At 42.9% G+C, this 115343-nt stretch carries 111 protein-coding genes, 1 tRNA gene, 1 pseudogene and 1 riboswitch (2 of these 114 cut by a window edge); of the genes and pseudogenes, 29 read left to right on the top strand and 84 right to left on the bottom strand.

Annotated features, from left to right (window positions below; genetic code table 11):
* The 7 genes from icmF to ACFX4I_RS06210 all read right to left on the bottom strand — a co-directional run.
* Positions 1-2373, bottom strand: the 5' portion of a protein-coding gene (gene icmF / locus ACFX4I_RS06240; protein WP_377419694.1) for a fused isobutyryl-CoA mutase/GTPase IcmF. The gene continues 894 nt to the left of window position 1, outside the view; only the first 2373 of its 3267 coding nucleotides appear in the window; its start codon is at positions 2371-2373; the stop codon falls past the left edge of the window.
* 30 nt (positions 2374-2403) lie between these two features.
* A complete protein-coding gene (locus ACFX4I_RS06235) occupies positions 2404-3036 on the bottom strand; it encodes a TetR/AcrR family transcriptional regulator (RefSeq protein WP_098370208.1) in 633 nt (210 codons plus the stop codon).
* Between the two features lie 111 nt (positions 3037-3147).
* Complete coding sequence (locus tag ACFX4I_RS06230) at positions 3148-4287, bottom strand: acyl-CoA dehydrogenase (protein ID WP_230300306.1); 1140 nt, start codon at positions 4285-4287, stop codon at positions 3148-3150.
* Between the two features lie 27 nt (positions 4288-4314).
* Complete coding sequence (locus tag ACFX4I_RS06225) at positions 4315-5451, bottom strand: acyl-CoA dehydrogenase (protein ID WP_309519624.1); 1137 nt, start codon at positions 5449-5451, stop codon at positions 4315-4317.
* A 35-nt stretch (positions 5452-5486) separates the two neighbouring features.
* Entirely contained in the window at positions 5487-6338 is an 852-nt protein-coding gene (locus ACFX4I_RS06220) for a 3-hydroxybutyryl-CoA dehydrogenase (protein WP_309519623.1), read from the bottom strand.
* A gap of 31 nt (positions 6339-6369) precedes the next feature.
* Positions 6370-7560, bottom strand: a complete 1191-nt coding sequence (locus ACFX4I_RS06215; protein WP_377419691.1) for an acetyl-CoA C-acetyltransferase — start codon at positions 7558-7560, stop codon at positions 6370-6372.
* A gap of 202 nt (positions 7561-7762) precedes the next feature.
* A complete protein-coding gene (locus ACFX4I_RS06210; protein WP_377419713.1) occupies positions 7763-9892 on the bottom strand; it encodes a (Fe-S)-binding protein in 2130 nt (709 codons plus the stop codon).
* A 292-nt stretch (positions 9893-10184) separates the two neighbouring features.
* On the opposite strand from ACFX4I_RS06210, the gene cls reads away from it, so the two are divergent.
* The gene (cls, locus tag ACFX4I_RS06205) at positions 10185-11387 is read left to right on the top strand and encodes a cardiolipin synthase (protein WP_377419689.1); all 1203 of its coding nucleotides are present in this window, start codon (positions 10185-10187) and stop codon (positions 11385-11387) included.
* 28 nt (positions 11388-11415) lie between these two features.
* A complete protein-coding gene (gene uvsE, locus ACFX4I_RS06200; RefSeq protein ID WP_377419687.1) occupies positions 11416-12369 on the top strand; it encodes a UV DNA damage repair endonuclease UvsE in 954 nt (317 codons plus the stop codon).
* A 44-nt stretch (positions 12370-12413) separates the two neighbouring features.
* On the opposite strand, the gene argS is transcribed toward uvsE, so the two are convergent.
* From argS to speE, 4 genes are all read right to left on the bottom strand, one after another.
* Complete coding sequence (gene argS, locus ACFX4I_RS06195; RefSeq protein WP_377419685.1) at positions 12414-14084, bottom strand: arginine--tRNA ligase; 1671 nt, start codon at positions 14082-14084, stop codon at positions 12414-12416.
* A 3-nt stretch (positions 14085-14087) separates the two neighbouring features.
* Complete coding sequence (locus ACFX4I_RS06190) at positions 14088-14528, bottom strand: YwiB family protein (RefSeq protein ID WP_377419683.1); 441 nt, start codon at positions 14526-14528, stop codon at positions 14088-14090.
* A 273-nt stretch (positions 14529-14801) separates the two neighbouring features.
* Complete coding sequence (speB, locus tag ACFX4I_RS06185) at positions 14802-15680, bottom strand: agmatinase (RefSeq protein ID WP_034315888.1); 879 nt, start codon at positions 15678-15680, stop codon at positions 14802-14804.
* Positions 15681-15693: 13 nt separating this feature from the next.
* The gene (gene speE, locus ACFX4I_RS06180) at positions 15694-16521 is read right to left on the bottom strand and encodes a spermidine synthase (RefSeq protein WP_377419681.1); all 828 of its coding nucleotides are present in this window, start codon (positions 16519-16521) and stop codon (positions 15694-15696) included.
* 207 nt (positions 16522-16728) lie between these two features.
* Here speE and ACFX4I_RS06175 point away from each other — a divergent pair, with 207 nt between their 5' ends.
* The gene (locus ACFX4I_RS06175; RefSeq protein ID WP_377419679.1) at positions 16729-18798 is read left to right on the top strand and encodes a transglycosylase domain-containing protein; all 2070 of its coding nucleotides are present in this window, start codon (positions 16729-16731) and stop codon (positions 18796-18798) included.
* A gap of 151 nt (positions 18799-18949) precedes the next feature.
* Here the strand turns inward: ACFX4I_RS06175 and ACFX4I_RS06170 are convergent, their stop codons facing one another.
* Together ACFX4I_RS06170 and ACFX4I_RS06165 are read right to left on the bottom strand one after the other, a co-directional pair.
* Positions 18950-19459: a YwhD family protein gene (locus ACFX4I_RS06170; RefSeq protein ID WP_230300299.1), complete on the bottom strand. Its 510-nt coding sequence runs from the start codon at positions 19457-19459 to the stop codon at positions 18950-18952.
* 34 nt (positions 19460-19493) lie between these two features.
* A complete protein-coding gene (locus tag ACFX4I_RS06165; protein WP_377419677.1) occupies positions 19494-20174 on the bottom strand; it encodes a site-2 protease family protein in 681 nt (226 codons plus the stop codon).
* A 140-nt stretch (positions 20175-20314) separates the two neighbouring features.
* Here ACFX4I_RS06165 and ACFX4I_RS06160 point away from each other — a divergent pair, with 140 nt between their 5' ends.
* Positions 20315-20500: a 2-hydroxymuconate tautomerase gene (locus tag ACFX4I_RS06160; RefSeq protein ID WP_034315897.1), complete on the top strand. Its 186-nt coding sequence runs from the start codon at positions 20315-20317 to the stop codon at positions 20498-20500.
* A gap of 29 nt (positions 20501-20529) precedes the next feature.
* On the opposite strand, the gene ACFX4I_RS06155 is transcribed toward ACFX4I_RS06160, so the two are convergent.
* The 3 genes from ACFX4I_RS06155 to ACFX4I_RS06145 form a co-directional block, all read right to left on the bottom strand.
* Positions 20530-21039 (bottom strand): YwgA family protein, encoded by a 510-nt coding sequence (locus tag ACFX4I_RS06155; protein ID WP_076368383.1) that lies wholly within the window; start codon positions 21037-21039, stop codon positions 20530-20532.
* 32 nt (positions 21040-21071) lie between these two features.
* Positions 21072-22379, bottom strand: coding sequence for an HD domain-containing protein (locus tag ACFX4I_RS06150; RefSeq protein WP_377419675.1), 1308 nt, complete (start codon positions 22377-22379; stop codon positions 21072-21074).
* A 236-nt stretch (positions 22380-22615) separates the two neighbouring features.
* On the bottom strand, positions 22616-22837 hold the full coding sequence (locus tag ACFX4I_RS06145) for a YuzB family protein (RefSeq protein ID WP_048683566.1): 222 nt from the start codon (positions 22835-22837) through the stop codon (positions 22616-22618).
* Between the two features lie 291 nt (positions 22838-23128).
* Between ACFX4I_RS06145 and ACFX4I_RS06140 the strand changes: the two genes are divergently transcribed.
* Positions 23129-23875 (top strand): RsfA family transcriptional regulator, encoded by a 747-nt coding sequence (locus tag ACFX4I_RS06140; RefSeq protein WP_377419673.1) that lies wholly within the window; start codon positions 23129-23131, stop codon positions 23873-23875.
* Between the two features lie 225 nt (positions 23876-24100).
* On the opposite strand, the gene lipL is transcribed toward ACFX4I_RS06140, so the two are convergent.
* Positions 24101-24949 carry an octanoyl-[GcvH]:protein N-octanoyltransferase gene (gene lipL / locus ACFX4I_RS06135; protein WP_230300297.1) on the bottom strand — a complete coding sequence of 283 codons (849 nt, stop codon included), beginning with the start codon at positions 24947-24949 and terminating at the stop codon, positions 24101-24103.
* 34 nt (positions 24950-24983) lie between these two features.
* Positions 24984-25970, bottom strand: a complete 987-nt coding sequence (gene pta, locus ACFX4I_RS06130; protein WP_230300296.1) for a phosphate acetyltransferase — start codon at positions 25968-25970, stop codon at positions 24984-24986.
* 259 nt (positions 25971-26229) lie between these two features.
* Here pta and hemQ point away from each other — a divergent pair, with 259 nt between their 5' ends.
* Together hemQ and gerQ are read left to right on the top strand one after the other, a co-directional pair.
* Positions 26230-26979 carry a hydrogen peroxide-dependent heme synthase gene (gene hemQ, locus ACFX4I_RS06125; RefSeq protein ID WP_063234194.1) on the top strand — a complete coding sequence of 250 codons (750 nt, stop codon included), beginning with the start codon at positions 26230-26232 and terminating at the stop codon, positions 26977-26979.
* A 415-nt stretch (positions 26980-27394) separates the two neighbouring features.
* Positions 27395-27916, top strand: a complete 522-nt coding sequence (gene gerQ / locus ACFX4I_RS06120; RefSeq protein ID WP_230300295.1) for a spore coat protein GerQ — start codon at positions 27395-27397, stop codon at positions 27914-27916.
* A gap of 74 nt (positions 27917-27990) precedes the next feature.
* Here gerQ and ACFX4I_RS06115 read toward each other — a convergent pair whose 3' ends face one another.
* From ACFX4I_RS06115 to ACFX4I_RS06105, 3 genes are all read right to left on the bottom strand, one after another.
* Positions 27991-28359 (bottom strand): DUF423 domain-containing protein, encoded by a 369-nt coding sequence (locus ACFX4I_RS06115; protein ID WP_076368389.1) that lies wholly within the window; start codon positions 28357-28359, stop codon positions 27991-27993.
* A 23-nt stretch (positions 28360-28382) separates the two neighbouring features.
* Positions 28383-28718 carry a YwdI family protein gene (locus tag ACFX4I_RS06110; RefSeq protein WP_230300294.1) on the bottom strand — a complete coding sequence of 112 codons (336 nt, stop codon included), beginning with the start codon at positions 28716-28718 and terminating at the stop codon, positions 28383-28385.
* 192 nt (positions 28719-28910) lie between these two features.
* Complete coding sequence (locus tag ACFX4I_RS06105; RefSeq protein ID WP_230300293.1) at positions 28911-29591, bottom strand: uracil-DNA glycosylase; 681 nt, start codon at positions 29589-29591, stop codon at positions 28911-28913.
* Positions 29592-29743: 152 nt separating this feature from the next.
* Between ACFX4I_RS06105 and ACFX4I_RS06100 the strand changes: the two genes are divergently transcribed.
* Both ACFX4I_RS06100 and ACFX4I_RS06095 read left to right on the top strand, forming a co-directional pair.
* The gene (locus ACFX4I_RS06100; RefSeq protein WP_377419670.1) at positions 29744-31177 is read left to right on the top strand and encodes a phospholipase D family protein; all 1434 of its coding nucleotides are present in this window, start codon (positions 29744-29746) and stop codon (positions 31175-31177) included.
* A gap of 135 nt (positions 31178-31312) precedes the next feature.
* Entirely contained in the window at positions 31313-31660 is a 348-nt protein-coding gene (locus tag ACFX4I_RS06095) for a YflT domain-containing protein (RefSeq protein WP_377419668.1), read from the top strand.
* Between the two features lie 77 nt (positions 31661-31737).
* Here ACFX4I_RS06095 and ACFX4I_RS06090 read toward each other — a convergent pair whose 3' ends face one another.
* The 4 genes from ACFX4I_RS06090 to mobA are packed head-to-tail and all read right to left on the bottom strand — an operon-like array spanning position 31738 to position 34097.
* Positions 31738-32757, bottom strand: coding sequence for a MoeB/ThiF family adenylyltransferase (locus ACFX4I_RS06090; RefSeq protein ID WP_230300291.1), 1020 nt, complete (start codon positions 32755-32757; stop codon positions 31738-31740).
* 24 nt (positions 32758-32781) lie between these two features.
* Entirely contained in the window at positions 32782-33015 is a 234-nt protein-coding gene (moaD, locus tag ACFX4I_RS06085; RefSeq protein WP_230300290.1) for a molybdopterin converting factor subunit 1, read from the bottom strand.
* A complete protein-coding gene (locus ACFX4I_RS06080) occupies positions 33008-33472 on the bottom strand; it encodes a molybdenum cofactor biosynthesis protein MoaE (protein WP_192207297.1) in 465 nt (154 codons plus the stop codon). Before ACFX4I_RS06080 ends, moaD begins: the two co-directional genes overlap by 8 nt.
* Complete coding sequence (mobA, locus tag ACFX4I_RS06075; protein WP_377419666.1) at positions 33462-34097, bottom strand: molybdenum cofactor guanylyltransferase; 636 nt, start codon at positions 34095-34097, stop codon at positions 33462-33464. Before mobA ends, ACFX4I_RS06080 begins: the two co-directional genes overlap by 11 nt.
* Before the next feature lie 371 nt (positions 34098-34468).
* Between mobA and pdxK the strand changes: the two genes are divergently transcribed.
* The 3 genes from pdxK (at position 34469) to bshB2 (ending at position 36530) form a co-directional block, all read left to right on the top strand.
* Positions 34469-35296, top strand: a complete 828-nt coding sequence (gene pdxK, locus ACFX4I_RS06070; protein ID WP_181762157.1) for a pyridoxine/pyridoxal/pyridoxamine kinase — start codon at positions 34469-34471, stop codon at positions 35294-35296.
* Positions 35297-35419: 123 nt separating this feature from the next.
* A complete protein-coding gene (locus tag ACFX4I_RS06065) occupies positions 35420-35767 on the top strand; it encodes a YojF family protein (RefSeq protein WP_076368396.1) in 348 nt (115 codons plus the stop codon).
* Positions 35768-35864: 97 nt separating this feature from the next.
* Complete coding sequence (bshB2, locus tag ACFX4I_RS06060; RefSeq protein ID WP_098370231.1) at positions 35865-36530, top strand: bacillithiol biosynthesis deacetylase BshB2; 666 nt, start codon at positions 35865-35867, stop codon at positions 36528-36530.
* Positions 36531-36677: 147 nt separating this feature from the next.
* On the opposite strand, the gene ACFX4I_RS06055 is transcribed toward bshB2, so the two are convergent.
* Positions 36678-37883, bottom strand: a complete 1206-nt coding sequence (locus ACFX4I_RS06055) for an MFS transporter (protein WP_377419664.1) — start codon at positions 37881-37883, stop codon at positions 36678-36680.
* Between the two features lie 18 nt (positions 37884-37901).
* Positions 37902-38321: a MarR family winged helix-turn-helix transcriptional regulator gene (locus ACFX4I_RS06050; RefSeq protein ID WP_230300286.1), complete on the bottom strand. Its 420-nt coding sequence runs from the start codon at positions 38319-38321 to the stop codon at positions 37902-37904.
* Between the two features lie 164 nt (positions 38322-38485).
* Here ACFX4I_RS06050 and ACFX4I_RS06045 point away from each other — a divergent pair, with 164 nt between their 5' ends.
* Positions 38486-38686, top strand: a complete 201-nt coding sequence (locus ACFX4I_RS06045) for a hypothetical protein (RefSeq protein ID WP_377419662.1) — start codon at positions 38486-38488, stop codon at positions 38684-38686.
* A gap of 126 nt (positions 38687-38812) precedes the next feature.
* Here ACFX4I_RS06045 and ACFX4I_RS06040 read toward each other — a convergent pair whose 3' ends face one another.
* The 21 genes and pseudogenes from ACFX4I_RS06040 to ACFX4I_RS05940 form a co-directional block, all read right to left on the bottom strand.
* Entirely contained in the window at positions 38813-39907 is a 1095-nt protein-coding gene (locus ACFX4I_RS06040; protein WP_377419660.1) for a PQQ-dependent sugar dehydrogenase, read from the bottom strand.
* Between the two features lie 26 nt (positions 39908-39933).
* Positions 39934-40800 (bottom strand): Cof-type HAD-IIB family hydrolase, encoded by an 867-nt coding sequence (locus tag ACFX4I_RS06035; protein WP_230300283.1) that lies wholly within the window; start codon positions 40798-40800, stop codon positions 39934-39936.
* Between the two features lie 166 nt (positions 40801-40966).
* Positions 40967-42085: a PRK06851 family protein gene (locus ACFX4I_RS06030; RefSeq protein WP_283932414.1), complete on the bottom strand. Its 1119-nt coding sequence runs from the start codon at positions 42083-42085 to the stop codon at positions 40967-40969.
* Positions 42086-42173: 88 nt separating this feature from the next.
* Positions 42174-42650 carry a Cys-tRNA(Pro) deacylase gene (gene ybaK / locus ACFX4I_RS06025; protein WP_230300281.1) on the bottom strand — a complete coding sequence of 159 codons (477 nt, stop codon included), beginning with the start codon at positions 42648-42650 and terminating at the stop codon, positions 42174-42176.
* A gap of 97 nt (positions 42651-42747) precedes the next feature.
* Entirely contained in the window at positions 42748-44292 is a 1545-nt protein-coding gene (gntK, locus tag ACFX4I_RS06020; RefSeq protein ID WP_377419658.1) for a gluconokinase, read from the bottom strand.
* 22 nt (positions 44293-44314) lie between these two features.
* Positions 44315-44377 carry a hypothetical protein gene (locus ACFX4I_RS06015; protein ID WP_241663316.1) on the bottom strand — a complete coding sequence of 21 codons (63 nt, stop codon included), beginning with the start codon at positions 44375-44377 and terminating at the stop codon, positions 44315-44317.
* 71 nt (positions 44378-44448) lie between these two features.
* A pseudogene (locus tag ACFX4I_RS06010) lies at positions 44449-44805 on the bottom strand (GntT/GntP/DsdX family permease).
* A 114-nt stretch (positions 44806-44919) separates the two neighbouring features.
* Positions 44920-45063, bottom strand: a complete 144-nt coding sequence (locus tag ACFX4I_RS06005) for a GntT/GntP/DsdX family permease (protein ID WP_309519614.1) — start codon at positions 45061-45063, stop codon at positions 44920-44922.
* 132 nt (positions 45064-45195) lie between these two features.
* Positions 45196-45894 carry an ATP-binding protein gene (locus tag ACFX4I_RS06000; RefSeq protein ID WP_377419656.1) on the bottom strand — a complete coding sequence of 233 codons (699 nt, stop codon included), beginning with the start codon at positions 45892-45894 and terminating at the stop codon, positions 45196-45198.
* Positions 45891-46385: an ECF transporter S component gene (locus ACFX4I_RS05995; protein ID WP_377419654.1), complete on the bottom strand. Its 495-nt coding sequence runs from the start codon at positions 46383-46385 to the stop codon at positions 45891-45893. The genes ACFX4I_RS06000 and ACFX4I_RS05995 overlap by 4 nt, the downstream gene beginning before the upstream one ends.
* A gap of 2 nt (positions 46386-46387) precedes the next feature.
* On the bottom strand, positions 46388-46972 hold the full coding sequence (locus tag ACFX4I_RS05990; RefSeq protein WP_377419652.1) for a cob(I)yrinic acid a,c-diamide adenosyltransferase: 585 nt from the start codon (positions 46970-46972) through the stop codon (positions 46388-46390).
* A 14-nt stretch (positions 46973-46986) separates the two neighbouring features.
* Entirely contained in the window at positions 46987-47361 is a 375-nt protein-coding gene (locus ACFX4I_RS05985; protein ID WP_377419650.1) for a bifunctional adenosylcobinamide kinase/adenosylcobinamide-phosphate guanylyltransferase, read from the bottom strand.
* A 5-nt stretch (positions 47362-47366) separates the two neighbouring features.
* Complete coding sequence (locus ACFX4I_RS05980) at positions 47367-47984, bottom strand: histidine phosphatase family protein (RefSeq protein ID WP_377419648.1); 618 nt, start codon at positions 47982-47984, stop codon at positions 47367-47369.
* On the bottom strand, positions 47942-48733 hold the full coding sequence (cobS, locus tag ACFX4I_RS05975) for an adenosylcobinamide-GDP ribazoletransferase (RefSeq protein ID WP_377419646.1): 792 nt from the start codon (positions 48731-48733) through the stop codon (positions 47942-47944). Before cobS ends, ACFX4I_RS05980 begins: the two co-directional genes overlap by 43 nt.
* On the bottom strand, positions 48730-49305 hold the full coding sequence (locus ACFX4I_RS05970) for a bifunctional adenosylcobinamide kinase/adenosylcobinamide-phosphate guanylyltransferase (protein WP_377419644.1): 576 nt from the start codon (positions 49303-49305) through the stop codon (positions 48730-48732). Before ACFX4I_RS05970 ends, cobS begins: the two co-directional genes overlap by 4 nt.
* Positions 49278-50351, bottom strand: a complete 1074-nt coding sequence (gene cobD / locus ACFX4I_RS05965) for a threonine-phosphate decarboxylase CobD (RefSeq protein WP_377419642.1) — start codon at positions 50349-50351, stop codon at positions 49278-49280. The genes ACFX4I_RS05970 and cobD overlap by 28 nt, the downstream gene beginning before the upstream one ends.
* Positions 50326-51291, bottom strand: coding sequence for an adenosylcobinamide-phosphate synthase CbiB (gene cbiB / locus ACFX4I_RS05960; protein WP_377419640.1), 966 nt, complete (start codon positions 51289-51291; stop codon positions 50326-50328). The genes cobD and cbiB overlap by 26 nt, the downstream gene beginning before the upstream one ends.
* A complete protein-coding gene (locus ACFX4I_RS05955; RefSeq protein ID WP_377419638.1) occupies positions 51288-52760 on the bottom strand; it encodes a heme ABC transporter ATP-binding protein in 1473 nt (490 codons plus the stop codon). The genes cbiB and ACFX4I_RS05955 overlap by 4 nt, the downstream gene beginning before the upstream one ends.
* A 6-nt stretch (positions 52761-52766) precedes the next feature.
* Complete coding sequence (locus tag ACFX4I_RS05950; RefSeq protein ID WP_377419636.1) at positions 52767-53822, bottom strand: FecCD family ABC transporter permease; 1056 nt, start codon at positions 53820-53822, stop codon at positions 52767-52769.
* Positions 53785-54750 (bottom strand): ABC transporter substrate-binding protein, encoded by a 966-nt coding sequence (locus ACFX4I_RS05945; protein WP_309519795.1) that lies wholly within the window; start codon positions 54748-54750, stop codon positions 53785-53787. The genes ACFX4I_RS05950 and ACFX4I_RS05945 overlap by 38 nt, the downstream gene beginning before the upstream one ends.
* 179 nt (positions 54751-54929) lie before the next feature.
* Positions 54930-55103: riboswitch (cobalamin riboswitch) on the bottom strand.
* 87 nt (positions 55104-55190) lie between these two features.
* Complete coding sequence (locus ACFX4I_RS05940) at positions 55191-56063, bottom strand: polysaccharide deacetylase family protein (RefSeq protein WP_377419634.1); 873 nt, start codon at positions 56061-56063, stop codon at positions 55191-55193.
* Positions 56064-56267: 204 nt separating this feature from the next.
* Here ACFX4I_RS05940 and ACFX4I_RS05935 point away from each other — a divergent pair.
* Positions 56268-56341: transfer RNA gene (locus tag ACFX4I_RS05935), tRNA-Arg, on the top strand.
* 248 nt (positions 56342-56589) lie between these two features.
* Here the strand turns inward: ACFX4I_RS05935 and ACFX4I_RS05930 are convergent.
* Positions 56590-58578, bottom strand: coding sequence for an acyltransferase family protein (locus ACFX4I_RS05930; RefSeq protein WP_377419632.1), 1989 nt, complete (start codon positions 58576-58578; stop codon positions 56590-56592).
* Between the two features lie 615 nt (positions 58579-59193).
* On the opposite strand from ACFX4I_RS05930, the gene ACFX4I_RS05925 reads away from it, so the two are divergent.
* Positions 59194-59358 (top strand): hypothetical protein, encoded by a 165-nt coding sequence (locus tag ACFX4I_RS05925; protein ID WP_179891000.1) that lies wholly within the window; start codon positions 59194-59196, stop codon positions 59356-59358.
* A 145-nt stretch (positions 59359-59503) separates the two neighbouring features.
* Here the strand turns inward: ACFX4I_RS05925 and ACFX4I_RS05920 are convergent, their stop codons facing one another.
* Entirely contained in the window at positions 59504-61696 is a 2193-nt protein-coding gene (locus ACFX4I_RS05920) for a DNA topoisomerase III (protein ID WP_377419630.1), read from the bottom strand.
* A 214-nt stretch (positions 61697-61910) separates the two neighbouring features.
* On the opposite strand from ACFX4I_RS05920, the gene ACFX4I_RS05915 reads away from it, so the two are divergent.
* Positions 61911-63461 (top strand): ABC-F family ATP-binding cassette domain-containing protein, encoded by a 1551-nt coding sequence (locus tag ACFX4I_RS05915; protein WP_377419628.1) that lies wholly within the window; start codon positions 61911-61913, stop codon positions 63459-63461.
* 105 nt (positions 63462-63566) lie between these two features.
* On the opposite strand, the gene ACFX4I_RS05910 is transcribed toward ACFX4I_RS05915, so the two are convergent.
* Genes ACFX4I_RS05910 through ACFX4I_RS05900 form a run of 3 tightly spaced genes read right to left on the bottom strand, consistent with a single transcriptional unit; the run spans position 63567 to position 67313 of the window.
* Positions 63567-64754 (bottom strand): class I SAM-dependent methyltransferase, encoded by a 1188-nt coding sequence (locus tag ACFX4I_RS05910; protein WP_309519594.1) that lies wholly within the window; start codon positions 64752-64754, stop codon positions 63567-63569.
* 33 nt (positions 64755-64787) lie between these two features.
* On the bottom strand, positions 64788-65696 hold the full coding sequence (locus tag ACFX4I_RS05905) for a phosphotransferase (RefSeq protein WP_230300264.1): 909 nt from the start codon (positions 65694-65696) through the stop codon (positions 64788-64790).
* A gap of 15 nt (positions 65697-65711) precedes the next feature.
* Positions 65712-67313 (bottom strand): DEAD/DEAH box helicase, encoded by a 1602-nt coding sequence (locus ACFX4I_RS05900; protein WP_377419626.1) that lies wholly within the window; start codon positions 67311-67313, stop codon positions 65712-65714.
* A 296-nt stretch (positions 67314-67609) separates the two neighbouring features.
* On the opposite strand from ACFX4I_RS05900, the gene ACFX4I_RS05895 reads away from it, so the two are divergent.
* Positions 67610-68902 (top strand): NCS2 family permease, encoded by a 1293-nt coding sequence (locus ACFX4I_RS05895; RefSeq protein ID WP_377419624.1) that lies wholly within the window; start codon positions 67610-67612, stop codon positions 68900-68902.
* 85 nt (positions 68903-68987) lie between these two features.
* On the opposite strand, the gene ACFX4I_RS05890 is transcribed toward ACFX4I_RS05895, so the two are convergent.
* The 3 genes from ACFX4I_RS05890 to ACFX4I_RS05880 all read right to left on the bottom strand — a co-directional run bounded on the left by ACFX4I_RS05890 (position 68988) and on the right by ACFX4I_RS05880 (position 71303).
* Positions 68988-69344, bottom strand: coding sequence for a serine O-acetyltransferase (locus ACFX4I_RS05890; protein WP_377419622.1), 357 nt, complete (start codon positions 69342-69344; stop codon positions 68988-68990).
* 217 nt (positions 69345-69561) lie between these two features.
* A complete protein-coding gene (locus ACFX4I_RS05885) occupies positions 69562-70101 on the bottom strand; it encodes a hypothetical protein (RefSeq protein ID WP_230300260.1) in 540 nt (179 codons plus the stop codon).
* Positions 70102-70109: 8 nt separating this feature from the next.
* Positions 70110-71303 carry a ParM/StbA family protein gene (locus tag ACFX4I_RS05880; protein ID WP_230300259.1) on the bottom strand — a complete coding sequence of 398 codons (1194 nt, stop codon included), beginning with the start codon at positions 71301-71303 and terminating at the stop codon, positions 70110-70112.
* 1194 nt (positions 71304-72497) lie between these two features.
* Between ACFX4I_RS05880 and ACFX4I_RS05875 the strand changes: the two genes are divergently transcribed.
* From ACFX4I_RS05875 to ACFX4I_RS05865, 3 genes are all read left to right on the top strand, one after another.
* A complete protein-coding gene (locus tag ACFX4I_RS05875) occupies positions 72498-74018 on the top strand; it encodes an FAD-dependent oxidoreductase (protein ID WP_377419620.1) in 1521 nt (506 codons plus the stop codon).
* Between the two features lie 109 nt (positions 74019-74127).
* Positions 74128-74322, top strand: a complete 195-nt coding sequence (locus tag ACFX4I_RS05870; protein ID WP_063234246.1) for a YwbE family protein — start codon at positions 74128-74130, stop codon at positions 74320-74322.
* 140 nt (positions 74323-74462) lie between these two features.
* Positions 74463-75122, top strand: a complete 660-nt coding sequence (locus ACFX4I_RS05865) for an SIMPL domain-containing protein (RefSeq protein WP_377419618.1) — start codon at positions 74463-74465, stop codon at positions 75120-75122.
* Positions 75123-75177: 55 nt separating this feature from the next.
* Here the strand turns inward: ACFX4I_RS05865 and purU are convergent, their stop codons facing one another.
* Positions 75178-76080, bottom strand: coding sequence for a formyltetrahydrofolate deformylase (purU, locus tag ACFX4I_RS05860; protein ID WP_230300256.1), 903 nt, complete (start codon positions 76078-76080; stop codon positions 75178-75180).
* 475 nt (positions 76081-76555) lie between these two features.
* Here purU and ACFX4I_RS05855 point away from each other — a divergent pair, with 475 nt between their 5' ends.
* The 4 genes from ACFX4I_RS05855 to ACFX4I_RS05840 all read left to right on the top strand — a co-directional run bounded on the left by ACFX4I_RS05855 (position 76556) and on the right by ACFX4I_RS05840 (position 80744).
* The gene (locus tag ACFX4I_RS05855; RefSeq protein WP_230300255.1) at positions 76556-77335 is read left to right on the top strand and encodes a transporter substrate-binding domain-containing protein; all 780 of its coding nucleotides are present in this window, start codon (positions 76556-76558) and stop codon (positions 77333-77335) included.
* 26 nt (positions 77336-77361) lie between these two features.
* The gene (locus ACFX4I_RS05850) at positions 77362-78027 is read left to right on the top strand and encodes an amino acid ABC transporter permease (protein ID WP_076368450.1); all 666 of its coding nucleotides are present in this window, start codon (positions 77362-77364) and stop codon (positions 78025-78027) included.
* Between the two features lie 11 nt (positions 78028-78038).
* Positions 78039-78779, top strand: coding sequence for an amino acid ABC transporter ATP-binding protein (locus ACFX4I_RS05845; RefSeq protein ID WP_283932429.1), 741 nt, complete (start codon positions 78039-78041; stop codon positions 78777-78779).
* Positions 78780-79091: 312 nt separating this feature from the next.
* Positions 79092-80744: a glutamine--tRNA ligase/YqeY domain fusion protein gene (locus tag ACFX4I_RS05840; protein WP_230300254.1), complete on the top strand. Its 1653-nt coding sequence runs from the start codon at positions 79092-79094 to the stop codon at positions 80742-80744.
* Positions 80745-80808: 64 nt separating this feature from the next.
* On the opposite strand, the gene ACFX4I_RS05835 is transcribed toward ACFX4I_RS05840, so the two are convergent.
* The 9 genes from ACFX4I_RS05835 to ACFX4I_RS05795 all read right to left on the bottom strand — a co-directional run bounded on the left by ACFX4I_RS05835 (position 80809) and on the right by ACFX4I_RS05795 (position 89583).
* The gene (locus ACFX4I_RS05835; protein WP_309519591.1) at positions 80809-81663 is read right to left on the bottom strand and encodes an STAS domain-containing protein; all 855 of its coding nucleotides are present in this window, start codon (positions 81661-81663) and stop codon (positions 80809-80811) included.
* A gap of 22 nt (positions 81664-81685) precedes the next feature.
* Entirely contained in the window at positions 81686-82645 is a 960-nt protein-coding gene (gene msrB, locus ACFX4I_RS05830) for a peptide-methionine (R)-S-oxide reductase MsrB (protein ID WP_230300252.1), read from the bottom strand.
* Between the two features lie 154 nt (positions 82646-82799).
* Positions 82800-83984, bottom strand: a complete 1185-nt coding sequence (locus tag ACFX4I_RS05825; RefSeq protein ID WP_283932430.1) for a NupC/NupG family nucleoside CNT transporter — start codon at positions 83982-83984, stop codon at positions 82800-82802.
* 327 nt (positions 83985-84311) lie between these two features.
* The gene (locus ACFX4I_RS05820; protein WP_377419615.1) at positions 84312-84572 is read right to left on the bottom strand and encodes a hypothetical protein; all 261 of its coding nucleotides are present in this window, start codon (positions 84570-84572) and stop codon (positions 84312-84314) included.
* A gap of 170 nt (positions 84573-84742) precedes the next feature.
* Positions 84743-85981 carry a sensor histidine kinase gene (locus ACFX4I_RS05815; protein ID WP_377419613.1) on the bottom strand — a complete coding sequence of 413 codons (1239 nt, stop codon included), beginning with the start codon at positions 85979-85981 and terminating at the stop codon, positions 84743-84745.
* A gap of 10 nt (positions 85982-85991) precedes the next feature.
* Positions 85992-86663: a response regulator transcription factor gene (locus ACFX4I_RS05810; RefSeq protein ID WP_377419611.1), complete on the bottom strand. Its 672-nt coding sequence runs from the start codon at positions 86661-86663 to the stop codon at positions 85992-85994.
* Positions 86664-86773: 110 nt separating this feature from the next.
* Positions 86774-87964, bottom strand: a complete 1191-nt coding sequence (locus tag ACFX4I_RS05805; RefSeq protein WP_377419609.1) for an ABC transporter permease — start codon at positions 87962-87964, stop codon at positions 86774-86776.
* Positions 87891-88631: an ABC transporter ATP-binding protein gene (locus tag ACFX4I_RS05800; protein ID WP_377419607.1), complete on the bottom strand. Its 741-nt coding sequence runs from the start codon at positions 88629-88631 to the stop codon at positions 87891-87893. The genes ACFX4I_RS05805 and ACFX4I_RS05800 overlap by 74 nt, the downstream gene beginning before the upstream one ends.
* Before the next feature lies 1 nt (position 88632).
* Positions 88633-89583, bottom strand: coding sequence for an efflux RND transporter periplasmic adaptor subunit (locus ACFX4I_RS05795; RefSeq protein ID WP_377419605.1), 951 nt, complete (start codon positions 89581-89583; stop codon positions 88633-88635).
* A gap of 268 nt (positions 89584-89851) precedes the next feature.
* Between ACFX4I_RS05795 and ACFX4I_RS05790 the strand changes: the two genes are divergently transcribed.
* Positions 89852-90190 carry a DUF485 domain-containing protein gene (locus ACFX4I_RS05790; protein WP_377419603.1) on the top strand — a complete coding sequence of 113 codons (339 nt, stop codon included), beginning with the start codon at positions 89852-89854 and terminating at the stop codon, positions 90188-90190.
* A 14-nt stretch (positions 90191-90204) separates the two neighbouring features.
* Complete coding sequence (locus tag ACFX4I_RS05785; protein ID WP_063234262.1) at positions 90205-91743, top strand: solute symporter family protein; 1539 nt, start codon at positions 90205-90207, stop codon at positions 91741-91743.
* Positions 91744-91857: 114 nt separating this feature from the next.
* Here ACFX4I_RS05785 and ACFX4I_RS05780 read toward each other — a convergent pair whose 3' ends face one another.
* The 3 genes from ACFX4I_RS05780 to ACFX4I_RS05770 form a co-directional block, all read right to left on the bottom strand.
* Positions 91858-92307 carry a threonine/serine exporter family protein gene (locus ACFX4I_RS05780; protein WP_230300245.1) on the bottom strand — a complete coding sequence of 150 codons (450 nt, stop codon included), beginning with the start codon at positions 92305-92307 and terminating at the stop codon, positions 91858-91860.
* Between the two features lie 16 nt (positions 92308-92323).
* Positions 92324-93079, bottom strand: coding sequence for a threonine/serine exporter family protein (locus ACFX4I_RS05775; RefSeq protein WP_230300244.1), 756 nt, complete (start codon positions 93077-93079; stop codon positions 92324-92326).
* 282 nt (positions 93080-93361) lie between these two features.
* Positions 93362-94168 carry an alpha/beta fold hydrolase gene (locus ACFX4I_RS05770; RefSeq protein WP_230300243.1) on the bottom strand — a complete coding sequence of 269 codons (807 nt, stop codon included), beginning with the start codon at positions 94166-94168 and terminating at the stop codon, positions 93362-93364.
* A gap of 166 nt (positions 94169-94334) precedes the next feature.
* On the opposite strand from ACFX4I_RS05770, the gene ACFX4I_RS05765 reads away from it, so the two are divergent.
* Both ACFX4I_RS05765 and ACFX4I_RS05760 read left to right on the top strand, forming a co-directional pair.
* Positions 94335-95597 carry a dicarboxylate/amino acid:cation symporter gene (locus ACFX4I_RS05765; protein ID WP_230300242.1) on the top strand — a complete coding sequence of 421 codons (1263 nt, stop codon included), beginning with the start codon at positions 94335-94337 and terminating at the stop codon, positions 95595-95597.
* Between the two features lie 135 nt (positions 95598-95732).
* Positions 95733-96404 (top strand): lysoplasmalogenase, encoded by a 672-nt coding sequence (locus tag ACFX4I_RS05760; RefSeq protein ID WP_377419601.1) that lies wholly within the window; start codon positions 95733-95735, stop codon positions 96402-96404.
* Between the two features lie 86 nt (positions 96405-96490).
* Here ACFX4I_RS05760 and ACFX4I_RS05755 read toward each other — a convergent pair whose 3' ends face one another.
* From ACFX4I_RS05755 to gltC, 3 genes are all read right to left on the bottom strand, one after another.
* Positions 96491-97690: a class I SAM-dependent rRNA methyltransferase gene (locus ACFX4I_RS05755; RefSeq protein ID WP_377419599.1), complete on the bottom strand. Its 1200-nt coding sequence runs from the start codon at positions 97688-97690 to the stop codon at positions 96491-96493.
* 110 nt (positions 97691-97800) lie between these two features.
* Positions 97801-98793 carry a PTS sugar transporter subunit IIC gene (locus tag ACFX4I_RS05750; protein WP_230300326.1) on the bottom strand — a complete coding sequence of 331 codons (993 nt, stop codon included), beginning with the start codon at positions 98791-98793 and terminating at the stop codon, positions 97801-97803.
* A 406-nt stretch (positions 98794-99199) separates the two neighbouring features.
* Positions 99200-100102, bottom strand: coding sequence for a glutamate biosynthesis transcriptional regulator GltC (gene gltC / locus ACFX4I_RS05745; RefSeq protein ID WP_230300240.1), 903 nt, complete (start codon positions 100100-100102; stop codon positions 99200-99202).
* A 148-nt stretch (positions 100103-100250) separates the two neighbouring features.
* Between gltC and gdhA the strand changes: the two genes are divergently transcribed.
* Positions 100251-101633 (top strand): NADP-specific glutamate dehydrogenase, encoded by a 1383-nt coding sequence (gdhA, locus tag ACFX4I_RS05740; protein WP_377419597.1) that lies wholly within the window; start codon positions 100251-100253, stop codon positions 101631-101633.
* 190 nt (positions 101634-101823) lie between these two features.
* Here the strand turns inward: gdhA and rbsB are convergent, their stop codons facing one another.
* The 12 genes from rbsB to ACFX4I_RS05680 form a co-directional block, all read right to left on the bottom strand.
* Positions 101824-102744, bottom strand: a complete 921-nt coding sequence (gene rbsB / locus ACFX4I_RS05735; protein ID WP_377419595.1) for a ribose ABC transporter substrate-binding protein RbsB — start codon at positions 102742-102744, stop codon at positions 101824-101826.
* Positions 102745-102759: 15 nt separating this feature from the next.
* Positions 102760-103704: an ABC transporter permease gene (locus tag ACFX4I_RS05730; RefSeq protein ID WP_230300237.1), complete on the bottom strand. Its 945-nt coding sequence runs from the start codon at positions 103702-103704 to the stop codon at positions 102760-102762.
* Between the two features lies 1 nt (position 103705).
* Positions 103706-105187 carry a sugar ABC transporter ATP-binding protein gene (locus ACFX4I_RS05725; protein ID WP_230300236.1) on the bottom strand — a complete coding sequence of 494 codons (1482 nt, stop codon included), beginning with the start codon at positions 105185-105187 and terminating at the stop codon, positions 103706-103708.
* Positions 105188-105205: 18 nt separating this feature from the next.
* Positions 105206-105598 (bottom strand): D-ribose pyranase, encoded by a 393-nt coding sequence (gene rbsD / locus ACFX4I_RS05720; RefSeq protein WP_230300235.1) that lies wholly within the window; start codon positions 105596-105598, stop codon positions 105206-105208.
* The gene (gene rbsK, locus ACFX4I_RS05715) at positions 105595-106479 is read right to left on the bottom strand and encodes a ribokinase (protein WP_230300234.1); all 885 of its coding nucleotides are present in this window, start codon (positions 106477-106479) and stop codon (positions 105595-105597) included. The genes rbsD and rbsK overlap by 4 nt, the downstream gene beginning before the upstream one ends.
* Entirely contained in the window at positions 106476-107462 is a 987-nt protein-coding gene (locus ACFX4I_RS05710; RefSeq protein WP_377419592.1) for a LacI family DNA-binding transcriptional regulator, read from the bottom strand. The genes rbsK and ACFX4I_RS05710 overlap by 4 nt, the downstream gene beginning before the upstream one ends.
* A gap of 789 nt (positions 107463-108251) precedes the next feature.
* Complete coding sequence (locus ACFX4I_RS05705) at positions 108252-110063, bottom strand: IucA/IucC family protein (RefSeq protein WP_377419590.1); 1812 nt, start codon at positions 110061-110063, stop codon at positions 108252-108254.
* A gap of 32 nt (positions 110064-110095) precedes the next feature.
* Positions 110096-111424 (bottom strand): lysine N(6)-hydroxylase/L-ornithine N(5)-oxygenase family protein, encoded by a 1329-nt coding sequence (locus tag ACFX4I_RS05700; protein WP_230300230.1) that lies wholly within the window; start codon positions 111422-111424, stop codon positions 110096-110098.
* A complete protein-coding gene (locus tag ACFX4I_RS05695) occupies positions 111399-111983 on the bottom strand; it encodes a GNAT family N-acetyltransferase (protein ID WP_230300229.1) in 585 nt (194 codons plus the stop codon). Before ACFX4I_RS05695 ends, ACFX4I_RS05700 begins: the two co-directional genes overlap by 26 nt.
* Complete coding sequence (locus ACFX4I_RS05690; protein ID WP_377419588.1) at positions 111973-113769, bottom strand: IucA/IucC family protein; 1797 nt, start codon at positions 113767-113769, stop codon at positions 111973-111975. Before ACFX4I_RS05690 ends, ACFX4I_RS05695 begins: the two co-directional genes overlap by 11 nt.
* Positions 113770-113771: 2 nt before the next feature.
* Positions 113772-115280: a pyridoxal phosphate-dependent decarboxylase family protein gene (locus ACFX4I_RS05685; RefSeq protein ID WP_377419586.1), complete on the bottom strand. Its 1509-nt coding sequence runs from the start codon at positions 115278-115280 to the stop codon at positions 113772-113774.
* Positions 115281-115287: 7 nt separating this feature from the next.
* Positions 115288-115343, bottom strand: the end of a protein-coding gene (locus ACFX4I_RS05680) for an aspartate aminotransferase family protein (protein ID WP_230300226.1). Its footprint extends 1297 nt past the window's final position; 56 of the gene's 1353 nt are visible here — the last part of the coding sequence; the start codon falls outside the window, past its right edge; its stop codon occupies positions 115288-115290.

Here is a 115343-nt window from a genome sequence, read left to right as displayed (position 1 = left end):
ATTCGCTAATGTAAAAGCCAGCTGTGAAATGGGATTGGCACCCGCTTCTGCAATGTGATAGCCGGAAATGGATACAGAGTAGTAGTTCCTGACTTTGCGATCGATGAAATATGCTTGAATGTCCCCCATTAACCTTAAAGCAAATTCCGTAGAGAAGATGCATGTATTCTGGCCTTGGTCCTCTTTCAGAATATCCGCTTGAACAGTTCCGCGTACCGTTTGAAGGGTATAGGCCTGCACTTCTTCAGCTTCGGCATCATTAAGGGGACGGCCTAACTCTTCTTCTTTCCGTTGAATCTGCTGATCTACTGCAGTATTCATATACATGGCCAAAATGATTGGTGCCGGTCCATTGATGGTCATGGAAACAGATGTTGAGGGGTGGCAAAGGTCAAAGCCTGCATACAGCTTTTTCATGTCATCCAACGTACAGATGCTGACTCCGCTTTCCCCTACCTTTCCATAGATATCAGGCCGGTGATCAGGGTCCTCGCCATATAAAGTTACAGAATCGAAAGCCGTACTAAGCCGTTTAGCAGTATCATCCTTTGACAAATAATGAAAACGCCTGTTGGTTCGGTCGGGCGATCCTTCACCGGCAAATTGCCGCTTCGGGTCTTCCCCTTCACGCTTGAATGGAAAGACTCCCGCTGTGTAAGGAAAGAAGCCCGGAACGTTTTCACGGAATACCCATCCTAAGATTTCTCCATAATCCACATATTTAGGCAGTGATACTCTCGGAATCATTAAACCTGATAAACTTTTGGTTTTCAGCTTTGTGACGATTTCTTTATCCCTTACTTTCGTTACAAACTGCTCCCCTGCATACTTTTCTTTTAAATCCATCCACCCAGAAAGGATTTTTTTAGATTCAGGTGATAAATTCAAAGCGGTTTCTTTTTTCAGTTTTTCTAAAGAAGCCACCATATCGTCGTTGTTATCATTTTCCTTAATTGCATCAATTGCTCCTTCAAGCTGGAAAAGCCTCCGGGCAATATGTACTTGTTCAGCCGCACGCTTATGATACGATCTGACCGTATCACTGATTTCACGTAAATAATACCGACGGTCTGTAGGAATGATGACATTTTGCTTGTAAACATCCGCTTCTTTCGTAAAGGCCGTACTCCAAACCGTCCCTGATTTTTCATTAAGCTTTTCAATCAGTGCAGCGAATAATGCATTGGTGCCTGGGTCATTGAATTGGGAAGCGATCGTACCGTATACTGGCATTTCCGATGGATCTTGATCAAAAAGTGTACGACTTCTTTGGTATTGCTTTTGAACTTGGTTTTTTGCATCCTCGGAGCCTTTGCGCTCGTATTTGTTAATGACTATCAAGTCTGCATAATCAATCATATCGATTTTTTCAAGTTGCGAAGGAGCACCGAATTCACTCGTCATTACATACATGGATACATCGCATATCTCGGCAATTTCTGCATCGCCCTGACCAATTCCGCTCGTTTCAACGATGATTAAATCGAAGCCAGCTGCCTTCACGACTGAAATGGCATCTTTTATCGCCAAAGACAACTCACTTTTTGAATGGCGCGTGGCTAGGCTCCGCATATATACACGCTCTGAAAAGATCGAGTTCATTCTGATCCTGTCACCAAGCAGGGCACCGCCCGTTTTCTGTTTGGTCGGGTCCACAGATAGAATGGCGACTCTCTCATCTGGAATTTCGTTAATGAACCTTCGTATCAATTCATCAGTCAATGAACTTTTTCCAGCGCCGCCAGTCCCTGTAATTCCTAGAACGGGAACCTTCTTTTCGGAAGTCTTGATCTGCTCAAAAAGACTCTCCACCGCTGCCGCTGATTCCTGTGAAACATCGAGTCTATTTTCGGCAAAGGTAATAAATTGGGCAATGGCATTTGTTCCCCCGGCAATCAATTCATCAAAACGTTCTTGTAAAGATGGTTTGACTGTCGAGAAATCACACTCCTCCATCAATACGTTTATCATTCCTTGAAGCCCATATTCCCGCCCTTCATCAGGCGAAAAGATACGGGCAATCCCATAATCATGCAGTTCTTTAATTTCCCTTGGGATGATGACCCCGCCGCCGCCGGCAAAAATCCGAATGTGCTCGGCTCCCTTTTCCTTCAGCAGGTCATACATATATTTAAAATATTCCACATGCCCGCCTTGGTAAGATGACATGGCTATGCCTTGAACATCTTCCTGGATGGCCGCATTCACGATCTCTTCTACCGAACGATTATGACCTAGGTGAATTACTTCTGCCCCGCTGGACTGAAGGATTCTCCTCATTATATTGATGGATGCGTCATGTCCATCAAATAAACTCGAAGCTGTGACGAATCTAATATGGTTCTTCGGTTTATACACCTCAACTGTACTCATATAGCTCCTCCTTATTGAAACTTATTTATATCAGTGCTTTTTGGAACCCGATACATTTTGAATCAATAATTGCGTCTGCAGTTCAACATACTCTTGAAGCGTATACTGTTTATGCAAAGCCCATCTTCTAAAACTCCACATCTGTCCCTGAACGAAAATGTTATGTGAAACAAGGCTTATTTGTTTTTCCGTTAACGAGAGCTCCCCATTCTCGACACATTTCGTTATCACTTTTTCGAACATGCCAACCATCCGAATTTCTTTGTTCAGAACATATGGTAAAGCATCTTTCGTCAGTGCCTTCACTTCCTGATACATGACCAGCACTTCGTCCTGCATATCATCCATCACTTTATAAAAATAGGCGATCGTCAGCTTCAAACTTTCAAGTGTCCCATCACTCTGTTCTATTTCTTTCTGAAGCTTTTCCTGGACTTCATCATAGATAAAGTCACAAACGAGATATAATATATCTTCCTTGGTTCGGATATACTCGTATAACGTGCCAATACTAAAGCCTGCAGCTTTGGCAATTTCCCTGGTAGTCGTACGGTGAAATCCCTTTTCCTTAAAAAGGGTAACCGCTCCTTTAATCATTTGTGTACGCCTTTTTTCAACCAGCCGCTCATCCTTTACAGATGCAAGAACCTCTCTTTTTTCCATTTCCAAACTCCTTTTGACAGCCCATTATTCAATTATCAAAGACATTCTGAAGAAATTGAAAAGGGAATTCCGGTAGAGACAGTGCCTCATCGGAAAACCTCAGTTTCAACCTTATTTAGTAACCATCCGTGAGATGACCAGCTTTTGAATTTCCTGTGTACCTTCGTAAATCTGGGTTATTTTCGCATCGCGCATATACCGCTCCACTGGATAATCTTTTGTATATCCATAACCCCCGAAAACCTGCACCGCCTCCGTCGTCACTTTCATTGCTGTATCCCCAGCAAAAAGTTTGGACATCGCCGACTCTTTTCCATAAGGAAGGCCCACTGATTCCAACCACGCAGCCTGATAGGTTAATAGCCTTGATGCCTCAACACCCGTTGCCATATCCGCCAATTTAAAACCGATTCCTTGCTGTGCAGAAATTGGCTTGCCGAATTGGACGCGCTCTTTTGCATAATCAACCGCGGCATCCAATGCACCTTGGGCTATGCCTACAGCCTGGGCTGCAATTCCATTACGGCCGCCATCAAGCGTCATCATCGCAATTTTAAAGCCTTCTCCTTCTTTTCCAAGGAGATTTTCTTTAGGCACTCGACACTCATCAAAGATGATTTCCGTGGTCGGTGATGAACGGATTCCAAGCTTCTTCTCTTTTTTACCAACACTGAAGCCTGGGAAATCCTTTTCAATGATAAAAGCACTCGTTCCTTTTTGTTTCGATTCAGGATCCGTCAATGCAAAGACGACATATGTATCCGCAATCCCGCCGTTCGTAATGAAGATTTTTGAACCGCTGATAACATATTCATCACCTACAAGCTTTGCAGTCGTTCTCATACCGCCTGCGTCTGAGCCTGAGCTAGGTTCAGTCAGTCCGTATGCACCGATTTTTTCACCCTGTGCCATCGGGCGAAGGTATTTTTGTTTTTGTTCTTCAGACCCAAATTTATATATTGGCCATCCTGCGAGCGAAGTATGGGCTGATAAAGTCACTCCAGTGGATGCGCAAACACGGGAAAGTTCCTCTATCGCTATGCAATATGCTAAGTAATCACTGCCAATTCCGCCGTATTCCTCAGGCCACGGAATCCCAGTCAATCCAAGCTCAGCCATTTTATCGAAGATCTCACGGTCAAATCGTTCTTCTTCATCCCTCTCGGCAGCAGTCGGAGCCACTTCATTCTTGGCAAAGTCGCGCACCATTTTCCTGATCATTTCATGTTCTTCCGTTAGTTTAAATTGCATGAATATGCCCCTCCAAATTTCTCGTAATTATAGATTCTTACTGATGACCATTCTTTGTATTTCGCTGGTACCCTCATAAATTTCAGTTACCTTTGCATCCCTGAAATAACGTTCGACCGGATATTCCGTTGTATATCCATAGCCACCGAAGACTTGGACTGCTTCTATCGCCACCTCGACAGCCGTCCTCGAAGCGAATAGCTTAGCCATTGCCGCCTCTTTACCGCAATTCAATCCCTGCGAGCGTAAATAAGCCGCCCGATAGACCAGTAGCCTTGAAGCTTCTATGCCCGTTGCCATTTCGGCCAGTTTGAAACCAATTCCTTGTTGTTGCGCAATAGGTTTGCCGAATTGCACCCTGCCTTTTGCATATTGGACAGCATGTTCCATGGCTCCCTCAGCAATTCCCAGCGCTTGAGCGGCAATCCCGATCCTTCCAGCATCCAAGTTGGCCATCGCGATCTTAAAGCCTTCACCTTCTTTGCCAAGAAGATTGGCTGTAGGGACTTTCATATCCTCGAACGTTACCTGCACGGTGCTCGAGCCATGAAGGCCCATTTTACGTTCATCTTTACCGATGATTAAGCCTGGCGTCCCTTTTTCTACGACAAAAGCAGAGATTCCCTTGCTTCCCTTCTGAGGGTCGGTTGAAGCAAAAACAATAAACACATCCGCTTCCCCGCCATTGGTGATAAAAACCTTGGACCCATTTATTCGATATTCTCCGCCTTCCTTTACTGCCACTGCTTTCGATTTCAAACTCGCAGCATCGGAGCCTGAGCTTTGCTCAGTCAAGCAAAAGGCGCCTAAATATTTACCAGCGGCTAACTTAGGCACATACTTTCGCTTCTGCTCTTCCGTTCCAAAATAAACGATTGGATTTGTTCCAACAGAAGTATGAACGGACAGTATGACACCGAGAGTGGGACTTACTTTGGAAATCTCATTGATGGCAATGATATAAGACATGAAGTCCATACCCGCGCCACCGTATTCTTCTGAAATCGGTATTCCCATCAAACCAAGCTCACCCATTTTTTTCAGAATCGCTTTTGGAAACACCCCTGTTTCCATTGCCCCGATATGAGGAGTGATCTCATTCTCCGCAAAAGAGCTTACCATTTTCCGCATCATTTCCTGTTCTTCTGTAAACTTGAAATCCATCCTTCATCCCTCCATAGCTGCACAACTTTCCATGATTAGTTATATTCATAAAAGCCCCGTCCTGATTTCTTGCCTAGCCACCCAGCTTTTACATATTTCCTTAACAGCGGACACGGTCGGTATTTATCGTCTCCCAGCCCTTGGTGAAGCGTTTCCATTATATACAAGCATGTGTCTAGCCCAATGAAGTCAGCTAGAGTAAGCGGGCCCATCGGATGGTTCATTCCCATTTTCATTACGTCGTCGATCGCCTCTTTAGTAGCTACGCCCTCATATAGTGTATAGATGGCCTCATTGATCATCGGCATTAAAATCCGATTAGCTACAAAACCTGGAAAATCATTGACTTCCACCGGTACCTTGTTCAAGGATTCAGCCATCTTTTCAACTTCTTTATAAACTTCATCCGATGTAGCAAGGCCACGAATGACCTCAACCAGCTTCATGACTGGAACGGGGTTCATAAAGTGCATGCCAATTACCTTTTCCGGCCTTTTCGTGGCAGCGGCTATCTCGGTAATCGGAAGCGAAGAAGTATTGGATGCAAGAATGACGTGTTGCGGTGTGATTTCATCCAACTCGGCGAATATTTTTGTTTTTATTTCCATGTTTTCCACCGCAGCTTCAATCACTAAATCTACCGTAGCCGCATTTTTCAAATTCGTCGATGAAGTCAACCGGGAAAGGATTGCATCTTTCTCCCCGGATTCCATTTTCCCTTTTTCAACCTGCCGGGAAAGGTTCTTGGTAATTGTCCCTAACCCCTTTTCTACATATTCATCTTTTAAATCGTGTAAAAGAACTTCATAACCGCTCATTGCACAGACCTGGGCAATGCCAGATCCCATCTGTCCCGCACCAATGACCATCACTTTTTGAATGCCCATGAAAATCCCCCCTCATTTATCTATGAAACTATTATCCTTGCTTAGGCACTTCAATTAAAATGGCATCTCCCTGACCGCCGCCACTGCAGATCGCTGCGATGCCCAATCCCCCTCCGCGGCGTTTCAGTTCATGCATCAGCGTAATGATGATTCGGGCACCACTTGCCCCGATTGGGTGACCTAATGCTACAGCCCCTCCGTTTACATTCACTTTTCCCGGCGCGATGTTGGCAATTTTCCCACTGGCCAGTGCAACCGCTGCAAATGCTTCGTTCACTTCAAACAAATCAATTTCCTCTATCGATTTACCTGTCTTCTTCAGGAGTTCATTTATGACCAAACCTGGCGTTTTAGGGAAGTCCTTTGCTTCCACTGCCACTTCTGCATGAGCTAAAATATAGGCAAAAGGCGTTTTCCCTTCTTTTTCCGCACGTTCCTCACTCATCAGTACGAGTGCACCTGCCCCATCATTGACACCTGGTGCATTACCTGCCGTAATGGTCCCCTCATTATTGAAAGCTGGACCTAATTTAGCTAACTTACCGGCAGATGTATCTTTTCTTGGGGCTTCATCATGTTCGATGGTAATTGGTTGGCCTTTTCGTACCGGCACCTGTACGGAAATGATTTCTTCTGCAAGAATACCGCCATCGATTGCCTTTATCGCCTTTTGATGACTCTCGTAAGCCCAGCTATCTTGTTCCTCACGGGTGATTTCAAGATCATCGGCAGTACTGTTTCCGTAAGTCCCCATATGGACACCCGTAAAACTGCAGCTAAGTCCATCCGAAATCATCGTATCCTTCAGTTCCCCATCACCCATCCTTAGGCCCCACCTTGCTTTCGGAAGGATATAAGGCGCATTGCTCATCGATTCCATTCCGCCGGCAACAATGATTTCCTCTTCACCTAAGCGAATGATCTGATCAGCCAATGTGACACTGCGAAGTCCTGATGCGCATACTTTATTAATGGTTTCCGTTTTCACTTCCCAAGGCAATCCAGCATGACGGGCTGCCTGACGGGAAGGTATTTGGCCTTGGCCTGCTTGAAGCACATTCCCCATGATGACCTCGTCTACTTGGCCGCCTTCGATCCCTGCCCGAACAAGTGCCTCTTTGATTGCTATTCCACCAAGTTGTGATGCCGTCAAACTGCTAAGACCACCGCCAAATTTACCAAAAGGTGTTCTCACACCGCTAATAATCACTGTTTTCGCCATCATTATTTCCCCCTATAAGTAACATTGATTGAACGCTCGCTCAATTTGGAGTTAAAAAAATAGTGTTGTAAGCGCTTAATATTATATTTAATATTACACATTTTTCTCAAAAATGAAAATATTTAGTTATTAAATATTGAAAATATTGCCTGCTTCCATTTGATCCATCCCATTTAGAAGAAGCAGGCAATTCCATTTTAAATTAAGAGGCAATCGATTTATTTTCACCAATGACCGCTTTTTCAAGTAGTTCAGCTACATCATACGTTTTAACATTATCCTCAACTTCTTTTGCTTTCGTCCCATCAGATAGCATGGTCAGGCAATAAGGACATCCTGAGCTGATCACTGTTGGACTGACGGCTAGCGCTTGTTCGGTACGGGCCACATTAATGCGGTTTCCTGTTTCCTCTTCCATCCACATCAAACCGCCTCCAGCTCCACAGCACATACCCTTCTCACGATTACGCTCCATCTCAATAAGTTTCACACCATCAATGGATTGCAGGATTTCACGCGGCGGGCTGTAAACTTCATTGTATCTTCCCAAGTAACAGGAATCGTGAAATGTAATCGTCTCATTCACCGGATACTGAGGCACCAACCTGTCTTCACTGACAAGTGTGGCTAACAGTTCAGTATGGTGATACACTTCCGCTTCCAAGCCAAAATCCGGATACTCATTCTTAAAGATATTGTATGCATGCGGATCGATCGTCACGATTTTCTTAATTTCATTCTTCTGGAATTCTTCTATATTTTTCATTGCAAGCTCCTGAAAGACAAACTCATTACCCAATCTACGGGGAGTATCCCCTGAGTTTTTCTCCTTATTTCCGAGAATTGCAAATTTGACGCCCGCTTCATTCAATAATTTAGCAAAGGAAAGGGCAATCTTCTGGCTACGGTTATCGTACGATCCCATTGAACCTACCCAGAATAAATACTCGAATTCTTCGTCTGCCTTTTTTAATTCCTTTACGGTAGGGATGCTGACATCTTCCCGAAGGCTTCGCCAATCTTCCCTCTCTTTACGGTTCAGTCCCCACGGGTTTCCTTGACGCTCAATATTCGTCATGGCACGTTGCGCATCAGGATCAAGTCTGCCCTCTGTCAACACTAGGTAACGGCGCATATCGATGATTTTGTCGACATGTTCATTCATTACCGGGCATTGATCTTCACAATTCCGGCATGTGGTACAAGCCCAAAGCTCTTCTTCCGTAATGACTTCGCCAATCAGGCTCGGACTGTAAGCCTCGGTTGCTGCAGCAGATTCCTGCGCCCCCTGCGCGGCACCAGCCAAAGCTATCTTATTTCCCTTCGTATTCCCAAAAACAAAAGATGGCACCCATGGCTGCTTCGTTGTAACGGCAGCGCCTGTATTCGTTAAATGGTCACGCATCTTGATTATGATATCCATCGGTGACAGCATTTTACCGGTACCTGTAGCCGGGCACATATTCGTACAACGCCCGCACTCCACACAGGCATAGAGGTCCACCATTTGGTACTGCGTCAAATCTTCGATATATTTGGCACCGTAATATTGATTGCCTTCTTTGTCGAAAACCTCTTCTTCCAAATCAACCGCTTTCAATTTCCCCGGATTGTCCAGTCGATTCAGGAATACATTTATCGGACCGGCAATCAAGTGAGCATGCTTAGATTGCGGGATATAAACAAGGAAAGATAATATGATCAGTAAATGCAGCCACCAAGCTACATAAAAAACGACTGTTGCCGCTGTTGTCCCCATCCAGCCGAATAGGAAAGCGATGCTTGATGCGACTGGCTCTGACCAAGTTGCATCGTGTCCATGCCAGATCATTCCCATTCCATTCCCCAGTAATACGGTGATCATGATACCGGTGATGAAGATGACAACCAAACCTGCTTTGAAATCCCTTTTCAAGCGAACGAGCTTTTCGACATAACGGCGGTATGCCGCCCATAGGATTGCAACAAGAACGGTAAGCGTCACAATTTCCTGGAAGAAAGTAAAGGCCGGATAAACAGGACCAAACGGTAAATGCCACCCCGGTCTTAAGCCTTTAACGAAAAAGTCAAGTGCACCAAATTGCACTAAGATGAAACCATAAAATAACATGGCATGAATGATCCCGCTCTTTTTATCTTTAAAGAGCTTCTTCTGTCCAAATACATAAACCCCTATTTTAACAAGACGATCTTTCACACGGTTATCGAATTCCACTTTTTTGCCAAGTTTTATATAAGCTATACGGGTCTTTATCAAGTAGACAAACAAACCGGCGGCGTAAGCGGTTACAAGCAGGAATGCAACCAAGTTGATCCACAGTAAACCATTCATTTCCATGCAGACTTTCCCCCTCTTTAGTAAATTGCAAAATGCCAGATACCATTTTGGGAAATTTGGCATTTTTCTGAAATTTGATTAATTCCATTATATAATGAATGAGCATTCAGTCAACTTTTTTCTTTCTAAAACTATTCAATTTTTCTGGACCTTAATTATATAATTCGACAATTTCGTCTATTACCCTTCTGCATTCTAAAAAAATGAGTACCCTCTCCCCGCTTTTTAATGGTTACTAACAGGGAATTAGAGCCAAACTAAATATAATCATTTAGGGGGGATTTTTTTGAAGATAATCACTGCGATTGCCTCTATATTTTTATTGATCTTCTCTTGGTGCTGGGTTGATCTTAAGGTAGGGCATAAGCGTTATTTGAAGCACGCAACCAACATAAAATATCCGCCTCGGAACAGCGACATAACTGTATTCACATCAGGGAAAATCCTGTTTGATGATTACATGAAGGAAGTAAAGCAAGCTCAGGATTCCATCCATATCCTTTTTTATATTGTAAAAAATGATAAATTCAGCAAGGACTTTTTGAAGTTACTGCAGTCAAAAGCGGAAGAGGGCGTGGAAGTGCGGCTTTTAGCCGATTGGGTAGGAAGTAAAAAGATGCCCCGCCAAATCATACAGGAGCTAACTAAAAGCGGCGTTCATTTTTCTTTCAGCTTTAAACCGAAACTCCCCTTCCTTTTCTATACAATACAAAAAAGAAATCACCGTAAGATCACGGTGATAGATGGAAAAATCGGCTATCTTGGCGGCTTTAATATCGGTAAGGAGTATATAAACCAAGGGGAGAAGCTGAACCCGTGGAGAGATTACCATTTAAAAATGACCGGGGAAGGTGTAAAGGACCTTCAGGAAGTCTTCCTCTCGGATTGGTTCTATGACACAAACGAGGATTACAGAGGAACGCCTGCCTATTTCCCGACATTGACTCCCGGGACGCAGGCACAGCAGTTTGTCGTCACGAATGGCAGTGATCTTGAACAGTCACTTACACACATAATTCGGCAAGCCACTAAAAAAATCATTATCGGGACTCCATATTTCATTCCCAGTGAAACTTTATTTCAAGAATTAAGGGAAGCACTTGCACGCAATGTTTCCGTTACGATCATCGTACCTGAAATTTCAGACCATGCCCTTGTCAAGGAAGCTTCTTTTCCCTATTTCCGGGTACTAATAAAAGAAGGGGCTGAAATCATGCAATTTCAAAGAGGGTTCTACCATTCTAAAGTGATTCTGATTGATGATATATTGTGTGATATCAGTACGGCTAATTTTGATAAACGCAGTTGTTTCTTAAATAGTGAAATCAATTGCATCGTATTTGACCGGACATTTATAGAAGATGTAGAAAAGGAGTTGGCAGTGGACCTAGCCGAATCCAAGCCGCTAAACGGGGACGCGATTTCCAACATGAATTTAGTCCGTTCAGCAAAAGAATCGCTGGCTGCCATCCTTTCTCCTTTTCTTTAACATCCCGTTGCTCAAGGAGAAAAATACAATGAAAATAAGATTTGGATTCGTATCCAATGCCACCTGTTTATGGGAAGCTTCTCCGGCTAAGACACTTACTTACAAGCGATATAGCTCACTTGGCGCGGAAAAAGGAAGGGAAAAACTCCTGGATGTGACAAGGCAGAACATTGAAAATACCTTAAGGGTCCTTCAATATAACACGGCACACCAAATAGAAATATACCGGATGTCCAGTTCCATCGTTCCTTTAGCCACACATCCCGAAATAGAATGGGATTTCGTTACACCTTTTAAAAAAGAGTGGAAACAGCTTGGCGATTGGGCCACTGCACACAAGATGAGGATCAGCTTTCATCCCAATCAGTTTACGCTGTTTACCAGCCCTAAGCCCGAGATTACAAAAAATGCCGTAAAAGATATGGAGTTCCATTATAAAATGCTTGATGCAATGGGCATTGCGGACACCTCTTTCATCAATATCCATGTTGGAGGGGCCTATGGTGATAAAGAGTCCGCCCTTGTAAGGGTTCATGACAACCTTAAATCGCTGCCTATGCACGTCAAGGAAAGAATGACTTTGGAGAATGATGATAAAACCTATACAGCATCTGAAACCCTGAGCGTATGTAAGAAGGAAGGCATCCCACTTGTATTCGATTACCACCATCATCTCGCAAACCTTTCAGCTGAGCCGCTTAACGAGCTGCTCACCGAGGTGTTCACCACTTGGAGGCAAGCAGGAGCGGTACCAAAGATTCATATTTCATCCCCAAAATCGGCAGGTGAATTTCGCTCGCATGCAGATTATATCGATTTGGACTTCATCATGCCCCTTTTTAAAGTGCTGAAGGATCTTGGACAGGACGTCGATTTCATGATCGAGGCCAAGATGAAGGATCGGGCAATGTTGCAGCTGATTGAAGATATTGCTAAGGTTCGTGGTGTAAAAAGGGTGAGCGGCGGTGCCGTCGAGTGCTAATTAAAAAAAGCGGCTTGTTTCGTTAGAAACGGCCGCTTTTTCCATTACATTTTTTCCGGTGCCGAAACCCCGATTATAGCTAATGCATTCTTTAAGGTAATTTGAACGGATTTGACCAGTCCTAAACGCGCCTTACTTCTTTCCATCTTTTCAACATCCAAAACCTTATCTGCATTGTAGAAACTGTGGAATGTAGAAGCCAGGTCGAATATATAATTCGTCATGCGGTGAGGCATCCGTTTTTCGGCTGCTTCCGCAATTGCCTGCGGGAATTCTCCTAATTTCTTCAAAAGCTCCACTTCTTTTTCAGTAGCTAGGGCAGAGAAATCAGTGACTCCTTCATAGCTGATCCCTTGTTCCACACCTTGGCGTAAAATGCTGGAAATCCGGGCATGGGCATACTGTGCGTAATAAACCGGGTTGTCATTGGACTGTGATACCGCAAGATCCAAATCGAAATCCATGTGAGTATCCGCACTTCTCATCGCAAAGAAATAACGGGTTGCATCCAGACCTACTTCATCAATAAGGTCACGCATCGTAACTGCTTTACCGGTACGCTTACTCATCTTCATTTTCTCGCCATCCTTGTACAGGTGAACAAGCTGGATGATTTCCACTTCAAGCTGCTCGCGTTTGTACCCTAATGCTTCGATCGCCGCTTTCATACGCGGTATATAGCCGTGGTGGTCTGCACCCCAGATATTGATCAGCGTTTCAAAACCGCGCTCCAATTTATTACGGTGATAGGCAATATCCGGTGTCAGATATGTGTAAGACCCATCCTGCTTAATAAGCACCCGGTCTTTATCATCGCCTAGTTCCGTAGAGCGGAACCATGTAGCCCCATCTTCCTCGTAAACATGGCCTCTGTCCCTCAACACTTTGAGTGCCTCATCAATTTTACCGTCATGATATAGAGATGTTTCGGAGTACCATACATCAAATCCGACACGGAAATTACCCAAGTCCGTTTTCAGTTTTTCCATTTCATATTTCAAGCCGTACTCACGGAAAAATTCAAAACGTTCCTTTTCATCGGCATTTACATATTTATCCCCAAATTCACTGGCAAGCGTCTTACCGATGCCAATGATATCTTCGCCATGATAACCGCCCTCCGGCATATCCTTTTCGAGGCCAAGTGCCTGGAAATAGCGGGCTTCTATGGAAATGGCCAAATTATTAATTTGGTTTCCTGCGTCATTGATATAGTATTCACGTGAAACATCATAACCTGCTTTAGAGAGGATATTACATAACGTATCACCTACTGCTGCACCACGGGCATGACCAAGGTGAAGATCACCGGTCGGGTTCGCGGAAACGAACTCCACTTGGATTTTTTCGCCTTTACCAAAGTCACTTTCCCCATATGCTTCATCCACTTTCAAAATGACAGGAACCAATTCTGTCAAATAGGAATTATTCATGTAGAAGTTGATGAAACCAGGTCCTGCAATCTCGATTTTTTCGATGGATGCTTTTGAGTTGTCAAAGTTTTCGATAATTGCTTCTGCTATCATCTTTGGCGCTTTCTTTGCAATCTTCGTTAATTGCATGGCCATATTCGTGGAATAATCTCCGTGTGTCTTATCTCTTGGCAGTTCCAATACCACATTTGGAATCTGCTCTTCCGTTGCTAAACCAGCTTTAATGACTGCCGCTTTAATCTCTTCTTTCAGTTTTTCCTGTACCTCTTTTACTATATTCATGCGCTATGCTTCCTCCTTGTAGGAAATCGTCATCTCATATTGGCCGGGTTCGCTTCCCTGCATATGTAACGTATATTTAAGGACAAGTTTCCCTTGTTTGGTCTGTTCATCCCATTGATGATGTATCTTCTTCGCGGTCGTCCGTAATCCTAACCTGCCATATATACTTTCGTAATGTCCATTTGTCACTTCCTGCAGGCGGAAAAGCTGCCTCATTTTAATGGCGCCATTTCTAAGCAGGATCGTTTCATCCGGTTTGTGCTTGATGGTCGTTTGTGTTTGACCGGCCTCATTTTCCTCTTTATATTGCAAATATAAATCTGCGCCTTTATACATTTTTGTACCAAATGTCACCAGCTCATACGTTTCCGTTTCTGAGCCATGCATGATTTTTGTCTGTAAAGTCACTTTAATAGCATGCTTATCTATATCATGAAGAGTCAAAGCTACACTTCCTTCATCATGTCTTTCTTAACTTTATAAGTATAAATATTCTTCAAGGAAGTTTCAACTTGGTGCGGAAAATAAAGTGTAAATCCAAAAGTGTGAGGATAAACTGTCGAAATCATGTTGTTGCAATTCATTTGATTTTAACGTAATAATGACTCATTGGGGCGGATTATTCAAAAAGGGTCCTTCAGATGTAAAATTCTTTTCCTGAATGGATAAAAAAAGACCATTCCCGCTAAAAAACGGGAACAGTCAAGTCTTCCATCATTAACCTTTTTGAACCCAACCTAGAATCATTTCGCGAATCAGCTTGCTAGCCGTGTTCGCAGTCTGCTCGGATGGATCATAAATCGGTGCCACTTCTACTAAATCGCAGCCGACTACATTAATCTCAGACCGTGCTATCTCGTGAATCGAAGCTAAAAGCTCTTTGGAAGTGATGCCTCCACAATCTACGGTGCCTGTCCCTGGCGCGTGCGCAGGATCAAGAACATCGATGTCGATCGTCACATATACAGGACGACCAGCTAACTGCGGCAGTACTTCTTTCAGAGGTTCAAGAACTTCAAATTTAGAGATGTGCATGCCATTTTCTTTTGCCCATTGGAATTCTTCCTTCAAACCGGAGCGAATGCCGAAAGAGTATACATTTTTCGGGCCGATAAGTTCTGCGGATTTACGGATGATGGACGCATGGGAAAGCGGCTCTCCCTCATAATCCTCACGTAAATCTGTATGGGCATCCATATGGATGATGGCCATATCGGGATACTTTTTGAACATGGCTTTAATGACTGGCCACGTGACAAGATGTTCCCCTCCCATACCCATTGGGAACTTGCCTGCATCCAACAAGCTGTCGACAAATTTTTCAATCATATCGATACTGCGCTGCGGATTGCCGAATGGTAATGGAATATCCCCGGCATCAAAGAATTTAACTTCCTCTAATTCACGATCTAAATATGGACTGTACTCTTCCAAACCAATCGAAACTTCACGAATCCGGGTAGGGCCGAATCGAGAACCCGGACGGAAACTTACCGTCCAGTCCATCGGCATACCGTATAGCACAGCTTCAGATTCCTCAAAAACGGGATGGCTTTTAATGAATACATTGCCTGAATAGGCTTCATCGAATTTCATTGTCATGCCCCCCTTATTTCACTAAGTCTTGAACGAATTTAGGCAGGACGAAAGCTGCTTTATGAAGTTCTTTTGTATAATATTTCGTTTCGATTTCATGGAAACGGTCTTCTGTCACTTCTAATGGATTATATTTTTTTGATCCGATGGTGAACACCCAAAGGCCGCTTGGATACGTCGGGATATTCGCTAAATAAAGGCTAGTGATTGGGAATATTTCTTTCACATCACGTTGTACATCACGAATTAAGTCTGCCTTAAACCAAGGATTATCTGATTGTGCCACAAAAATCCCATCTTCTTTCAAAGCTTTGGAAATCCCGGCATAAAAACCTTTTGTGAATAAATTGACAGCAGGTCCGACAGGTTCAGTCGAGTCAACCATGATCACGTCATATTCATTTTCACTTTTGGCGATGTGCATGAAGCCATCCCCAACTTGTACGTCTACACGCGGATCTTCAAGCATGCCTGCAATTTCAGGCAGGAATTTCTTTGAGTATTCGATAACTTTCCCATCGATATCCACCAATGTAGCTTTTTTTACGCTTGGGTGTTTTAGGATTTCACGGATAACTCCTCCGTCCCCTCCACCTACAACCAAAACGTTCTCTGGATTAGGATGGGTAAATAAAGGAACATGGGCTACCATTTCATGGTAAACGAACTCATCGCGCTGTGAAGTCATTACCATGTCATCCAGCAATAGCATATTGCCCCACTCTTCCGTTTCAATCATATCAAGCTTTTGAAACTCAGTTTGCTCCGTATGTAAAGTACGATTCACTTTCATCGTAATACCAAAATTCTCTGTTTGTTTTTCAGTAAACCAAATGCTCATTTATTAACGCTCCTTTTCCATTTCATATTGTCAGTCACCTTATAGGTTCCCCAAAATCGGTATAGTCATTAGCTAGAAAAATTATAGACGAATCTAGCAGAATTGCAAGATAAATTTCGTAAATGCAGTTCTTATGTTTAAAATTTTCTTTTTTTTCCATAATAGTAATAGATACTAGATTCTTACTTGATAAGAGAGGTGAAAGCAATGGAATTGATTCCAAGCGAACGATTTAAAAGGACAACTAAATATGTACGGGCCTTCATCATCCTTGCCACAATCGGGCTCACGATACTCTTTGTATTGCTTCTCTCTTTACTGATTTATGCAAAAATATTAGGTCCTCCCCCTTTGGTCGTACCGCAGTCCACTCTCTATTATAGTGATGATGGAAATGTGATCGGTGAAACAGATAATGGCCAGAAACGTTATTGGGCCGGAATGGAGTCGATTTCACCACAGCTCATCAAAGCGACTGTCGCCGTTGAGGACCGTCAGTTTTACACTCATAATGGATTTGATATAAAGCGGATTGGCGGTGCCATCCTTGCTGATATTAAGGCAATGTCCAAAGTCCAGGGTGCAAGCACCATTACCCAGCAGTATGCCAGGAACCTGTTTCTTGGGCATGACAAAACGTGGTCGCGTAAGTTTAATGAGGCCTTTTATACGATACGTTTAGAAATGAACTACTCAAAAAAGGAAATTCTAGAAGGCTATTTAAATACGATTTACTATGGCCACGGGGCATATGGAGCCCAGGCTGCAAGTCAATATTACTTTGGCAAGGATGCCAAGGATTTGACTCTTCCTGAAGCGAGCATGCTGGCCGGAATACCAAAAGGGCCGTCAAACTATTCACCATTGGATAACTTTGAAAAAGCGAAATCAAGGCAGAAAGTTGTCCTGCAAGCCATGAAAAACAAAAACTACATTTCAGGAAAAAATATCGCGGAGGCGTTGCGGACATCCCTTACATTAAAGGGCGAGCACGGAACGGTCACCAATAAGACCGCTCCCTATTTCCAAGATGCCGTCAAACAAGCTTTAAAGTCTCAGCTTCATTTAGATGACCGGACGATCGAGCTCGGCGGGCTTAGGGTCTATACCACACTGGACGAAACCCAGCAGGATGTAGCCGAAGAGGTTCTTTCCAATACCATACCCAAGTCTTCAGGCATTCAAGCCTCGATCGTGGCAATGGATCCGGATACCGGGGAGGTCCGTGCGCTGGTCGGCGGTAAAGATTATTCCGAGTCACCATTCAATCGAGCTACACAGGCCGTTCGCCAGCCTGGTTCAACCATGAAGCCATTGCTATATTATTCAGCGCTGGAGAACGGTTTCACACCGTCCACCACCTTAAAAAGCGAGACAACTACATTTTCTTTCGATGATGGTCACTCATCTTACACACCGCATAATTACAACCATCAATATGCGGAAGGCGAAATCACGATGGCCCAGGCCATTGCTCTTTCCGATAATATCTTCGCCGTAAAAACGCACTTGTTCCTTGGTGAACAGACATTGGTCGATACGGCGCATCGTTTCGGAATCACGGCAAAGATGGATGCGGTTCCTTCCCTGGCACTCGGTACGTCAGGTGTAAGGGCGATTGAAATGGTGAACGCATATAGCATTCTGGCTAACGGCGGCAAGAAAGTTAAACCCGTGTTCATCAAAAAGGTTGAAAATCAAAAAGGTGAAGTGATTTTTGATGGAAATGAGAAACCGGAACAGATTTTGGATGAGGACAAGGCATTTGTCATGACCCAGATGCTTACAGGTGTTTTCGATAAAACCTTAAATGGTTATACGAAAGTGACCGGCAGCACCATCAGTTCCCAGCTGACCCGCCCATATGCCGGCAAATCAGGCTCCACCCCGACGGATAGCTGGATGATTGGTTACACACCGGGGCTTGTTGCAGGAGTATGGACTGGATATGATCAAGGCAAAAAGATCGAGATCCCTGCTGAAAAAGGCTATGCAAAGAAAATCTGGGCTTCCTATATGGAAAAGGGTCTAGAAGGAAAACCGGCAAAATCGTTTAAGGAAACCAAAAACGTGATCGGGGTAAACGTGAATCCCGTAAGCGGAAAATTGGCCACAAAGGATTGTCCTGTCTCAAGATTGACGTATTATGTTAAAGGAACCGAACCTGTCGAATACTGTGCCGAGCACTTTAAGGGTGAGAATCCGAAACATGCCCCAAAAGAAGAAGAACATAAAAAGGCCCCGTGGTACAAAAAAGTCTTAAAACCTTGGGGATAACGAAAAACCCCCGAAGCCGGCAGCCGGCTTCGGGGGTTTTTCTGTCCTAGTTCCACAGTGACTAAACTGCTGTCTTTAAGTTTACTGATTTTATCGCTTTCCTACAAGTGCATTTTTCACTAAACTTAACATTTCATCCATTAAACGAGATTCAAACCGTCAATGACTCCTTCAGCTGATCTGAAGAGCGCTCCCACATTCCTGCATCATGATTTTTCAGGAAGTCAGCAAGCACACGCTTTGATTTATCGTCCATGTCCTCGACGATGATTTTTCGTTTCAGCGATTTATCCATCCTGTTGACATGCTCCGGAAGCGATTTGTAACCGCGTCTAATTGACCTGTCGACCATCATTTCACATGCTGTCACACCTGCATAGTGCGGACCGTTTTGAGTGGCTTCAATGGTCACCCAAACAAGCCAGTAAGGTTTGGCATTCGGGACTTCCTCTTTAGTCTTTAAAAATTTAATTCCTTTTTCCACTGCACTCCTTGCATGCATCGCGCCGATATCGACCTCTGCTTCACCTGCATCCACATCGATGATGACCGGAGAAATATTATCGAGCGTTAAAACCCCTGTTCCATATCCGCCATGACCTTCAGTAGGGTCGTTTTTTATAATATTGAAGCCTACCTTCTTCTTTGGTTGTTCTTCCATGTTTATATCCCCCTTTATCGTTTGTCATTCCTTATTATTGGTTAAAAAACAAAAGTGAAAAAAATTGACTCAGGATGCCTCCTACAAATCGAATACCGGTATCCATAATCGGTCTAATTGTATATTGACTCAGCGGTGTGATGATCAAAATCAAAAAAATCAGGGAGCCATATTGTTCATACTGAGTCATTTTTGCCCGCAAATCTGCTGAAACAAGATCCTGTACGATCCTATAACCATCGAGAGGCGGCAGCGGTATCAAATTAAATACAAACAAAAGGATATTCAAGTTGATGAGCACCTCGAAGAATGGCTTAACGAAGAACGGTAAATCAGGTCCAACGCCTGCCGTCAGCAACCCGTAAAAAATCAAGTACCCCAAAATTGCAACAAGCAAATTACTGAATGGACCGGCAAAGGAGACGAGCACTCCTGCCAATTTTGGATTCTTGAAATGAAAACGATTAACCGGTACAGGTCTAGCCCAACCGAATCCGGCTATTAATATCAGCAATGTTCCGATTGGATCCAAATGAGAAATCGGATTCAATGTGACTCTTCCTTCATTCTTTGCAGTCGGATCACCGAACTTATAGGCCACATAAGCATGGGAAAATTCATGAACCGTAAATGCGATTAACAGTGACACAATGACATATGGAAGTTCTTCCAAGCTATAAGCCAAAAACCGTTCTATTTGATCAAAGAATTGCATCGATAGCTTCTCCCCCATTGTTTATTACCGTTAGTATACATCAAAAGTTCAAGAAGTGAAAAAACTCTGACTTCCGTGTCTTGCAATTCTTTTTCCATTGTGAAACACTACAAGATAAGAGAGGAAGGGGGGAAAAATAGATGCCATATGTAACAGTCAAAATGCTTGAAGGCCGTACAGACGAACAAAAAAAGGCTTTAGTCGAAAAGGTGACTGCAGCCGTTACGGAAACAACTGGCGCACCAGCTGAAGCCGTGACGATTTTCATTGAAGAAATGTCAAAAAATCATTTAGCAGTAGCAGGTGTCCGTAAAAGCGATTTATAAGATTTACATAATGGGGAAAAGCTAAGCCATCAATTCGGCTTAGCTTTTGTTTTTAACTGCTCGATATATTCATATGCCTCATCAATTTCTTCAAGCGTATATTTTTGTTTGCTTTTCAGCGTGAAAATTTTCTCGGTGACTTCCTCTTTTTCAAGCGTGTCGAAGTATAACACCGTTGAAACCAGCTCCAAAAACCGGGCATTCTGTTCGTTCATATCCAGTAGGCATGCCTCAAGTGCCGGCATCTCCACTTCCTGAATGGATAGGAAATCCTGGCCGGCATCCGTTATCGAATAACAATATTGATAATAGCCTGCTTTTTTTTCCCTCACTTCATTCAAGTAACCCATCTCGCAGAGCTCCTCAATCCGTAAGGTCAACTCCTCCGAATACGGTCCATAAAAGTGAAACTGAAACTTTTCATGAAATGGGAAGGACAGCTTTTTTGCGATATAAACGATTTTTTGTAATTTTTTCCGACCCGAGATTTCACCGGCAGTAGAAATTGCATTGATAATGTTTGCATGATCCTTAAACAAGGCTCGTCACTCCTCACCAAAAATGTACCACTTTAATCCGATAGCTCCAAAAGCTTACGAATCTGTTTTTTTATATTTTTCTTAGTAGATTCATCACGCAATAAATCCGCTGGATAATACAACTTATGATCCGTTCTTCTTTTCCCTGAAATTGCATCGACAATTTCGGATTCACGCGATAATTCACGAATTTCGCCATTATTTTTCAGCAAGTGAATCGGCAGTCTCTCCTCTTCCTCACCTGGCCGGTAAAAATCATACGGCAGATCTGATGAAGAATCGACGACAAGATAATAATCCGGATCGATGCCTGCCTTCTTGAATAGCGTCCTTAATTCCATCAACCTGTTCATTTGACTGTTCGATGGATGGAATTCAACATATTTAAATAGTTTACGATTAACGAAGCGAGTGCATAAATCTTTTAAAATCGCATCGTTCTCCTCTTCCCATGCTTCGAAATAATAGAGCATCACCGCTTCATCCATTTTCAAGTAGTCCGTTAAAGTCACTTCTCCCTTGAACAATGAATAAAAATGGTGCGGTTCTTGAGCAAACTCATAACCGGATTCATATAAATGTTTCGCCCTATGTAGAATCTTGGTAAGTATGACCTCCGCACTTCTCGTAACTGGATGGAAATAAACCTGCCAGTACATTTGGTAGCGACTCATGATATAATCCTCAACCGCATGCATCCCGCTTTGCTTTATGACGGCATGTTCTTCCCTTGGCCTCATTACACGCAAAAGCCTTTCCATATCGAAATGTCCATAACTAACGCCGGTGAAGTAAGCATCGCGCTGTAAATAATCCATTCTATCAGCATCGATCTGACTTGAAATCAGGCTGACTACTAATTTGCCTTTATAGGTTTTCGCTATGACTCCTGCCACTTTTTTAGGAAAATCACGTCCAACTCTAAGGAGGATCTTATTCACTTCCGTATCGCCGAGGATTATTTGCCGCGTGAATTGCTCATGATCCAGGTCAAACACTTTTTCAAAAGAATGAGAGAAAGGACCATGACCCAAATCATGCAGCAGTGCTGCGCACAAGGATAGTAACCGTTCCTCAGGTTTCCATTCCGGTCTGCCCTCGAAAACATCATCCACGATTCTCCGGACAATCTCATATACTCCAAGCGAATGGCTAAGCCGACTATGTTCCGCACCATGAAAGGTCAAATAAGTCGTTCCCAGCTGTTTGATCCTTCTAAGACGCTGGAATTCCTTCGTCCCTATTAAATCCCATATAACCCGGTCACGAACATGTATATATCGGTGCACCGGGTCCTTGAATACTTTTTCTTCTTGTAATTTTTCGCCGGAATATTCCATGAACTACCCTCTTTTTCATAATCTCGATGCACTCATTATAGCGTGTTTTGACAAAAAACCCTAACATCCACCTTGCTAGTAAGAGGGGTCCTTTTGTAAGAAAACGGAAGTTTGAATCTGATTTTGTCTTGAAAATAAGAAAATAAAAAATCACCGCAGTGTGTTGAATCTGGGTGATGATTACTTGTTCCATTTATCATAAGCAAACAATCCACTCTACCTGTATATCATGGATCCTACTTTAGTTTTTTATTGATTTTATCTAGTAACTCGTCTTCTGTCGGTGCAGCAACTGGACGGTTATTGACAAAGGCAAAAGACTTCTTTCTGCCAGGACCGCAATAGGATTGACAGCCCACTTCAATTTTCGCGTCGGGATCGAGCTTTTCAAGACGCGGGATCAATGTTTTAATGTTTACCGCCAAGCAGTCATCGCACACTCTGAATTCATTGGACATCCTCCGGTCACCATCCTTTCCATGACAAACTATTTTTCATCCATTTATATGACTAAAGGGTATTTTACCGCTTCTACTTATGAATATCAAGAGGGCTTGATCATGTGAAAAGGAAAGGTCAGCCGCTGTAAAAGGATGTAATTAATCAAAAAACTAGTATCCTTTTAACCTTTTTGTATAAAAAATCCAGATTTTGTCCAAAATGCTAGTAGAACACTCTATAAATCACTGCCACACGATATTTTATATAGTTATTTATTTTAAAAGTTACCAGAAAGGGAGTATGTAGAAATGAAGGTTCGTCAAGACGCCTGGACAGAAGAAGATGATTTGCTTTTGGCTGAAACGGTATTGCGCCATGTGCGGGAAGGCAGCACTCAGCTTAATGCTTTTGAAGAGGTAGGAGATAAGTTGAATCGCACCTCTGCAGCATGCGGATTCCGCTGGAATGCAGTTGTCCGCCATAATTATGATAAAGCGCTTTCCCTTGCCAAGAAACAGCGTAAGCAGCGGCAAAGGATCCTTGGAAAAGATCAAGGAGGGAAAAAACGGCTTCTTTATACACCGCCGTCCCCAACGATTTCCGACATAATGGTTCCCCATGTACAAGAAGAGGAACTAGAGTTGAAATCCGAAGTCGATACTACCAATTATGAAGCAGCAGAGGAATTCGTTGTGGCTGAAGCCCTCGCTCCTAAGACACAGCTCACACCAGTAACCTTGGAAACGGCCATGAGCCTTGATGCCGTCATCGCCTATTTGGAATCTATGAACGGCCGCATGCTTCAAGCTGAAGTATTAAAAACCGAAAATGAAAGATTGAAGCTTGAAATTAAAGGGCTGAAAAAGCGAAACGAAGATTTGGAGAATAAAATCAGCCACCTGGAACAAAACAGCGGCTTGATGCAGGAAGATTATGAAACTTTGATGAATATCATGAATCGAGCAAGAAAGCTGGTCTTGTTAGAGGAAGAGGAACGTCCGGCAACGAAGTTCAAGATGGACCGGAATGGCAATTTGGAAAAAATGGCCGAGTAATAAGATAATGTGGGGTTCAGTTATAATAGATCAACCACATGCCAAAGGCCGTTTCACCATGTTTATCCTAAAAAAGGGAGCCGACAAGGCTCTTTTTTCATTGTTTCAAGAAAGAATCAATAATATCTCCGCCTATCATACAGGCCTTTTACAGTTTCAGTGAATGCTAAAGTCGTATTAAATGAAAAAAGCCGTTCCTGAATTACTGGAACGGCTTCTTTCATATCAATCCTTTAATGCATCGAATACTTTATCATTGCGTTCCACCACTCTTGTCAAGTATGCCTCATACATCGGCCATTCCTGAACGGAAAGAGTGTCAGAGAATATCCTTTCGCTATAATCCTTCAATACATGAAGGAATCTAAGCATGACGTCCTGAACACTCAATTGCACGCCCAACAATTCCGTTAGGGACGCCATTACCGAAGGGACGATATCAGGATAAGCGAATTTGGTTTCTGCATTTCCTTTAGCTGCATCATAAAAGCCCTTCACGAGACTGGCACGTTCAGCCCCGCTTCCATTGACACACAAATAGATTTGCACCGCTACGCCATTGCGAATCCTGCGTTGGGATATCCCGGCAAACTTTTGCCCATTTATACTTAGATCATAACTTCCAGGACAATAGGAACCGACGATTTCCCTTGCCTCCATCGTGACCGGGAAATCGGCAAACATCAATTGGACAAGCTCCCACATCGCATCATATCCACGATTGATCTCAATTTTCTGCTCGTTTTCAGGAAAAATGAGCGACAAATTAAGAACACCCTCATCCAGCACGACTGCCAGCCCTCCGGAATTCCTCACGATGGCCTGAAAACCATGTTCTTCTAAATGATCCAAACCCTTTTTAAGAAAAGGCAACTTCGTATCCTGTATACCCATGACGATGGTTTGATGATGTACCCACGCCCTGGCTACGGCCGCTGATTTACCTGACCCTACGGAAGCGCAAAATGTATCATCCATCGCAAAGGACTCCAGAGCTGGAAACTGAGGTCCAACGGAAGATTGATCAATAATCCTCCACTCTTGCTGCATTAATAATGAATCTGTTTCACTCATACGAATCTCCCTCTACATTTAATCCTCAAGCTGCCTATTGATACTGCGCCACAAATCCCTGTGCCGCTGTAATGACAGCCAGTTTATATACATCCTCTTCACTGCATCCCCTCGAAAGGTCATTCACCGGACGGTTAAGCCCCTGTAGGATCGGACCGACCGCTTCGAAGCCACCCAAGCGCTGTACCATCTTATAGCTAATGTTCCCTGCTTCGAGACTTGGGAAAATAAAAACATTCGCATCCCCCTGAATAAGGGAATCCGGCGCTTTTTTTCTTGCTACCGAAGGAACGAAAGCCGCGTCAAACTGAAATTCCCCATCAAGAATGACTTCAGGGGCCATTTCTTTTGCCAAATCGACAGCATCAACCACTTTTAAGGTCTCGGGGGATGTTGCGGACCCCTTCGTCGAAAAGCTCAGCATTGCCACACGCGGTTCGATATCGAACATTAGTGCAGTCTTCGCACTTTCTATAGCAATTTCAGCCAGGTCTTGGGAATTGGGGTTTATATTGATCGCACAATCCGCGAACACATATTTTTCTTCATCCCGGACCATGATGAATACTCCCGATGTTTTTTGGACGCCTGGCTTTGTTTTTATGATCCTTAAGGCGGGACGAACCGTATCGGCAGTCGAATGCGTTGCACCACTCACCATTCCATGTGCCAGTTTCATATGGACGAGCATCGTTCCAAAGTAGTTCTCATCCATTAAGATTTCACGTGCTTGTACCTCGGTCGCTTTACCCTCACGGACCTTCACGAATGCTTCAACCATTTCATCCATCATGATATAATTCTTCGGATCATATATTTCGATTGCATCAAGGGAGATTTTCATATCTTTTGCCTTCTCTTGAATCGACCCGATATCCCCGATCAATACCGGTGTCACCAGTTTAGCTTTGGCAAGCCTTGCTGCCGCTCCCAAAATCCTTTCATCCAGCCCTTCTGGAAAAACGATCTTTAAATTATGCCCCATAACTTTCGCTTCCAAGATTTCAAATAAATCACCCATTGGCTCTTCCTCCTTTTTTAGATACGTTTCCCCTGTTTCCTTCTATATTTAACCATCCGGTGAAAATCCATAGTCGTCTTCTTTTAAGAATACTCTAGCAGCCAGGTAATTTCCAGCCACTTTGATCCCCTGCCAATCCGCAAATTTGAAAATTGTTTGAACACCGAAAAACAGTGATGGTGTTTGCGGGTTGATATAAATTTCCTTATACTGAAACTATGTTATATTAAAGTTATAATAAGACTTAGGAGTGATCGTAATGAGTGAAGCAGCACAAACACTGGACGGCTGGTATTGTTTACATGATTTCCGTCTGATCGACTGGGCTTCTTGGAAAACGTTATCAAGTGACGAACGCCAATTGGCCATCTCAGAATTCCAAGGTTTACTGGATAAATGGAATATGACACAAAGCGACAATGAAGGCAGCCATGCCCTATATTCCATCGTTGGTCAGAAAGCGGACTTCATGCTTATGTTTGCCCGCCCAACCATGGAAGAATTGAATGCAATTGAAAACGAATTCAACAAAACGAAGCTTGCCGAATATACAGTTCCCGCTTATTCATACGTTTCCGTCGTGGAATTAAGCAATTACTTAGCTGGAGGAGATGGTGAGGACCCTTACCAGAACCCTCATGTCCGTTCAAGACTTTATCCGATACTTCCAAAAGCGAAACATGTATGCTTCTATCCAATGGACAAGCGTCGTGATGGCGATGATAACTGGTATATGCTTTCCATGGAAGAGCGCAAAGGCTTAATGCGTTCCCACGGCTTGATTGGCCGCAGTTATGCCGGTAAAGTAAAACAAATCATTTCGGGTTCTGTCGGTTTTGACGATTATGAATGGGGCGTTACACTATTCGCAGATGATGTCCTTCAATTTAAAAAATTAATCTATGAAATGCGTTTTGATGAAGTGAGTGCACGTTACGCTGCATTTGGTTCTTTCTTTGTAGGCAATATCCTGCCGGAAGAAAACGTACCTTCATTCCTATACGTATAAGACGATGGGCTTCCGGTTTCCGGAAGCTTTTTTTTGCGTCCCCTCCTTTTTATTTTTCCCCGGCTGTGGAATAAATCCAATCCACATCCCATACATTTTCAATAGTGATGAATTTATTTTTTCACAGTCCCATTCAGCTTCAGGAAAATTGATCAAGGCAATTCCTGACTTCAGCGAGGTGAAGGAACGTTACTTCCATTCATTGGCCGGCAAGAGGATATGGTTTATATCATGAACGGCAGCCGTTATGTATCGCTTAACTTTCATTGTGGTTTTTTAAGCCACCCGGGGATTGTCCAGAAAACATATACAATACTACCGGTCGCTATAAATCGCACAGTTTCTCCCAGTCCACACTCTTGGATTGTCCAAATTCCACAGCATCAACTAAACCTTGAATTTAGGAGGGAATGCAATGTCACAAAATAATCCTTATGGTAACTACCCGTACGGGGGAAGCCCCTATTACCCCTATGAGAATAATGAGCCTGAACTAAGGCAGCAGAATCCTAACCAACAACAAGGTTACCCGCACCCGCAGCAAGGATACCAACAGCCAGCATACCAGCCACAACAGCCCACTATGGCAGGCACGCCACAACAAATGCCGATGCAGGTGAGTCCAGCCACTTCCGGACCACAGATACCTGGCATGCTTCCGGTCGAAGCGTCATACATCGAGAACATCTTGCGTTTGAATAAAGGGAAACTAGCCACTGTTTATACAACGTTTGAAAACAACAAGGAATGGAATGCCAAGATCTTCAAAGGAATCATTGAGGCTGCAGGACGCGATCACTTAATCATAAGCGACCCTCAAACGGGAAAACGATACTTAATCCCGATGGTATACTTAGATTATATAACGTTTGATGAAGAAATCGAATATGAATATCCATTTGGAGGCGCTGGGCTTGCCACCTATTCGCCAAGGTGATTAAAATCCAATAAAGAAGAGCCTCAGAATCTATTTGATTTTGAGGCTCTTCTTTATTGGAAAGACTTTTTTCATTACAAGTATTTATATGCAGCAATGATCATTAAGACCCAAGCAACCAAGAATGAAACCCCGCCAAGCGGTGTGATGGCACCAAGGACTTTGATTTGCGTAACGCTTAGAACGAATAGGCTTCCGGAAAACAGGATAATTCCTATTAGCATAAGCCAGCCGGACCAGTTGATCAGCGGACTTGAAATCTTCCCAGCCAATAAACCGATTACCAATAAACCCACCGCATGGAACATTTGATATTGAACGGCGGTTTGCCAAGTTTCTAAATATTTATCAGGAATTTTCCCTTCCAGTCCGTGTGCACCGAATGCACCTAGTGCCACAGCAATAAACCCATTCAATGCACCTAAAATGATGAACAGTTTCAATTTTTTCGCTCCCCTTCCCTAATTTAAAAATCGAACAAGGACTCCCCATTGGCCTCATCCATTTTAACCGGTTCTACATTCGGTGTACCCGGCATAACGGGCTGGGTCAATGTGATCGGCTTCGGCATGCTGATGTTCGCTGCTTTTTCATCCACCATCACTTCACAAAGGGACTTAATGGCGATTACATACCCCTGCACCTTATCCTCTGAATTTGCCTGTTTCGCTTTTAAAACAAGCTCTTCGATTTTATCTAACATTTGTCTTGATGAAATATCCAACTTTACCACCTCGTCTATATACAGGTCAAAACTATCATAACTAGCATAGCAAAAATCAGAGAAGAAAACACCTTGCATATTTCCTACCTCTTAATTGGCTTGGCCTGAAATTTCATGCATGGCTGTCCTGAAGAATGAAAGACATCAAGAGAAGGCTGGTTTGATGTTTTAAATTGAAAAGCACGGCAGCCCTTTGGAAAACTGGGATCCCAAGTTATATAGAAATGACGGCACGCCATACAATTCACCCGTTTCGTTTTCTTGCCCATATCATCGGTTCGAGATTTTCCAATCAATTGGGGATTCCCCCATTTCCATCAGCAATTGATTTGTTGTGGAAAAAGGTTTGGTGCCAAAGAAACCACGGGAAGCCGACAGCGGACTCGGATGTACGGACTTAATGATTTTATGACGGGTCTCATCAATCAAAGGGATTTTGGTTTGTGCAGGTTTCCCCCACAGGATGAATACAGCAGGTTTCGGACGGTCATTCAATAGGCGAATAACTTGATTCGTAAAGATTTCCCACCCCTTTCCGCGGTGTGAGTGGGCCTCTCCCTCACGGACAGTCAGGACGGTATTCAATAGGAGCACTCCCTGTTTTGCCCATTCGACTAGGTAACCATTATCAGGAACCTCATAGCCTAGATCGGTGTGCAACTCTTTAAAAATATTTCTTAAAGAAGGTGGGATGCGAACCTCCGGCTTAACTGAAAAACTAAGGCCATGTGCTTGACCAGGGCCATGGTAAGGGTCCTGTCCAAGGATGACAACCTTTACGTCTTCATAAGGAGTATAGTGAAGTGCATTGAAAATATCGTCCTGATCGGGATGAACGACTTGCTGACTGTACTCTTGCTTTATGAATTCCCTTAGCTCCTGGTAATATTCTTTTTTGAATTCCTCTTCCAATAGAGGCCACCAATCATTTGTTAATAACTGCTTTGCCATCTGCCACAGCCCCTCTCCACTTTTTGAAACTATATTATATCAAACTTCATCGCCTTGCCTTTTTCCATAGATTACGATTTATGTTTCTATATACCCCAAAAGTGGGAACATAGAAAGTTAGCAAGCAATTTAACCATGTTGGAGGATTCCCTATGAAAAAATGGTACAAAAGAAAACGATTTTATCTGCTTGTCAGCATTTTGATCGTCATTGCACTCGTAATCGTCTATAACAGCTACAAGCCTCTCCCCGATGGTATTTCCTATGAAGGAAAGGTTCACCATGTCGAGGATATCGATTTCATCTATGACCTTTCCTATCACGATGAACAAGGGGATCTGCAACATGAGCAGCGAATTTTCCGAACCATAAATCAAGCCATAGAAGAGGCTGATTCCTATATCGTAATCGACATGTTTTTGTTTAATGCTTTTTATGATGAAAAGATAAACTTCCCGAAGCTAACCGAGAATCTGAAGGATAATCTGGTTGAACAGAAGAAAAAGAAACCTGGCCTCCAGGTTATTTTCATTACTGATGAAGTGAATACTTCCTATAATGCCTACCAGCTAGAGGCATTGGAAACGATGAAGAAAAATGGCATTGATGTCATTGTTACCAACTTAGACCGCCTCCGGGATCCGAATCCTCTCTATTCAGGTGTATATCGGACCTTTTTCCAATGGTTCGGTGAAAGCGGAAAAGGCTGGATTGTGAATCCAATGGCTAAAAGCGCACCAAAAGTCACATTGCGTTCTTATCTTAGACTGATGAATATCAAAGCCAATCACAGAAAAGTGGTCGCTACTGAAAAAACGGCCATCATCTCATCTGCCAATCCTCATGACGCAAGTGGATTCCATTCCAATATTGCGTTCCAGATGGATGGGAATATCATCGGAGATTTTGTTAAAGCCGAAGAAGCCGCTTCGAAATTCTCGGGAGGACCGAAGTCATTTCCTGAGTTCAAAGGGACATCAGTAGATAAAGGACCAATATCCGTACAACTGCTAACGGAAGGAAAAATCAATAAACATGTCCTTAAGGCAATTAAGGATGCAAAAAAGGGTGACAAGATCCACCTTGCCATGTTCTACATTGCCGATCGCGAGGTTGTCGAGGCATTAACGGATGCAGCTAAACGGGGTGTGAAGATTCAAATGATATTGGATCCGAATCAAAACGCTTTCGGAAGTGAAAAAATCGGGCTGCCCAATCTTCCGGTTGCCGCCGAATTCGAAAAACTGGGGGATGAAAATATCTCGATCCGCTGGTACAAAACAGAGAAAGAACAGTTCCATACAAAGTTGATGATGATCCAAAGGGCTGATGAAACGGTTATCCTTGGAGGATCGGCTAATTATACGTCACGCAATCTAGATGACTATAACCTTGAAGCAAATGTTGAAATCCATGCTCCAAATGATGCGGACGTTTCCAAGGATGTCGACAGCTATTTCAATAGACTTTGGACAAATCAAAACGGAACATACACGGTGGATTACAGTGAATACCAAAAGAAACTGCCTGTCTTCAAATACTTGACCTACCGCATACAGAAGGTATTCCGCTTCACCACTTACTAAATATTCTTTGAGATAAATGTTTAACAGGGCCCAAATGAGGTTATATACTACTATAGCCAATCAAGAACTGTAATGAGCAAGATTCCATTTACCTATTTTCAAGAGAATCTTAATGAAATTCAAGGAGGAGTTTATATGTATCAAGTACATGTAGTAGAAAACGGTTTACAAGCAAAGGAAAAAATCGATGAAATAGTTACATCAGGTTATACGAAAGACGATGTATATTTGTTTGCCCATGATAAAACCCGTTCTAAACACCTTACCGAGAATACAAATACAGAAGGTGTAGGCATGAAGGAACAAGGATTCCTTGATACCGTCGGAAATCTCTTTAAATCACGCGGTGATGAACTTCGTAACCGAATGAGCAACCTTGGCCTTAGTGATATGGAGGCAGAACGTTACGAGGAAGTGCTTGACGAAGGAAAAGTAGTCATCGTTGCTTCCAAACAAGATAATAAAGACGGGGTTACACACTAATACCCGATAACCATTACCCTATATGGATTCATAAAAAAGCGAGGCTCCTTAACCGGCAGCCTCGTTTTTTATATTCATTATCCCAGGATTCTTTGGTACGTGGCCTTTGCATGGACCATGTCCTTCGTACCGTGAATCAACGCCCGGCCATCCTTGAAAATGACGATACGCTCCCCAGCTTTTTCACAAGAGAGAAGAAATGGATTGAATTTCACCAAATAGCCGCTGCCGTCCAGATCTTTGGCTAGTTTCTCGAGTTGCAGTTCCAAAGGTTTTGGCGGTCTTACCTGTACAGTATCCCTCCCGCAAAGAACAGCCGTTTTCGTTGCATTTTCCAGTGTTAAAAAGGGGTATGTCCTCTGCTCTCCACATGAGAGACAATCTTTCTTTTTCGCTTTTGTCAATTTAACGGTTTGGTATTGATTTCTCCACAGATCAAAAGAAACAAGTGCAGGCCGTACCGATTCCCACTCTTCAACAAGGATTTTCAAAGCTTCGGCAGTTTGGTGCGCCACTACCATCGTTACAGCTGGTGATATGATTCCTCCTGTGTCACAGGTCATTCCTTGAATGGGGATTGCTTTAAGCAAACAGTGCAAACATGGAGTCTGACCGGGAAGGATCGTCAAAGTCATGCCAACACTCCCCACACATGCCCCATAAATCCACGGTATATGAAGCTTTTGTGATAAATCATTAATGATCATCCGTGTCTCAAAATTATCGGTTGCATCCAATATCAAGTCCACATCACCAAGCAGCTTTTCGAGGTTCTGGGCCGTTGCGTCCATGATGATGGCTTTCACTTCAACTTCATGATTGATATCAAATAAATGACGCTTTGCCGCTTCTGCTTTTGGCAGTTTCTCCTCGACATCCCGTTCCGTATACATTTGTTGACGCTGTAAATTACTGGTCTCGACATAATCCCTGTCGACAATGGTAAGCTTCCCTACTCCTGCCCGAGTAAGGGCCTCGGCATTAGCAGATCCCAAAGCCCCTGCACCAAGAAGCAAGACATGCTTCTTCATAATTTTCAATTGGCCCCCTTCACCAATGGGGGCGAATAAAGTCTGCCTTGAATATCGCTCTTTCACCGTGAACCCTCCCTTCCGAACGCTTTAGCCCCCACTTACTGGTGGAATGAAAGCAACTGTATCTCCATCAGATAGAAGCGTGTCATCATCGGCAAATTCTTCATTGACCGCCGTCATCACGGATTCAAGACCTTCCAATTGAAAATCCACCTTCATTTTTCCTTTTAGCTGCGCCACACTCATTCCATTTCCTTCTATAGAAAGAGTCTCTTTGCCTAGCTCATCTTTCAATTGGGCAAATAAAAGTACATTAATCATCAATATCCCCCTTTTCCGGTTTCCCAGATGGATATGGAACGGTTTCCAACTGGTTTCCTACCCATGTCTCCCCATCTTCCCAGTGTTCTTTTTTCCAGATCGGGACGATTTCTTTAATTCTTTCAATCGCATACCTGTTTGCCTCATATGCATCATTTCGATGTGGCGTACTTACGGCAATAACCACAGCGATATCCGTGATTTCAAGTTTACCTACACGATGGGTGATCGCCGTTTCTGCATCAGGCCAACGTTCCTTGATCTCAGATCCGATTTGCTCCAATTTCTTGATGGCCATCGGTTCATAAGCTTCGTAAATTAAGAAGAGAGTCTTTTTTCCTTTCGTCATTTCCCTCACTGTACCAATAAAGGTCGTGACGGCACCTGCATTTCGCTTGACTACTTTATCAATTACTTCCTGGATGACAATCGGCTCTTTTGAAATATTATAATTCATGTCTACCATCCTTTATATATAATTCAGTTTGATCAATATAACCTGCCTCTTGATAATCTTCCATCGTATTCATATTGAAAAAAAGATATTGAAAATGTTCAGGATTCTCGCGATATAACTTAAAGTCGGTTTCTTTCATGACTTTCATCGAAATCTTTTCCAAAAATAGACTCATTTTTAATTCATGTTTTAATAAACACTCCGTCAGTGCAGGAAGACACCTTTTATGGTAAACAGCAAAAAGCGGCTGGAGTCTTCCATTTATTTCCGGAACGACAGCATCGTATTCAGGTTCATAATGGGAAATGATATCCTTTATGGCATCCGCACTCACAAACGGCATATCACAGGCTGCAAGGAACTGAAGCTCCGTTTTCGATGAGGTCAACCCTGCATGCAATCCGCCAAGTGGTCCTTGATCTTTATGTAAATCCGGAATTAGCGGAAGTTGCAGAAAATGATATTCTTCAAATATATTTGTAATGACCATGATGTTTTCTGACACCTTTTTCAATTCGGATGCCACTCTTGAAATGTTCACAATGCCACCTATGGTCAACAGGGCCTTATTCACTCCCATACGGCTTGATTTCCCACCAGCTAAAAGCAACATGGTCCATTCCACAAGAATCTCCCTCCCTTTTTTGGGTTTAATCCAGCATCGAACGGTAAAGCTATACTAAACGTGTCTCCACTATATGTAAATATTTTAAATCAACTTTGAGAATAATGACACTTTCACAACCTTTTCTTTGTCTATCAAAAAATGTAAGGAGGGACCAAAGCTAAAAGTGCATGCTGCCCATCTATCCATTTTCCTTAATTCCAGGTCCGAAAAATGACTTATGCGAGGCCATTGCACTTCTTTCTCTAAGACACTGATATTAAGGTGAAAGCTAAGTTTTACATAAAAGAAATTTTGGTATATTCTAAAAATAGGATATTAACTGGTATGCTGATAATATCGATAACTAATTCTCCTGAGGAGGTCACATAATGACTATGAAAAGAGCTATGACAGTTGCCGGATCTGATTCGAGCGGCGGCGCTGGTCTTCAAGCAGATTTAAAGACATTCCAAGAATTCGGCGTTTACGGTATGTCCGCTTTAACGACAATCGTGACGATGGATCCGAAAAATGGCTGGTCCCATAATGTATTCCCAACACCGGTAGAAGTTTTGGAAGCCCAAATCGAAACGATTTTATCAATCGGCATTGATGCAATGAAAACGGGAATGCTTGGATCAGTGGAAATCATTGAACTTGTTGCCCGTAAAATAGACGAGTTGAAGCTGGACAAAGTCGTAATCGATCCAGTTATGGTATGTAAAGGTGAAGATGAAGTATTGCACCCTGAAACGGCCGTAGCTCTGCGTGAACTGCTTGTTCCACGTGCAACTGTAGTCACGCCAAACCTGTTCGAGGCCGCTCAGTTAGCGGGAACTGCGCCTATCAAGACGATTGATGACATGAGGGCTGCAGCTGAAAAGATTCATGCACTTGGTGCAAAATATGTCTTGATCAAAGGCGGTAATAAGCTGGATCTTGATAAAGCCATCGACCTTTTATATGATGGAAAAGAATTTGAAATCCTTGAATCAGAAAAAATCGAAACGACCAATACACATGGTGCCGGCTGTTCTTCTTCTGCAGCTATTGCAGCTCAATTGGCTGAAGGGAAAAGCCCGCGTGAGGCTATCCTCATTGCTAAAGACTTCATTACCGAGGCGGTTCGCCATTCTTGGAAGATGAATGACTATGTTGGACCTGTCAATCATGGTGCATACCATAAATATGGAATTGCGGAAAAAACACAAAAATAAAACATCAAGTTTAATGGCTGCTCAAATCATCGAGCGGCCTTTTTCGCTTTTTTTGCTTTTATTTAGTAAAATAGAAAGAAGGAAAAGCTTATCTAGCCGCCCAGTTAAGGAGGAAATTATAGAATGAAACCTATAGACCGTACAGAGGTGCAAAATGCCATTGATTCTTTCGCCGGACAAGATGTATATCTTCACCTTGAAACGACAAATGGCGCCTATGCCACTCATGTAGATGAAGCTTTCTTTTCGGCAGGTGCTTATATTCGTAATGCTTTTATACAGTATGAACATGGGAAGATAGTTGGGGATGGACCCTACCGCATCGGCTTGAAGCTCAATATTGGCTGGGTATATGCAGAAGGCGTTAACCACTTCGAATTGGATGAACAGGGGAGATTGCTATTGGCAGGCCTTGATTTTTCCGGGAAGCTTGCTGTCTCCATGCAGCTCAGTCCCACTCCCTTTGAATGATGACAACTTGCTTGATATATATCATATAATTCCGATGAAAACTCCCATTCACCGATAACCATACTCACTGTAAGTAGAACGGAAGGAGAAATATACCTTGGAAAAAGAACGCCATGTATTAGTTATATTCCCACACCCCGATGATGAAGCCTTCTCGGTCTCCGGAACGCTTGCCCTTCATAGAGAAGCGGGCACTCCTGTCACCTATTTATGCTTAACTTTAGGAGAAATGGGACGTAATTTAGGAAACCCTCCATTTGCAACAAGGGAATCGCTCCCTAAAATTCGTAAAAAGGAATTAATCGATGCAGCAAATGCGATTGGCATCCAAGATTTACGCATGCTTGGATTGCGTGATAAGACGATTGAATTCGAAGATGATGAAAAGCTGACTTCATTATTTACCGATGCCATCAATGAATTGAATCCTTCATTGATCATTACGTTTTACCCAGGATACAGTGTCCATCCAGACCATGAAGCGACAGCACGGGCTGTGGTTCGGGCCGTGGAAAGAATGGAAGAGAAAGAGAGACCTAAACTTCATTGTGTCGCCTTCTCGAATAACTGCATTGACGAATTGGGACAGCCTGACATCATCCAGGATATCTCTGCCGTCGAAGAGAAAAAGGTAGCTGCATTCACTGCCCACCGTTCGCAAACGCAGGCAATGGTGATCGATTGGAAAGAGAAATTCGAAAATCAGGATGCAGATTTTCTAGACTGGATCCGCAAAGAACGATTATGGACCTATAAATTTTAAAGAAACCGCCAATAGGCGGTTTTTTTGTTTATGGCATAAAAAAAACGCCTGTGGATTACAGGCGGAGAAAAGGGGGATACTTTGGAAAATTAATCATAATATAAGCATCCCCAAAATTATTCTTTTTATACAACCATATTAAAAAATTTAGGCAGACAAGCGTTCCTCATGCTGCATTTTCTTTCTTGCCGAGGCTTTTCTACCATGTGCCAAGTAGTAAATGCCAATAAGTACGAATGCAAAAATCGACATTCCCATGAATAACCCTTTGAACCCCGTAAAAGGAATAAGGAATCCCAATAGGAATGGGCCAACACCAATACCGAAGTCGTACATTGTATAAAACGTGGATGTGGCTAATCCCATTCGATTTGATGGGGCTTCCTTGATGGAAATCGCTTGACAGCTTGATTGGAACGTACCGTACCCCACCCCGATCAAGGCACCGGCAATCAGAAGCGTGATACCATGATGGGATTGGCTGAGAATGACCATGCCCACGGCAAATAGTAAGAGCGATGGATAGATGACTGCATTCTCTCCCTTCACATCAAACATTCGTCCTGTAAACGGACGGGACGCCAAAAGGAACACAGCAAATACGACAAAGAAAAAGCTCGCCGCATCCATTAAATCCATTTCCTTTGCAAAAGATGTTAAATAGGACAAAATGCTCGAATAGGTAAATCCGGCAAAACCGATAAAAATGGCAATGGGCAGGGCCCTTTTTTCAAAATAGTCGCTGATCTTAAATCCTTTTTGTGGCGAAGCTCCGCCCTTATCCCCTTCAGGCACATTCATGAATAATGATGCAACTAAAGAAAATGCGGCAAATAAGGAGGCTGCATAGAAAATGATGGAATAACTGAAATGCTGTGTAATCAGCAAGCCAATGAACGGACCGAATGCCATTGCCAAGTTTGTACTCATGGCAAAGTAACCCGTACCTTCCCCGCGTCTTTCATTCGGAATGATATCTGCAGCAATCGTTCCAGTTGCCGTAGTGGCAAGGCCAAAAGCAAAACCTTGAATAAGCCGATCGATCAATAAGAGGGATAAACTATTCACCAGGAAATAGCCGATGGATGCGATCAGGAATAGAACCAACGAGCTAAGCAACATCTTTCTGCGGCCGATCTTGTCAATTTTTTTCCCTGCAATCGGTCTGACAAGCACAGCCCCGAGAACAAAAATACTTGAAGCAAGTCCCGCTTGTGCTTGCGACGCATGAAAGTTATCCATCGTGTAAATGGTCAATGTCACCATCAAGACATAAAAAGTTAAAAATAAAAAAAAGTTCGCAGACGAAACAATCAGGAAGTCTTTCGTCCACAATTTCGGTTTGTGATTCATTTCAATCCTTCTTCCTTACTATTGTTTTAATTTTTCCTTCAGGAAAATAAACGTTCGTAACGTTGCCTCTCGATCCTCTTCAGCCAAACCGCTCATTAATTGAAGTTCAAATTCTTCAACTACCTTTTTGGCCTCGTGATAGGTCCTTAAACCTGACTCCGTTAACTGTATTCTCCGTTCCCGCTTATCTTTTCCTGGGACTTGTTCAATCAAATCTAGTTCTTCCAACCTGTTTACCGTCCTGGTTACCGTCGGTTTCTCCACATCTAGATATGTGCTTATTTCAACAAGTGTAGAACAGCCAAACTGACTCAGATAATATACAATCGACCATTGGGAATGAAAAAGATCAACCTTGGCCAATTGTTCATTTAACTTTTTGGTAAATGACCTCGAAAATTGTAAGTTATGATGAAAAAAACCATTATTAAAGGACAAAGGTATTCCTCCTGCAAAGTAGTTACCTAGGTAACTATACACCTATTCATTAGAAATGTCTAGCCGTATGCACACTGTTTCCTCAGCTTCTCCATAGCTTCCGGGACAAAAAATACCCTTTTCAGGAGGTTCGTGCTTTTATTGGAAGTTTGGAGAGAAATACTGTGTATTTGGAGCAAATACTCGTAAATTTCACGCTTTTACTCGTGAATTTTGCGCTTTTACTCGTGAGTTTTACGCTTTTACTCGTGAGTTTCGCGCTTTTACTCGTGAATTTCACGCTTTTACTCGTGAGTTTGGCGAAACGGTATGGGTCAAACCGGGGCCATGCCATGCTCTTCGTGGTCGATGCTTCGAGGCCATAAACAAAAAGGAAACCCCGCTATTAAAAAGCGAGGCTTCCGATATTTATCTTTGCGTTTCGGAATGATATCATTCGAAAACTATTTTGAATCACACAAATACCACATCTCCGAATTTCATTGATAACTTCAGGGCATATTTCCTTTTAAGCTAGATAGTGGCAAACGATAAAGTTTATCATCCTTTTCATCAGGATTTCCTCGGCCGTCCGTATTATTGCTTATGAAATAAAGGAATTCTTCATCAACGAATACATCACGTATCCTTCCTGAGCCCGTAATGATATCAGTCAGTTTTCCGCTTTTTACATCATAACTCATAAGCGCTTCGCCCCTTAAGGCTGCAAAATAGAGCTTTCGGTCAAAATAGGCCATGCCAGAAGGAGCCCATGTATTTTCACCGGAATGAATCAATGGCTTTACCATATCAGGTTTTTGCTCATCGCCCTCAATATCTGGCCAGCCATAGTTCTTACCCGGATCCATTTTATTTAATTCATCGTGTGCCGAATCTCCGTGCTCACTTTCATATAACTGGCCTGCTTCATCCCAGGCCAGACCTTGTGGATTGCGGTGACCGTATGAATAGACGTATGAATTCCCGAAAGGATTATCTTTCGGAATGGTGCCATCCAGGTTCATGCGCAGAATTTTCCCGCCTAAAGAATCTAGGTCCTGTGCGATTTCAGCCTTTCTTGCATCGCCTGTTGTTGCGTATAGCTTATCATCCGGTCCAATCTTGATCCTGCCGCCATGGTGGTAGTCCCCGCTTGGTATTCCGTCGATTAAGGTCTCCATCTCCTGCCATTTATCATCATTTTTTTCTAAAATGACGATTCGATTGATGGAATCCCCGCCTTCTTCATAGGTATAATAGGCGAAAGCTTGCCCGCTCTTAGAGAAATCGGGAGCTAGCAAAAATCCAAGCAACCCAGCTTCCGCTTTAGCTGACAATGTCTTTTTAAGGTTGACCCTTTGCCGTGTCATCTTATCCTTGTCCCATTCAACGATGGTTCCTGCCCGCTCTGACACATACATTGTGTCCCCATTCTTCTGAATCGACCAGGGAGCCTGCAGGTTCGTTATCAGCACATCCGGATTTTCCCCTAAAGTGCCCGTCACTTCTTTGTCAGGATTCGGCTGGGTTTTGCTGTCGCCCTCATTCATGTTACAACCAGTTAAAATCAATGTAGCCATAAGGAAAAAAAAGAGCGATTTTTTCAAAGTCTTTCCCCCTTCGATTCATGAGTTTAATAGGCTGACTGTTTAAGTACCTTTAAAATGGCCTCCGCGACACCGGCTTCATCATTCTTGCCTGTTACTTCATCACACAGCTTTTTAATTTCGAGCGGGGCATTTCCCATTGCGACAGACAAACCTACCCGTTCAAACATGGATACATCATTATAATTATCCCCAATAGCCATCGTTTCCTGCATCGAGCCGGATTTTCCATTCACATATGTTTCAAGTGCCGTACCTTTTTGAGCTGTTTCACTCATGATTTCCACATTTTCACGTCCCGATGAAGTGACTGTAACTCCCTGTCCTTTCAATTTCGAAGCAATTTGATTTAATAAAGTTAAATCCTTTGAGAAGCTGAGAATTTTATAATATTCCTCATTTGAACGGCTGAATAACTCGGAATAATCGGAAATGGAAGTTACCTGTCCAAGCTGTAAACGCTGCTCCGCATATTTCCGCATACTCTCAGGGTCAATGTCAGGATTCGCTGTAACGAATACATCAACCAAAACAGATATTGCGTTTTCATAGTCTTTGGAATAAACCCCCTGACTCGTATATATTTCGAAATAAATCCCTTGTTCTTCAAGGAACCCAGCGACCATTTTAGCAGTGGCAGCTGACATTGGATTGGAAGCGGCAATTTTTCCGTCCTCCGTGAAGAGGGCAGCACCATTTACACAGATGACAGGGCAATCGATGCCTGCTTCATCCAAGGCGAACCTAGCTTCCACATAAGACCTTCCAGTAGCAATGATCACTTCCACACCCTCGCTTTGCGCCTTCTGGATGGCATGTTTATTTTCCTCACTGACCTTTTGCATTTTGTTTAGCAATGTTCCGTCCATATCAATCGCAATCGTCTTTATCAATTCAATCGGCCCCTTTTTTCAATATAATCCCTATTTTAACCGAAAGATCGTGGATAAACACGTTTAACAAACCCCTATATATTCTTGGTGTGACTTCAGTCATTAAAAAATCCTATTATGTATATAAATAAACTGCACCTAATTAAGATAGGTGCAGTTTGATTTCTTAATGTAGAATCGTTTTTCTATCGACATCTTGGGCCCGTTCAATAATCTGTTCGTGGATGTCTTTTTGAATGTCATCGATGGCTGTAAAATCCATTGCTTTTACATAAATCTTTTCGAGTTCGTCATGCAGGTCTTTTGCCTTAGCCAGATTTGCTGTCGCTTCATTCATTTTCGTCCGGTACCTAGCGGAAACATCTTTTAACTGTTCGGCATATATTTCATCTGTTCCTGGCAGGATGGCCGTTTTATATATATCAATGATCTCATCCCCTCCACAACTCGGGAAATATTCATGCGGGGATGTGCTGTCAAATATGGCAATCCCAACCTCCCGGACGATTACCATGTCCAAGCTATGCGGATCGAAACCACAATGATATATTTCCACATCAAAGCCTCTTTGCTCCGCAGCCTTTGCAATCTTCTTCAGCATCGTTGATTTCCCTGAACCTGGACGTCCCTTTAAAAAGTACCGTTTTTGTATTCCCTCAGTAATATTGGGGATGAAATCAACTGCACCCGTTGGTGTAGCTGCACCTAAGAATCGGTGACGAACATCCGACTTCTTATTAAGGACGATATCTCTATAAAAGCCTTCTATCAATTTATTGGTCAACCCATTCAATTTTGCGAAATCAATATTTGCCTTATAAATGTCTTCCCATTCATCATGTATCTTCAATGCTTCAGCGAATAGGGCATATGCCTTCTCGAAACTCCTGCTTCTCGCATTCGTCAACTTTATGATGGCCGCTCTTTCAGAAGCCAGCTGCTGGGAATTCCAGGCAACTCCTAGATTGACATATTCCTCAATGGCCCCTGGTGCCTTCGGTTCAATCACATGAGGCGCGGTCCCATCCACGATCCCGATTTTCAAAGCCGGTATGATGATTCCATCAATGGAATCATTATCGGACGAACAATGTAAATACTCGATGTCATAGCCTTTATCCAGCCATTCTTGGCCGATTTTTTTCATAATGGTCGATTTACCGGAACCAGGTCCGCCTTTTAATATGAATAATCTTTCCAGCCCTTTTAAATTGGAATCATATAAACTATAAAAACCTTTAGCCGTATTGCCTCCAGCAAAATAATTCATCACTTTTCCTGTCACTTTCACACTCTCCCTCACAATACAGATGTAACTTCAAGACAGCGTATGAAGAAAAGACCCAATAGGTGAATACCTATTGGCAAACAGTTTATTTTATTAGGGCTACAGATTCAGCTTGTGTGACTTCCAGGAATTCTGACGGTTTTAATACGATCTGTGTACCGATTTTCCCTCCACTTACGATGATTTCAGGCAGGTTTGTTGCACTTTCATCGATAAAGGTCGGGTATTGCCTTTTCATGCCGATTGGGGAACAGCCTCCCCGAATGTACCCTGTGTATTTTTGCAGATCTTTAACCGCAAGCATTTCAATTTTTTTTGCACCTGCGGCCTTCGCTGCTTTTTTCAAGTCCAGTTCGGTTGCGACGGGGATGACAAATACGTAAAGCTGCTGCGGTCCGTTATGGGTAACAAGCGTTTTAAAAACGGTTTCCGGCGCTTTTCCAATCTTGTCCGCAACAGTGATCCCGTCGATTTTTCCATCGCGGGCATCATAACTCATCATGCCATACTCTATACGTTTGTTATCAAGAATTCGCATTGCATTCGTTTTAATGACTCCCATAAGAAAGTTCCCCTTATCGTTTTCTACCATCTTACCATTTTAAATACCGGGCAAAAAGAAAAGCACAGTGCTTATTCATCTGTGCTTTCCCTAAAAATTATTCTAAATGGCGTCTTTGGAAATCAGCGATCCTCTTGTAGTCGCCTTCCAATTGCCTGCTCACGGATAAATAAATCGACATTAATTCTTCATACACTTTAACGTTCTCTTTGATCGGGACAAGTTCATTCGTTTCACCAACCATATCCTCAACCTCATCAAGGCTTTCGATTTCGCCTAAAGCGTATAATCCAAGAACGGCGGCACCTAAGCTCGAACTCTCAAAGCTTTCAGGAATTGTCACGTTTTGATTGAATATATCAGCCATGATTTGGCGCCAGAGCTTCGAGCGGACAAATCCACCGCTTGCATGAATCTTCTCGGGAGCACCAGTCAACTCCTTTACAGCAATAAGGACACTGTACAAGTTATACATCACACCCTCCAGCACTGCCCGGACCATATGGTCACGAGTGTGATGAAGCGCCAGTCCAAAGAAGGAGCCCCTTGCATCGGCACTCCATAATGGTGCCCGTTCTCCTGCCATATATGGGTGGAATATCAACCCATCAGAACCAGGTGCAATATTAGAAGCCATATCCGTCAGAATCTCATAGGAGTCCTGTCCCGAAGCCTTCGCTTTTTCGATTTCCACACGGCCCAATTGATCGCGAGCCCATCTGAAGGTGATTCCCCCGTTGTTGACCGGTCCGCCGATTACCCAATGATTTTCAGTAAGGGCATAGCAGAATGTCCTGCCTTTGGGATCGGTAAGCGGCCGGTCACTGACGGTCCTTACCGCACCGCTCGTTCCGATTGTCACTGCCAGAACGCCTGGCTTGATTGCGTTTTGCCCTAAGTTGGCAAGCACTCCATCACTCGCGCCAATCACAAACGGGGTACCAGCATGAATGTTCATTTTTGCAGCTAATTCCTCACTTAATCCTGAGAGGATATGCGTTGTAGGGACAAGCGTCGGCAGCTTGTCAGCCCCAATTCCAGCAATGGTGAGTGCCTCTTCATCCCACTTCAGGTCATTCAAGTTGAACATGCCCGTTGCAGAAGCGAGCGAATAATCCATCACATACTCATTGAAAAATTTATAGATGATGTATTCTTTAATTCCTATAAATTTTTCCGTTTCGTTAAAAATCCCGGGATGCTCATTTCTTAACCACATTACTTTCGTGATTGGCGACATCGGGTGAATGGGTGTTCCCGTTCTGTGATACAATTGCATCCCCTGTTCCGAAGCCTTCAAACTCTCCGCATAGGCAACACTTCGATTATCTGCCCATGTAATGCTATTCGTCAGCGGGTTGCCGTCTTTACCAATTGCGATCAAGCTATGCATCGCCGAACTGAACGATATGAAGCCCAGTTCTTGCTTTTCTATTCCGCTTGCAATCATGACCTCGCCTATTGCAATGATGACCGCTTTATAAATTTCCTCGGGATCTTGTTCCGCAACGGAAGGAGTTGGACTGTGAAGAGGATATCCCCTCGAACAAGACTGGACAACCTCCCCCCCTTTTGAAAAAAGAACGACCTTCGTACTCGTCGTGCCAATATCGATTCCCATCATATAACCTGAATGTCCCATATTTACATCATGCTCCTTTCTCTTAAACAATTGAATTCAATAGTAAGATTAGGATAAGTGAAACGACTGATATAATCGTTTCCATAACCGTCCAAGACTTTAACGTTTGCGCGCCTGTTAAATTAAAAGGCTATTTGATCATCCAAAATCCTGGCTTCACCCCAATTCATTTTTAAATGCACCGCCGGCTCCAATAATTAAGATGATGGGTGCAGTCGGGGTGAGACAGACGGCCATGAATTGGCTTAGTTCTTCTTTATTAAAACCTCTAGCACAACCTAAAGTAAAGAATGATACCACCACAGAAACCATGAGGGCGATGATTGGTTTTCAAATGAAGGCAATTCAATCATTCAATAATGAATCTTCACTAAACACAGCACCGAAAGCTCTGATCAACATCAATAAGACCGGCATTAAAATCGCGATCAAGGTAATGCCTAAACCTGGGGGCTCGCGTTTATGTTTATTGGTGAATTGATCCGCTAGCCCCTCAGGTGCTTGTACATCCATTCTTTTAGTTATGCAGGAACCAAAAACAGGTCCAGCTAACATGGGAATTCCGATTTTCACCGACTCGGTCATCGCCTTTCCAAGCATGGTACCTAAACTGACAATGAGTGCTATCTAACCAAAATTATTACCTGCCCCTGTCTGAACAGCATCTGCAACATCAGGAATATCCATACGTGCGATGATCCCTAAAATGACGGAGGCGAGAAGTAACCCAATAAATGGGTGCCATTTTACTTTGGCCATGATAATGATCAAGAAAACTAAACATCTTATTCAATAATTCAGGCTAAATCAGGAAAGGAATACCAAAAGGTAAGATCTCAAAGAAAAAAGCATCGAACCAGTTCATTGTGAACTAAACTCGATACCTGATTCATTCATGAAATATCATTCACCAATAAAAAGAGGACCGGATCGGTGCTTGATTTCTTCCTCCAGTTGTTCAGGATAAGCAATGAGGAAGCAGGTGGACGGTCCTGATGATTTTGCAATTTCGACTTTATTACTTATATTCACAGAAACACCTTCACCACTTTGATCCAGATGCTCCCATTCATATGCTATCCCTTTTGAACCGACTGGAAATGCCTGAACACCTTCCATTTCACATAGGCTTTTATATAAAGATAACGGCGCGACCCAATCTTGCTGTTCCATTACTTCTTCTCCAACGAGCGGCCTGCCGATCAGAGCTATTTTCCGTAAAGGATGCTGCTTTTTAACGGATTCATTCGCTCGTTTACCAATCACCATAAGTCCAAGTGCTGATTGAAGAAGCGGCATGTTACTTTCAGTGCTGCCTGTAATGGGAAGATCCTCCATCCCCAATTCATTCAGCCCCTTCCTGACACCTCTGGTCAAGTCCTCCCAGGCTTGATCACCGCAGAAATTATTTAGAACGACGGATACTGGACTCCCGCCAACGCCCAAACATTCCATGACGGCAACCCGAAAGGAATAATATCCAACGACCTCATAAGGGACATGGACAAGATCTTTTTCCTTCAGGCCAATTCCGCCGCTATTATCACTTGATATAATCAATGAATCTGATTCGGAAAATGGTAAAATCAATGAATCACTCATTCTGCGAGTCCATCTTTAAAAATCATTTTTTTCAAGACAGGCTCCAAGCGTGGCAGTAATAGGGCCGCCAATACTACATTTACTGCCGTCGCTGCCGTCAATCCCGGAATCAATAACGTGTAAAAACCAGGGCTGATCAGAAATGCGAAAGGCAGGGCTAAAACGAAGGCATTACCGATAAAGAAGAGGAAAAATGCGCCTACTTTTTTTCCGTTCATATATAAAATGCTAAACATCCATGTCAGGACTGCCATTTCGACCATGATCAAAAAGTGGAATGGCCCAAGTGGCATGCCGCCGAATAACGCTGAAATGATATGACCAAGCCCAGCTACAATAGCCCCCGATACCGGGCCAAGTATGACAGCCGCCAAAAGGGCCGGAAAACTATCCAAGGCGATACTCCCGATCGGGGAAGGGATTTTAATCATTGCCCCTACCGCCGATAAGGCAATGAAAATAGCAATTGCACTAATTTTTCTTACATCCATGTTTACTCTTTTTCCTTTCTTTTCCCTCCACGGAATACATTTGCGCTGCGGATATACTCCACATCTTTCACACCAAGACGGAAGTTGATCACACGTGCAACAGCAAAGAAGTAATCCGACAAACGATTTAAATATTGAAGTGATAATGGTGAAACGGCCGCACCAGTCTTGATCAATGAAACGACCAATCGTTCCGCCCTTCTTGTAACGGTACGGGCGATGTGAATGGTTGCAGCCGCTTTTGAGCCGCCAGGCAGAATAAACTTTTCCAATTCCGGCGCTTCAATTATGAAGGCATCTATTCGTTCTTCCAAATAGGTAATGGCCTCCTCCGTCAGCTTTTGTGGAGCCTTTTCGGAAACGGTTGCCAAATCACCGCCGCAGTCAAACAACTCATGCTGGATTTTCTCTAGATCGGCCAGTACATCCGTAAATATCGCTGAATCCAATTCTGTCACCGCAAGACCGATATAGCTATTCACTTCATCCACCGTTCCATAAGATTCAACACGGATGTCATCCTTATCAAGCCGACCTCCGATTACGCTTGTTTGTCCCTTATCCCCTGTACGTGTATAGATTTTCATCCCAATTGCCTCCTCTACTTTATTCGCTGGTTAATTCCATACCAGATGATATCAACGCGACTCGATATGGATGCTACATCTTGAAAGACCCATCCACAGGCATCGCGCCATCTGCGATCTTTTGCTTCGATTGGGACAATGCCTTTGGAAATATCAGAACCGATCACAATGCAATTGTGTTCATCCTTTTCTTTCTCCCATATTCGCCAATCAGCCATGATTTCCTGCCATCTTTTTCGAATCGAATCTGAATCCATCTTTTCTGCATCTTGTTGAATCCATGCATCCAACCCTTGCAATACAACAGTCTTGCCTTGAAAATCAATCAATTCCGGATGTTCTTTTCGATAACCGGATAGACAAAGGACATCATTTTCCAAACCATACAATTGCTTTACCCATTTAGTTTTCCCATTATAGGCGCCTCCTGTAACAAAGTGCAGCGTTCTCCCCTCCTTAAGCTTTCCCGGTCTTCCCATATCAGCTCATATCCCCTTCCATGGGAAATTCCCCACTCAAAAAAATCCCTTTCCTTCGGTGCATAGCGGACCAATAAATCACGAATTACCCCTCCATGCGTCATTAGGGCAATTCGGTTCTCCTTACAGGCAATCAAATGGTTCCAGCCATTATTCACACGCTCGGAAAATGCCGGATAGCTTTCACCCCCAGGCACAAGGGCCTCCATGGGACGTTCCAGCCAATTAAGATAATCTCGATCATTCTTCAACTCATGATACGTCCGACCTTCCCAACTGCCGAAGTTCATTTCACGGAACGAAGGGTTTTTGACCGGAACTGCATGTGGAAACAGCATTCGTACAGTTTCCACACAGCGGGGCAAATCACTGCTGTGAATTTTTTCATACTTTGGGTAAGAGCCTCTTAATTCCAGTATTTCCTTTTCTCCTTTGACGCTTAATGGGGAATCCGTCCAGCCTAAATAGGCCTTTCGCTCATTTGCTTCTGTCAGCCCATGGCGAAGTAGTGTAATAGCCACAATATCAGCCATAACCAAAGCTCAACCCCTTCCACGGATGCCCCCAATACATCCCCCGTTATCCCACCGAACCAACTGACGATTTTACGTTTTATATAAACCAGGAAAAACACCGCAGCCAGACACATGATGAAAAATAAGGTGACAAGCTTAAAATCGATGATCCAGGCAATCACCAGACTTACAAGGAGGTACAGCCAATAAATGGGCAAACTGCTTTTCTTTACTGCACTTTGAAAAAAAGCACCGAGTCCCTCTTTTTTAGCCAGCGGCATCCGGATAAGTAAATAACCCATCGCGCATTTGCTTAAGAGTGGAAGGGCAATGATCAAGAGGTATGTCCATTCATTTACCCTTTCGACAATTTCATAGATAAATAGAAACCGGGCGGCCAATAGGACTATGACGGAGACGACACCGAATGCACCTGTCCTGGAATCCTTCATGATTTCCAATCGCCGCTCTTTATCCTGATAGGAAAAAAAAGCATCACTTGCATCGATCCAGCCATCGAGATGCAATCCTCCCGTTAATGCCATCGTCAAAAACCAAAGAAAAAAGGCAATCGCAAGCGATGACAATGGGGTCCATTCCACTAGCGCATACAAAACACCGCCCAATATCAAGCCTAGCAAAAGACCTACCAATGGAAAGGTTTGAATGGCACGGTGAATATATTTCTTCTCCATCGGAAGCTGCTTCTTTATTGGAAAAACCGTAAAGAACTGCAGATTAATTAAAAATCCGATCACTCCGCTCATTCCTGCATGCACCCTTTCTTTTGCAATGGAATTCCCGCTTCTACAAGATAGGCTTCATCGGCCTGCCCGACGATCGTTTGATGAAGCTGGCCAAGGGTTTTTCCATATATATGAAGGAATTCATCCTGGAAAATCGGTTCCTGCACCAATTCATTGCTCACGACTATTAAACAGCTGGATTGTTTTCTTATCTCATTGATTCCGGTTATTATTTTTGAAAAAACGCTATCTAAAAATTCTTCTTCAAGCGGAATACCAGGGCCAAATAGTTCGTTATCAAGCAGGGTTGTCAGACAATCGAGCAGAATGATGGAATCCTGATCAATGTCCTCCCCTATTCTTGTAATATCCGTTGCGTATTCGGAAGTTTTCCAAGCAATTGGGCTGCTTTCTCTATCTCTCCGGTGCCTAAGGATGCGTTCACCCATCTCCACATCACTGATACGGCCACAGGCGAGGTAATGCAAGTTCCCATCCGTTTGGAGTGCATACTCCAGGGCCTTGCTTTCTGCGAAGCTGCTTTTTCCGGAACGGACACCCCCGGTTATAAAACAGAGCCTTGCTTTCTCCACTGTCTTACCCCCTCCATCAGTACTTCGTTATCATGTTCACTCTTCACTGCAAACCGAAGCCACCTTCCATCCAAACCGGGAAAATTATAGGTATGGCGCGGTACGATTCCTTTTTTCAGCAAAAAGGGGAAAAGGGATAAGGATTCATCTTTCACCAAATAAAAATTGACTGTGCTATCGGAGACATGCAACCCTTGCTCCTCATAAAACCGGAATAGTTTTTGCTTTTGCAATGCAATATAGTCTCTTGTCTTTCTCATATAGGCTTCTTCTGCAAGACAGATTTTCCCTACTTCAAGTGCCACATGGTTGACGCTCCAATGCGGTTTATAATTTCTTACCCGTTTTATGATGTCAGGTGCCGCAAGCAAATAGCCCAGTCTCAAACCCGGAATTGCAAAGATTTTAGTCATTGATCTTAGAATGAGTAAATGTGGAAATACATTGATTAAAGAGGCATAACTAAAGGCATCCTCCGTAAAATCATAAAAAGCCTCATCCAGGACAACCAGGCAATCCGCTTTTTGGCATTCAATGATCAATTCCCTAACTGTATCCCGCTTAAATGAAACACCTGTCGGATTATTAGGCGTACATAAGAAAATTGCATCATATTCGGGTAATCGGGGAATCAAGCGATCCAAGTCCAATTGCCACTCAGGAGCATCAAGCTGGTGATAATCGACCTTACTTCCGGCTGCCAAACAAGCTTCTGCATATTCCGCAAATGCCGGCTGAATGATCAGCACCCTTTGATTGGCTAGTCCGTTCGCCACCAACATGATTATTTCAGCACCACCGTTCCCCACCAAAACGGATTGCTCAGGAAGAGCTTCTTTTTTTGCAATTGATTTTGTCAGTTCAATGGCATGCGGATCTGGGTATTGAAGGATTCCTTCGAAAAACCCAGACCACTGTTCCTTTATGCGTAAAGGCGGACCCAATGGGTTGATGTTAGCACTGAAGTCGAGTACCGATTCTGGCATTTCGATTTCCAGCGCTTCGTAAAGATAATGAGGATTAGAGCCATGAGAAGGTAATGTCAAGAATAAGTCCCCCTAGCCATAGCATCAGTAGAAATAGAAAAGATGACCGATGCATGATGGTAATCGTTTTTGGTATATGTTTTGCTTCCAATCGAACAAGCGGAACTCCCATCCTCGCACGGTCGGAAACAATTCCTTTGTACATATTCCGGCCTCCAAGCTGTATTCCCAAAATGGCAGCAACGCCTGCTTCACACCACCCGCTATTCGGGCTTGGATGTTTTTTTGCGTCTTTGAATAATATCTTCCATCTGGCACCAAATCCATGATGGCCGGATTTCGAGCTCAGCAACATCAGGAATCCGGTGAGGCGGCTGGGAATCCAGTTGACGATATCATCGAGCTTGGCTGAAGCCCAGCCGAATTGCCCATATTTATCATTTTTGTACCCTACCATGGAATCGCAGGTATTAATCGCCCTGTACATCATCGCGAGCGGCGCACCGCCAAATGCTGCCCAAAACATCGGTGCTGTAATCCCATCACTAGTATTTTCCGCTACGGTTTCCACGGTGCCCCTGACTATTTCGGATTCATCGAGATCAGCAGTATCACGGCCCACGATATAGGACAGCTTAAGCCTCGCTTCAGGAAAATCCCGTTCATTAAGAGGAAGGCAAACATCCATCCCAGCTTGCTTCAAGCCCTTCTGAGCTATCGTAGTGGAAATGACAACAGCTTCCCAAAGGATACCTGCAAGCGGATGGATCCGATAAGCCAAATAGACGGTAAGACCAGTAATCAATAACACCACCGATAAGACGATGATCAACATGAAGAGTCCATTCCGTTTCTTATATGCCCCTCTATTGAATGCCAGATCCAACTTGCTTATCATCGTTCCTATCCATTTGACTGGATGCGGCCAATTTGGCGGATCACCAATTAATAGATCAAGGAAAAACGCCAGCGTTACTGCAAAAAGATGATAATAAATCATAAATCCTCAATCCGTTTCCGGGTATTCTTTAATGCTTCCACTGTACAATCATATACACCGCGACTGATCAGCTTCCCTAACGGAGTGATGGTGCCTGCATATTGAAGCTTTGCCCCTCTTTGAGTTGCCGCAATCAAAATGCTGTCTGTCGATGTTCCTGTTGCATATGTATTTGTCACCTTGTCCATGACATGCAAATCATGAAGGGCTTTTACTTTTGCCTCGGTTGCAGTAACTATGCTGTGGATGAAAGCCTCTTCTGCCAAATGCCCATTTACGAATATCCAAGTATTTATGGTTCCTGGAGCGGGATTCCAAGAATGCCGGTCAGCTAAAGAAGCGTCGATGGCATTCCCTACACCAGCCGTCACGATAACAAAAACCGAGAAATCTTCAGCTCTTAATAGCTTGAAAGCAACCGTATCGAGAAAGACAGCTGTCATCATCCCTACCGTTTCCCGAGGTTCAAAGCCATGAGTCTTTAAATAGTCGGCCATTTCGAAATGATGATCCTCGCAATCATAGCCATGATGGACGTGCCTATTCACAAAATATTTATGCCAGCCCGTCCCTGAACCAGTCACTCCAGAAGACATCGTTCTAAGCGGGATCGGAGAATCCAATTGAATCATCTCAGGACCGACCGTCAAATAAGAACCATCAATTTCCAATGGGATAGTATCATGGCCATGTATTTCCGGAACGATGAACATCTGCGGTTTCGGAAGGGCGGGATGTGGATGTTTTTCGATCGTCGTATGATATACATCCTGAATCCGTTCCTGTTGGAGCACTTCGTTCGGCACATCAACAACCTGAATCTGCCCTTTCTCAAGCAACATAAGCCGATCACAATATAATCCTGCCAAATTCAAATCATGAAAAATTGAAATAACGGTCAACTTCTGCTCTTTTGCCATTTTCCTCATTAGATCAAGAAGATCTTTTTGATAGGAAAGATCCAAGTGGTTCGTAGGTTCATCCAAAAAAAGGATTTCCGGCTCTTGGGCAAGTGCCTGTGCCAGCAAGACCCTTTGTCTCTCCCCTCCTGATAAACGTTCAAAATGAAGATCCTGAAAATCTGCTACTCCCGTTTGTTCCATAACTCGTTGGACAATCGATTCATCTTCCGCGGACCAACTATGGAACCAACCTGATTGATGGGCATATCGCCCAAGTGAGACCGTCTCTTTTACTGTATAGGAGAAAGCTAATGAGGAATGTTGAGGGAGCACAGCAATGACCTGTGCAAGTTGTTTTGACGAATAATCCTTCAAATCCCTGCCTCTTATCCGTACGCTTCCTCCTTTATAATCGAGCACCCCGCTAAGCATGCTTAAAAGCGTCGTTTTTCCGCTGCCATTTGGACCAAGAATCCCGAATAATTCCCCTTTATGTACATCAAAAGAGACAGAGTCCAAAACAGCTTTGTTATGATATCCACCTGTTAACCCTCTTACTTCAAGCATCCGTTTTTACCCTTCTCTCCGTCTCTTTAATAAAATCAGCGCAAATGCAGGTGCCCCGATAAGTGAGGTGATCACCCCGATCGGCAGTTCCGATGGGGCAATGATCGTTCGTGCCACAAAATCCGCCAATATTAAGAATCCGCTTCCTATCAACAATGACAACGGAAGTAAATGTTTATGGTCAGGCCCCCAAATCTTTCGGACAAAATGAGGAATGACCAATCCTACAAAGCCAATTGCCCCCGAAACGGCAACGGCTGCCCCTGTCAATGTCGAACCGGCTATCAAGATCCACATTTTCCGCCGTTTAACATTCACACCTAAGTGTTTTGCCCGGTCCTCCCCGAAAGTCATCGCATTCAATTCACTTGTATTCATGATCAAGATCAATGAACCAATGATAAAAAACGGCAAAATGATTGCAATGTAATTCCATCCGCGCATTGAAACGCTACCCATCAGCCAGCCGATAATTTGTCTTAATTCATCACCCGTCAGCGCAATCATCAATGAAATGAAGGCACTTAAAAACGAGCTGAAAATGATTCCCGTTAAAATAATCGTTTCCACTTTCATCGAACGATCCATTTTTTTTGCAAAAGTCAGTACGCAAAGCATCGTGAGCACTGAGCATAAGATGCTCAATGCCGGAAGAGTATATAAACCGATGAATGGCAGTGAAATATTCAAGAATATTGTCAATACGGCGCCGACCGATGCTCCTGATGAAATACCCAATGTGTAAGGATCAGCGAGCGGGTTCCGGAGCAGTCCCTGAAAAGCCGCACCTGCAATCGCAAGTGATGCCCCGACCAAACCCGCAAGCAATACACGCGGCAAGCGGATGTTCATCACGATATTCGTAAGCATCACATCCGGATCAGCAGAAATCGGCAAATGGAAAATCTCCTTGCCGATTATTTGTATAAGTACGGGAATGGGTACTGGCACCGAACCAAAGGAAATGCCTATCGTCATTGCGAATAACAAAATTAACAACGCAATCAAATAAGCAAACGTCCATTTAGTTGTCAAATTGGTTCGGATAGACTGATTTGGCAAGTTCCTCTACTCCCTCTATTAAACGTGGACCGGAACGGGTCACCAAGTCAGAATGGACATCAAAGACTTGGCCATTCTTAATAGCATTTACGTCTTGCCATCCTTTTCGGCCCGTCACTTCACTTACTGAATCTTTCGTATAGTAACCATACGTTGTAATGATGACATCCGGATTTGCAGCAATCATCGACTCTTCATCAATTTTTGCCCATCCGTCCAATTCAGCAGCAGCATTATCCGCTGAAATAATATTAAGCATCTCATTCATGAAAGTATTTTTTCCAGGTGTGTATATATCCGGTGAAGGCGAAACTTCCACTAAAACGGTCTTCCTATCCTCTTCCTTTACGGATTTGGCCTTTTCCTGGATATCCTTGAGCTTCGTTTTCATATCCGTAACGATTTCTTTTGCCTTATCATGTTCTCCCGTTGCCTGTCCAATCATTTCAATAGACTTATAGACTTGGTCAAAGCTTTGTGCATCATTGACTACGAGGACATCTATTCCAGCATCCTTAAGTTGTTGTAAACCCTCATTTGAATTATGGGCACTTGATGCATGCGCAAGAACAAGATCAGGCTTCATGGAGACAATCAGCTCTGTGTTCATTTCCATTCCGCCAACTTTTTCAATTTCCTTCGTTTCTTCCGGGTAATTATCATTGTCGGATACACCAACGACCTTTTTGCCCAAACCAAGTGCAAAGACCACTTCCGTATTACTTGGTATCAACGAAACGATTTTCTTCGGTTTTTGTTCTATCGTTACTTTTTCCCCAGTTGCATCTTTAATCGTAATCGGGAAAGCTTCGTGTTGAGCATGATTCGTTTGCTGCTTTTCTTTTCCTTCATCAGTAGCATCACTGCAGCCAACCATCATGCCTGCAGTAAGCAACATCAACAATATCAGACCAAAAATCTTCTTCATTTTCATTCCCCACAATCTTTTCATTTAATTTCTTCCCACCTAAATAAAGAAAACGCATTGTTGGAAGATGCCCCCAAAACAAAAAGCACCTCCCGTTAAACGGAAGGTGCTTGCATGGCAACAATATCATTACGGACTCTTTCTTAGGGTCTGCCACACACCTTCCCATCCGCGTAGGTTACAGGTGTACGAATTCGGCAGGTCTCCTGGCTCATGGTCATCGTCAACGGCACCTTCCCATATCTCATACAGTGGTACACAGCCGTCAACTCCCATATACAGTGGCGGGACCGCGCTGGCATTTCACCAACTTCCCTTTTAAGTCATTAAGACACCAAATCGTTCTTATGCATATAATTTTCACTGCCTTCATTATACACCATGTTAGAATCGATTATTATATGATTTTTCTGAACAAGTTCGAAATGACCCGTCCACCTTCAATGATTTGAAGAATTTTCAATCAGTGACGCAAACCCATCGACTGATAACCCGGGTGAAATCCGAACTCGATGCAGGGCATGCATCCCTTGGTCCCTTGAAGCTCCCCCAGGTTCGGTAGTGACTGCCATCTTGTATCCAGCTTCTTCTGACAGCCTTAGACTCTCTTCATTATACCGGCCAACCGGATAGGAAAGCACTGTCGTGTCCTGATCGAGGATACGGTCGAATAGCTCCTTCGACTGAACCATTTCCGCTTCTTGCTGCTCTGCCGTCATGCGGTTCAGCTCCAAATGGTTGATGGTATGGCTTTCGATCGAAATCCCATTCCTGCTCATCTCCAACATTTGATCTTCAGTCAGGTGATGACCTTTATCAATGGACTTACCGATCATGAAGACAGTTGCTTTCATATCATTTTCCTTTAATATCGGGAAAGCCTCCGTGTAGTTATCTGTGTAACCATCATCAAAAGTAAGCCAGACGCACTTCTCACTTGGCATCCGATTCTCGGTTAAAACGAGGTATGCTTCTTCAGGGGATAATGTATAGTAACCATTTTCCCGAAGCCAAGCCATCTGTGATCGGAATTCCTCACTTGGAACCCGAAGGCCATTACCTTCAGAAATGCTGTGATACATCAAGATTGGAAGCTGGACTGCGGACTCGGCCGTTATCCAGTCTCCCGTATCGATTTGACCTTCCAAATCCTGACCGGTCTCATTCTCAGCCGCCTCGGCCACCTCAATGTCATCTTCCGCAATCGGTGCTGCCGTCTTTATGCCTATACCCTCTAAAATCCGTTGTGAACATCCAGGTAAAATCAAAATCCCCAGCAATGCCACCATCCATAAAACTCTATATCTTTTCACTATCATTCCCCTAATTTTTTCTAGTGTAATAGTACCAGAAAACTAGCGGATAATAAAGTATTCCATTTAATGAAATGATAGGAAAACGCGAGAGCTTAGTGACCTGCTGAGCATTTATGAAGATTTTTTTCATAAGTATGTGCTATAAGCTTGAAAAGTTTGCCTATAAGAAATATAATAAATAAGTCGTCGACTTATATATATGTCCCAGTAGCTCAGCAGGATAGAGCGACAGCCTCCTAAGCTGTAGGTCGTAGGTTCGATTCCTATCTGGGACGCTAATTAAAAAACCCTGTTACAACGCGCTTCTTCCGCGGAGTAACAGGGTTTTTTCTGTTGGTATAAGAGCAAGTGATTTATGGGATGGAAAAAATGCAGGACTCAAAGCTAAATTAGACAAAGTGACCACAACTTCATCAAGCTTAATAGATATAAAAAAATCCGAGCCCTGTAAAACACAGAACTCAGATTCTTTATATCAAGATAACCAATATTATACTTCAAACAAATTACCCTTTAGTTATACTTATTTTCTATCTAGGCCTATCTCGTTGATTTTTTCTTCAAAAACAGGTCCGAAACTTTCAGAATAAGTATTCGTTAAATGTCTATTATCACGGTAAATGATAACATTACCAATAATAGGCTGAAATTTACCGTTTACCTTGAAGTAATCTGTTAAGTCAATTTTATGCAAGGATTGATTCTCTTTTTCAAATTGTCTCCAAAAGCTTTCGTCTTTCTGATTATCTACTGAATTCATTTTTTTTGTAGTTTCTTCTAGTCCATGTGTTTCTAATGATTCCAGCACATTAAAACTATATCTTGGATCATCACGAATCGCTAACACTTCAATACCATATTCATCTTTAACATACTGCAGCTGATCAACCATTTGTTGTTGTATTTTATTATTAGGCGTATCAGAAGCTGTGGCGTGAGAAATGACAAGATCTACATCTGAATCCTTTAGATAATCGAGAACATTATTGACCCAGATACCTTTCAAATCATCATCCGCATACCCTGTTGAAAAACGTGTACCTGAACGAGTCATATTCAATACACGATAATTGTCATCTTTTGTTGCTTCTAAAATGGCACCTAACCAATGCTCTGAATGGGAACTGCCGATCAGGGCAATTGTAGCATCGTAATTTTCAGTTTCGCCATATTCCCCAATTTTCAGGTCACTTTCCTTTAACCCTTGGTTACTGCCGTCCAAATGCGCTTTCGGTAAATCATCAAAGACTTCAGAATAGGATGGAATCGGTTCTTGATCAGGTATATCATCAGGTTTTTTTACAGCTAACGCTCCTGGATAATTTTTATCGTTTATATTATTTTCCAGCTTATTTTGATCTATATATACCCCAATTAAAAGAGATGCAATCAAGAGTACATTCACACTGCCCATTATCCCGATTCTCTTGAATGAGAATTTATTATCCTTTGAGCTTCGGATTGGCTCTTCTATATATCGAGTCATTAAAAATGAAAGGGCAATTGATGAAATGATAATAAGAGTTCCGACGATGAATCCTGGAGTTTCCTGGACATTATAACGATAGAACTCCAATAATACCCAATGCCACAAATAGATTCCAAAAGCAATTCCACCTAGCTTCACCATTACCGGGGAACCTAAAAAGCGTTTGACACCATATTTCGTATCGCGTGTACCAGACAAAACAATGAATAATGCGCAGGTCATTGGCCATAAGGCAATATACCCTGGAAACATTTCAGATACATTGAATACTATTCCAGTTAAAATTAAACCGATTAATCCGAGCCAACCTATCACTGTAGCAATATATTTATTTACCTTGATTGCTGATAAATTGATACAGAGCAAACTGCCTAAAGCAAATTCCCACACACGTGTCATCGTAATGAAATAAGCCCATGGCTGATTGACAGAGGTTAAATATATTGAGTATATAAAAGAAGATACAAATAATATTCCTAAAATAGTATTGATTAATGTTTTAACTTTAGTTAATTTATATTTTTTTATTATCAATAAAATTAAAGTGAATACCAAAAACCAGATTATATAAAATTGTCCTTGTATGGACAAAGCCCAAAAGTGTTCAACAGGCGTTTTCATTTGGCTGGAATCTAAATAATCCGTGCTCGAGAAAGCCAATTGCCAGTTTTGGTAGAAAAACATTGAGGCAAATACTTCATGTATAGTTTTATCTAAAATTGATTTAGGTAATAAAAACCAACTTAAAACCAGAACAATTGCAAGAATAAAAAATACAGAAGGAAGTAATCTTTTCATTAACTTTGTGACATATGGCCGAAAACGATATTCCCCTGTACGATTAATTGTGGAAACAATTGAAGTGGTAATCAGAAAACCTGAAATTACAAAGAAAACATCAACTCCACCAGAAACACGATTTAACCATATATGATATACCGCTACCAGCAGTGCGGCAACAACACGTAACCCTTCGATCTCGGGTCTGAATTTACTCTCAATATTAATTAATGGTTGATTCATTTGATTCTATCTCCTACTTTTCGTCATGCATACAATTTAAAATTATATCACTTTACAATAATGATTTGTCAATATAGTAAAAATGGTTCTTTAATTTTCACGAGTACGGATTTTTTTCCAACTTATCAACCAGGCCCCCCTTACAGATAATGTACGTTGCCTGGGTACGAAGCCCACTCACTTTTACATTCTTTGAAGTAGAATGTTACTTTATAAGTCAGTCCACCAGGGGGCAACGAAAACGTGGGTATGCTCCAACTGACCAAGTTTGTTAAACTGTCAAATTTAAGAACACCCCCGCAAAAAAAACGAACAATACAATTCAAACTGTTTGATAGTAAAAGGAAGTTTGTTTTACATGGATTTCTGGATAAAATCATGCTTTTTTTTAAAATATATGTTTTAACCTGTCCCATCCGGGTATAAAAATACTGTAAGACATTCTCACCAAAGGAGATGATGTGCATGATGAGTACAATCAGAAGCCAATGGAACAAAGAGAATGACGCAGCGGTGTTTAGTCCCGGTGATCAGCGTTAGAGTCAATTGAAGCGTTAGATGATAATCGATTATGGGAATTACTAGTCTTCTCATCCAAAGGAGGAGGATACGATCATGAGTATTTACAGCCTATGGAATCCAGAGAATGATGAAGCAATTTTCAGTCCGGGTGATCAGAAGCCATTCAGTACACTCACACGAGTAGATTCGGATAAACACACACACACTGACAAAACACTTGAATATGAATTACATGGCACCGTACTGAATGAAATTTAACAGAAGCAGATATATGGAAAGGGATGGAGCACTCGCTCCATCCCTTTCTGCCGTCTTTTTCTTTTATAGGAATTTCGCCGTTTCAAATAACCCCATAGAAAAGAGCCCTTTCACCATGGAGCTAAAGGTGAAGGACTCTTTTCTTTTATTTATCGAATTTCAGTTTTGCCAAGGCATCCGCCAATGCAGTATTGATCGGCTCTTCTTTATTTTGCCTTTTCATATAATTGGAGACTTCATTTTTGGATACTTTTTGATTTTTATTTTGCCCTCTTCGTTTATTGTAAGAAGAAAGTTTTTCGTGAAAACCGCATTTACAGGTGAATGTCTGTGCTTCTCCTTGACCGCGCATTTCCATTTTTTTGTGACATTGTGGGCATCTGGCATTTGTTACACGTGAAACACTTTTTTTGTGGCCACATTCACGATCTTGGCAGACAAGCATTTTTCCCTTTTTACCATTCACTTCAAGCATCAGCTTGCCGCAATCAGGACATTTCGTTCCTGACACATTATCATGCTTGAATTTTTGGTCACTATTTTTGATTTCATGGACGATATTTTTGGCATAGGTGCGCATATCTCCGATGAAAGCCTGTTTTGGCAGCTTTCCTTTTGCAATCGCGGTTAACTTTTGCTCCCATTGAGCTGTCAAAGCTGGTGATCGCAAGTCTTCAGGCGCCAATTGAAGAAGTTGTTTTCCTTTCGAGGTAACATGAAGGCCCTTTCCCCTCTTCTCGACCAGGAAGCTATTGAACAGCTTTTCAATAACGTCAGCACGCGTTGCAACAGTTCCAATCCCGCCAGTTTCACCCAAAGTCTTGATGAGCTCTTTGCTTTCCCCTGCCATGAAACGAGCAGGATTCTCCATTGCCGAAAGAAGCGACCCTTCATTGAATGGTTCCGGCGGTTTCGTTTCACCCTCTGTTTGTTTCACGGTCGAAATGGTTAAACTGTCACCTTTTTGAACATTCGGAAGCAGTTGCTCTGCAAGGCCATCTTTAGCTTCTTCCTCATCGAATTGGTGATCATAAACTTCCTTCCAACCTGACTTCAGGACGACCTTCCCTTTTGCCATGAACGTCTCCTGCCCCATTTTTGCGGTGATGGTCGTTTGTTCATATTCGTAAGGCGGCATCAATACAGCAAGGAACCTTTTAACGACCAAATCATAGATTTTCGATTCCTTGTCGCTCAGTTTTCCCGGCAGCGGTGTTTGCTCAGTGGGGATGATTGCATGGTGATCAGAAACCTTGCTATCATCCACGAACGATTTATTGACTTTAATCGGGCTGCGCAGGATCCTCGATGCATACTGGGCATATGGTTTAATGCTTACTGCTTGTAATCTTTCTTTTAGCGTATCAACCAAATCCGTTGATAAAAAGCGTGAATCCGTCCTTGGATAAGTCAAGACTTTATGGCTTTCATATAAGCGCTGCATGATCGATAGCGTCTCTTTCGCCGAATAGCCGAATTTCTTATTGGCGTCCCGTTGAAGTTCTGTTAAATCATATAAAGAAGGGGCAAAACTTTTCTTATGGGACTTGTTAACTTCAACCACTTCTGCACTTTTCCCCTTAACGGCTGCAAGAACCTGTTCTGCCTTGTTTTTATCAAATGTGCGGATATCCTTTGATTGAGCATCTTGCCATATCAGACGCAAATTAGGTTCTGCTATTGCCGAAACGCCATAATATTTCCTAGGCTGGAATTGTTTTATTTCTTCTTCTTTTTTTGCGATCATCGCAAGTGTCGGCGTTTGGACCCTTCCGCAGGATAACTGGGCATTGTGCTTGGTTGTTAGGGCACGAGTCGCGTTCATCCCAACGATCCAGTCCGCTTCCGCCCTTGCTACAGCAGAGGCAAATAGGTTTTCATACTCCTTGCCATCCTTCAGGTTTTTAAATCCATCTTTGATCGCTTTATCCGTTACAGAGGAAATCCAAAGCCGTTTGACCGGCTTCTTTACATTTGCTTTTTCGAGAATCCAGCGTGCAACAAGTTCACCTTCACGGCCTGCATCCGTTGCAATGATGACATCCTTGACATCATTGCGGTTCAATTGTGTTTTAACCGATTGAAATTGTTTGCCTGATTGCTTGATGACGACCAACTTCAAAGCAGGCGGCAACATGGGCAGGTCCTCAAGGCGCCACGTTTTATATTTTTCATCATAAGATTCCGGATCTGCATGGGTGACCAAATGACCTAGTGCCCAAGTGACGATATACTGTTCGCCTTCAAAAAAGCCATTACCCTTTTTCCCGCAATTCAGCACTTTAGCTATATCTCTTCCAACCGAAGGTTTCTCGGCCAGTACGACTGTTTTACTCATAATAACATCCTTTCGCTTTTAAACTGGTTCCTCTATTATCTCATATAATTTATGACAGGGCGATAATGTACAGCATGGCATTGATAAACAGATCGAACAGGACTCCCCGCACCCACATATATGTAAATTAATAGATTAGATAGCAATCCCGTGCAGATTTTAGTATGATGAAACGTAGGGATTTTTTCAAATTAATTGGGAGGTTCAATATAAAATGAGCTTACTTTCTATAGATAAATTAGCACACAGCTTTGGCGACCGCACATTATTCAAGGATGTATCCTTCCGCCTCATGGCTGGTGAACATGTAGGCCTGGTAGGGGCGAATGGTGTCGGGAAATCAACGATGATGAATATCATTACAGGACAACTCATCCATGATGATGGCCGGGTGGAATGGACACCTGGTGTCGAATATGGCTATCTTGATCAACATACGATACTTTCTAAAGGTAAATCGATTCGCGACGTCTTAAGGGATGCATACTTACCTTTATTCGAGCAGGAAAAAGCACTGAATGAAGTTACAGAAAAAATGGGTACGGCCACACCGGAAGAACTTGAAGAGCTCTTGGAACAAATGGGTGAAATCCAGGACAAGCTGGAAGCCGGCGGTTTTTACAATCTCGATATTAAAATTGAAGAAGCGGCACGCGGTTTAGGGTTGGATGCAATCGGATTGGACCGTGATGTCTCTGCCCTAAGCGGCGGACAACGGACAAAGGTTTTATTGGCGAAGCTACTTTTGGAACAGCCTGAAGTACTGCTCCTTGATGAACCGACGAACTACTTGGATGTAGAGCATATCCGCTGGCTGAGCAGCTACTTAAAGGAATATCCTAATGCATTCTTATTAATTTCGCATGACACTGAGTTCATGAACGGCGTCGTCGACGTCATTTTCCATCTTGAATTTTCAAAACTGACCCGTTACACGGCAACTTATGAAAAATTCCTTGAGCTGGCTGAATTGAATAAAAACCAACATATTAACGCATATGAAAAACAACGCGAATTCATTAAAAAGCAGGAAGATTTCATTGCAAAAAATAAAGCCCGCTATTCAACGACTGGCCGGGCAAAGAGCCGTCAAAAGCAATTGAATCGCATGGAACGTATCGATCGTCCAGAAACTGCAATGAAACCTACCTTCGACTTTAAAGAATCACGTGCGAGCAGCCGTTATGTCTTTGAAGGTGAAGATCTGGAAATCGGATATGACCGCCCATTGCTTCCGAAGCTATCCATGACCATCGAACGAGGAGAAAAAATTGCCGTGGTCGGCTGTAACGGAGTTGGTAAATCCACTCTTTTAAAAACGATTTTGGGTAAAATCGATCCTCTAGGCGGTAAAAGATCACTTGGGGACTTCCTTTTTTCTTCTTATTTTGAACAGGAAGTGAAAGCAGGCGAAACGACGCCGATCGATGAAGTATGGAATGCATTCCCGCATCTGGACCAACCGCAGGTACGTGCGATTCTTGCCCGTGTCGGTTTGAAAAACGAGCACATTACACGTCCGATGAGCCATTTAAGCGGTGGGGAGCAAGCAAAAGTACGCCTATGTAAACTCATGCTTACCGAAAGCAATTGGCTGTTATTCGATGAACCGACCAACCATTTGGATGTAGTTGCAAAAGAAGAACTGAAACGTGCATTGAAAGAGTATAAAGGAACGATTGTCCTCGTATGCCATGAACCTGATTTCTATGAAGATTGGGTAACCAAAGTATGGGATGTAGAGGAATGGTCGGCCCAAAATTAATTTTTTTAGGGGATGTCGCAGAAGCGGCATCCCCTTTATTATGAAATAAATAAAAAGCTGACTGAAAGGCTCCTTCAGTCAGCTTTCATTTCCTCAATATGCAGCTTAAACTCTTTCCGCCACCAAGGTAAATGTTTTCGGAAGCCCAATATCATGGATTTTATGATTCGGTTCCTCCTCGAGCACTTTTATAACAAGCCCTGATTGACCTATTGACGTTATCAGTTCCCCGATCGTCCATTTACGCTGTACAACTCTTGAAAGGCTCCCTTTTTCCTCATCCGGCATATGCTTCGAAAAAGCGACCTCATTGTTTTCGATTGCCGGAGCGAAATAGTTGCCTGTTATTTTATGTTTTTTACCATTTGAAGTAATGAGCTTTGTTGAAATCGGGTGAAATTCATGCAGGACGAATCGGCCTCCAGGTTTCAGCATCTTTTTAATTTTTTCAAATAAAGGCTGCAGATCTATTAAGTAGTGAAGTACACCTAGCTCCATTAAAACCAAATCCTGATTCCCTGATTCATGCTCGGATGATAGTGAAAGGACATCCGAAACGATGTACTCGATGGAGACATTGGCCCCACTTGCCAGCTCATTTGCAAACATTGCATTTTCCTGGGAAAAATCAACAACTTTCACTTCAGCTCCCAATATGGCGAGGGCAACTGCCTTAACACCGTTCGATCCCATCAAATGAGTGATTTTTTTACCGGATATTTCTCCCATGTATTTATAAAAAGGGTGCAGTCTCCATTTGGGGTTTTGCTTGATTTTTGATGCCAATTCCACGGGATCTCCATAACGATTGACCAGCGCTAAATAATTATTCTGGTTCCACGCCTGTTCATTTTCCGCTGTGAACCCCTTCTGCTCGGCAGATAAGTAAGCATGGATCTCGGAACTGCACTTTCCCATTTCTTCGTCGTATAGATAACTGTATAACGACCTGCACCACACCTCCATATCCCCCATCTTAATGGACAAACGATAAGGGTCCGTTTTAATGGTCGTGTTAAACCGGCAGCGCACAGTGGCAGAAACCCCCTCGACATCCATTAGAAAGGAGGCAGTCTCAGGACTTCTTTCAGGCTTTGTTGGTGTGTATTCGGAAAAAAGATCTAAAGCCTCATTAAAGACATCCCATTGTACCTCAATATCGATCTTCTTATACTCATCGATGTCCACTCCTTGCACGAACAGAGCGGATCGACCTGTATATTGATATGGGATATTAGCTTGATCCAACATGTTCGCCATTAATGTGATTGAATGATAATAACTTGCCTTCATATGAACCTCCTAAACATCAAAAGAACATGACAATTATTCTTCTATAGCAAATTTCAAACCCGTATTCGTAATGGCAATCAGCTCTTCATCATGGCGGTCTATGCCATAAACGAGTAATGTAACAAGCATATATATTGCTCTGAACCGAGCTAAACTCTCTGTTTCCTTTTCGATTTCGCCATAAATATCAAAAAAAACCCTGCGCACTTCTTTGGGGAAATAACTGTATAAAAAGGAGAAATCAATGGCTGGATTCCCGACATGAACATCTCCCCAATCAATGATGCCCGCGAGAACGCCTTCTTCATCAAGTAAAACATTCCGGATATGGATGTCTCCGTGTACGAGTGAAAGCGGATGCTGAACATCGAATTCACCTAAGGTTTCAACAAAATCCCTAACCGCATGCGCCTGTTCAAAGAATCCTAGCTTTAATAGATTCGAGACATTTTCCATTAGCGATTTCTTACGATAGGATACATCAAGCCTCATCATCCCATCAGGCTGCACACCTAAACGCATAGCCCTTTCCACAGGGAAACTGTGAAGAGCTTTCAAAAAATGGGCAAACCTTTTTGCCGATTCAGCCTTATTTGCTTTTGTTCCTTCTACAGGCAAGTGTCCCTTTACCATTTTATAACCGGTAAAAGGATACGGATACAATGTACTTGGTTTCCCAAAAAAGATCGGTTCCGGGATAGCAAGCGGAAAAGTGTCTGCAATGGAAGGCAAAAGCTGACTTTCCACCTGAATCAACGTAACCGCAATAGGGCGGCGGGGGAAACGGAATACAAATTCCCCATTGATTTGTATGACCGTGTTATCGAAACCCTCCCCAAGTTGCTTGACCTCTTTCAACTCAATTTCCGGAAACTGCAGCATGATCAATTTCCCCGCTAGCTCCAGCGAAACCGGATATTCTGCCAACCAAGGCTTTTCCACTACCGTCTCCCCCTTTTACCGGTTTCTCCCTCTATTGGGGCTGCTGCCAGATCCCCCTCTAAGATTACTTGGCCCTTGTGTACTGTTTGCTCTACGGCCGTCTCTTTGATCTCCTCGTGGATTGTCACGCTTTGGTCCGCGGCTGTCTTCCGAGCGGCCACCCCGCGGATTCTCTCGCCTTGGTCCGCGGCCGTTTTCCGAACGGCCTCCCCGTGAATCCTCACGTTTAGGTCCACGCCCGTTTTCCGAACGGCTTCCCCGTGAATCCTCACGTTTAGGTCCGCGGCTGTTTTCCATCCGGCCTCCCCGTGGTTTCTCCCTCTCGACTTCACGATTGTCCGCTTGATTTACAGAACGGTGACTGCCTCGATTCGGTCCTCTCGTATCTATCCGTTCCCGGTGTTTCCTTCCCCCTCCCGAACGCGGTCGGCGGGTACCCTCATCAGAAGAGTCTTCATAGCGTTTCCTTTTTTGCCTCACTTCATCGGGTTGGAACATTTTCACTCCTTCAATCGTCCTTCTTTCGATTTTCATGGAGATCCCTTTTTCAATCTCGCTTAAAAGCTGTAAATCCTTCGTTGCTATGAAAGTTACAGCCAAGCCATTCTCACCTGCTCGGCCCGTCCGGCCAATTCGGTGGATGTAACTTTCTGCATCCTCGGGAACATCATAATTAAACACATGTGTCACGCCTTCTACATCGAGTCCTCGTGCAGCAACGTCCGTTGCCACTAAATATTGAAGCTTTGCGTCTCTGAAGTTTTTCATGACACGTTCCCGCTTTGCCTGTGAAAGGTCACCATGAAGCTCTTCAGAATTGAATCCAGCTGCCTTCAGGGCATCATTCAAAACAGAAACGCGACGTTTTGTACGGCAAAATATGATCCCAAGGTATGGCTGTTCTTCTTTGATCATGTTGATTAATGAAGACTGTTTGGCACGATCGGTGGTCTCGATGACAAGCTGCCTGATTTTCTCTACCGTTACTTGCTCAGCCTTCACCGCGGCAGTTAATGGTTTAGTCATATAGTGTTTAGCCAATTGATGCACCTGTTCAGGCATCGTCGCGGAAAAGAGCAACGTTTGGCGCTCCCCCGGAAGCTGTCCCATGATTTCTTCCACCTCTGGTAAAAATCCAATATGTAGCATTTGATCAGCTTCGTCCAGCACGAGTGTTCCAGTTTGTGATAGATCGATGGTGCCTCTTCGTAAATGATCTAATAGCCTGCCTGGAGTGGCGACCACCACGGAGATGTTTCTTGTCAGCTTTTTCATTTGCTGCTCGACATCCTGTCCGCCATAAACTGCAAGCACTTGAAGTCCTTCAATTTCATTAGCGAATTTCTTCAATTCAGCAGTGATTTGCAAAGCCAATTCCCTGGTTGGCGTGACGATAAGGGATTGTATGTGGGATGCGGCGGGATCTACTTTTTCCAGGATTGGCAGCAAAAATGCCAAAGTCTTCCCCGTCCCCGTTTGAGCCTTCGCGATGACATCCCTTCCAGCAAGGATATCTGGTATCGATTTCTCCTGAATCGGGGTAGGGGCGGATATTCCTATTTGCTTTAATATCATGTTAATCGCCGGGCTGACGCCAAGGTCGATGAATTCTGTCATGTATTGGCCTACTTTCTGAATTTCTTCATTTAATTGACTGATAAATCCACTGAAATGGTAACAGCTTCCTTTACTTAATGTCATATTCCTTAGTCTAAGCTAATTGTTAGTATATCATTATCTATTTTCGAGAAAACCTGTACCTTAAAATTTTTCATCCTATTGTACTTTAGTTGTTTTTCTAATATAATTTATAAGATTATTTAATCGAGCTACTTACTTTAAAATAAAGGGTAAGAATCTCATCCTTGTAGATTTGTGCAAGGATTTTTTGTATATATAAAAGGAGTGACCGCATGTTTAAATTAAAAGAACGGAATTCAAATATTAAGACGGAAGTACTTGCGGGGCTTACAACCTTTTTAACTCTGGCTTATATCATCGTTGTGAACCCAATGATCCTTTCTGATGCCGGAGTTCCTTTCGACCAGGCATTCACGGCAACCATAATCGCAATAATAGTCGGTACCCTATGCATGGCCCTTTTAGCCAATTACCCAATTATCATAGCACCGGCAATGGGATTGAATGCTTATTTTGCATACTCGGTATTGGGAACCCATGATATTTCATACACAGTTGCCTTCTCTGCAGTCTTTGTTACCGGTATCATCTTTATCCTTTTATCCCTAACCTCTTTCCGCTCTAAATTGATCGAGGCCATCCCTAATAACTTGAAGCATGCAATCAGTGCCGGAATCGGACTTTTCATCACCTTCATCGGACTTCGCTTGTCAGGTTTCGTAACACAGCATGAATCCAACCTAGTCACCCTTGGAAGCTTCAGGGACCCTAGTGTGGCACTTACATTGGTTGGTCTGGTCATTACGATCGTGCTGATCGTACGTAATGTACAGGGTGCGATATTCATCGGGATGATCGTGACTGCCATAATCGCCTTCTTTACAGGGCAATTGGAAATTAACGGTCTAGTTTCCACCCCTTCATTACCTGAAGGGATTATCGTCGCCAATCCAATCACATCTATCGCCGATGTCATTAACTACGGCCTTTATGGCGTCGTCTTCTCCATTTTGCTTGTAATGCTTTTCGATACGACCGGTGCTTTATTAGGCATAGTCCGTCAAGCTGGATTGCTGAAGGATAATAAGCTTGAAAAATCCGGCAGTGCCTTCTTTGCAGATTCCATCGGCACTACTATTGGCGCCATGTTCGGTACAAGCCCGACCGCTGCCTCGGTTGAATCTTCAGCTGGGGTAGGAGCAGGCGGCAAGACAGGCTTAACCGCGTTAGTTGTGGCCATCCTGTTCTTAATAACTGCCTTCTTCAGTCCACTGATAGGGGCTGTTTCAAATGTAGCGGCAATCACGGCACCAAGCTTGATCATCGTGGGTAGTATGATGATCAAAAGCATTAATGAAATTGACTGGACACACTTTGATGAGTCATTCCCAGCCTTTTTGGTCATTGTCGCCATGCCGTTAACGTCAAGCATCGCAAACGGGATAGCACTTGGATTCATCGCCTATCCCATTTTAAAAATGGCAAGGGGGAAATTCCGGGAAGTGCATCCGTTCGTGTACATGTTTGCCGTTTTATTCCTTTACCAACTGATTTTCCTGGCTTGATCATTTCGTGAAGGACATCATGGAATAATAAAAAGGAGTGTTCAATTCATGTTAATTGAACACTCCTTTATTTGTTTACGTGCAATTAATTTATAACGCCATCCATCTTTTTACCTTTAATCACACTTGGTACTCCAACTGCCGTGCAATTATCGGGAACGGATGTCAAAACAACTGCATTTGCCCCCACTTTCGAATTCGTGCCAATTCGGATGCCGCCATTTCCTATATACGCATAATCACAAACCTCAGGTGCCTTTTTACTTTCTTTATTTTGTCCTAAACTTACTTGATGCATAATCGTAGCACGATCTCCTATTTTGCAATATGGGTTGATAAGAACGCCTTTAGCTCCATGAAGCAGACGTAAATCCTTGCCGATTTGACATTGCCCAGGAAATTCGCAATTCAGGAAAAGTCTTATGATTAACAAATCTACCATGCGAGGAACAGCCCTTCTTGCGTGGCTATTGAAAAGTGAATGACCGGTTGATGAGTGTTTATTCAAAGTAGGAATGTGCATCCGTCACGAAAAAAAAGCCTTTCCCCGATTGTTTACGGGAAAAGGCTGATGTCTAGTTCAAAGGGGTTTGTGTCATTACCCCCCGCAAAAGAAAAAGGAGGATATCCAACTTGTCGCCAGATATCCTCCTACATATTCACTGGTTCATTTGATCAAGGAAATCACCCAGGAGATCGTCAAGATTTTCTTCTTCCGGTTCCGATTCTTCCTCTTGTTGTGAGGGTTCATCCAAATTCCAATCAAAGTCATCCAGATCTTTCTTAGGTAAGTCTCCCTTGACCTCCTCCACTACCTTTTCTTCAAGCTCAACCTGCATATATTCCTCATTCGATCCATTACTGCTCAAAGAGGCAAGTAAGGCCGTTGCACGTAAAGGATCGGATAAAAGGTTGTACATAATCGTTCCAAGCATAGCTTCTGAGTGGGAATGCTTGAGCCAATCACGCTGAGATTTGCTTAGTTTGTTCGGCATGGGCAGGGCAATCATTTCCCGATCCTGATGGGTGGATTGCCCGACTCCATCGAGAACATACTCGGCAATTTTACTGGAAAAATTCCTTCTTTCCGTTTCCTTCAATTTCTGCAGCTGTCTTAACGTATAGTCTGATACATCCGAAGGGATACGAAAAGTGATGGCTTGCCCTCTTTTAATTTCAGAAGAAGCTGTTTTTTTCATTCTCTCACCTATTTAATGGAACCCGTTCTTTGTTCTTTCTTCTTTTGCTGGGACTGATTCTGTTCCTTTGCATTCCGGCGATTAAAATCCGAAATCAATTTATAATAGGCGTTTGCCATCATCCAAACGCTTTCCCGTTCATCTTCGAAAAAGTCTATATTGTAGCCATCGAAATTTTGATTCAATGTTTTCAAGTAATCTTTCAGGACAATCGATCCCCCGCCTACAAAATAGCAAATTTCCGTTTGTGAATTTTTTTGCCATACGTTGCGCAGGTGGCGATATTGCTTTTTGGCCAGTTCTCCCAAAATACGGTCAACGATATCATGGACGCTTGTCCGGCTTCCGCGAACCATAATATGATTGCGATCATTTTTCTTCGTGATGATTTCTACGACATCGCGCCTGCTATCCAGCTCGACACCATGTTTCTTCCTGATTTCCTCACGAATTGATTCAAGTGCTTCAGCTACTCCCAAATTGAATCCTTGTGCCTTGTCATCGTCAACTTTACGATTTTTAATAACCGCGATATCCGTCGATAATCCACCGATATCCTGAATGAGTATTCTTTTATCTATTAATTCACGGTTAATGATATTCAAATCTTTATCCATGACCAAATTTATGTATGCAGCGAAGCCCTCTGGATAGACTTTCACTTCATCGAACTTGATATTAACCTTCATGCCTTGGTATTTAGGAGTAATTAAAAATTCCACCTGATGGACAGATCCTAGTAATTTCGAGCGGTACCCGACGTCTTTTCCTTCTTTAACCTCACGAAGAGGCAAGCCTGTTCCAAGCGTATAGTTGGCTTCCACAACGTTGTTCACTTTTTTGAATGTATCGTTGTCCCCCAATTTGGCAGCGTCTAATGCAAGTGCTGCAAAAAGCATGACTAATGTTTGATCTTCTTCCGATTTACTGCTTCCTAAATCAAGTTCTGTTGGATTATCACTTTTTGTTGCCAAGTTCCCAACGCGATAAATCGCATTATTGTCTTGCAGAGCCGGTGAATGGACCCTAATATGAATCCCTTCCAATGGGTTTTTTTCATTAAGTTCCTCAATCCCAATGACCGGACGGTCCTCTATGTCTTTTGCAATGACATTTGGTATATATAGTTCAGACTCTAGCTTTCCAAAAATAGCTTTGATAGCATCATTTCCTACGTCTACTGCTGCGATTCTAGAACTCATCTAAAAACATCCCCTTTTTTATAGAAAAAAATTTAGTGAAGCATTCCCTTTAAGGATAGAAAAAGTTCCCACGATAGTCAATGCTTCATTAGTAATAGCTATATTTGTCGAATTGTTTTCAAATTGTTTACATTAGGAACAAATATGTATACACCTTATATATAGCTATGCGTACGTGTTTGTACACTCGTATACGAAATTGTGTACGATCCATCTTTTTTTGTTTACACGTACACGTTTTTGTACACAAACCATATATTGTATTTTTAATTGATCTTTCCCCCTACAAAAATAAGCGTATAAATAGTGAGTTTGGTTATGATAATTAATGGACAATCCACTAATGAACTGTATAGAGGTGTTCAAATGACTGAGAGAAATACAGAAACTCCCCAAATTCGGGAACCCTTTGGCGCAGTGCCTTAAATTCCCCTTCGATTTCTAAACTAGATACAGATATAACCACTGACGTCTTAATTGTAAGCGGCAGAATTACAGGGATTACTCAGCACGGATAGAGGCTGGCGAAATCCTTAACGGAACTACGGGACACGCCACAGGATGGCCTTATTTACGATTTGTTTGTTCACTAAAAACATGGTGAAGAGAAGCCAAACTATATTATGTAGCCTATGTAGAAGGAATGAGCTTATCAAAGACTTGGCAGAAGAACATTCCATTGAATGTAATTTGACTGCAATGGATACCTATATTCACGTGAATACTGATGAATATAAAAGTAAAATCCAAAATGAACTAAAAGCCTATCGAAACTAGCCATTCGCGGGGATTATGCAGAAGAAATCCCTTTCTCCTTTCCTTGTAAATCTTCCATGAAACAAGCACAGTTTCACCCCTTTAAAATATTTAACGGCCCTCCTCTCCATGATTCTGGAAGCTGAAAAAGTTTCCACGATAGTCAATGCTTCATTAACAGTAGCTATAATTTCCGATTGTTTACAATAGGAACAAATATGTATACACCTTATATATAGATATGTGTACGTGTTTGTAAACATGTATACTTATTTGTGTACATCACATCTATTTTTGTTTACATGTATACATTTTTGCAAACAAACCAAATAATGTATTTTTTCACTCTTTCTTCTTACAAAAATTAGCGTATAAAAAGCGAATTTGGGTATGGTAATAAATGGACAATTTACTAATGAACTGTATGGAGGTAATCAAATGACTGAAAAAAATACAGACCTTCCACGATTTCCGGAACCCTATTGGCGCAGTGCGTTAACTTTCCCTTCTTTTTCTAAACTAGATACGGATATAACCACCGATGTCTTAATAGTAGGCGGCGGAATTACTGGAATCACTTCTGCTTATCTACTAGCTAAACAAGGTGTTAAAGTCACACTGATTGAGGCAGGCGAAATTCTAACTGGAACGACAGGACACACTACAGCAAAAATCACGGCCCAGCATGGCTTGATTTATGACCAATTGATCACTGACCATGGCGAAGAGAAGGCCAGACTTTATTATGAAGCCAATGCAGATGGAATGAAGCTAATCAAAGACTTGGTAAAAGAACATTCCATTGAATGTAATTTGACTGCACAGGATGCCTATGTCTACGCAAATACAGATGAATATAAAATCAAAATTCAAAATGAACTGAAAGCCTATCAAAAACTCGGCATTCGGGGGGATTATGCAGAGAGTATCCCTTTCTCCATCCCTTCTAAAGCTGCTGTGATAATGAAAGATCAAGCACAGTTTCACCCGTTAAAGTACTTAACTGCCCTCATTTCGACAATTCTCGAAAGTGGAGGCAAAGTTTATGAACGGACAACGGCAATGAAGATTGAAGACGGCGATCCCCCTACCGTTCTGACCGATAATGGACATACAATCAAAAGCAATCAGGTAATCGTTGCCTCCCACTTCCCTTTTAATGATGAAAAGGGCTTATACTTCGCCCGTGTCCATGTAGATAGGTCCTATGTACTTGGAATCAGGACTGAACAGGAATATCCCGGTGGGATGTATTACAGTGCAGACAGCCCTACCCGATCCCTTCGCTATACGGAATTGGACAATGGGGAAAAACTTATACTAGTCAGCGGAGATGGTCATAAAACAGGCCAGGGAGTCTCAATGATCGAGCATTATGAAGCACTGAAGGACTTCAGTTCCCAATATTTCGATGTGAAGGACATTCCCTATCGCTGGTCGGCACAAGATATTGTGACACCGGATAATATCCCCTTCGTCGGATCAGTGACATCCAATAATCCAAACGTTCTGATAGCTACCGGCTATGCGAAATGGGGAATGACGAATGGGTCGATTGCGGCCAAGATTTTAACTGACCGGGTTTTGCAAAGGGATAACCGGTATGCAGACTTGTATGACCCAGCCCGTTTAAAAGGCATGAAGAATATAGTCCAAGATAATGCTGATGTAGCGAAGCATTTAATCAAAGGCAAATTGGCAGTCATTCATAAAACGCCTGAAGACATAGGAATTGATGAAGGAGCAATCGTGAAGGTGAATGGAGACAAGGCTGGGTGTTACCGTGATCATGATGGCCAGCTTCATATTGTCGATTCCACATGTACGCACATGGGATGTGAAGTTGCCTGGAATAGCGGGGACCGTACTTGGGATTGCCCATGCCATGGCTCCCGCTACTCCATTGCTGGTGAAGTGTTGAATGGCCCTGCTGTCGAACCATTGAAAAAAATACGCTGATGGTCACAGTGATTTTATCTAATAGTCGACTGGGTCCGCTGTTTTCCTTATACTGAAGTTACTGCACGGTTGAATGGTTGCAAATAACTCTGAAAAGGATTGAATTGAAATGAACGGTAAAAATCGGAAGGACATTACCCCAGGTACCTCTGTGGACATTGTACTTAAAGCAGATCAACGCAGCGGAAAACTGACTAGCGGCACTGTAAAGGATATTTTGACCAACTCCAGCACTCACCCCCATGGAATTAAAGTAAGATTGACTGATGGCCAGGTTGGCAGGGTTCAAGTCATTCATAAGTAATGCGCACTCGGTTCAGGCCGAGTGTTTTTTTGTGATCATTCGACCGAATTAATGACAATGGGATATTTCAATCATGTTTCCCGTTCATAATTCGTACAATAAGGGTGAGATTATCTCTTTTAAAAAAGGCTGGTGTCAAAATGAAGGAATACAATCCCCCTGCTGATAGGGTTCATTACCGCAACGATGAACATACATTGAAAGTTTCCGGCTCAGAGACGCTATCTGCCGCTCCGGATCAAGCTACAATCACCCTTGGAGTCATAACAGAGGACAAGGACCCGCAAAAGGCCCAGCAAGCCAATTCCCAAGCAATCGCAAATGTCATCGCATCACTTAAATCCGCAGGTATTCCCGAAGAGCAATTGAAAACAAGTGATTACAGAATCGATCCGCAATATGATTATATTGACGGAAAGGAATTGTTCAAGAACTACAAAGTCCAGCACATTATCCAAGCCCAAACGACCGACATCGAGAAAATAGGCAGCATAATCGACACGGCCGTCATAAGCGGCGCCAATTCAATCACCAGCATCCGCTTCTCTTTATCCAACCCAGATGCATACTATAACCAGGCACTTTCTCTCGCTTTGAAAAATGCATACGAAAAAGCACTCTCCATGGCCCGAACATTAGGAATCTCATTGAACCCAGTCCCTAATAAGGTTGAAGAGCTATCTGAAACGGCAACACCGATGCTTTACCAAACAAGTACCTTTTCAAAAATGGCGACTACCCCGATTCAGCCTGGTGAATTGAACATCACTGCCTCAGTAAGGGTTGAATACACGTACTAGCACTCACTAAATTCCATCTAAAAACCCCCCTTTGTGAACAAAGGGGGGTTTCACTTTAAAAGACTACCGTCTTATTTTCATGAACAAGGACGCGGTCCTCCAAATGCCATTTAACGGCACGTGCCAGCACCCTGCGTTCAGCTGAACGACCGATTTTCTTCATATCCCCAGCAGAATCACGATGGTCCACACGTTCAATATCCTGCTCGATGATTGGACCTTCATCCAAATCATTCGTCACATAATGGGAAGTCGCCCCAATCAGCTTAACACCTCTGTCATAAGCTCTTTCATAAGGACGTGCTCCAATGAATGCCGGTAAAAATGAATGATGTATATTGATGATTTTGTTTGGATGGGCCGCTACGAAGTCCGGCGTCAATATCTGCATATACCTAGCTAAGACAATAAGGTCCACTTTGAATTCTTCCAGAAGTCCAAGCTGCTTTGTCTCCACTTCCCTACGAATATCCTTATTTGCAGGAATGTAATAAAATGGGATGCCCATTGATTCGACAATTTGCCTTGTATCTTCATGATTACTGATGACGAGCGCAATATCAGCTAATAAATCCCCGCTTTGCCACTCCCATAGCAATTCCAGAAGGCAATGCGGTTCCTTGGAAACGAAGATTGCCGTCCTCTTCAGATCACTCACATGGTTAAATGTCCATTGCATCGAGAATGCTGTCGAAACTTCCTGGAATGCCAGTTGCATATCCGTTGCCCTATCCTTCAATCCCGGACAATCGAATTCGATCCTGGTGAAAAATGTACCTCCCTCTGGATTCATCGAATACTGACTCAATTCAACAATATTTGCATCATATTCTTTAAGAAAGGCAGTAACTGTCGAAACAATTCCTGGCCGGTCCGGACACTTTATAATCAAACGGCCTCTATCTTGATTCTTTTCGCGAAACTCCTGTAACTGTTCTTGCACAAAGTTGCTAACCATTTTCCCAACTGCCCTTCTTCTATTTTGCTATATTATACTTCAATTCATGGGCAAAATTAAAGTCAGTCCATTCAATACGGGATTTTGTTGGGAGACAACATGGTCCTTTTTTGAAATTCTCCAGTTTTATCCCATCCCATTCATTAAATATGGGTTTCGATAAAGTCTAAATCATCATCCTGAATTGTTTCAAATTCATCTCCAGCGCTGAATCTAAACTGAAATTTCTTACTCCGCCAAATAATAATTGTCATAATTTTAGGGAATTTCCGATAATTTGGCAGGAAATGAAGGCAAAGGCCGAGAACCTTTATGAAATGCATAGTGAAGGGGATTCTTGAATGAAATGTCGGCATGATCTGGACACCCTTTTTTATTTTCAGTTTTAATTTCCCTACTAATGAGGTTATTTCACTGCCTCATAAGGGTATAGACCATTCTATTAGTTTTTTTCAAAGGGGGAAATGAAATTATCATGAAATCATCAGTTACATTCATTGTATCCATTCTGGCTGTTCTCGGTCTTCTGTCCGGCTGTGCTGAAAAGGACCAGCTGGAGGATGGAAGCAAGCTGATCAATAAGGACCAGTTTGTTTTCGCTGCCTCAGGCGAATTCAAGCCATTCAGTTATGTCAATGATGACATGACCGTAACCGGATTCGATATTGAGGTCGGCGATGCAATAGCAAAGGAACTGGACCTGGAGCCAGTACCTAAACGGATAAAATTCAAAGGTATCGTGGAAGGTGTCAAAACCGGTCGGGCGGATGCCGCGGTTGCCAGTCATACAATCAATGAACAGCGAAGTAAACATGTTGCATTCTCAACCCCTTATTACTACTCGGGTCCTCAAATTTTCGTCCGCTCAGATAGTGATATTAAAACGGTCGAAGATTTAAAGGGAAAGGAAGTTGCGGCTTCTAAAGGCTCCACGTACGCAACCACAGCAGAAAAGTATACAACCAATGTAAAAACCTATGACAGTGATATCACCGCCCTGAAAGCATTGAGCGGAGGCCGTCATGATGCCGTCATCACCGACTTCGTAACCGGCAAGGAAGCGGCCAAGGAAGGTTTCGACATCGAAGGAAGGCAATTGATCGAACGAAGCGAGCAGGCCATCGTACTGCCCAACGACAACCCTCAGCTGCTTGCACGTATCAATGAAGCACTTGAAAACCTCCGGGAAGATGGAACGCTTGCGAAAATCAGCAAAAAATACTTTGGTGAGGACATCACAACCAAGCCTGAATAAAGATTGATAGAAAGGGAGTCATTACATTGCCAAGTTTTTCACATTTTTTTGATACATTATTTAACTCCTCGGACGTATTCATCCGAGCCATGCTCCTCACATTGGAACTGACGGTAGTCTCCATATTGGTAGGAATCGTCATCGGATTGCTATTTGCACTTTTAAAAATTTCCAATATAAAAATTCTTGCCTGGATTTCAGATACATATGTATTCCTGGTACGGGGAACACCGCTAATCGTACAGATATTCATACTCTATTTCGGTATCAGCAATCTCTTCTTACTGCCGGACTTCTGGGCGGCGTCACTTGCCTTGGCCTTCCATAATGGAGCTTATATCTCTGAAATTTTACGTGGTACGATCCAATCCATCGATAAAGGCCAAATGGAAGCCGGACGCTCCCTTGGCATGAGCAAATCACTTACATTAAGAAGGATCATCTTACCTCAAGCCTTCCGTCGCGCATTGCCGCCACTAGGTAACCAATTCATCATCGGGCTGAAAGATTCATCACTGGCAGCCTTCATTTCCATGAATGAGCTGTTTAACGTGGCAACTACGTTAGGTTCAAATAATTTCGATGAAATGACTTATTTACTGATTGTAGCGGTCTACTACTTGATTCTAGTGGCATTCCTGACCATTATCGTCAATTTATTCGAAAAGAAACTTTCCATTAGTGATCGATAGGGGGAATTGAAATGGAACAAAAAGAAATGATTCGCATTAGGAATTTAAATAAATCGTATGGAGACCTTCATGTACTCAAAGATATTGATATGAAGGTACTGGATAGCGATGTTGTCTGTCTGATTGGGCCAAGCGGTTCCGGAAAAAGCACCCTGCTTCGCTGTTTGAATTATTTAGAGAAAAAAGACAGCGGGCAAATCCTCATTGAAGGAACGGAAATCCAACCGGGTACCCATGATATTAATAAAATCCGCGAGAAAGTCGGAATGGTTTTTCAGCATTTCTACCTCTTCCCGCATATGACCGTATTGGAAAATGTCATCGAAGCACCGACTCACGTCAAAAAGGTCCCTAAGGCCCAGGCGATCGAAGAAGCAAAAGCATTGCTTGCCAAAGTCGGCTTATCAGAAAAAGCGGATGTCTATCCAAGCAAGCTCTCAGGTGGGCAGAAACAGCGTGTCGCCATAGCTCGTGCCCTTGCTATGAAGCCTGATATCCTACTATTTGATGAGCCTACCTCGGCTCTGGATCCCGAACTTGTAGGGGAAGTTCTTGCCACGATGAAGGAACTTGCCTTGGAAGGGATGACAATGGTAGTCGTTACACATGAAATGAGCTTTGCACGTGAAGTTGGAGATTGGATTGTCTTCATGCATAATGGGAGGGTTGTTGAAAGCGGCCCGCCAAAAGAATTCTTCACCAACCCAAAAGAAGAGCGGACAAAAGAATTTTTGCAAACGACAGTCTTTTGATTTCCATCCTAAAAATCTGTCTATTAGCGAGAATAATTCGTCGTCCTAGAGCCTAAATCACCATTATAAGCAATACAGGCGAGACTTCCTGTATTGCTTATTTTGTTTTCTATATTCGCGAGATGGATAATTCCCAAAATTACATGAACAAAGTTTCAGGGATATTTTCGCTCTGATTGTACAAACTAAATACTTGATGAATTGTTTCAGATAAATCCTGATTCCGGCTCGAACATGGAAAAATATCTGTATTTATGGTATATATACAGGTAAAATTAAAAGAATTATATAAATGAAAGAGGTCGAATTCAGTTGGAAAATAACTCTTCGAATTTTATTAAAAATATTATAAAAGATGATCTAGAGTCCGGAAAACATGATCATGTCATCACCCGCTTCCCTCCTGAGCCGAACGGATATTTACATATCGGGCACGCCAAATCAATCATTTTGAATTTTGGGGTGGCTGATGATTTCAATGGGAAAACTAACCTTCGTTTCGATGATACGAATCCATTGAAAGAGGATATTGAGTTTGTCAACTCCATAAAGGAAGATGTAAAATGGCTCGGTTACGACTGGGATAACCTTTTCTTCGCTTCCGACTATTTTGATGAAATGTATAAAAGAGCTGTGCTGCTCATCAATAAAGGACTGGCATATGTGGACGACCTTAATGCCGACCAAATCCGTGAATATCGCGGAACGCTGACTGAGCCGGGAAAAGATAGCCCCTACCGTAATAGAACCGTCGAGGAAAATCTTGAACTATTTGAAAAGATGCGCAGCGGCGAATTCGAAAACGGTGCAAAAGTATTGCGTGCCAAAATCGATATGAGCTCGCCTAATATCAATTTGCGTGATCCCGTCATATACCGTATCTCCCATACTGAACACCATAATACCGGCAACAAGTGGTGCATCTACCCAATGTATGCCTTTGCCCACCCAATTGAAGATGCCATCGAGGGAGTCACACACTCCATTTGTACGCTAGAGTTCGAAGATCAACGCCCTCTTTATGACTGGATCGTTGAAAATTGTGAAATGGAAAGCAAGCCAAAACAATATGAATTTGGCCGTCTTAACCTGACCAATACAGTAATGAGCAAGCGCAAACTGAAGCAGCTTGTCGATGAGGGCTTCGTGGACGGCTGGGACGACCCACGGATGCCTACCATTTCAGGCTTGCGGAGACGCGGGTATACACCCGAAGCGATTCGTGCATTCTGCCAAGAGATTGGTGTCGCAAAAACAAGCGGTGTCGTAGACTCTCAAATGCTTGACCATTTCGTGCGGGAAGACTTAAAGTTGAAGGCACCACGGACTATGGCTATCCTAAATCCGCTTAAAGTGGTCATCACCAACTATCCGGAAGGCGAGATAGAATGGCTGGATGCTGAGGTCAATCCGGAAGTTCCTGAAATGGGCACAAGGCAAATCCCGTTTTCACGTGAAATTTATATTGAACAGGACGATTTCATGGAAAACCCGCCGAAAAAGTATTTCCGACTTTTCCCGGGCAATGAAGTCCGTTTGAAACATGCTTATTTCATTAAATGTGAAGAAGTGATAAAAGACGAAGCCGGTAATGTAATTGAACTTCGCTGCACATACGACATTGAAACGAAAAGCGGATCGGGCTTCACTGGCCGTAAAGTAAAAGGTACATTGCACTGGGTCGAAGCTTCACAAGCCGTTTCAGCAGAATTCCGCAACTACCAGCCTTTAATCTTGGATGAGGAAAATGATGAAGAGGAAGAAAAATCATTCCTGGACCGGGTAAACCCTGATTCTGTAGAAATTTTGCAAGGATTTGTCGAGCCGAACATGAAAGATGTTAAACCTCAGGATAAATTCCAATTCTTCAGGCATGGCTATTATAATGTTGATTCAAAACTCACTGCGGCCGATCACTTGGTCTTCAACCAAATCGTTGGGTTGAAAAGTTCATTCAAGTTATAGAATCACAGAAAAGAACCAGATTCCTAGCGGGATCTGGTTCTTTTTCATTCTCTGCACCTTTATGTCATTTTTTCTCATAAAGTTTGATCCCTTGCTTGGAAAGGGCCTGTTTAAGAGTACTATGTGTTGAAACCTGACTAAAATCAAGACCTAACTGAATCGATGTCCGGGCCACTTCAGGACGAATCCCGGAAATGGTCGATTGAATGCCCAACAGGTTCAGGGTACTTATCAATTGATAGATCTGTTGGGCAACCATCGTATCTAAAAGGGAAACTCCCGATAAATCGATGAATAAGTGAGTGACATTTTTGCTAATGCATTTGCTTGGAGTCGCATTCAAAATTTCCTTTGCCCGATAGGTATCGATTTCACCGATTAATGGCAATACCGCAATGGCATCAACAATTGGAATGACAGGTGCGCCCAGTTCATTAATCAGCTCCTGTTGTGCAAGGAGTCGTTCTTTTGTCAAAAGGTAATACTGCTCTGTGAACTCACGGTTCAATTGGTCGAATGCACGATTAATGAGCCGGCTCCACCGGATGATTGTATCCTTCGTTATCCCCGAATCCTTTAGCATATAATCAGTGATAAAGGCCCAATATGTTTCACGAACCTTATTAAGCGCTTCCAACACTTCAAAAATGGGGGTGTCCGATTCAACCCTGCTCTTCGCGACAAGTGTGGCCCACTGCTCCATCGTTTCAATAAAAGCAGTTTTATCTTCAAGTAAAGCACTTGTCACTGTCTTTAAGGTCAATGTATTCTGTTCTCTAAGAAGCTTTTCGATTTCCTCATTGGAGTCCATTGAATAGATGGACCCAGACTGCTTTTCCCTTAAAGCCAGCCAGTTTTCCGTAATCTTGGATGAATTATCAAGGATATATCGATATAAATTTTCATCTAGTTTATCCATTTGCGTTCCCCTATCTCACTAGTTATTTCATTTTAAAAAGTAATAATAAGTCACCATATCCCTCTCTCTCCATTTCATTTCCAGGAATGAATCGAAGGGCCGCAGAGTTTATGCAATATCTCGTGCCTTTAGGACTTGGACCATCAGGAAAAACATGTCCAAGGTGTGAATCGGCGTCCCTGCTGCGCACCTCGGTCCGGGTCATTCGGTGGCTGAGATCCATTTTTTCATTGACACTTGCGGACATGATGGGCTTGGTGAAGCTTGGCCACCCACAACCGCTATCATACTTATCCCGAGAACTGAATAGAGGCTCCCCAGAAACGACATCCACATAGATGCCTTCTTCAAAGTGATCCCAATAAGCATTATCGAAAGGCGGCTCCGTGCCATTTTCCTGGGTGACATGAAACTGGCTCTCCGTTAAGGCCTTTCTAAGATGTGCATTATCCTTAGGCCAATTTTCTTTAATGAAAGCATCCCGGCCTGAACCTTTACGATACAATGCATAGCGAAACTGATTTTTCCGATAGAATTCTTGATGATAGTCCTCAGCCTCGTAAAATTTCCCCGAGGGTAGAATACCCGTAACAATAGGTTTCTTAAACCGCCCGCTCATCATTAAATCTTCCTTCGATTGTTCTGCCTCCTGTTTCTGACGTTCATTAAGATAGAAAATGGCTGCCTTGTATTGCTTTCCCCTATCCGAGAACTGTCCATCGTCATCCGTAGGATCGACTTGGCGCCAGAATATCTCTAATAACGCTTTATAAGAAATGATTGATGGATCGAATACCACTTGAACCGCTTCAACATGATCAGTCGAACCGGTAATCACTTGTTTATAACTAGGCGCGGCAAATTTACCGCCTGTATAACCTGATGTCACTGAAATAATACCATCCATTTCATCAAAGGGAGCAACCATGCACCAAAAACAGCCTCCTGCAAAGATAGCCGTTTCTTTTTCAGCCATCGCCATCCTAAAACTCCCCTTTCACGCCAGTCATTTTATGTATTATATATCAGCAAGCCAAACGCCTTCAAATTCAAAAATTGTTTTTCTCTTTGCTGTACAAATATAAAAGAGGCACTTAGGAGTAAACCCAAGTGCCCTTTTGTGTTAGATCCGTTAATTAAAGTATCACACTTACAATGATTGCTGATAGGATGCTGACAAGAGTCGCACCGTATAACAGCTTCAAGCCGAAACGGGCTACAACATTTCCCTGTTTTTCATGAAGTCCTTTGACTGCACCGGCAATGATTCCAATAGATGAGAAATTAGCGAATGAAACCAAGAAAACCGAAACGATCCCTATCGTCCTTTCGCTCAAGGCTGCCGATGCTTCCCCTAAGCTCAGCATGGCAACGAATTCATTGGTTACCAGCTTCGTCGCCATGATTCCGCCAGCAGTCACGGTTTCTGATAACGGTACACCCATGATAAAGGCAAACGGTGCAAAGATATACCCCATGATGTCTTGGAAGCTGATTCCGAAGATCATGTCGAATACGCTGTTGATTCCTGCAATTAAAGCAACGAAACCAATTAACATCGCTGCTACAGTGATAGCAACCTTAAATCCATCCATGATATATTCCCCAAGCATTTCGAAGAAAGACTGCTTCTCTGCCCCTTCTTCAACAGGGAGAATATCCTCTTCATCCGTTACGGTATAAGGATTGATAATGGATGCAATGATAAAACCACCGAACATGTTAATAACAATTGCCGTCACAACGTACTTTGGTTCAATCATCGTCATATATGCACCGACGATCGACATCGATACAGTTGACATGGCTGATGCACAAAGCGTATACATGCGAGATGGCGGAATGGCACCGAGTTGTTTTTTCAAGGTTATGAAAACCTCGGATTGGCCCACTATTGCTGATGCAACCGCATTGTAAGACTCCAATTTACCCATCCCATTCACCTTACTTAGAAGGAATCCAATCCACTTCATGATGAACGGAAGGATCTTGAAGTGCTGCAAAATCCCGATTAATGCCGAGATGAAGACGATTGGAAGAAGGACATTTAAAAAGAATGGCGATGCTCCTTCGTTTACAATCCCGCCAAATACAAAGGTGATCCCTTCATTTGCCCACTCTAAAAGTTTTCCGAAACCATCGGCAATCGAATTGATGATCACTAAACCAAACTTCGTATTCAATAATAAATAAGTTAAAATAAGCTGAATGACCACCATGAGGATGATCGGTTTAATTTTAACTTTCTTCCGGTCACTGCTGGCTAATAAAGCTAGTCCAAAAACAATAAGCAGCCCTAAAATTGCAATCAGAAATTTCATATATTCTGCCTCCACTAAGGGTGAATTTTATGATCGTGCATTACTAGTAGGTTACCCTCAAAAAAATTATGCAAACGTTTTCTCTTTTATCCAAAATACATGTACGTACCTCTCTAGAAGTTTATATTAAACTAATATTTTTTTAAGTGCAATTATTATTTCCTTTTTTAAAATAACAATTAGTGACAATAATGGCTTTCATGAATTAAAAAAGAAGGCTCCCCTTCGATAGGAACCTTCTTTTTCCTCAAATAGTATTGACTTTTTAGGCAGCTGTTTTTCTGGATATCACCGATGTGACTAATCCAAAGCCTCCAATGACAAAGATTATGATGATGCAGCCAAGCCGCCTGCATAAAAGTCGATAAATTTCCCTGCAAAAGAGTCTCTGCCTTGGAAACCCCCACCGCTTGGCATCTCTCCTTGCGTTCCAAAATCATTAGGCCTGCCTTGGGGAGTTGTCCCCATATTGCCCTGTGTATCAATAGATGCCGTTTCCGCAGTTGAATCATCGGTCGCCGCACTGCTATTAGCCGATTCTGTTGTGTTGCGGTCGGCAGGCTGACCCATCATCGCCAGTCGATTCACACGGGTTCATTGCCGCTGCCCTCCACATACATCATGATCCCGATGAATGCTTGGGCCATTAAAAGGACCGAGGCCAATATTCCAACCAAAAGGTGTAACTTACCAAGTCTTTTCATCAATGGTTTTCTCCTCCGAAAATTAATGTTATAAGATGATTATCTAAAGGTAGATTAATTTTTCCTTTGATTTCTTGGAAAAGTGATTTCAAAACGGGTGCGTTCATTCAGTTCACTTGTAACCTTGATGTTCCCTTGATGTGTATTTACAATCCATTTGGCAATGGATAAACCTAAACCCGAGCCTTCATTTGCTGAACGGGATTGCTCCACTTGGTAAAAACGGTTAAAAATCAAGGGGAGATCTTCCTGCGGAATGCCTTTTCCATTATCCTCCACAGTAAGAATGATGGATGAGGCATTCTTGATGCAGGATAGGGAAATCTCCCCGCCTTCTTCAGTAAATTTCATGGCATTGTCCACCAATATCACCAATAGCTGATGAATTCTCTCTTTATCACCATGAAACACTACCTGTTCGGGAGCATGGCTAATGATTGACTTCTCTTGAAAAGAAGCGATATCCGTATACTGTTCCACGATATCCATAAGTAAGTCATCAAGGAAAAAGTTCGATTTCTTAACCTCCATTTGATTCGAATCCGTTCTGGTCAAGGTTAATAGTCCGTTAACAAGCTTATTCAATCGCCGGACTTCTTTCGAAATGATGGATATATCAACGGCTTTTTCCTCGATGGTCGCGTTCGGTGATTGAAATAGCAAATCAGCCCGCGATTGAATGACAGCAAGCGGCGTTCGAATTTCATGTGAAGCATCCGAGACAAACTGCTGCTGCTGATCCCAGGATTTCTTGACCGGGATCAAGGCCCGTCCTGCCAGAAGATAGCCAGCGCCCACCGCCACTAGACTTCCAATTCCTCCACCAACAAACAATATGAGCAGCAAGCGATCGAGCATTTCTTTTTCTGTATCCACATTCCTGATGAATTGTACGGCCATCTCTCCGTACCCCGTATCGACCTTGGTGGAAAGGGCCCGATACGTGTATCCATTCACCGATATTTCCTCAATCTCATCAAAAGTTTTAGGGAAAAATTGTTGTTCATTGACCTTAAAAAAATTGTCTACACTCAGTCTTGGCTCAATGATCGTATCATCCGGTCCCCAAACGATGACGCTTGGTCCCGGACCTAAGAGAAACTCACCTTGCGGACGTCCGCCTGGCATGCCCCCATTATTGAAACCCCTGTAATCCTTATTAAGTGAATCATTGACATCCTTATAGATCTGATTTTCCGTATAGAAATAAATCGTTCTGCTTAAAATGGCTATTAAAACAATAAAGACGATAGAATTCAATAATGTTAGTTGAAGCCGTGTTTTTTGGAACATAATGATCCCCTTATGGTTGTTTTAGCATATAGCCAATACCCCGAACGGTTTGAATATCTTTATGATAATTGAAAGGTTCCAATTTTTTTCTAAGGTGATGGATGAACACTTCCACAATGGCAATCGTCGTATCTGAATCAAACCCCCAAATGCGGTCGAAAATCTGCTCACGGGTCAATATTTTCCCATTATTTTGAATTAGGTATTCCAGTAATTCAAACTGTTTCAAAGTCATTTTAATGACCATTCCATCAACCAAAATATCCTTTTCTTTTTCCAACAGTTCAATATTACGGTATTTCACATGCTGCTCAAGCGATATAATGCCACTCCTTCGAAGCAGGGCACGAATCCTGGCCTTAAGTTCCGGTGCCTGAAACGGCTTGACTAAATAATCATCGCCACCCATTTCCAATCCCCTGACACGATCTTCAAGGGCATCTTTTGCCGTCAAAAACAAGACACTTGTATCTATTTTTGCTTCCCTGATTTTCCGTACGATTTCAAATCCATCGATTCCTGGAAGCATTACATCCAAAATGATGATATCGTATATACTTTGCTGAGCCATGAATAGCCCATCTTCCCCATTATCCGCTGTATCCACTTCATATTCATCCGTCAAAATCTGTCGGATCGATTCTAATAATGAAACATTATCTTCTACCACCAAAACCTTCATGCAGGGTACCTCCCAACCGCCTCAATTGTGATATATATGTTGATTTTATCCTTTTTCATATGCAAAAGAAAGCGGGCTTTTAATCGCCTGCTTTCTTTCAAATTGAATGTTCATTCGTGACGCAGTGCTTGGATCGGATTTAACCTGGATGCCTTATTGGCAGGAAATACGCCAAACATTATCCCGATTAAAATGGAGAATAAGAAGGCAAACAGTGTTACCGACCATGAATAACTGATCGTTAAGCTTGAAAAGACTGAAATCAATTTTGCGATTCCCAATCCAATACCAACTCCCAACAATCCCCCTAAGCAGCTCAGGACCATCGCTTCAATTAAAAACTGAAGAAGAATCGATTTCCGATTTGCCCCAATAGCTTTTCTTATCCCGATTTCCTTCGTCCTCTCTGATACGGAAACCAACATGATATTCATGATTCCAATTCCGCCCACCAGTAACGAAATACTGGAAATACCGCCAAGCATGAGTGTGAACGTATCCGACACAGAGCTCATTGTATCCATCAGATCTTCTTGATTGGACACCGAATAATTATCACTCTGTTCTGGGAATGATGTGGTCATCGTACCTTGTACCTGGTACATCGCCCCATCTATGATATTCTCGTTCTCCGCTTTTAAATATACGGTTCCGATTGTCGTGCTGCCTGTAGCCCTTTCGGCAGTGGTGATCGGTGCAATGATTACATCATCCCCGCTCGATCCCATTGAGGTCCCTACCGATTTCAGCACACCGATCACACGATAGGAAACACCGCCGATGAGCACGTTCTGGTCCACAGCGTTTTGATTTTCAAAAAGCGTGTTGGCTGTATCTGACCCCAGAACAACGACCTTAGAGCGTAATTCCGTTTCCATATCCGTCAAAAACCGCCCTTGTCTGAGCTCCAGATCCCTAACTGATAAGTAGGATGAAGTTGCACCGATCATTGAAACCTGTGCCGTAGCTTCTCCGTTTTTTGCATAAACGCGTCCGGTGACCACAGGCGCCACTTCCGATATCCCGTTCAGCTCTTTAAACTGTTCAATTGTATCATCCGTCAGCTCTACGGAGTCGGTATCCATGACACTTACCGTTATCAGGTTCGTTCCCAGGCTATTGATCTCATCCTGAACGGACTGTGAAGAACCCTGCCCGATCGAAACCAGAACGATTACGGAGGCAACTCCAATTATGATCCCAAGCATGGTTAAAAATGCTCTGACTTTATTGGTTTTGATACTGCGTATAGCCATCTTCATTGATTCGCTCAGGTTCAATCCACTCACCTCCGTTTTCAAATAGCTGACCATCCTGTATCCGGACGACACGAGTCGCTTCTTTTGCCACTTCCAAGTCATGGGTTATAAGAATGATTGTTTGTCCCTTTTCGTTCAATTCTTTCAGCATCTGCAGCACTTCTTTACTCGTTTTACTATCCAGGGCCCCCGTCGGCTCATCCGCCAATAAAACGGGAGGGTTACCGGCAAGTGCCCTTGCAATCGCAACTCTTTGCTGCTGTCCGCCCGACAGTTGGGTCGGCAGATGATTCTTCCGGTCACTCAGGCCTACCATATCAAGGCACGCATTGGCCACTTCTCTTCTTTCCTTCACGCTTGCCCCTCTATAAACCAGGGGAAGTTCGACATTCTCCAACGCTGTCAGTTTTGCCAACAGGTTGAAATTTTGAAAGATGAATCCTATTTTAATATTACGAATGGCAGCTAACTCATTATCCTTCATCTTTTCCACTTCTTTTCCATCAAGAAGATATTCACCTACGTCAGGCTTGTCAAGGCAGCCAATCATATTCATGAACGTCGATTTCCCTGACCCAGAAGGTCCGATGATCGAAATGAAATCGCCTTTATCGATTGTGAGACAGACGTCTTGAAGTGCCTTAACCGTTTCACCGCCTAATTCATATGATTTTGACATGTTCTTAATTTTTATGATGGGTTTTGCCATTTCACTGACCTCCCTTGCCGCTTGGCATTCCGCCACTGCTTGGCATCCCGCCGCTCGGCATTCTTATTTCGCCTCCTTGGCCTCCCCTCATTCCATCGCCGCCACTGCCAGTTGAGCTTTCATTGATGGTAATAGGCAAGGAAACAGACTGGCCCTCTTCAAGACCCGAAGTTATTTCAATATACCTATCATTGCTGATTCCAGTCTCAACCATTGTCTTTGTACTAGCATTTCCTTCAGTTGTACCGGATTGTTGTATATTTACATATTTCTCTTCACCGTCCATTTGGACTGCTTCAATCGGGACATATAAAGCATCTTTTACACTATTCGTCAAAATGCTCACTTCAGTCGACATCCCAATTTTTATATCGCCGGGTTTGTCAATTTTGATAGTGACATCGAACGAAGAAACTCCATTCTCATATGTACCTTCCTTTGCTACACTGGTCACTTCCCCCGTAAACGTTTCATCTTCAAAAGCACTGGCTTTAATTTCAACTGTTTGTCCTTTTTTAACACTTGGAACATCCAATTCATCAACACTGATCGTGGTTTTCAATTTTTTATAATCCGTAACATGTGCCAACACTTCACTGCTTGATACGCGATCCCCTTCTTCCACATCCATTGTTGTAACGGTACCATCGAATGGGGCCGTTATCGGGTCACTTCCATCCGTGAAGGTAATAAGTTCATCACCTTTCTCAACCAATTCATTCTTCTCTGCAAGAACTTCATCCACCTCACCCGTTACAGAGGAAGTGATGTCCTCACTATTGATTGCGGCGACCGATCCGGAACCGCTTATTTGAACTTCAAGATCTCCCTTTTCAACTGTAGCGGTCACCGACCTTGCAATTACAGGCTCAGCATTGTCCTTCATGAAAAACCAAGCACATCCCCCAATCGCCAGCACTAAAACCGTACATATCATTATCAACTTTTTCATCACTTTTCTCCTTTCAGATTTCCTTCGTTGAAACCAGTATCGTGAAAGAAGATTAACTTTTCCTTAATGGCCATGCGTTTGATTTCCATGATCTTTCGTTTATACAGCACACTTCCTTGCTTGTACGTAAAAATTAAAACTATGTCGAACGAAAAAAGATTTAATTTCAGCATTTAAATTTACAATATATTCTGAAAAATATATACTGATACTGTTATCGTAAATTGGTAATGAAATCCAAATCAATAATGATGAAGGGGGAACCAACTTGGCATCAAACGATTCAATCGCTAAGGAAACCAAGCTAAGCGCTTCCGCGGACTACACCAAGATCGTCCAATCACACTCTTTTCAAGAACTCTTAAGGAAAAAACGCAATTTCATCGTCCCGCTAACCATCTTTTTCATGGTCTTTTATTTCACCCTACCCATACTAACTTCCTATTCTAAAGTTCTTAACTCAATTGCTTTCGGGGCAATCAGCTGGGCCTGGGTTTTTGCTTTCGCTCAATTTATCATGACCTGGACATTATGCATCCTCTATTCCAAAAAAGCTGCGACATTTGACCATTTAGTGGAAAAAATCGTTAAAGAAGCGAAAGGATAAAAGGTGAATTCACAATGAATATACTTGCTTTTATATTATTTCTTATCATTGTCGGGCTAACATTGGTCATTACCTATTTTGCTTCACGGCGCACCAAAACGACCGCGGACTTTTATACGGCGGACAGCAGCCTTACCGGCTGGCAGAATGGCTGGGCCATTGCGGGAGATTATATGTCCGCTGCCTCATTTTTGGGGATAGCCGGCATGGTCGCACTCTCTGGATTTGATGGTTTTTTCTATAGCATTGGTTTTCTGGTTGCGTATCTGGTCGTTCTTTATATCGTGGCCGAACCGCTCCGAAACCTTGGCAAGTATACATTGGCGGACATGATCGCTGCCCGTTTCAATGAAAAGAAAGTACGCGGGGTCGCTGCCCTTAACACCATTTCCATTTCAACTTTTTATATGATCGCCCAATTAGTCGGTGCAGGTGCCCTTATAAAACTCTTACTTGGAATTGATTATCTTTACTCCGTCATCATTGTAGGCATTTTAATGACCGTATACGTCGTATTTGGCGGTATGACGGCCACCAGTTGGGTCCAAATCGTTAAAGCCGTTTTATTGATGGCAGGTACATTCATCATCTCCATCATCGTGTTGGCGAAATTTGACTTTAGCGTGATCGAGATGTTCAAGCAGATGAAAACAGCCACTCCTTTGGGCGGGGATTTCCTCAACCCCGGTAACAAATTCAAGGATCCATTGGATACTTTATCCCTTAATTTAGCGCTTGTACTCGGTACAGCCGGACTTCCTCACATCCTCATCCGTTTCTTTACGGTGAAAGACGCCATCACAGCCCGAAAGTCCGTAGTATATGCCACTTGGATCATTGGCATCTTTTATATAATGACCATTTTCCTGGGATTTGGAGCGGCAGCTTTTGTTGGATACGACAAAATCATAGCCGCGAATGCGGCCGGGAATATGGCTGCTCCGCTGCTTGCCGAAGCCATTGGGGGCGACTTCCTGTTCGCCTTCGTCTCTGCAGTTGCTTTCGCTACCATTTTAGCGGTTGTTGCAGGCCTCGTTCTATCGGCAGCATCTGCTTTTGCCCATGACTTCTATGGCCACATCATCCGGAAAGGTCAAGCCACTGACAAGGAACAAGTCGTTGCTGCTCGTTGGGCATCCATCGGAGTGTCCGTCCTTTCCATCATCCTTGCCTTATTTGCCCAAAACATGAATGTCGCCTTCCTTGTTTCACTTGCCTTTGCCGTCGCTGCCAGTGCCAATCTGCCGATCATTGTCTTCACGGTATTCTGGAAACGTTTTAACACAGCTGGGGCTGTCACGGGCATGATAGTTGGACTAGTCAGTTCTTTATTGCTTGTGTTCCTAAGTCCCAATGTCTGGTCACCGGTGGAGGGAGCGGCAATATTCGTTGGGGAGCCTTTATTCCCGCTTGCCAATCCAGGCATCATCTCCATCCCGATTGGTTTTATCGCAGCCATCGTCGGAACTCTTCTGTCAAGCAAGAAAGCTGATGCCAAAAAATTCGACGAGATTTTGGTTACTGCCAACACTGGGATGAAAGATCCTATATAAGCTAGATTACTTATTATTTTAAAATATTAAAAAGAGAAAGGAGATCAGGGTTCAGCCTGCTCTCCTTTCTCTTTATTTAGAAACATCTATCAGGAAGGTTTTAAAATAATCCCTCTACCTTCTCAATCTTAACTTCCTTCTATTGTACTTAGTTACTAACTGGTTCATGACTTCTGCAAAGATCAGCCCCATCGCAATGGCACCAGCCAGCATGAAGACCTTGGCGGCCAACTGAACGGCAACATAAAAATCATTTCCGACAAAGTGCTTCATCGCATCATACGACAAACCTCCAGGCACGAGGGGGATGATTCCCGATACATTGAAAATCGTGATCGGCGTTTTATACCTTTTAGCAAAATACTGGCTGATAACAGCAACGATAAATGCAGCCGCTAATGTTGCAATGATGCTGTTTATCTCATTTTCAACAAGAAAAAAGTATAAGATCCACCCTAACATCCCTACGAAACCACATTGTAACAATGACTTTTTTGGTACATTGAAGATGACTCCAAAGGCGGCTGAGGCAATGAAACTTGTAATAAGCTGTGCAATCATCATTCTTCCTCCCCTAAAATCATAAGAAAACAAACGCAGCAGATATTCCTGCCCCAATGGCTAAAGCAGTCAAACCTGCATCAGCACCCTTGGATAGGCCCGAAACCAAATGTCCTGCAATTAAATCCCTGGCTGCATTCGTAATTAACAGCCCCGGCACAAGCGGCATCACCGCTCCGATGATTATCGTGTCCAAATGACTTCCGACTCCAATCTGGACAAAGAACATAGCTGCTAAACCTACGACTAAAGAGGCAATGAATTCAGCAAAAAAACGAACTTCCAGTAACCAGTGCAAATAAAGCAGGCATGAGAATCCCATTCCTCCAGCTATACAGGACCAGATGAAATCATTCCACTGGCCTTGGAACATGATTAAAAAGCAGCCGCTCGCTATAAATGCAGCAAAGACCTGTACCCACATGGGATACCCCATCCCGGCCTTTTCGATTTGTTTTAACTGTAAATAAGCTTCCTCCAGTGTCAATTCCTTGCTGGAAATGCTTCGGGATATACTGTTGACCAGCGTCACCTTATGTAAATCTGTAGATCGTTGGGAAACTCGAATTAATTTTGAAGCTGGGTGCATACCATCCAGCGAAAAAATAATTCCTGTAGGGGTCGAAAAACTATGTGAGTCACCGCATCCAAACGCTGCAGCGATTCTTACCATCGTATCTTCCACCCTTGATGTTTCCGCTCCGTTCTGAAGCATGATTTTTCCCGCAAGTAAACATACATCTATAATTTCATTGTATGGTAAACGATCATCCATTTTATCCTCTCCATCACTTCCTGCATGAGTTTCCCTCAATAACAGATAACGATCATACAGTTAAATCCACCTCATAATAGCCCAATTCCCGTGAAAAGGATATAAAAATATTACCTATTTAATTTATCAATTCCATTAACCGGCACTACTGACTTCCTTAGTACCAGTATTCCCTTTATTTCTTGCCGAAACCGTTTAGTTAACAGAAAGATTTGATTTATAACCATAAATAAAAGGAATGAGAGCACGAACCCTGCATCCCCTTTTTCATATCCTGTACGACTATACGCCCTTTTGAATGAAGCAATCCACGGTTTCATTAAACAAATCGCTTTCTTCCATAAATGGACAATGGCAACTATCTTCAAAGATTACTAGTTTGGAATTCGGAATGTTTTCATGCAAATGTTCCCCTGCTGCTACAGGAATGACTTTTTCATGCCTTCCAAAACAGAGAAGTGTCGGAATATTGATTTTTGGCAAGAATTCACGATAGTCCACAATCGATTGGTCAAATAGAATGCTACTGGCAATGGATTCCGGCATCTTGGTCACTTCCCCAAGCATCCAGCTTGCATCCTCTGCAGATAATTCATTGTTGAACATGGAAGCAAGGAAGCTTTGTAAAAATGGGGCACGATTCGTTTGAATTTCATTCATGAAGGCAATCAACGTGTCCATATCAAATGCACCGATATTAAAATCGGGCCACTTAAAATCAGAGGCCAATTCATCCACAATCACGGTTGAATGTATATTTTCCTCACCGAATTGCTTAAGATAGTCCCAGACGACAAATGCCCCCATGGACCAGCCTACAAGTATGACATCCTTTAATCCCAGTTTACCTATGAATGCATGAAGATCTTTTGCATAAACGGAGACCGTATTTCCGTAATGTACATGATTTGACTGGCCATGACTTCTTAAATCAAGTAAAATCGTTCTATATTTTTCTGAAAAGTACGGAAGCTGCCTTTTAAAGAACCGGCTGCTCATCCACACACCATGAATAAAAATAACCGGTCTTCCCTGGCCCTTTTCTTCATAAAACAACTGAACGCCCTCTTCCACCTCAATAAATGCCATCCTATCCCTCCTTCACTATTTTTTCACATCCCATTCCCTATTATTATTTATTGCATTTCTCCTTTTAACATTCCTTCCTTTAAAAAAATATTGTCAAACCTCATTTTAGAGTTGATAATGAAGTATATTTTTATTGATATCTTCATCCTGAAAGGACGGAAATTTAATGAAGAGCTTTATCAAAAACTATCGATCCTCTTTAATATTACTCACTGCCATTATTATCGGTGGGATAGCTGGCGTGGTTTTTGGGGAAAAAACTTCGGTCATACAGCCGCTAGGGGACTTATTCTTAAATCTGATGTTCACGATCATCGTGCCTTTGGTATTTTTCAGCATTGCTTCAGCGATTGCCAATATGAGCGGAATGAAGCGTCTCGGAAAAATCATGGGCAGTATCGTTCTCGTTTTCCTGACAACAGCCGCTTTGGCTGCCGTCATTGGATTTATTGGGACAACCATCGTCAATCCCTTGGAAGGCACAGATACGACAGCCATTAAAGAACTGATGGAAAACAGTTCCTCTGAAGAGACGATCGAAGAAGTTTCTTTCTTCAGTCAACTGGTCAACACAGTAACTGTGTCCGATTTTCCAGAACTGTTCTCCAGAAGCAATATGCTTCAGCTTATCGTTTTCTCAGTATTAATCGGACTTTCCACTGCACTGGTCGGTGAGAAAGCAAGACCGATCACCGAGTTTTTGACAGCGGGTACAGCTGTCATGATGAAGGTCGTCAAAATCGTCATGTACTATGCTCCAATTGGGCTTGGTGCTTATTTTGCGGCGATAATCGGGCAGCTTGGGCCGCAGATTTTAGAAGGCTACGCTCGCACTTTCATTCTTTATCTATTCTTGGCCTTGATTTATTATTTCGGCTTCTTCACTTTGTATGCCTTTATCGCAGGCGGGAAAGATGGAGTTAAACTATTTTGGAAAAATGCCCTGACACCATCCATTACAGCCATTGCAACTTGTTCCAGTGCCGCCTCCATTCCAGTCAATCTGGAATCAGTCAAGAAAATGGGCGTGCCTAAGGATATAGCCGAGACTGTCATCCCACTCGGAGCCAACACTCATAAAGATGGTTCGGTATTCGGCGGGGTATTGAAAATTGTTTTCCTATTCAGCTTATTTGGAAAGGATATGACAAGCATATCTAGCATTTTAAGTATACTGGCTGTTGCCTTTTTGGTTGGAGCCGTTATGGGTGCCATTCCTGGGGGCGGCATGATTGGGGAAATGCTGATTCTTAGTGTATTCGGCTTCCCTGTTGAAGTCCTGCCGATCATTGCCGTTATATCCACGATTATCGATGCTCCTGCTACACTGCTTAACTCAACAGGAAACACGGTTTGTGCCATGCTTGTCACAAGGCTTGTTGAGGGGAAAAACTGGTTAAAACAAGCATTCATTAAAGAAGCTGTATGATTCTTATAATTGAACTGACTCTTGGTTAATCAGGAGTCAGTTTTTTCATTTTGACGACTTTCTTTCAAACAGTACTTTTATTGACAAGGGGTTCCTTGCCCTTACATAGAATTAAAGATTGAAGGAGGGAATTGAATGTTAATGAAATGCTTACCTGCCGCAATCCTTATCACGGGACTAATATATATTTTTTTTATACCGGAAGATCCTTTAATCATTAAAATAATGTTCAAGGTCATCCCCATGATATTGATTTTGCTCTACGCCTGCACAAATGTGGGAAGACGGGATCGTTACCAATCCTTCATACTTCTTGGTTTATTCTTTTGCATGCTTGGAGATGGTTTGTTAATCTGGTTCGTCATCGGGCTTTGTGCCTTCTTGATCGGCCACCTTTTCTATATTTCGGCATTCTTTAGACTGTGGACCTTTTCATGGCTTCGATTTGCGACGATTCTTCCGATTAGCATTTACTCCACTTGGATTGGCCGTGAAATTGTACGTTCTTTAATTGAAAAAGGTGAACATGACCTCATCATCCCTGTAATCTGTTATGTAACGGTCATCTCCCTCATGGGCTGGGCGGCATTCATGACCGGAAATGCGGCCGCAATCATCGGCGGGGTCCTGTTTGTGATTTCCGACTCCATTTTATCTTGGAACAAATTCATCGATGATGTTGCCTATTCTAATCCACTGATCATGCTTACCTACTATGCAGCCCAGTTTTGCATCGCTAACAGCATTCGCTGGAAACCTTCTTTCCATTTATCGAAAGGCTTGAAAAGTGAACGGCCAAACCTTTGAATTCCGAATCTCCGTTCGTTTCACATGAAACAATTTTTCATAAAAAAAGGCATCCTCAGCTCTAATGGAACTTTGGACGCCCTTTTTCAACCTGAAATTTTCTTAATGAAGACTACTTTTAAATAGTCCCCTTCCTTATATTCCGGAATTGTTTTAAAATCAGCAGGCAATGAGAATTGTTCCATGATCTCATACTTTCCGTTCATTTCCTTGAAAGCAACATCAATGAAGTTCTTGAATTTTTTCATGTCGAACGTACTGCAATTAGTTGAGGCGATAATGACCCCATTATCTTCCGTAATGGAGATGGTATCCTTCAATAGATTCGTATAGTCTTTCCCGGCACTGAAAGTGAACTTCTTCGATTTGGCAAAGCTGGGCGGATCGAGAATGACCATTTCAAATTTCAAAGCCTTCTTCACTGCATATTTAAAATATTTGAAAACATCCATCACCACGATATTGTGAGCTTCGGGATCTATTCCATTCACACTGAACTGCTCGATCGTCTTTGGTAAACTGCGATTCGCCAGGTCGACACTAGTTGTTTTAACAGCACCGCCTAAAGCGGCAAACACTGAGAATGCCCCCGTATAAGAGAACATATTCAACACCGTTTTCCCTTTTGCGTATTCATCCCGGATTTTCCTTCTGACATCGCGTTGATCAAGGAAGACACCGACCATTGCCCCATCATTCAGATAAACAGCGAAATGGACTCCATTCTCCTTGACAAGAAGCGGAAATGCCGGCTGTTCACCCATGACAAAATCGTCTTCATCCACGTACTGCCCCTTTGTATCAAAGCGTTTCTTCTGATAAATCGATTTGACCTCGACCGTTTCCTGCAATGCCTTAATGATGTAGTCTTTAAAGGAATATATCCCTTTGCTATACCAGCTAATGACATAGTGACCATCATAATGATCAATGATTAAACCGCCAATTCCATCACCTTCCCCATTAAACAAGCGGAAAGCTGTAGTGTCCCCATCTTCAAAAAAAGACATTCGAAATTCATATGCCGCCTGGATTTTGCCGTTAAAGAAGGATTGATCGATCTTTTCATTTTCTCTTCGGGTCAATACCCAGCCGTAGCCCTTGTTCTGTTTCCCATAATATCCTTTTGCCAAAAAGCGGTTGTTTTCATCCACCAAACGCACTAAGGACCCCTCTTCCTTAAGGTCATTAAGGTTGGCTATCGACTCTTTAACAATCAAGGGAAAGCCCTTGCCGATTTTACTCACGAACTTAGCTTTCACTTTTATATTTATTTCTTTTCCCATATATATCATCCTATCTATGCAAATGCTATCCTCCCCATTTTACCCTATTCCCTTTATAAATAAAAACCAGCCCGGTTCCTTAACCAGGCTGGTTTCTAAGAAAACTTTGATTATGAAACTTCCAAATGAAGATCGCCTGGTTTAACTTTACCCATCATCTTCAGCACCCGATGTAAGGCAAGTGTGATCACAGCTGGCAATACCATACCCACTGCCACATAAACCAGGAACGTGTACAACCCCTGACCTGTTATGATGGCAATCGGGGCAATCATTGAACTTAACCCCATACCTCCAAGCTCATACGGTACTTGAAAATTGAATGCCAAGGTAGCGATAGGCGCACAGATGATTGCCGCCACAAAAGGCGGAATTACATATAATGGTTTTTTGATTAAGTTAGGGAATTGCACTTTTGGCGTCACGACCATCTGTGCCAGGAACCCTCCCATATCATTATCTTTATAAGACATGACAGTGAACCCGACAAACTGAACGGTACATCCGATTAAAGCCGCAGCACTGGAAACGGGATCTAATTGCAGGGCGATCGCAAGTGCAGCGGAAGACGCCGGTGTCATCAATAAAATGCTCCATACCAAGGCTATGACCATGGAACCGATTAAGGGAGAACCCTCGACCGCAGCGGTGGTTTGACTGCTTATCCATGTCAGGAGCGGAGTGGTGACAAGAGCCAGGCCATATCCAGAAACTCCACCAACAAGAACTGCTCCCATCGGGATTGCCATGATGTCCAACTTCGTTTTGCCGATTAGGCGCTTACCTATATATGTTGCAATTACTGCTGCCAGGACAGCACTTAGTGGCTGACCTGTAACAATCGTAAAAGCACCCTCAGCAGTTCTGTGAATGGCAGCACCCCCAACAGCACTTGAAGCCATGGCGCTAAAGATAATTAATGAATTTCCGCCTAGCTGATATGCGATGCCTGCTCCTAAAGCTGGTGCCAGCAAGACCTTTGCGGCCCCGCCTATTGCCAGGAAGACCTCCCAACCTAAATATCCCCCTATGGATTCAAACAATAACCCGATCCCTAATGTAACCAAAACAGCGTTGGCTATCCCTGTAGATGCCCTGTACATTCGATCGCTGATGTATTCTTTTCTGCTCACTTTATCTCCACTCCTTATTAATTATCAGAATATTCAATTTCATAAAACCAAAAAAATAAAGGTCTTCCTTTAAAAAAGCCTATTAAGTATATCGCACCGCTGCCTATAATGTTTGTTCGTATAATAACATGAATTTTCTGATAATGTAAGGAGTATTTTTATTCTAATAAAATAAAAGCGTTTTCAAAAAATAAGGTTTTAATACACTCTTATACAAGAAAAACAAATATAGTATTATTTCAAAATAAATTATCCTTTTTAAGGATGTGCTGCATGGAGATATTTCGATACATTTGCGGCCAAAAAAAAGAACCCGATTCAAGGATTCTCTCACTAGCTGGATTTATGACTTTTCTAATAGATACCCATCTCATTTCTATTGAAAACCTTCCAATTTTGCAAAAGTGTTCCTCAAAAATTGGTAAAACAATTTCTCCGTTGGCATCAGTTCCCTATCAGTCGGAACGATGACCCCTACAGCCCTGGTTACAGATGAATCCTCCAGCGGCAATTTAACCGTAAAACGAGGCAAGCTATCAATCAAGGAAATCTCAGGAATCAAGGTTATACCCAGACCTGCTGCCACCAGTCCTTTTATAGCATCTGTGTCCTTTCCTTCAAATGCCACTTCCGGTTCAAAGCCATGCAGTTTGCAAGCTTTCATAACGAGATCCCTTAAAACATATCCCTTTGGATATACGATGAACGGGTTTCCTTGAAGCTCATTTAAGGATAATGATTTCTTCCATGACAAAGGATGGCTTTCTGGTAAAAGGGCAACTAAGTTTTCAATAAATAGCGTTTCACCTTTGATTTTCTTTTCATTCACCGGCAGAGGACCGATCAAGGCCATGTTTATGTTACCTTTTATCACAGAATCTATTAGGTAGCGATATGAACCTTGTTTCAATGTGAATTTTGCCTGCGGATAACTTTCCCTGAAGTCGGAAATGACCCTTGGCAATATATAAGAAGCTAAACTGCTTGGAAAGCCAATGCGGATTGTCCCTTTTTCTGGATCGAGGCTTTCAGCCATCTCGCGCTTGGCACGATCGATTATATCCATAGCTTGTTCCATATGAGATAAAAATGTATGTCCTATAGGCGTCAATCTAATCTTTCGGCCTTCCCTGAAAAATAAGGGCACGCCCAGCTCTTCTTCTAAATTGTAAATTTGGCGACTGACAGCAGACTGGGCAACATGCAAGTTCACCGCCGCTTCCGTCATATGTTCACGCTTTGCCACTTCAATGAAATATTCGATTTGCCTTAATTCCAATCTAAGCTCCCTCTTTCATATCAAAACAGCATGTTATTTATCTAATATTCAGATTGTTCGTTTCACTTTTAAATTATATCATGAAAGTATCACATAAAAACCGATAGACTTACCCTATTTTATGACTTTATCTAAAGGAGAGAGAACAATGACAACATCACAGGAAGTCGAGCATGAGGAATTGCAAGATGCCAGAGAGTTCGTAAGTCAAGTATACGCCCAGGTAAAGGAGCGTAATCCCCACGAAAGTGAATTCCACCAAGCCGTAAAGGAGATATTCCTTTCATTGGTCCCCGTTTTTGCGAAACATCCTGAATATATGAAAAACGGGATATTGGAAAGGCTGGTTGAACCCGAAAGAATGATCACCTTCCGTGTCTCTTGGGTTGACGACCTGGGAAATGTTCAAGTCAACCGTGGTTTCCGTGTACAATTCAACAGTGCAATCGGGCCATTCAAAGGCGGTCTCCGATTCCATCCCACTGTAAATTCCAGCATCATAAAGTTTCTTGGTTTCGAGCAAATCTTTAAAAACTCTCTTACAGGCCAGCCGATTGGTGGGGGAAAAGGCGGATCGGACTTCGATCCAAAAGGAAAATCGGACGCGGAAATCATGCGTTTTTGCCAAAGTTTCATGGCAGAACTAGCTCGCTATATCGGACCTGATACAGATGTACCGGCTGGTGATATCGGAGTCGGTGCAAGGGAGATCGGTTACTTGTTCGGTCAGTATAAAAAGATGCAAGGCAGCTACCAAGCTGGTGTTCTGACTGGTAAAGGCATAAGTTACGGCGGAAGCTTGGCCCGTACAGAAGCGACTGGATATGGAACGGTTTACTTTGTCGAAGAAATGCTAAAAGACAAAGGGTTACAATTCCATGGCAGCACTGTCGTTATCTCCGGATCTGGCAATGTATCCATTTATGCCATTGAAAAGGCTACACAGCTAGGGGCAAAAGTTGTTGCATGCAGCGATTCCAATGGCTATATATATGATGAAAATGGTCTGAACCTGGATACAATTCGACATCTAAAAGAAGTGGAACGAAAACGATTGAGCGAGTATATCGATGCCCACCCGGAAGCTGTATACCATGAAGGAAGCTACGGCATTTGGTCTGTACCATGTGACATCGCACTTCCTTGTGCCACACAAAATGAAATCGATGAAGAAGCAGCAAAATTACTGGTCAAAAATAATGTAAAGGCAGTCGGTGAGGGTGCTAATATGCCTTCAACCCTTGAGGCCATTGATGTATTCCTTAATAACGGCATCCTTTTTGGACCAGCAAAAGCGGCCAATGCAGGCGGCGTAGCCGTGTCTGCACTCGAAATGGCCCAAAACAGTGCCAGAATGCCTTGGACTTTTGAAGATGTCGATGCCAAGCTCCATGAGATCATGAAAAACATTTATAAAAACAGTGTAGAGGCTGCAGAAGCATATGGTGCGCCTGGCAACTTAGTTGTTGGGGCCAATATTGCCGGATTCCTTAAAGTGGCGGATGCTATGCTGACTCAAGGTATACTCTAGCAATCAGTTGATTTAAGACGCGGTTCCGATGGGCCGCCTTAAGAGTGAACTCACTTTCTTTTACTCTCTTATTCATATCAATTCAAGCTGAATATCCACACTCAGATAACATCAATGAGATTAAAACATTTTTTTAATACTACAAAAAGAGTGCCGGAAAAGTTCCGGCACTCCTTTTGTTTGGGAGCAATCATTCTTTTGTGACCAATTTCAATGGAACGGATATTGTGTCGTCCACTTTGTCGCCTTTTAAGATTTTTTCAGCCGCATTAACCGCTTCTTCACCGATAAGTTCCGGTTGTTGGGCGATTGTAGCTTTTAGTTCACCGTTTTCAACTGCTTTCAATGCATCATCATTTCCGTCAAAACCAACCACGATGATGTCTTTTCCTGCTGCCTTGATTGCTTCAATGGCTCCTAGTGCCATTTCATCATTATGGGCGAATACCGCTTGGATGTCTTTATTGCCTTGCAGGATATTTTCCATGACGTTAAGCCCTTTTGTCCGGTCGAATTCCGCCGTTTGGCTTGTCAGGACATCTAACTGCTTGTCCGCAATATTGTGGAAACCTTTCCCTCGTTCACGAGTTGCAGATGCTCCGGATACCCCTTCAAGCTCCACTACTTTCGCTTTTTCGCCAAGCTCTTTAACTAGATATTCTGCAGCCATTTCCCCGCCAGACACATTGTCGGAAGCGATGAACGTTTCGATGTCGCCTTCGTCTGAAGAGCGGTCAATCGTGATAACGGGGATGCCCGCTTCATTTGCTGATTGAACGGCTGAAGATATTGCCGCAGAGTCAGTAGGATTCACAAGAAGGACATCAACCTTTTGAAGGATTAAATCTTCAATTCCGCTAATTTGTTTTGCCGTATCATCTTGGGCGTCAACAACTGTGACTTTCATGCCTTTTTCTTTTGCTTCTTTTTCAATGCCATCTTTTAAGGAAACGAAGAATGGGTTGTTTAAAGTAGAGATGCTGACTCCGACTTTCACGTCTTTCATGGAGTCTTTCTTTTCTTTTTTATCATCTGTTAAACCAGAATCCATTGAACAGGCAGCTAAGACCATTAAAGAAAGAACCATGATGATCGATACTATTTTTTTCATTGATTACACCTCTTCTTATGATTTTTTACGGTCAAGTAAGACCGCGATTAATATAACTGCACCTTTTACCACTTGCTGGTAGAAAGAGGATACACCAAGTAAATTCATGCCGTTATTCAAGGTACCGATGATCAGGACACCCACCAGTGTACCGAACAACCGCCCTTTACCGCCTGAAAGGCTCGTTCCGCCAAGCACCACGGCTGCAATGGCATCCATTTCATAGGATTGGCCTGCCGTCGGCTGTGCCGAATTCAGACGGGATGTTAAAATGGCACCAGCGATTGCTGCCATCGTACCGGCCAGACCATATATGGCCACCTTGACTCGGTCAACTTTAATCCCCGAAATACGGGAAGCCCTTTCATTTCCGCCAATGGCATATGTTTTACGGCCAAAGGATGTTTTATGAAGCAGGAACCATAGGATTAAGAATGCGATGACCATCACGACGGCTGGTACTGGCACTCCCAGGAAGTAACCTCTCCCAAGCATCTGGAACATTACAGAATCGCCAATTCCAGTAATCGGCTTTCCATCCGTATACACAAGCGTTAATCCTCGAAAAATCGTCATGGTGGCCAGTGTCACGATGAAAGGTGCCATTTTTCCTTTTGAAACGAGAATCCCATTGATTACACCCATTATTGCACCTAGTAGAATGCCTACTAATATTGCTAAAATCGGATCTAATCCCGAGACCATCATACCAGCCATAAGTGCGCTGGATAGAGCTAAAATGGAACCGACGGACAAGTCGATGCCACCTGTCAATATGATAAAGGTCATTCCAAATGCAATAAGTGCATTGATGGAGGTTTGACGCAATAAATTCAAAATATTATTCGGTTCCATGAATGATGGATTTAAAACGGTTATTACGATAAATAAAAGTACCAGCGCGAGTAACGGACCAAATTTCTGCCAAATCCCGCTTTTCCCTGTATCCTCAAGTTTCATCCTAGTTCCCTCCTGTCGCCATTGCCATAATTTTTTCTTGCGTCGCTTCCTGCCTTAACAATTCCCCAGCAATCTCACCTTCGTGAACCACAAGGATTCTATCACTCATTCCAATGATTTCGGGAAGTTCTGACGAAACCATGATGATGGCGATGCCTCGCTCCGTCAATTCATTCATCAACTCGTAAATTTCACGTTTTGCACCAACATCTATGCCCCGGGTCGGTTCATCCATAATTAAAACTTTAGGGGAAGTGCCGATCCATTTGGCTATTACCACTTTTTGTTGATTTCCTCCGGATAGATTGCCGATGACCGTTTCAGCAGAAGAAGTCTTTACGTGAAGTCGCTTAATCATCATTTCGGCAAAGTTCATCTCATCTTCCGTTTTTACGATTCCGTTAGGAGCAAAACTCTTGAGATTCGGCAAGCCGATATTTTCCCTTACAGAAAAGTCCAGGATCAACCCCTCTTCTTTACGATTTTCCGTAATGAACGCCAGGCCGTGCCGAACTGCATCCGTTGGTTTTCGTATGGAAACTTTCTTGCCTTCAATGGTAATTTCACCGCTGTCTATTTGGTCGACACCAAAAAGGGCGCGCATTATTTCTGTTCTGCCTGCTCCCATCAATCCGGCTACACCGACAATCTCACCTTGCCGAACCGCGAAATGGATATCTTCAAAAAGCCCCTTTTTAGTTAAACCATTTACATCAAGGACTATGTCGCCAGGATTCGCTTCACGATGAGGAAAACGATCCTCCAGCTCCCGCCCGACCATTTTTTGAACGACTTCATCGAAATTTGTATTTGCAATTCTTTTCGTATCGACTGTTTTTCCGTCACGCATTACGGTGATCCTGTCACAAATGGCGAATATTTCTTCCATTCGGTGAGAAATGTAAACAAGCGATACTCCCTTTTTGGTAAGTCCCTTCATCACTTCAAAGAGCTTCTCTATTTCCCTATCAGTTAAAGCGGCTGTGGGCTCGTCCATGATGATGACTTCGGCATCCGTCATGAGCGCCTTGGCAATTTCAATCATTTGCTGTTCCCCGACAGAACAAAATCCGGCTTCCTTATCAAAAGGAAGGGAAATATTAAGTGTTTTAAAAATCTCGTTTGCACGCGCTTTCATTTGTTTCGTCTTCAGGACACCGAAGGCATTCACCATTTCCCTGCCGATAAATAGATTCTCCAGCACGGTCATTTCCGGCCAAATATTCAATTCCTGACGGATAAAGGCCATTCCCGCCTCTTCCGCTTCCTTCGAATCCTTGAATGAGGTTTCTTTACCGTTAATCTCAATCGTTCCTTGATCTTGTTTATGCAGCCCGGTCAAAATGTTCATCAAGGTTGATTTCCCCGCACCATTTTCCCCCATTAGTGCATGTACTTCCCCAGCCTCTAAAGAAAAATGAACACCTTCCAATACCTTGTTTTGACCAAATGCTTTATAAATATTGTGCATTTCGATTTGCATGCTCATCATCTCATTTCTTTAAAAGAATACTCCAGACTGCAATATGCAATTTGAATATGGCGTCGTCTCCCCGGTCCGGATTATCGCTTTCGCGTTACTTGTCAGCCTTTTAAAATCCTCATGGGAAACATATTCAATCGCTGCTCCGAATTGCTGCTCCATGTATTGATGCTGTTCCGGGTTTTTAACTTTCACTTCTGTGGCAGCGATAACTTTTTCAACAACCATATCTTCGTGAACCGCCCGGACGACATCTTGAAATGATGGTGTTCCAGGCGTCAATGCTAAATCTATCTTGCAAACTCCCGGTGGCACCGGCAGCCCGGCATCACCTACGACAATATAATCGGTATGACCAAGGTCTGCTAGGACCTTGGCTATTGAACTATTGATGATTCCTTGACGTTTCATGCTTCAAAGCCCCTCTCGACCTCTGACCTTTGCGGCATGCCACCTTGGGCGCCTAACTTCGTCACGGAAATGGAGGCTGCCCGGTTCGCGAATAACAAGCATTCGTCAAAACTTTTTCCTTCTGCAACAGCCACGGCAAAGGCAGCATTGAATGTATCCCCTGCGCCTGTTGTATCCACAGCTTCCACTTCAAAGCTTGGAACAACCTTTTCTTCATGTCCGTCAAAATAACGGACGCCATTTTTTCCTTCGGTAATGAATAATTTATTGGGATATTCAGTCAAGACTTTCCTTCTATCTCTCCCATTGAATAGTATCTCGAATTCATGTTCATTCGGAGTAAGGAATGACGCCTGTTGAATGACAGCCTCGCTTAGCATGCGGGCGGGAGCTGGGTTCAATAGTAATCTCTTTTGAAGCGTGTTGCACAATTCAGCCAGATATTCCACGGTTTCCTCAGGTATTTCCTGCTGAACCATCACGATATCCGATTCCTCTATCACCTTTTTCGCCTTTTTTACATATTCGGGAGTAATGAAATCATTCGCACCTTTTACGACAATAATGCTGTTATCTCCTTCCGAAAGGGTAATGTGTGCTGTCCCGGATGCGGAACCTGTAACCGGTTCCACATACTCCGTATTTACATGATTTTTTTTCAGGTTTTCTAAGATGATCTCTCCATAGACATCATCTCCTACACATCCAACCATCGACACTTGTGCACCAAGACGTGCCGCTGCAACAGCCTGATTGGCTCCCTTTCCTCCAGGAACCGTGATAAAGGACTCTCCTAAAACCGTTTCCCCGGCCATTGGCCGCTTGGCTGATGTCACCACTAAGTCCATTGAAGAACTTCCCACTACTGCAATTCTAATCATGCCTTCTCCGCCTTCCTTCTCGTTGTTTGTCTCTCCACAAAAGAAACAGGGAGCTTTTTATGTGTTACTTCCATTTTTTCTTGATTGATCCTTTTAATTAGCATTTCCGCCGCTTGTGCCCCCATCTCATAGGCTGGCTGCCGAATTGTCGATAACGGCGGGTGTAATAACGCTGTGAAGGCGATATCATCATAACCGATCAATTGTATGTCTTCCGGTATCCGTATTCCCCGTTTTAAGATCTCTTGAAGTGCGGCGGCTGCAACAATATCATTACAAGCAATGATTCCATCTGTTTCCGGATATTGCTCGAACAGCTGTCCCACACAAGTTTGGCCGCCCTGAAGTGTTAGGGATGAATCCATGACTTGCACGTTCACTTTTGCTTGTTTCAATTCTTCCAATGCTGCCATGTACCGTTCATATACAGGCTTTATTTCGACTGGTCCCCTAATGAGGACGATATTCGTACTGCCTCTATCCAGCAATACGCGTGCTGCCAGCTTACCGCCTGTCTTTTGATCGGAATAAACAGCTGGTAATTTCTCTCCCGTACGGTCGAGAAGGACTACTGGAATATCCAGATTATCGAAATTTTCATTGGCTTCTTCACTAGTTGAAGCAATCATGCCCACTACATTATTTTGCAGAAAAGTGTCAATATATTCTATTTCTTTATCTCTCTTTTCATCGCTATTTCCAAAAATTAACCGATAACCAAATTTCTGCAGATAATCCTCGACACCTCTTGCCATTTCTGGGAAGAAGGGATTCGTAATGTCCGGTAAAATCAAACCAACCAATTTGGATTTCCGTTTGTAGAGGGATCTTGCCACTTCATTCGGTTTATAATTTAATTTTTCAACAGCTGCCATGACCGCCTTTTTTGTATCCTCATGTGCATAGCCACTGCCATTCATAACTCTGGAAACCGTTGCCACGGAAACCCCACTTTCCTTTGCCACATCCCGAATAGTTGCCAAAATATCACCCTCAATAATTTTGTGTAACCGTTTACACAATAGCTTATCACCAATTTATATGAACGGCAAGCCATATTCCAAAGATATTTTTTAAGAAATTCGACCCAAAGAGGATAACATAATCCTTTTTTATGCGTATATTTGTTAACCATTATCGCTCTATAAATTTAATAACAAAGTTGATTGGAACGGGTGTACGAGACTCCTGCGGGAAAAGCGTGTCTAGGGGAGACCCCGCAGGCGCAAGCCAAGGGCGGACCGCCCGCGGAAAGCGAGTGCCTGGAGCGGAAATCAACGGTCTAATTGTTAAAGCCATACGTGGAAAGAGGGTCGGAATACATATTAACACCTTCAGCTCTTTAGATATGGTTTCTATCTATTTAATGACAAAGCTGATTGGAGGGAAGGTACGAGACTCCTGCGGGAAAAGCGCGTCTAAGGGAGACCCTGCAGGCGCAGCCGAGGAGGATCCCCGACCGCCCGCGGAAAGCGAGTGCCTGGAGCGGAAATCAACGGTCTAATTGTAAAAGCCATACGTGGAAAGAGGGTCGGAACACATATTAACACCTTCAGCTCTTTAGATATGGTTTCTATCTATTTAATGACAAAGCTGATTGGAGTGGAAGGTACGAGACTCCTGCGGGAAAAGCGCGTCTAAGGGAGACCCCGCAGGCGCAGCCGAGGAGGATCCCCGACCGCCCGCGGAAAGCGAGTGCCTGGAGCGGAAATCAACGGTCTAATTGTTAAAACCATAAGAAAACTGGCCCAAAAGTGTGAGCCAGTTTAACTTTATAGCGTTTTTGCAGGTAACTTTTCATAAAGGGCATTATTCACATGCCCAAACTCAGATGCATGCGGGCGATCTTCACCATCGCTATAACCATATTGAAGCATCCGATTTCTATTCAGGCAGAGTTTCGTTAATTTTGGCGCAAAGAAATTGAATGTATCGAAACGATCCTGTAACATAGGGAACTTTTTCTGATGTGTAAGGATTGTTTGAGCGACGCCTTCCCAAAAAGCATTCTCATCCAAAAGGGACCTCTTCATCAAAAGGGTTGACAAGTATCGGAAATGACAGATGAATAGTCCCGTGAAAATGAATTGAACCAGCCCCTCGGGAGTCTCACTTCTTAGTACTTTCCTTAAATCGTCAGGAAGGCTGCTTAATTCAGGAAGCGGCTGATCACTGACGTTCACATCATCTACAAAATCCTTGATGGCCAAACGGTGAGGCTTGTAATCCTTCAAAACTAAAATGGTATTTTGACCATGCGGCGAGAAGACCAATCCATATTGATAAATAAAATGTAGTAATGGTGATAGAATGACGTCGAATAATTGAGCTGTCCAGGCTTCTGCAGTCAATCCCGATTTTTCAATAAGGCTTTCTACATATGGTTTCCCTTTGCTGTCCACATGTAAAAGAGACGCAAACGTAATGGGCTTTTCGCCTTCTTCCATATAACTGTATATGCTCTCTCTCCAAATACCACCCAGCATCTCTAAATATTGATAGGGTACATTCTCTAGTTTGGAATAATACGGGTGATCAACATTTAAACTGGCCACTTCACCAGGAAGCACAACTTTGCATTGTTCTTTCAAGAATGAATCATTTTCATAAATCTTCTTTATATACGTTGTGATTTTTGGGGCAATGACCGTACGTTCAGCTGGCAATCCACGGTAGACCAGCGTATTTAAAATGCTCATCGGCAGCTTGACGTGGTGTTTATCCTTATTCGATACATTAACGAATGTCCGGATGGATTGTTGCGGCAGATACTTATCAGGACCATTTCCCAAAGCTACGATCAGCCCTTTGGCCAAGTCATCGGTAAAGTTCTGGATGATTACATTCTTCCACTGCCATTCATGGACTGGGAGATAGTAATAGTTTTCTGCGTTCAGCCCTTTTTCCGTCAATATCTTTGCAAATGATTTTTGGGTTTCCCCATCCAGTTCATTCTCCATCAACTGCTTATAGGATAACGTTTCGACTGAATTGAACTCACCCCTCGTTTTATGGACGGCAATCCAAGATAACTGAACTTCTTTCTGGTTTTCTGGAGCGAACTTCAAATAATCATCATAACCGAAACCGATTCTTCCCTTGTTATAAGCAATCCAAGGGTGACCGCTCATTTCACCTTCAAGTAATGCATAATCCAGTTCGACTAAATCATCTGCATCTTGTTCAGGTTTGGATAGCAATTGGAGATCCGCAAGCAGCGTATGGTGGAATTCTTTGATTAAATGTCCTGTTGTTTCTGCAGTCATCCCAATTAATGGCTGGATGTCTAGAATGAATTGAATGGCATCATTGGCCTGTGTAAAACCTTCCTTTTCACTTACCTGGATCGATTCGCCTTGCACTTCATAGCTGTCAAAAAGACGGGGCGACGCCAAAAATTGATAAGATTTCCCCTCATTTATCTTTAACTCATATAGGTTTCCGGCTGCATTTTCGTTCAGAACAGCTGGATGGATCATATCTTCATACATATACTCAGAAATCATCTTGGCCAGCAGGTTTTGGTTTACTATCGACCAATTATTTTCTGAAACCGCCTGTTCCACTTCATTTATGAACTGCATATAATTCTCCCCTTCCCTTCCCTTCCCTTCTCTTAATAAGCCATGACGGGTGTTTTTACACGGAATGACTGAAATGCACCCTTTGGCTCGGATGGATAAACTTCTTTACCTGCCAATTGATTGATGATAATCGAATTTCGGAATGCCCCTAAGCCTAGATCCGGAGCACCCACACCATGTGTATGTATCTCGCCATTTTGAATGAAAAGGTGATTCGGTGTAGGGATGGCCGTTCCTACCCGATAGTCTTTCGTTATCGCAAGACGCCCCAAGCCATCGCGAACTAAATGGTCCTCCATGGTTTCAAGGAATGCCGGAAGGGTTGATTTATAGCCCGTTCCAAAAACGATCGCTTCTGTGTCCACACCAAATTCGCTATCTTCCACCCACTGTCGGCATTTCAATCTCCAGCCATTGTCGGCGGGGGTAACTTCCGCAACTTCCGTCATGGCCCGAAGTTCAATGGAAAGTTCGGCATTTCCAATCGATTTTTCATACATCTTGTCAAAAATTGCTGCAATTGTCGTAGCACTGATCCCTTTATACAATAAATCCTGTTTCGGCAGGATTTCATCCTTCGTTTCCTGTGGCAGCCGATAAAAGAAATCAAGGTAATCCGGAGTGAAGTATTCCAAACCGAGTTTTGAATATTCCATAGGGAAAAATCCCTTGGATCTTGTATACCAGTTTAGCTGGTAGCCATTTTCCTCCTGCTCATTAAGCAGATCCAGAAAGACCTCGGCTGCACTCTGTCCAGACCCGACAACCGTTACGGATTTTTTCTTTAAGACATTTTCTTTATTCCGTAAATAATCGGCCGAATGCAGGATGCTCTCTCCCATATAAGGATGAAAGGCCGCTGGAACAGTCGGGGCGCTGCCAATTCCCATGACTACATGACGGCTATAATAGACTTCGATCTTTTGTGTTTGTGCATCCCTTACACTGATTTGATAGCAGGGTTCACCTTGATCCCCTATATATTCAACCGCCTCCACCGCTTTTCCGAAACGGCAGCTATCAAGTTGATGGGCAGCCCAGCGGCAATAGTCGTTATATTCTTTTCGTGGAATCAAGAATTTTTCAAGAAAGTAGAAATGATACAGCCGATCATGCTGCTGTAAATAATTCAGATAACTATATGGGCTTGTCACATCTGCCATGCTAACTAGATCTGCAAAGAACGGTACCTGCAGAGTTGTCCCTTCCAACAGCATCCCTTCATGCCAATTAAATTCCCGCTTTTTCTCAAAAAAGACGGCATTCAACTCCGGGGTTTTCTCCAAAAGGGCCGCAAGTCCAAGATTGAAGGGACCTATCCCTATCCCTACCAGGTCATAGATAGATTGTTGCTTCTCCATACTTCCACTTCCTCTCGAAATTCTCCCGTGTACATGACATAAGCAATGCAGTTTTATCAGGGAGCTCAATTTCTTTAATTGGGGTAAACCCGCACTTTTCAAATAAGTAAATCATCTTTGCATTTCGAATATCCGGTTCAGCCATCACTTTTTTTGTTTTTGCAGAAAGCAGTTGATATTTCACCATTGCACGTAAAAATGGCAAAGCCAGTCCTTTTCCTAGATAATCCGGATCACCTATGAGTAAATGTATGCCTTGGTCTCCCTCTTCGGATTCATAATAATCTTCGATGATATCGCCTTTTACCCAATACGATTCCCAATAGCTCATGGGAATGGAGTCCAGGCAGCCTAAATAGAGTGCTTGGTGTGTATCAGCCAATGCCTTTTTTAAATGAACGGCGAATTTTTCTTTTGTGAAATTCAAATTCCAGTAGGGTATCACATGACCTTCATGCATCCATTTATGCAGTGTATCCAAATCCCTCTCAAATTCAACTTTGACAAATGAAAGCTGTTGATTACGGTCCTTCAGCATTTCTTCATAACTATTTTTCATGGACGGCTAAAACCCCCTGCGCGAACGGATTTTCAATGGTTGTATAAACGGATTGCGTCTCAAGTGAACCAACAAGCTCATCCATATCATGAAATCGCGTCAGTAAATTAGCCTTACAAGATAATTCCCGGGCATTAAGCAACCTTGCAACAACTCGATTCAACCCTTCATCTCCGCTTTCCCTGCTGCTTGTTTCAAGTTGTTCCTGAACGAGCTGTAACAGGGTTTTCTCTGATACTAATCCTTCCGTACCAAAATTATTGATCAAGCCTAATAAGTGATTAAAAAAGAAATAGTATTGCAGTCTTTCTTCAGCGACTTCATCAGAACAAATCGTGAAGCTTTTTTCACTTAGTTCAGGCAAGATCTTCAGCAGCCTGTCCACTTTGGACTCACAATAGTAATACCCTTGATTATCACGATAATAAAAAGTGGCTGGATAACCATCTTGAAGTTGAATGATGGAATTTTGTTGATGGGCTTCCAATACAATTCCATACTCTTCAAAAAGCCAAAGCATCGGTTTCAATGTCATTGACAGATAAGTTTTGAACCAATCCTTACTTACTTCTTCGGTACTGCGGTTTTCTTCTGCTGATAATTTGCGGATGATCGCTCCAAGCCTTGATGGTGCACCATAGGCATTATCCTGACATAAGCCGGCAATCAGGCTTGCTTGTTTATCGTTTTCATAAAAAGGGTTTTCCCGGATATCAACATCGAATCCCGATTCTTGCTCGGTTGTTTTGATCGTTAAGTAAGCAGGGTCCTTGATGATACGGAAGGAGGGGTGCCGTTCTTTTAGATCGTCGCCCACTTTAGAATCTATTAATTTTGCAATTTCCACACCACGATCTAATTCTTTTTGCAGGTTTGCACGTAAGGAATTAGTGATTTTAACCGGAACGGAAAATTTGTACATATATCTCGATGTGGCATTATACACCGTTCTAAATGAAGAGGTGGCCGTGAATTTTTTCCCAAGCGGTCCTACATAAACTAGTGTCCCTTGCTCGATCAGCCTCTTGACCTCTTCTTTTTCGATAAGCACTTTTGCCTGGAGCGGATGTGCCGGGATGATGATATATCGGCTTTCCTTTTGGCACCCTCTGAATTCACTGGAAATCTCCAAGTCGCCGGCTAATTCCTGTTTAATGATCTCACTTGCCGATCGAACTTCACTGGAATCCTGGATGACAATCGAAGGTTCTGCCAGGAAGTAGTGCAGCTGAAACTCCCCTTTTAATTCAGGTGAATAGACCCATTCATCTTTTTCTGAAATGCCCTGCTTGCTTTTCGGCGTCGGGTGGAACAAGTGCCCGAATAAAAGCGACTGCTCTGCTTCGATGTAGGTGAAATCAGGACTTTGAAGTGCATCAATGTCTTCCGTCCTGGCTTCAACATACCGTTGAATATTTTGGCTGCTAAGGATGACACGCAGCATCAATTCATCTTCACTATCCGTCCTGCCCTGCTCATTCAATAATTCTTTAGAAACAATCGAGACCATCGTCACATAATCTAATTCACGTACTTGTTTGGATGCATTTTGGTAGTAAATCGGGAAGGTAAAAATATGACGCCCCGTTTCCGACCAATATTTCAATGGAACTAGCAATGCAATATCTTGGGATAAGAGATTACTGACTAATAATGAATCCGGAATAGAACCCTCCAAATCAGGCCAGTTCTTCGTTTCTTCTAAACTGCAATTTCCGGTTTCCCGGAAATAACAATTCAGAAAGCTTTGCATCGTCGCCCTTTCAGCTATTTGCTTACCATTCATCTTCATTCCTCCATCATCTTGAACATTTCACCCAATACGCGTATTTCGTCCAAAATTTCCTCTATGTGTTCAAGCCTTGTCATTGGATTCAATAGTGTCATTTTTAAATATACCTGTCCTTCAAAACGCGTTTTTGCTAAAAATGCCCGTCCGCTTTTCAGTAATTCTTGCTGAATCTGTTTATTTAATAGATTTACTAACTGATCACTTTGTCCCTCGGGATTATAACGGAATACAACCGCGTTCAATTCAGGGTCTTTATTCAATACTGTGAATCCTTCCTCTTTATCGATCTTCACAGCCACTTCACGGGCAAGGTGACAAGTATAGTCGATCATTTCGGCAAAGGAATCCAGTCCAACGACCTTCAATGACATCCAGAGTTTCAATGCGTCGAACCTTCTCGTCGTTTGAACCGATTTATTGACTAAATGAACCATGCCCTCCGCTTCATCTTCCTGTGGATTCAAGTAATCGGCGTGATGCTGGATATATTGAAATGAGTTGCTGTCAGAGACAAGAAAAGCACCACAACTGATGGGTTGATAGAATAATTTGTGAAAATCAACCGTAATCGAGTCGGCCCGTTCAATTCCGCTGATTAACTTTTTGTAATCCTTACTTAAAATCATCGCGCCTCCATATGCGGCGTCCACATGCAGCCATATCCCATTTTCCCTTGCAGCTTCGGACAATTCGTGTAATGGATCGATTGAACCGAAATCCGTTGTTCCACAAGTTGCAACAATGGCAAATGGCAGTAAACCCTGTTCCTCTAAAAGCTGCAATTGTTGATTTAATTCTGCCATGGACAGACGGTGATTTGAATCCGCTTTAATCGTGACTACAGCCTGTTCACCAAGTCCCAGCTGTGCTGCTGATTTACGAACCGTAAAGTGGGCAGCCTCGGAGCATAAGATCCGCAATTTTTCCGCCTCGGCCGGCAAGCCCTGCTGCTGAACATCAACACCCCAGAAACGCTTACAATAAGCGTCCCTCGCCAATAGCAGACCCATATAATTAGATTGGGTTCCACCGCTTGTGAAAATCCCATCCGCTTGTTCAGGTAACCCCACCTGGCTGCACAGCCAATCTATTAAACGCTCTTCAACGAAGGTAGCAGCCGAGCTTTGATCCCATGAATCCATGGATTGATTCAACGTACCGATAATCATTTCGGCAGCCACGGCAGGTATTAATGTCGGGCAATGCAAATGTCCGATACAAGTGGGGCTGTGCACATTGATGCTGTCATTAATAACAAACTCCGCCAGCTCATCAGCTATTGCTTCCATTGTCGTCCCTTTTGGAGAAGCGAGGGTCAGCTCGCTTAATCTTGCTTCGATTTCATAAGGTTTTTTCCCTGAGTATGGTGAATCGTTCCCTTTTAAAAAGTCCGTCAGCTTTTTTTCAATGATTTTTAATGACTGGCTGTAGTTATTGAAACCTTCTTCGTTATTCAAGAACAATCGGGAATAAGCAAAATCCGTTTTATTTATCATTTCGATCATTGATCATTCACCCTCTTGCAACAGCTGCACGAACAGCTTGTTCAAAAATTGCAGTGGCTTCGC

Source organism: Peribacillus sp. YIM B13472 (assembly GCF_042788005.1).
Taxonomy (GTDB): Bacteria; Bacillota; Bacilli; order Bacillales; family DSM-1321; genus Peribacillus; species Peribacillus simplex_E.
The sequence above is the reverse complement of the archived record's forward strand: the minus strand, read 5'-3'. Positions and strand labels throughout refer to the sequence as shown.

Excerpts from the sequence above, each read along its gene's own strand:
- ACFX4I_RS05695 (WP_230300229.1), bottom strand. The coding sequence starts at position 111,983 with ATGAAAAATAGTTATGAAGAAATGCTGAAGGACCGTAATCAACAGCTT.
- gdhA (WP_377419597.1), top strand. The coding sequence starts at position 100,251 with ATGACAACATCACAGGAAGTCGAGCATGAGGAATTGCAAGATGCCAGA.
- ACFX4I_RS05815 (WP_377419613.1), bottom strand. The coding sequence starts at position 85,981 with ATGTTCCAAAAAACACGGCTTCAACTAACATTATTGAATTCTATCGTC.
- lipL (WP_230300297.1), bottom strand. The coding sequence starts at position 24,949 with ATGAGTGAAACAGATTCATTATTAATGCAGCAAGAGTGGAGGATTATT.
- pta (WP_230300296.1), bottom strand. The coding sequence starts at position 25,970 with ATGGGTGATTTATTTGAAATCTTGGAAGCGAAAGTTATGGGGCATAAT.
- ACFX4I_RS06160 (WP_034315897.1), top strand. The coding sequence starts at position 20,315 with ATGCCATATGTAACAGTCAAAATGCTTGAAGGCCGTACAGACGAACAA.
- ACFX4I_RS05955 (WP_377419638.1), bottom strand. The coding sequence starts at position 52,760 with ATGCTTGAAGTAAGAGGGTTAACAGGTGGATATCATAACAAAGCTGTT.
- ACFX4I_RS06175 (WP_377419679.1), top strand. The coding sequence starts at position 16,729 with ATGGAATTGATTCCAAGCGAACGATTTAAAAGGACAACTAAATATGTA.
- ACFX4I_RS05875 (WP_377419620.1), top strand. The coding sequence starts at position 72,498 with ATGACTGAAAAAAATACAGACCTTCCACGATTTCCGGAACCCTATTGG.
- moaD (WP_230300290.1), bottom strand. The coding sequence starts at position 33,015 with ATGATTAATGTACTTTTATTTGCCCAATTGAAAGATGAGCTAGGCAAA.
- ACFX4I_RS06105 (WP_230300293.1), bottom strand. The coding sequence starts at position 29,591 with ATGGCAAAGCAGTTATTAACAAATGATTGGTGGCCTCTATTGGAAGAG.
- ACFX4I_RS06170 (WP_230300299.1), bottom strand. The coding sequence starts at position 19,459 with ATGGAAGAACAACCAAAGAAGAAGGTAGGCTTCAATATTATAAAAAAC.
- pdxK (WP_181762157.1), top strand. The coding sequence starts at position 34,469 with ATGACTATGAAAAGAGCTATGACAGTTGCCGGATCTGATTCGAGCGGC.
- ACFX4I_RS05685 (WP_377419586.1), bottom strand. The coding sequence starts at position 115,280 with ATGATCGAAATGATAAATAAAACGGATTTTGCTTATTCCCGATTGTTC.
- ACFX4I_RS05785 (WP_063234262.1), top strand. The coding sequence starts at position 90,205 with ATGAATATACTTGCTTTTATATTATTTCTTATCATTGTCGGGCTAACA.
- ACFX4I_RS06095 (WP_377419668.1), top strand. The coding sequence starts at position 31,313 with ATGTATCAAGTACATGTAGTAGAAAACGGTTTACAAGCAAAGGAAAAA.
- ACFX4I_RS05910 (WP_309519594.1), bottom strand. The coding sequence starts at position 64,754 with ATGAAGGCAAGTTATTATCATTCAATCACATTAATGGCGAACATGTTG.
- ACFX4I_RS06150 (WP_377419675.1), bottom strand. The coding sequence starts at position 22,379 with ATGGAATATTCCGGCGAAAAATTACAAGAAGAAAAAGTATTCAAGGAC.
- msrB (WP_230300252.1), bottom strand. The coding sequence starts at position 82,645 with ATGGCGATGGCTGAAAAAGAAACGGCTATCTTTGCAGGAGGCTGTTTT.
- ACFX4I_RS05855 (WP_230300255.1), top strand. The coding sequence starts at position 76,556 with ATGAAATCATCAGTTACATTCATTGTATCCATTCTGGCTGTTCTCGGT.
- ACFX4I_RS05835 (WP_309519591.1), bottom strand. The coding sequence starts at position 81,663 with ATGGATAAACTAGATGAAAATTTATATCGATATATCCTTGATAATTCA.
- ybaK (WP_230300281.1), bottom strand. The coding sequence starts at position 42,650 with ATGGGAGTCATTAAAACGAATGCAATGCGAATTCTTGATAACAAACGT.
- ACFX4I_RS05930 (WP_377419632.1), bottom strand. The coding sequence starts at position 58,578 with ATGAATCAACCATTAATTAATATTGAGAGTAAATTCAGACCCGAGATC.
- ACFX4I_RS05980 (WP_377419648.1), bottom strand. The coding sequence starts at position 47,984 with ATGGCTGATATTGTGGCTATTACACTACTTCGCCATGGGCTGACAGAA.
- ACFX4I_RS05700 (WP_230300230.1), bottom strand. The coding sequence starts at position 111,424 with ATGGAGAAGCAACAATCTATCTATGACCTGGTAGGGATAGGGATAGGT.
- cobS (WP_377419646.1), bottom strand. The coding sequence starts at position 48,733 with ATGAGCGGAGTGATCGGATTTTTAATTAATCTGCAGTTCTTTACGGTT.
- ACFX4I_RS05925 (WP_179891000.1), top strand. The coding sequence starts at position 59,194 with ATGAGTATTTACAGCCTATGGAATCCAGAGAATGATGAAGCAATTTTC.
- ACFX4I_RS05730 (WP_230300237.1), bottom strand. The coding sequence starts at position 103,704 with ATGAAACTTGAGGATACAGGGAAAAGCGGGATTTGGCAGAAATTTGGT.
- ACFX4I_RS06065 (WP_076368396.1), top strand. The coding sequence starts at position 35,420 with ATGAAACCTATAGACCGTACAGAGGTGCAAAATGCCATTGATTCTTTC.
- ACFX4I_RS05895 (WP_377419624.1), top strand. The coding sequence starts at position 67,610 with ATGTTTAAATTAAAAGAACGGAATTCAAATATTAAGACGGAAGTACTT.
- ACFX4I_RS05780 (WP_230300245.1), bottom strand. The coding sequence starts at position 92,307 with ATGATGATTGCACAGCTTATTACAAGTTTCATTGCCTCAGCCGCCTTT.
- rbsD (WP_230300235.1), bottom strand. The coding sequence starts at position 105,598 with ATGAAACGTCAAGGAATCATCAATAGTTCAATAGCCAAGGTCCTAGCA.
- ACFX4I_RS06165 (WP_377419677.1), bottom strand. The coding sequence starts at position 20,174 with ATGCAATTCTTTGATCAAATAGAACGGTTTTTGGCTTATAGCTTGGAA.
- ACFX4I_RS05995 (WP_377419654.1), bottom strand. The coding sequence starts at position 46,385 with ATGGATGTAAGAAAAATTAGTGCAATTGCTATTTTCATTGCCTTATCG.
- ACFX4I_RS05870 (WP_063234246.1), top strand. The coding sequence starts at position 74,128 with ATGAACGGTAAAAATCGGAAGGACATTACCCCAGGTACCTCTGTGGAC.
- ACFX4I_RS05795 (WP_377419605.1), bottom strand. The coding sequence starts at position 89,583 with ATGAAAAAGTTGATAATGATATGTACGGTTTTAGTGCTGGCGATTGGG.
- gntK (WP_377419658.1), bottom strand. The coding sequence starts at position 44,292 with ATGGGACATTCAGGTTATATGATGGGAATCGATATTGGCACGACGAGT.
- ACFX4I_RS06215 (WP_377419691.1), bottom strand. The coding sequence starts at position 7,560 with ATGGCGAAAACAGTGATTATTAGCGGTGTGAGAACACCTTTTGGTAAA.
- ACFX4I_RS06110 (WP_230300294.1), bottom strand. The coding sequence starts at position 28,718 with ATGCAAGGTGTTTTCTTCTCTGATTTTTGCTATGCTAGTTATGATAGT.
- ACFX4I_RS05990 (WP_377419652.1), bottom strand. The coding sequence starts at position 46,972 with ATGAAAATCTATACACGTACAGGGGATAAGGGACAAACAAGCGTAATC.
- ACFX4I_RS06235 (WP_098370208.1), bottom strand. The coding sequence starts at position 3,036 with ATGGAAAAAAGAGAGGTTCTTGCATCTGTAAAGGATGAGCGGCTGGTT.
- ACFX4I_RS05825 (WP_283932430.1), bottom strand. The coding sequence starts at position 83,984 with ATGAAATTTCTGATTGCAATTTTAGGGCTGCTTATTGTTTTTGGACTA.
- uvsE (WP_377419687.1), top strand. The coding sequence starts at position 11,416 with ATGAAAATAAGATTTGGATTCGTATCCAATGCCACCTGTTTATGGGAA.
- rbsB (WP_377419595.1), bottom strand. The coding sequence starts at position 102,744 with ATGAAAAAAATAGTATCGATCATCATGGTTCTTTCTTTAATGGTCTTA.
- ACFX4I_RS05915 (WP_377419628.1), top strand. The coding sequence starts at position 61,911 with ATGAGCTTACTTTCTATAGATAAATTAGCACACAGCTTTGGCGACCGC.
- ACFX4I_RS05800 (WP_377419607.1), bottom strand. The coding sequence starts at position 88,631 with ATGGCAAAACCCATCATAAAAATTAAGAACATGTCAAAATCATATGAA.
- ACFX4I_RS05770 (WP_230300243.1), bottom strand. The coding sequence starts at position 94,168 with ATGGCATTTATTGAGGTGGAAGAGGGCGTTCAGTTGTTTTATGAAGAA.
- rbsK (WP_230300234.1), bottom strand. The coding sequence starts at position 106,479 with ATGATTAGAATTGCAGTAGTGGGAAGTTCTTCAATGGACTTAGTGGTG.
- ACFX4I_RS06055 (WP_377419664.1), bottom strand. The coding sequence starts at position 37,883 with ATGAATCACAAACCGAAATTGTGGACGAAAGACTTCCTGATTGTTTCG.
- ACFX4I_RS05725 (WP_230300236.1), bottom strand. The coding sequence starts at position 105,187 with ATGCAAATCGAAATGCACAATATTTATAAAGCATTTGGTCAAAACAAG.
- ACFX4I_RS05775 (WP_230300244.1), bottom strand. The coding sequence starts at position 93,079 with ATGGATGATCGTTTACCATACAATGAAATTATAGATGTATGTTTACTT.
- ACFX4I_RS05890 (WP_377419622.1), bottom strand. The coding sequence starts at position 69,344 with ATGGTAGATTTGTTAATCATAAGACTTTTCCTGAATTGCGAATTTCCT.
- ACFX4I_RS05880 (WP_230300259.1), bottom strand. The coding sequence starts at position 71,303 with ATGAGTTCTAGAATCGCAGCAGTAGACGTAGGAAATGATGCTATCAAA.
- speE (WP_377419681.1), bottom strand. The coding sequence starts at position 16,521 with ATGAGCATTTGGTTTACTGAAAAACAAACAGAGAATTTTGGTATTACG.
- ACFX4I_RS05920 (WP_377419630.1), bottom strand. The coding sequence starts at position 61,696 with ATGAGTAAAACAGTCGTACTGGCCGAGAAACCTTCGGTTGGAAGAGAT.
- ACFX4I_RS06145 (WP_048683566.1), bottom strand. The coding sequence starts at position 22,837 with ATGTCCAATGAATTCAGAGTGTGCGATGACTGCTTGGCGGTAAACATT.
- ACFX4I_RS06080 (WP_192207297.1), bottom strand. The coding sequence starts at position 33,472 with ATGAATTATAATATTTCAAAAGAGCCGATTGTCATCCAGGAAGTAATT.
- ACFX4I_RS05845 (WP_283932429.1), top strand. The coding sequence starts at position 78,039 with ATGGAACAAAAAGAAATGATTCGCATTAGGAATTTAAATAAATCGTAT.
- ACFX4I_RS05945 (WP_309519795.1), bottom strand. The coding sequence starts at position 54,750 with ATGAAGAAGATTTTTGGTCTGATATTGTTGATGTTGCTTACTGCAGGC.
- ACFX4I_RS05690 (WP_377419588.1), bottom strand. The coding sequence starts at position 113,769 with ATGAATGGTAAGCAAATAGCTGAAAGGGCGACGATGCAAAGCTTTCTG.
- ACFX4I_RS05705 (WP_377419590.1), bottom strand. The coding sequence starts at position 110,063 with ATGCAGTTCATAAATGAAGTGGAACAGGCGGTTTCAGAAAATAATTGG.
- ACFX4I_RS06230 (WP_230300306.1), bottom strand. The coding sequence starts at position 4,287 with ATGCAATTTAAACTAACGGAAGAACATGAAATGATCAGGAAAATGGTG.
- speB (WP_034315888.1), bottom strand. The coding sequence starts at position 15,680 with ATGAAATTCGATGAAGCCTATTCAGGCAATGTATTCATTAAAAGCCAT.
- ACFX4I_RS06220 (WP_309519623.1), bottom strand. The coding sequence starts at position 6,338 with ATGGGCATTCAAAAAGTGATGGTCATTGGTGCGGGACAGATGGGATCT.
- ACFX4I_RS05755 (WP_377419599.1), bottom strand. The coding sequence starts at position 97,690 with ATGGGAAAAGAAATAAATATAAAAGTGAAAGCTAAGTTCGTGAGTAAA.
- purU (WP_230300256.1), bottom strand. The coding sequence starts at position 76,080 with ATGGTTAGCAACTTTGTGCAAGAACAGTTACAGGAGTTTCGCGAAAAG.
- ACFX4I_RS05810 (WP_377419611.1), bottom strand. The coding sequence starts at position 86,663 with ATGAAGGTTTTGGTGGTAGAAGATAATGTTTCATTATTAGAATCGATC.
- ACFX4I_RS06100 (WP_377419670.1), top strand. The coding sequence starts at position 29,744 with ATGAAAAAATGGTACAAAAGAAAACGATTTTATCTGCTTGTCAGCATT.
- ACFX4I_RS06140 (WP_377419673.1), top strand. The coding sequence starts at position 23,129 with ATGAAGGTTCGTCAAGACGCCTGGACAGAAGAAGATGATTTGCTTTTG.
- gerQ (WP_230300295.1), top strand. The coding sequence starts at position 27,395 with ATGTCACAAAATAATCCTTATGGTAACTACCCGTACGGGGGAAGCCCC.
- ACFX4I_RS05765 (WP_230300242.1), top strand. The coding sequence starts at position 94,335 with ATGAAGAGCTTTATCAAAAACTATCGATCCTCTTTAATATTACTCACT.
- cbiB (WP_377419640.1), bottom strand. The coding sequence starts at position 51,291 with ATGATTTATTATCATCTTTTTGCAGTAACGCTGGCGTTTTTCCTTGAT.
- ACFX4I_RS05760 (WP_377419601.1), top strand. The coding sequence starts at position 95,733 with ATGTTAATGAAATGCTTACCTGCCGCAATCCTTATCACGGGACTAATA.
- ACFX4I_RS05900 (WP_377419626.1), bottom strand. The coding sequence starts at position 67,313 with ATGACAGAATTCATCGACCTTGGCGTCAGCCCGGCGATTAACATGATA.
- ACFX4I_RS06000 (WP_377419656.1), bottom strand. The coding sequence starts at position 45,894 with ATGAGTGATTCATTGATTTTACCATTTTCCGAATCAGATTCATTGATT.
- hemQ (WP_063234194.1), top strand. The coding sequence starts at position 26,230 with ATGAGTGAAGCAGCACAAACACTGGACGGCTGGTATTGTTTACATGAT.
- argS (WP_377419685.1), bottom strand. The coding sequence starts at position 14,084 with ATGAATATAGTAAAAGAGGTACAGGAAAAACTGAAAGAAGAGATTAAA.
- ACFX4I_RS06225 (WP_309519624.1), bottom strand. The coding sequence starts at position 5,451 with ATGGATTTCAAGTTTACAGAAGAACAGGAAATGATGCGGAAAATGGTA.
- ACFX4I_RS05865 (WP_377419618.1), top strand. The coding sequence starts at position 74,463 with ATGAAGGAATACAATCCCCCTGCTGATAGGGTTCATTACCGCAACGAT.
- ACFX4I_RS06210 (WP_377419713.1), bottom strand. The coding sequence starts at position 9,892 with ATGAATGGTTTACTGTGGATCAACTTGGTTGCATTCCTGCTTGTAACC.
- ACFX4I_RS05750 (WP_230300326.1), bottom strand. The coding sequence starts at position 98,793 with ATGTACAGGGCATCTACAGGGATAGCCAACGCTGTTTTGGTTACATTA.
- ACFX4I_RS05885 (WP_230300260.1), bottom strand. The coding sequence starts at position 70,101 with ATGAAAAAAACAGCTTCTTCTGAAATTAAAAGAGGGCAAGCCATCACT.